Source organism: Chryseobacterium proteolyticum (assembly GCF_046591535.1).
GTDB classification, from domain to species: domain Bacteria; phylum Bacteroidota; class Bacteroidia; order Flavobacteriales; family Weeksellaceae; genus Chryseobacterium; species Chryseobacterium proteolyticum.
This window is the reverse complement of sequence record NZ_JBJLWK010000003.1, coordinates 346,028-458,998: the sequence shown is the minus strand read 5'-3', so window position 1 is coordinate 458,998 and position 112,971 is coordinate 346,028. Positions and strand designations below refer to the sequence as shown.

Genomic DNA, 112,971 nt, shown 5'->3' with positions numbered 1-112,971 from the left:
CTGAACGATCGTTTCGATTTCAATATGAATAACGATCTTGGAAGAATGGTACTAAACCCTGACGTTGTGGTAAGAACAAGAGGGGTTATGGAGAAATGTTCAATGTGTATCCAGCAGACTCAGGCTACAATCTTAACTGCAAAAAGAGAGAACAGAAAAGTAACAGACAGCGAGTTTAAAAATTCTTGTGCTTGTGCTGCTGCTTGTTCTACCGGAGCAATGACGTTTGGAGACATGAACGATAAAGAATCTGAAGTAAGAGAATTATACTCAAGCAACAGAAGATATTATTTACTGGAAGAGATCGGAACCAAGCCAAATGTGTTCTATCACACTAAAGTAAGAAACAGAGTAGAAAAATAAAGTTTAAATAATAAATAGGTAAAAAATGTCAGGACATTACGAAGCTCCGATAAGGGAACCTCTAATTATTGGTCACAAAACTTATCACGATATCACAGAAGATATTGCACGACCTATCGAAGAAAGAGCAGGTAAATTATGGTGGATATCACTATATGCAGCCCTAGTTCTATTCATCTATGGATTCGGGTGTATCGCTTATACTATCGGAACAGGTATTGGAGCATGGGGGCTTAACAGAACTATTAACTGGGGTTGGGATATCACCAACTTCGTATGGTGGGTAGGTATTGGTCACGCCGGAACCCTAATCTCAGCGGTATTATTATTATTTAGACAGCGTTGGAGAATGTCTGTAAACCGTTCAGCTGAAGCGATGACGATCTTCGCTGTTGTACAGGCAGCTATCTTCCCTGTAATTCACATGGGTAGAGTTTGGGTAGGATATTGGGTATTCCCTCTTCCAAACCAATTCGGTTCTCTTTGGGGGAACTTTAACTCTCCTCTACTTTGGGACGTATTTGCGATCTCTACGTATTTCTCAGTATCTACAGTTTTCTGGTTCATGGGACTGATCCCTGACTTTGCAATGATCAGAGATAGAGCTAAAACTCCTTGGACTAGAAAAATCTATACATTCCTAGCATTCGGTTGGGGTGGTAAAGCAAAACACTGGCAAAGATTTGAAGAATTATCTTTGGTTTTAGCAGGTTTGGCAACTCCACTTGTATTCTCAGTACACACTACCGTATCCTTTGACTTCGCAACTTCAGTTATTAAAGGATGGCACTCTACGATCTATCCTCCGTACTTCGTTGCCGGTGCGATTTTCTCAGGATTTGCAATGGTACAAACACTATTGTTAATTGCCAGAAAAGTTTGTCACCTTGAAGATTACATCACTATGTATCACATTGAAATTATGAACATCGTAATTGTGGTAACAGGTGGTATGGTAACTGTAGCTTACGCAACTGAATATTTCATAGGATGGTACTCAGGATCAAGATTTGAAGATTTTACGTATCTTTCTCCAGGTGCAGCAACAGGTCCTTATTGGTGGGCTTTCTGGTCACTAATTATCTGTAACCTTGTTATTCCGGCTTCTTTCTGGTTCAAAAGAGCAAGAACGAACATTATCTGGACTTTCATTGTAGCACTAATTATCAACATCGGTATGTGGTTTGAGCGTTTCGATATCATCGTAATCAACCTTTCAAGAGATTACTTGCCAGGTTCATGGACGATGTTTAAACCAACCATTATTGACGTAGGTGTATATTTAGGAACAATCGGATTCTTCTCTGTACTATTCTTATTATACGCAAGAACATTCCCTGTAATTGCACAGGCTGAATTAAAATCGATTTTGAAAATCTCAGGTGAAACTTATAAAGCAAAAGAAGGAGATGAGCACCACTAAAATTGTATACGGACTTTATGCTGATGACGACGATTTAATGAACGGCGTTAAAGCATTCAACGATAAAGGAATAAAAATCAACGAGGTTTATACTCCATTTCCGGTTCACGGACTAGATAAAGCTTTAGGTCTGAAGAAGACAAGAATTTCTGATGCTGCTTTTATCTATGCTTGTTATGGTGTTACGATCGGTGCAACTGTAACCTGGTATGTAATGAATCATGACTGGCCTCAGAATATCGGTGGTAAACCAGCTTTTGACTGGGGACACAACATGCCGGCATTCGTAGTTCCGATGTTTGAATTAATGGTATTCTGTGCTGCTCACATGATGTCACTTACTTTCTTGGTAAGAAACAAGATGTATCCTGGAGCTCCGGCACAAAATCCGGATCCGAGAACTACAGATGACAAATTCATGATGGAATTTGTAACTGAAGATGTAGAATCTGTAAAACAGCTACTTATTGAGACTGGAGTTGAAGAAATAACTGTTAAAGACGCTTAAAATGAAAAAGAATGTATTAAGAATTACTGCAATCTTAGGTTTAACAACAGTTTTACTTAATTCTTGCGGACCGAAAGAAAATGCACCTCTGGTATATTTCCCGGATATGTATTTCCCGGTAGCATATGATCCATTGATGAAGGCTAAAGATGCTTATTCAGATCATGACAATGAAATTCCAGCGTTTGTTAAAAATAGCTATGCAACAGGACTTGCTCCAGTAGAAGGGAGTGTTGCTCAAAATAAAGACGGAATTTTTGAAGAAGGATTACTTCCTAAAAATGCAGATGAATATAATGCAGGATATGATGCATCAAAAAAGTTGACGACTTCTCCTCTAAATCCAGCTAATGCAGCTAAAGATATAGAAAGAGGAAAAATGTTGTTCGACCATACTTGTGCGGCATGTCACGGAACAGGAGGTGATGGACAAGGACCAATCGTACAAAGCGGTGCTTTCTCAGGTGTACCTAACTATGCTGATAGAGAAATTACTGTTGGATCTGTTCATTATGTATTAACAAACGGTAGAAATGCGATGGGGTCTTATGCAGGACAATTGAATGCAGGAGACAGATGGAGAGTAGCAATGTATGTGATGAGTGCTTTCAAAAAAGGAGCAGCAGCACCTGCGGCAGCTACAGCTACAGCAGCGGCACCAGCAACTGAAACGACTACCGAAACTAAAAAATAAGAAAAGAAATGTATACTTTTTCACCAAAATTAAAATCAATTTCTATAATACTGCTTGTTGTAGGTTTAGTTCTATTTGGTATTGGTTTTTTCTTGAATAAAGGAATCAGCACAGAGAAAATTGAACAGATGATGGAAGCTGTTCATGCTTCAGGTCACAATGCTCCTACACATTCAAGTGAAATGGTAGGACCTCAGGACCACGCTGCCCATTTGGAACACGCAGAATTGCAGGTTCACAACCAGCCGTTGGCATCACTACACTTTGTAGCTGTATTTTTCTTCGGAGTAAGTTGTGCAGTATTATTTTTCTACTGTATTCAGCATGCAGCTCACGCAGGTTGGCCAATTATCATTACAAGAGTAATGGAAGCTATTGCTTCTTATATTCCATACGGGGGAGCTATTTTGATCATCCTTATGCTATTAAACATTTCTCACAATGGTCACCTTTTCCATTGGATGGATCCGGAGTTAACAAACCCTGATTCTCCGCACTTTGATGTGATCTTATTCGAGAAAAAAAGATTCTTAAATATCCCTTTCTATGCGTTCAGAACGTTCTTGTATGTAATCGGAGCATCATTCTTCGCATGGAAATTAAAAGCTGTTTCAAAGAAAGTAGATGAAACTAAATCAAGAATCGACTACCAAATGCTTTACAGATGGGCAGTAGGATATATTGTATTCTTTGGATTCTGTTCAGCTGCATGGGCTTGGGATTGGTTGATGTCTATTGACCCTCACTGGTATTCTACAATGTATATCTGGTATTCTATGGTTAGCTGCCTGTCTAGTGGTATTGCAGTAATCATCCTAATCAGTGTATACCTTAAGAAGAACGGTTTCTTACCACAGTTCAATGATAACCACTTACACGATCTTGGAGTATTCCTTTTCGCAACAAGTATGCTTTGGACATATACATGGTTTGCACAGTTCATGCTTTACTGGTATGCCAACGTACCGGAAGAGGTTAATTACTTCTTTGGAAGATTCCAACACTACTCACCTACTTTCCTTCCAATGTTGATCATTAACTTCTTATTACCTTTATTGGTATTAGTAAGCAGCAGTATCAAGAGAAACTATAAAGTAGTTACTACAATGGCAGTAGTTGTAATCCTTGGACACATTCTAGATTACTTCAATATGGTAATGCCGGGAACAGTAGGACCATACTGGAATACTCCTGAAGTATTCATCCTGATCTTAGGATCTATCCTATTCATTGTTGGGTTATTTATGTTTACTGTAATGACTGCATTATCTAAACTTAAATTGATTCCTACAGGAAACCCATTCTTACATGAATCTGAAATTTATGAGTATCCTTTCTAAGGACTTGTAACAAAATAAAAACTATAAAAGACTGATTATTAAATAATCAGTCTTTTTTTATGATTATAATTGATGTATCAGGCAACTATTTTCAAAATCCGGTGTCTTTATATATGAATACAAACCATTAAACAGCTTTTATTATGAAGGAAAATTATGTATTACAGATCATATTCCTGCTCATCTTTAGTTTCATGCATTCACAGACGATAACTTTTGTTTCTGAAAAGGACAATAGACCCTTGCCAAAAGTATCTGTCTTTGGAAAAGATGGAAGCATCCTAGCCTATTCAGATATTGATGGTAAAATAGACAAAAAAGCATTGGATCCCTCTCAGGAAAAATTTCAATTGGTTTACGACAATTTTTCCGTAGCAACACTATCCTACACAGAAATTGACCACGACATTATAAAACTCAATGATCGGATAAAGGAAATTGAGACAGTCGTGATCAAAAATAATAAACCGGCTAAATACATTTTCATCAAAGGAAATTTCAACTCTTATGTTACGGTTAATAATAAGCTTAATGCATATGCGGATGGAATAATTACCTATATTTTTGACAATAAAAGTAAAAAGCTGAAAAGTACAAATGTTCAGCAGTACAGAATCTATCGTCTGGAAGATCCTAAAAATGAAAAAAAAACAAACTTCATCATGGGATTATGGGAACTCGCTGAATCTTCCTAAGCTTAAGCACTTGGGAAATCCAGAAGATTATAAAACAAAAATTACTGAAATAAAAGAATTAAAAGGAGACAGGAAAGACCAGATCGAAATTTCCGGCGGTGTTTTACAGGAGAAAGAATTCGCATTTCTTGGATTCCGGTTTTATGATATCAGGACAATCCTTAATCTCACATTTGAAAAGGGATCATCAAAAGGTTTAAGAGATTTTCTAGAATACAATGAGCGCACCTTTGTTAAATTAAAACATAAAAGTGAGCCAGATTACAATCAAATCATAGTGTATTCTAATTTCTATCCAACCGAATTCAGCTTCGAAAATGATAACGATACCAATAAAGTAAGATTTGATAAAGATAACAGCAATTACAAAATATCTTTTTGGCAGGACGCCTCATTTCCAAATATGCAAAGCATTTTCAGCTCATTCTTTAAAGGAGATCTAAAAGAACAGCCTAACAAATACAACCCATAGAACAGGATGATTTGATACTAAAATCAGCTAAAATGAAGAAGAAATAAAAAATAAAAATTTCTATTCATAAAGGTTTTACTAAATTTGTATCAAACTCAATTAAAATGAAAAAGTTTTCTCTTCTACTTATTTTTAGTTTATTGCTTTTTACAGCATGCAAGAAAGATCATGTAGATGCTACGAGTACAAAAACTTTACAGTCAAGTATCAATGACATGGCTTCAAGTCTGTCTACCATTAAACAAATCAAGTTTAATGAGGCGCTTTATATCCTTAAAACCTTTGGTGTAGATGCTGATGGTGACATCAATGAGGTAAAAGCTCTTGGTAAGTTGATCGACGGAAAAAAAAGTTCCTGAAATTATGGCAATGGCAGATGAAGTTGCTCAAAAAAATAATATCGAATGGGCAAGTACCGCTCCTCCGTCATTAGGAGAAATGAATATCTTCGGTGACGAAAAAGCAAAAGAGACAGATCCCAATGATGTAAAAGCAAATTCATTAAGTATTATAACGAGACCATCAGCTGACGATGGAAACGGAGCCACTGCTATACAAATTATCCCAAAGCTTGTGGATAACGCCGGTAATCCTGTTACTTTTACAGGAGCTGGATTAGAAACAACCCTGGAAGTTTTCAGTAATGGAGTAAAGCTCTCTACCGCTAAAAATCTAATGACTGATAACAACTTTAAAGGTTTCAATTTAAAGTTTTCATCTCTTCTCGCTTCAAAAGTTGTGGACAATAAAATAGATATCACGGTGTCTGTTAAGACAACTGCAAAAACATTCAAAATGTCTAAAATAGGACTTGAAGTTAACCCTTCAGCTTTGAAAGTTCCGGCTCCTCCTAAAACAGATTCTACAGTAGTAAATCAGGATCCTAATGCTGTAATTGATCCAAATAATCCTACAGGAACAGCACCTGTTTCTACAGATCCGTCTGCATCAACATCTCCGGCAACTCCTAAACAACCTGCTGCAGATCCAAAAAATACAGTAAGTAAATTCTTAAATAATGTAAGTTCACAAAACCTTAAAGCTGCTTTTGATGCTTCAAACAATCCAAGTTGGGGAAGCTATGAATCATTTTCAAATCCTACTTCCGGATTTGGATCTGTAAAAAATGTAAGTGTAAAAAACATTACAACCAATGCTACAAACGCAAACAGCTCTAGTGTGAATGCAACTTATGATGTTACCGATAAGAATGGAAAAACCACTTCTCTAAAAGTAACTTTCGGACTTAAAAATGTAAATGGTGACTGGAAAATTTCCAGCTACAAAATAAACCCATAAATGGCCTCAAAGGAATTAATTAAGCAACTGGAAAATACTATTGAAAATGTTCCTGACTTTCCTATTCCGGGAATACAGTTTAAAGACATTTCACCAATTTTTCTAAATCCAAAGTTATATGAAGACGTTATTGAAGATCTTGTGAAATTCAGTAAAGGAAAAATAGATGCTGTTTGTGGAATTGAAAGCCGTGGTTATCTTTTCGGGATTGCTATTGCTGTAGCCCTTGAAGTTCCATTTATCCTGATCAGGAAAAAAGGAAAGCTACCCCCTCCTATTGTTTCTGAAAAATATAATCTGGAATATGGAAGTGCAGAAATTGAAACACGTGAAGGTCAGATCAAAAAAGGACAGCGAGTCCTCATCCATGATGATTTGCTTGCAACAGGTGGTACAACAGAAGCAGCAGCAAAATTGGTAGAGAAACAAGGTGCAACAGTAGCCCAGTTCAGCTTTTTATCTGTTTTGAAAGATTTAAAAGGCGATGAAAAACTACGTAAATTCAATGCGGAAATCTATCATATATTAGAATACTAAAATATCATACTGTCAGAATCAAAAACCTGTAATGGAAAACCTGAGAGCACATTTCGAAGAAATAATTGATTTGACTGATGATGAATTTGCTTACATTCTTTCTCACTTTACAATAAAAAAATTAAAAAAACATCAGTTCCTCATTCAAAAAGACGATTCTGTTAATCACACATATTGGGTGAAAAAAGGATTATTGAAAGCTTCCTATACTGATGAAAAAGAAAAGGAACACATTATACAGTTTGCGATGGAAAATTGGTGGATCACAGATTATCAAGCTTATTTCACACATACAAAAGCCATATTTAACGTAGACTGCCTCGAAAATACAGAGCTCCTTTGTTTATCTTATGAAAACCGGGAAAAACTGTGTAAAGAAATGCAAAAAGTAGAGCATTTTTTCAGAAAAAAAGCCAACAGTGGATTTGTTGCTCTTCAAAAACGAATGATTTCGCTTTTATCCGATAATATAAAGGAGCGTTATGAAGTTCTCCTTGCACAATACCCTAATCTTTTTCAAAGGGTTTCGAAAACAATAATTGCCTCTTACATTGGAGTTTCAAGAGAATCCCTAAGTCGTCTGGGTTCTAAATAGTGAGATTCGTCACAAAATATTTGTGAGAATCATCCTTTTACATTTCACCATATACATCCATTTTTGTACTAAAGTTTACTAAAAAATAGATGTTATTATGTACAAATTAAAAAAAAATAGTTTTCTTATGTTTGTTTATAACAAACGTGGTGGCTTATAGTCAGGAAACAACCAGCAAAGTTCAGATGAGTATCTTTGCCGAAAATCCACAACAATGGACCGGAATTGCCATTTCCAAAACTAATCGTGTTTTTGTCAATTTCCCAAGATGGTCTCCAGAAACACCAGTTTCTGTTGCAGAAATTGTTGACGGAAAGACTATCCCTTTTCCTGACCCACACTGGAACAATTGGACAGAAAATACATCAAACAATAATCAGTTTATTTGTGTTCAAAGTATGTATGTAGATAGTAAAGACTTACTTTGGGTTTTGGATACAGGCTACGAGCTTTTGACCGATACAACAAAAGGCGCCCGCCTATTTTGCTTTGATCTTAAAAATAATACCCTCATCCACAATTACTTTTTACCTGCCGAGAAAATAACAAGCAAAGCTTACTTAAATGATTTTAGAATAGACCATAAAAATCACATTGCTTATTTTACAGATTCACAGGTCGGTGGTATTGTCATGTTCGATTTAAACACCACCGAAGTACGAAGAGTTCTTGTCAATCATTACTCTACCTTAACCGAAGTAGATAAGATTATAATAGAAGGTTACGAAAGGAAACACCCGGTGCATTCGGACGGAATAGAACTTGATGCACCGAGCGGATATTTATATTTTTGCTCATTGATGGGTAAAAATGTCTACAGGATACCGGTTGCATATTTATTAGATAAAAATATTTCTGATACCGAATTGGGAACAAAGGTGGAAAAGTATGCGCAAACCGGAGCTAATGATGGGATTATATTCAACAAGAAAGGAGAACTTTTTCTAAGTAGTTTAGAGAAAAATGCAATCAGTAAAATAAATAAACAAGGTGTTTTTACCGAAATAATAAAAGATGATGCTATAAAATGGCCTGATTCATTTGCTTTTGACACCCAAGGGAATCTCTACTTTACAACTTCTCAAATACACTTACCTAAAGAAAAAAGAAGCAGTTACAAAATATTTAAATTGAAGTTTTAAAAACAAAGCCCAGAATCTTTTGACATTTAAGGCCACAAAAACTAATATTCATAATTTATATTTTGTAAATCATTCAGAAACAATTAAATTTGCAATTCAATTTTTAAGAATTTATGGCAAAACTTGCAAAGAATGCTCAGAAAGAGCAAGAAGGTAAAGAAACAGTGGAATTTTTTAAAGATCTTGACAGAGAGGCTTTAAATACAGAAAGATTCCTTGAAAAGTACTCAAAACCATTAGGTATTGTTTTTGGGGCTTTGATTTTAGGAGTTTTAGGATTTTTCGCCTATAAGCAATTTGTTGTTGCTCCTCAAAATGCCGAAGCAGTAAAGACATTCCTTGCCGCTCAGAAAAACCTTACCGAAGGTAAAGATAAAGAAGCTTTAGGAGGTAAATCTGCTGCTAATCCAGGTTTTATTGGAACTTATAATGATTTTTCTTCTACAGATATCGGTAAGCTTGCAGGATATAATGCCGGTTTGTTAAAATTCAAAGAAGGAAAATTTCAGGAAGCATATGATCTTTTGGATCAGTTTTCTTCAGATAATAAAACATTGATGGCTATGAAGTATGGTGCCATGGCTGATGCTAAATCCGGTCTTAATAAAAATGATGAAGCTTTAGCATTATTAGACAAGGCAGCAACAGCATCTTCAGATCCTTATACTTCTTACTACTTTACAAGAAAAGCAGGTATTGTTGCATTAGGATTAAAGAAAAATGCAGATGCAAAAAAATACTTCTCAACTATTGACGAGAAATATCAGGACTACGATAACGGAATGTCTGATTCTTATATTGAAATGACTAAATATTATTAAAAATGGCAACAGTTAATCTTTCCGATTACAAGCCACTTCATATAACCAATGCCGAAGATTTTTCTATCGGCATTGTTTTTTCTGAGTGGAATGACTTTGTAACTTACAATCTTCGTGATGCAGCTTTAGAAATCCTTGAAAAAGAAGGAGTAAAAACAGAAAATATAAAGTTGTTTTCGGTGCCGGGAGCCTTCGAGTTAAATTATGCAAGTATGCAGCTTTGCAAAGAAAGAAAATTCGATGCTGTGATTGCAATAGGATGTATTATCCGTGGAGAAACTCCACACTTCGACTTTGTATCTTCTGCGGTAGCTCAGGGAATTAAAGATTGTAATATTTTAACAGATACCCCAACCATCTTTTGTGTTCTTACCGATGACACCAAAGAGCAATCGATTGCGCGAAGCGGTGGAGATTTGGGAAATAAGGGCGTAGAAGCAGCCGTTACAGCCTTAAGAATGATAGATTTCAAAAAGAATTTATCAGATAAAAAAGGGAACATTGGCTTTGGCCATTCTTAGCATATCTCTTTTTCTTAGAGAATATAAAGGGACGTCAAATGATAGTCCCTTTTTCTGTGCCTAGGTTTAGGAACCAATTTGAGGCTACAGCTTATAGAGAATTTAACTTAAGAATAATTTAATTTATTATAAAAAATACAACAAACTACCTGTTTTTATTTTTTCTCTTGAAAAACTGTGCATAAAAACTATCTTTGTAAAAGTTAACATATATCTAATCTGAATGTATTCGCAAAAAATAAAACCATTTTTATACTTAGGATTCTTTTATCTTATCGTATCACTGATCATTAGGATAGTGTTTTTTTTCCATCCAATAACTACAGCAAGCTTTGGTTTTTTTGAAGTCCTTAAAGTTTTAGTAGTTGGTGTGGCTAATGATGTTTTTGTGTTTATACTGGCTAGTACATTTCTGGCGCTTTACTTTTTATTCCTTTCAGATTCAAAATACAAAAAACCTTACGGACAAATCATATTGGGAGCTTTAGTGCTCCTTTTTTTCTACATACTTCTTATTCCTAATAATATTTTCAAACAATATGGCGGTTCTATAGCAGAAATTGCACTTGCTTTTATTGGAGTAAAGATCCTTTGCTTTGCATTAATGCTTTTTTTACCTTCCAAAAGGATTAAAATCAGAAATATCCTCTATTTTATCACATTATTTATATTTGTACTGCTCATCATATTTAATGCAGTAAGTGAATATTTCTTTTATAATGAATTTGGATTACGATACAATTTTATTGCGGTAGATTATCTCATATATACTAATGAAGTGATCGGAAATATAATGGAAAGCTACCCTGTCCTTCCTCTCTTTCTGATTATTTTTGCACTTACATCTGCAGTTACATGGTTTATCTTTAAAAAGACCAAAGATGAACTTAAGGAGCTTCCTGACTTCAAGCAAAAACTGGTTTTATTAGCGTCTTTCATAATACTTGCCGGAATCAGCTTATTCTCTCTTACATTCACAACCCAAATCAAATCCTCAAATGTATTTGCAGAAGAAATCGAAGCCAATGGTTTCCCGAAATTTTACTGGGCATTTACCCATAATGAATTAGATTACTTTCAGTTTTATCCGCAGATAGATCAAAAAACAGCAGAACATAATTTTTTAAGCCAATACCCTGAACCGGCCCTTACAAGAAATATTACATCCGACCAACCGGAACTTAAAAAGAACGTGGTTCTTATATCCATCGAAAGCTTATCTGCAGATTTTATGCAGCATTATGGAAATGATCAGAAAATAACTCCTTTCCTGGATAGTCTGGCTGACCGATCCATGATGTTTACCAATTTGTATGCAACAGGAAACAGAACAGTTCGGGGCCTCGAAGCCTTAACCCTTTGTATCCCGCCAACAGCCGGAGAAAGCATCATAAAAAGAGAAAATAATAAAAACAAATTTACAACAGGAAATATCTTTAAATCAAAAGGATATGATGTAAAATTCCTGTATGGAGGCTACAGCTATTTTGATAATATGCAGGATTTCTTTGCCGGAAATGGATACGGAATTGTTGACAGAAATAATTTCAAGCCGGAAGAAATAACCTTTGCCAACGTTTGGGGAGTCGCTGATGAAGATATGGCGAAAAAAGCCATTCAGGTAATGAATGCAGAGTCAAAATCCGGAAAACCATTTTTTAACCATTGGATGACTGTTTCCAATCACAGACCTTTCACTTATCCGGGCGGAAGAATAGATATCCCCGGAGATGCAAAATCAAGAGAAGGAGGTGTAAAATATACAGATTACTCCCTTCGCAAGTTTTTCGAGATGGCAAAAAAACAAGATTGGTACAAAAACACCGTTTTCGTTATTGTAGCTGACCACTGTGCTTCAAGTGCAGGAAGTACGGAATTACCTATGGACAAATACAGAATTCCCGCAATGGTTTTTTCAGAAGATTTTATCCAGCCTGTAAAATTTGATAAGCTTATGTCACAAATAGATCTTATGCCAACTGTTTTGGGATTACTCAACTTCAGCTATCAATCGAAGTTCCTGGGTCAGGATGTTCTCAAAAAAGAATTTCAGCCTAAAGCATATATTGCCACTTATCAGGATCTGGGGTTTGTAAAAGACGGATATTTAACGGTAATTTCTCCTGTTAAAAAGATAAAGCAATATTCCCTTTCCCAAAAGAAGGATAAACTTACTCCGGAATTTAGCATTTATTATGATGAAAATCCTTTAAAAAAGCCGGATCAAAAAATTGTTGACGATGCAATTTCCGCCTATCAGTCGACTTCATATTGGCTAAAAACAAACCAGCTTAATCGCTAATGTATTGCAGATATCAATATAGTAAATACATAAGAGGATTTTATAGTCCTCTTATTTTATTTTCAGCATTAAATCTTTAAATTTACATACACAAAAAAATTACTATGAAATGGACAGACGATAGAGGAGGGAACGTTGAAGACCGCCGAGGTTCCGGAGGGAGCGGTGGTATGATCGTTGGAGGAGGATTAGGAACATTAATTATTGCAGCCATTGTTTTCTTCTTAGGCGGGGATCCTTCCAGCATATTAAGTTCAGGGAGCAACATGTCATCACCTACCCAAACAGAGCAAAGGGAACTAAATGCCAATGAAAAGAAAATTGGAGAAATGGTAGATATGATGAGTGGCTGGAATAACCTTACATGGAATCAGATCTTCAAGGAAAATGGAATGACCTATACACCTCCGAAAATTGTTCTTTTCGAAGAAACAACACAATCAGGTTGTGGTACGGCTCAAGCAGCAATGGGACCATTCTATTGCCCCGCAGATCAAAAAGTATATATGGATATGAGCTTCTTTAACGAGTTGCAACAAAGGTTCGGTGCGAAAGTAACAGAATTTACTATAGCCTATGTACTTGCCCATGAAGTCGGGCACCACGTACAGACTTTGTTAGGAACCACACAAAAAGTAGATGCACTGAGAAGAAGTGGAAGATATTCGGAAGCGGATATGAACAGAGTATCAGTCGCTACTGAATTGCAGGCCGATTTTTACGCAGGAGTCTGGGCGAAAAACATAGATCAGGAAAGGCATATTCTGGAACCGGGAGATATCGATTCTGCGATAGAAGCTGCTCAGGCTGTAGGTGACGACAATATTCAAAAAAGGTCCCAGGGATATGTTAATCAGGAAAGTTTTACTCATGGATCATCTGCCCAACGTAAGGAATGGTTTATGAAAGGTTATAATACCGGGGATATCAGACAAGGAGATACATTTAATCAACTTTTAAAGTAACAACTATACTCTAAAAAACAGCCTGAAGAAAATTCTTCAGGCTGTTTTTTTATTGCAGTTCGATTGGATTACTATTTTTCTTTGCGTCGTCCTTAACTCTCTCCTCCATTCTTTTTCGGAAATCGGCAGGATTTCCACCTCCATTCCCTCTAGGTCCGGATATTCCACCTCCCCCAATTCTGGTTTGGGCAAAACCTCCACCGCCCTGTGTCATGAACGATGCCGGATCTGCATAGAACTTTTTCTGCTGTTTGATATAATCTGTCCTTTTAACCTTAATGGTATTTCCAAACTGATTCATCGTAGGGAAAGCAGCGATTTTATAATTCTTCATCAAATCAAAAGAGTAATCACCAAGATTATCTTCTACTTTTATAATAAGGCCTGGAAGGCCGCTGAATTTATAAGGCCCATCCTGATATGGAAGATCTGTAGTAAACCAGGCTGTCCATTTTCTTCCCCCAAAATCGGTCTCTGCCTTTTGAACCTTATAGTCTCCTATTTTTGTGGTCTCAGATAATATTTTCCAGTTTAACGGCCTATCCTCTTCATATGAATACATATCACGGCCTAACCGGTCTTTAAAATATATCTTTTGATTCTTTTTATCTTTCTCAATTGTATAGTTGATATTACTCCGTAAGCTTTCCATTTGATCTCTGTTAAAGCCCCTCGCTCCACCACTTTGGAAAGTATTTTGTATAATCGAATCTCTTTTTATCCTGTTTTCTGAATAAAAAACAGATTTATCCTGTGAGATATCCAAATAAGCATTCTCTGTTTTTACATCATTTTTATTTGTAGCATCAGATTTCATAGTTACCTGATATACAAAACGGTTCACCTGTGCAAAGGTTATTTGCATACATAGTATTAAAACTATGATTCCTATTTTTTTCATTTATTTTATATTTTTATTGTAATTCGATCGGATTTTGGCTTCCTGTATTAAAGGATGTATTTCCAGAGCCGAAACTTTGTGCAGGAAGGTCACTGTTCCCCCCATTCATTCCCGTTCCTCCACGACGCATTCCTCCTCCTCTCATTCCGTCTCTTCCACCACCATTCATTCCTCCCTGATGTCTCCCTGCCTCAAAACCTTGCATACCACCGCTATTTCCTCCGTTTATACTTCTTTTGTTTTTACTAAGCTCCAATTCCAACGCCGCTTTATCTCCATGGAAATTGACCCTTGAACTTTTTCTCGCATCAGAATCCATAGGCTCTTCAAAAGAGTTCTTTACAACAACTTTTTTTTATGAGATCAAATTTATAATCTCCTTTATCATCTTCAAGCTTTACAATCAATCCTGGTAACCCCGAAAATTTGTAAGGTCCATCAGAAACATTGATGTCTTTCGCAAACCACGCTGTCCAGGTTCTTCCAGCAAAGCTGGCAGTTGCCTTTTGTGACGAATAGCCATTCTGTTTTTCGACATCATTTGTTATATTCCATTGTATAGGTCTGTCTTCCTGATAATAAATCTGCTTCCCTCCTACTCTGTCATAATAATATACTTTTTGATCCGGAATATCTTTAAGAATATAATAATCAAAAAAAGACTGTTCCCCGGATTTTCCTATTCCTAATTTTGAAAAATCTTTACCCTCTTTTTTATTACTTATCCTTTCATCCCGTTTAAAGTTTGACACAAGAGAGTCCCTTTCTAATTTATGTTCACTTATGAATAACGATTGACTGCCTTTGATATCGAGGAAAGTCCTTTCAGTCTTCAGCCCTACCAGATTAATTGAATCCGGATTTACAGCTGTTTCATAAATATAACGTGTCGTTTGTCCATAAGACATAGACAATAGAAACAACACAAAAAAGACCGGTAATTTATTTTTCATAATAGTTCTTTATAGATAAAAAATACTGTCTAAAGTTAAATCGAACCAGAATCACTAATTTTGCCGCAGAAAATTTATCCATTTTTAATAGCAGTGATCATATGTATAATGATCCTCTTGTGATTAGAATTATTAAAATAGATATCTTCAATTTGAGATTGCGGAAATTAGTTCGTATTTTTGCAAGATTAAATCATTCTAAATAAATACAATGATAACAGTATCAGATCAAGCGAAGTTAAAAGCCATCCAACTAATGACGGAAGAAGGCTTTGACCCTGCTGAAGATTATATAAGAGTGGGGGTGAAAAGTGGAGGATGTTCTGGTTTGGAATATGTTTTAAAGTTTGATAACGAAAAAACAGAAACAGATCAGATTATTGAAAATAACGATGTTAAGATTGTTGTGGACAAAAAATCTATCCTCTATTTAGCGGGTACAATTCTTGAATATTCAGGAGGTTTGAATGGAAAAGGATTTGTTTTTAACAATCCGAATGCATCCAGAACATGTGGTTGTGGAGAAAGTTTTTCTCTATAGAGAAAAGACATTAGATGCTGGATATCAGATAAAAGACCTGTTCTTCAATCTGAAATCTAACATCTGAAATCTAAAAAAAAAATAATGAGTAAATATACAGAAGACGATTTACGCGTCGATTTAGAAAATAAAAAATATGAATTCGGTTGGGAAACTAAGATCGATTATGAAGATTTCCCAATTGGTTTAGATGAGAATATCATCCGTGCCATTTCTGCTAAAAAAGAAGAACCGGAATGGATGACAGAATGGCGTTTGGAATCTTTCAGAATATGGCTTAAAATGGTAGAACCTACCTGGGCAAATATTAAGTATGAGAAACCAGATTTCCAAGCTATCCGTTATTATGCTGCTCCAAAGAAAAATCCTGAGCTAGCAAGCTTAGATGAGGTGGATCCTGAGCTTCTCAAAACATTTGAAAAGCTAGGTATCAATATCGAAGAGCAAAAAAGACTTTCGGGAGTTGCGGTAGATATCGTCATCGATTCTATTTCTGTAAAAACAACTTTTCAGGAAACCCTGGCAGAAAAAGGAATTATTTTCTGCTCTATTTCCGAAGCGATAAAAAATCACCCAGACCTTGTGAAAAAATATCTTGGAAAAGTAGTTCCAAGAGGAGATAATTTTTATTCTGCATTAAACTCCGCGGTTTTTTCTGACGGAAGTTTCTGCTATATTCCAAAAGGTGTAAGATGCCCGATGGAGCTTTCTACTTACTTCCGTATCAATCAGGCTGGAACAGGACAGTTCGAAAGAACCCTTGTTATTGCGGATGAAGGAAGTTATGTTTCTTATCTTGAAGGATGTACAGCTCCTTCCAGAGATGAAAATCAGCTCCATGCAGCTGTTGTGGAATTAATAGCAATGGACAATGCAGAAATTAAATATTCAACTGTTCAGAACTGGTATCCGGGTAACGAAGAAGGCAAAGGAGGTGTATTCAATTTTGTGACTAAAAGAGGACTTTGCGAAAAAAATGCAAAAATCTCATGGACGCAGGTTGAAACCGGGTCTGCAGTAACATGGAAGTATCCTTCTTGTATTTTAAAAGGAGATGGCTCAATAGGTGAGTTTTACTCCATTGCGGTAACCAATAATCACCAGTATGCTGATACAGGAACTAAAATGATCCACATCGGAAAAAATACGAAATCAACGATTATTTCCAAAGGTATTTCAGCAGGAAAATCTCAGAACTCATATAGAGGGCAGGTAAAAGTAATGCCTTCTGCAAAAGGAGCAAGAAACTTTTCACAGTGTGATTCATTACTGATGGGTAATGAGTGCGGTGCGCATACTTTCCCATATATTGAGATCAAAGACCCGACTGCACAGCTGGAACATGAAGCTACTACTTCAAAAATTGGGGAAGATCAGATCTTCTATTGCAATCAGAGAGGGATTGATACAGAAAGGGCTATTGCTTTGATTGTAAATGGGTTCAGTAAGGAAGTTTTAAATAAACTTCCAATGGAGTTTGCCATTGAAGCCCAGAAATTATTAGAGATATCATTAGAAGGTTCGGTAGGGTAATTATGAAGGAAACTACGGAAAGATTGATTTTAAGAAAACCTGAAAAAGACGATTTTGAAAGATTTTTTGAAATTAATAATGATCCGCAGACTAATTTATATAATCCCAATGGACCAATGAGCCTTGAAAAGGCTACAAGTACATTTAATAGGATGCTGGAACACTGGGAACAAAATAATTTTGGAGCCTGGGCTGTTTCAGAAAAAGAAAATCCGGAAAAAATCATTGGTTTTGGAGGGTTAAGCTATAAAATGTATGGTGAGACAGAAAAATTAAATCTGGGATATCGCTTTGCTCCCGAAGCTTGGGGAAAAGGATATGCAACAGAATTTTCAAAAAAGACAATAGACTTCGGTTTTAGTGATTTAAATGAAAAGGAAATTTTTGGTGTTGTGCGTCCTAACAATATAGCTTCCATCAAAGTATTGGAGAAAGCAGGAATGGAGCAGACAGGAAAACTTAATGATGTCCCGGATCAGCCGGAAAGTTTAGTATATAGAATTCAAAAATAATTTGTTTAAGCAAATAAAATGTTAGAAATAAAAAACTTACACGCCAGAATTGAAGATGGCGCACAAATTTTAAAAGGTATCAATCTTGAAATAAAACCAGGTGAAGTCCATGCTATTATGGGGCCTAACGGAGCAGGAAAATCTACCCTTTCTTCTATTATCGCAGGAAAAGAAGATTATGAGGTTACAGAAGGTGAAATTATTTTTGAGGGCGAAAACATCAATGAGGATGCTCCTGAAGAAAGAGCGCACAAAGGAATATTCCTTTCTTTTCAGTATCCGGTAGAAATTCCTGGAGTTTCTGTTACTAACTTTATTAAAGCTGCTTTAAACGAAAACAGAAAAGCAAACGGACTCGAAGAAATGCCGGCAAAAGAAATGCTTGCTATGATTCGTGAAAAATCTGAAAAACTTGGAATTAAAAAAGATTTCCTTTCAAGATCATTAAACGAAGGGTTTTCGGGAGGTGAAAAGAAGAGAAATGAGATCTTTCAGATGATGATGCTTAATCCAAAATTAGCTATTCTTGATGAGACAGATTCAGGATTGGATATTGATGCTTTAAGAATCGTTGCAGATGGAGTAAATTACTTTAAAAACGAAGGAAATGCAGTTCTTTTGATTACCCACTATCAAAGATTGCTTAATTATATCCAACCGGACTTTGTTCATGTACTGGCTAACGGTAAAATTATAAAGACTGGTGACAAATCTCTTGCTTTAGAATTGGAAGCAAAAGGTTACGATTGGCTTCTTAACTAATTAGATAAGAAGAAATATTTTTAGTACCGATTTTATCAATCATTACTAAAAGTCAAGCGGAAAAACCGCAATGGTAATACAATTTTTAAATACATAAAAAAGGTGTGATGGCCGAAATTTCAGTAATGGCTTTATACGATCAAATTATTGACAACCACGATGAGTTTTTGGAAAGTCTTCGTCACAGATTTCTGGATGAAGATAGAAAGTCAGCTCTTCGGGCGTTCGAAAGTATTGGTTTTCCAACCAAAAAAGACGAAGAATATAAATATACCAACCTAAAAGAGATCACGGAAAAAAACTATAATTTTTTCCCTAAAGAAGGTCACAATATTACTAAAGAACAATTGGAGCAATTGCATCTTGGTGAAGAAAATTTTGACTGGATTGTTTTTGTGAATGGTAAACTTCATAAAGAATTATCAAAAGTTTCTATTGAGAATGTAGAGTTTTTGTCCTTCAACTATGCTTTGAATGATGAAAAGCATAAAGAAGTATTTGATAAATACTTTAATACAATTGCTGCAGAAAAATCAGCTTTCACGGACCTGAATCTTGCTTATTGCAAATACGGGTTCTTCCTGAAAGTTCCTAAAAATGTAGTTATTGAAAAACCTATCCACGTTTTCTATCTTTCACAAAATCAAGAGGAAAACACCTTCTACAACACAAGAAACCTGCTTATCGTAGAAGACGGAGCAAAAGTGGAAATTATTGAAAGTCACCATAATTTTGATGATACTTTTGTATTAACAAATTCAGTAACTGAAATTTTCACTTATCCCAATGCAAAAGCAGACTGGCATAAGCTTCAGAATGATAATGACACTTCTTATCTGATTGACAACACTTTTGCAAAACAGGAAAAAGATAGTTTAACAACTGTAAACACGTTTTCTTTTGGAGGAAAACTGGTAAGAAACAATCTCGATTTCATTCATAACGGACAGAATATCAATTCATTTATGAACGGGATTACGATTATCGGAAAAGATCAGTTGGTGGATCACCATACTGCAGTTCACCATAATCAGCCGAATTGTGAAAGTTATCAAAACTATAAAGGGATATTTAAAGATAAGGCACATGGTGTATTCAACGGAAAAGTTTTCGTTGATAAAATAGCTCAAAAAACCAATGCTTATCAGCAAAATAATAATGTTTTGCTAAGCGAGGGAGCAAGTATTGATACAAAGCCTCAATTGGAAATCTTTGCAGATGATGTAAAGTGTTCACATGGTTGTACTGTAGGTCAGCTGAATGACGACGCATTATTCTATCTGAGAGCAAGAGGAATCTCTAAAAAAGAAGCTCAGGCATTATTATTATATGCATTTGCCAATGATGCCATGCAAAACATTGATATTGAACCTTTAAAAGAAAAAATTTCCAGATTATTGGCTGAGAAATTAGAAGTAGACATTGAATTCTAAGAAAATAAATTGATACCAAAAAAGCACTTCGTATGAAGTGCTTTTTTTATTATGATATATAGTTTCTCTATTTCTTGATCCACCATTGATTATCTTTCCTGTCCGATCTCTTCACCCCGTTATTCACAGTATAGGCAATACCAATTCCTAAAGTCTGTTTAAGCTGTGTCTTTTGGATTTGATTATGGTCATAGAGTACATCCACCGTAATATTGGAAGAAATATATTTGTTGATTTTTAAATTGACAACTGCTCCATAAGCGAGAACAAGTCTATCCGGATGATCTAGGTAATTTGAAAATACCGATGCAGTATTAGTCAGATTAATATTCTCCATAAGTTTAATTTTGTAGACAGCATTCCCTAAAAAACCAAATTGCAGAAGAGAACTGTCGCCATCTGCTTTTAAGCCATAATTTCCCGCTTTCTGGAGGTCAGGATCCAGAACAAACGTCCATCTTGCATTGACCGGGCGCAATGTTACCGTCAGATTATCATCTGGCCTGTAAGTAACCCCCAAACCCATGTTAAAGTATCCCGGAGCCATGAAATTAGAGATTTTCTTTGCTTCCGGGTTATTCCCGTCTTCATATCCTGCTGAAAATTGAGACTGTAAGCTTGCCCCGGAAGAAATATACCAGCTTTTAGAAAACTGTCTTCCATAGTTGGTAGAAATATTGAGAACATCCTGTGTCTTTCTTGTTCCTACTCCTTTTGTATTATTCTGTCCATAACCCATGATAATAATGTTTTCCCATAGGTCCTTATCTTTTTCATAAGTAAGATTATAATCGATACCTGCAAGCCAGCCAACATTGTTGGCTCCTCCACCAACCCAATTTGAAAAAGCGGCCTGATTGAACATTAATGTATTTTTACCTAAAACCGACCAATGTTTAACAGTGTCTACAACGATTGAATCTTTTTTTTATGTCCTGAGCATTTACAAAAAACTGCATTGAAATACCGACAAGCAATAAAAACTTCTTCATATAATAAAAAATTTTTCAATTACAAAAGTATAAAATATAATTTGTGTGAACCCATAATTTATAAAGCAGGTAGCCTGTTTTGTTCACAAATTATCCTTTAACATACGAAAACCGAGCCACTTTCAGGCAATCAAATCTTTTATATTTCTTTAAAATTTAAATCTTGATAAAAATCATTACCTTTTGTCGTAAAAAAAACTTCGTATCTGGAAATCATCGCCAAAATTTCCGAAATTTATTATTGGCTTTTGATTTGACATTATCTCTTCATGTTTAAAAACGCAATTTCCAGAAAAGCTATCATAAATCCACTGCTGATGCTTTCAGCAATGTGGCTGGGGTACTTTTTACAGACACAGGGCTTTTTTCAAAGCTGTTTTGGAGCTATTATACCTCTGCTACCTGAAGGCTTGCTTGGAATAATTACGTCTCCCCTTCTGCATGGAAATATGGATCATATCATTAGCAATTCAATTCCGATCGCCGTATTGATGTTTCTTCTATATCAGTTTTACCCGTTAGTGGCTAATAAAGTATTTGTCATAGGCTGGCTTGCAACAGGTTTGCTGTTATGGTTACTTCCGCCCATAGATATTCTTACAGGAGAATATATGTACACATGTACAATTGGAGCGAGCGGTATTGTTTATGTTCTAGCTTTTTTCCTCTTTTTCAGCGGGGTCTTCAAATGGAATATGAAGCTTCTCACCATTTCTTTACTGGTCGTACTTTATTATGGCAGTTTAGTTTGGGGAATGTTTCCGGAGGAACTATTTTACAATCTTCAGGAACCGAGTAAAATATCATGGCAAGCCCATCTATCGGGAGCTGTTGTAGGAAGTATTATTGCATTTGCATTTAAAAACATTGGCGAAAAAAAGAAAAGATATATCTGGGAATTCCCCAATTATTATAGCGAAAAAGATGACAAACTTTGGCAGGAATATAAAGAAAATCACCCTGAAGACTTTTTAGAACTGCCGTATAAAAAAAAGAGATGATATCTGGGATCATTTGGATGAATTAAGAAAAAAATAAAACTTAATTCGTTACATTTGGATAAAAAGCACACATGATATCCGAAGAACATCTTTATTCAATCGCATTACGCGAATGTAACCTCATTGGTGACATTAATCTTTCTAAACTCACAAAAGCATTCGGGAGCGCTAAAAATGCCTGGGAACAAGCCAAAAAAGAATATAAAAAGCTGGATGGATTTGGTCACAAAATCGTATCAGATATTGGCAATTTGTCTCATTTACACTTCGCAGAAAAAGAATTAAAATTTTGCGAGCGTAATGGTATTCAGATCAGGTTAAAACATCTGAAAGAACTTCCTTATTTACTCCATGAATGTGAAGACGCTCCTGCTATTTTATACCAAAAAGGAACCTACAATGAAAACTTACAACCATTAAGTATTGTGGGTACACGTACTATCACATCATATGGAAAACAATTTATAAGTGACTTTTTTCATGAAGCCCAATCCTGCAATTTTGTTTCGGTCAGTGGCCTGGCTTTGGGAGCAGATAAGGAAGTCCATGAGCAATCCCTGCATCATAAAATCCCTACGATTGGTGTTCTAGCCCATGGCTTCCATACTTTATATCCGTCAAAAAATAAGAAACTGGCTGACAGAATAATTAATGAAGGAGGGGCTCTTTTTACAGAATTTAATTCTTCCAGGAAACCCGACAGAGAAAATTTCATTCAGAGAAATAGGATTATTGCGGGTTTGTCTCCTGCTACAATTGTGGTAGAAACCGCTTTTGGGGGAGGATCTGTAAGTACAGCAACTTTTGCAAACGGCTACAACAGGGATGTTTTTGCTCTCCCGGGAAAAGTCACGGATCAACATAGCCAAGGTTGCAATCAGCTCATTTCTCAAAATAAAGCAGCAATAATTTCTACAATAAAAGACCTTATTTATACCCTTGGTTTTAACAAGCCGAAGGAAAAAATGGAAGAACTTTTTCCTTATTCTTCCACAAGCATACAACTAACTGATAATCAAAATATAATCTATAAATTTATTCTAAAGAATCCACAAATAAATTTAGATGATCTAGCCCAGCAAATTACGCTTCCGACACACAAAATTTTGCCCATAATTTTGGAATTAGAGCTTTTAGGGAAAGTGAAATCACTTTCCGGGAGACAATTTGTGGCAATTTGAAATTTAACTATTTCTTAATATTGCATTATTTCACAAATAACATTTAATTTTTAATAAAATTTAACTACTAATTATTAATTTAATAATATTTTCCCTCATAATTATTAAATTTTCAATAATCATCAATTAAGGTGTTGTGAATCTTGAAAAAAAAAATTAAATTTGTTGGCAATAATATTCAACCTTAATATATGGAACAATATAATATTGACCAGAAAATCCAGGAGTTTATTGCAAAAATTGAGGCAAAAAACCCTAACGAGCCAGAATTTTTACAAGCCGTAAAAGAAGTTGCAGTTACTGTTATCCCATTTATCGCTACAAAGAAGGAATATACAGGAATGAAGCTTCTAGAAAGAATGGCTGAAGCTGAAAGAATTATTATTTTCAGAGTTCCATGGGTTGATGACAAAGGAGAGATCCAGGTAAACAGAGGTTTCAGAATTCAGATGAACTCTGCAATCGGACCATACAAAGGAGGAATTCGTTTCCATCCGACAGTAAATTTATCTGTTCTTAAGTTTTTAGCTTTTGAACAAGTTTTCAAAAACTCATTAACTACTCTTCCAATGGGAGGTGGTAAAGGAGGTTCTGACTTTGATCCACAAGGAAAATCAGATATGGAAGTAATGCGTTTCTGCCAGGCTTTCATGACTGAATTATGCAAGCATATTGGTCCTGAAACTGACGTTCCAGCCGGAGATATTGGGGTAGGATCAAGAGAAATCGGATACCTTTTCGGACAATATAAGAAGATCAGAAATGAATTTACCGGTGTTCTTACTGGTAAAGGACTTGCTTATGGAGGTTCATTGATTCGTCCTGAAGCTACGGGATATGGTGTTGTGTATTTTGCTGAGCAAATGCTGAAAACCATTGGCCAAACTTTTAAAGACAAAATAGTTTCTGTTTCAGGTTTTGGTAATGTAGCGTGGGGAGTAATTAAAAAAGTATCTGAATTAGGAGGAAAAGTGGTTACCATTTCAGGTCCTGACGGATACATTTATGATAAAGACGGTATTGAAGGAGATAAAATCGATTACTTATTGGAATTGAGAGCTTCCGGGAATAACAGAGCTGAGGATTATGCTAAAAAATATCCATCTGCTGTATTCCATGCAGGGAAACGTCCTTGGGAAGTGAAGTGTGATGTGGCAATTCCTTCTGCAACCCAAAACGAATTGGATTTCGAAGATGCTAAAATATTGGTTGAAAACGGAGTTTTATGTGTAACTGAAGCTGCTAATATGCCTTCAACATTAGAAGCCATCAACTATTTCTTAGACAGCAAAGTATTATTCTCTCCTGGAAAAGCATCTAACGCCGGTGGTGTAGCTACTTCAGGATTAGAAATGACTCAAAACTCAATTCGTTTGAACTGGACTTCTGAAGAAGTAGATGCAAGATTAAAGGAAATCATGATTGGAATCCATAAAGCTTGTAGAGACTACGGAAAAGAGGAAGACGGCTATGTAAACTATGTAAAAGGGGCAAATATTGCCGGCTTTGTGAAGGTTGCAGAAGCAATGTTAGCTCAAGGAGTTGTGTAAGATAAAAATATAAAGGTTGGGAATCTTCCCGGCCTTTTTTCTTATAGCCTGTTCCCGGGGATAATGGGAAAAAAGTAAAAAGTGAAAGGAGAAAGCATTGATATATTCAATGCTTTTTTTATGTAAAAAACATACAAGATAAGTGCATCTCCCATCATCATTTGGCAGGAAATAATATGCTTCCAGACATTTTATGCTCAAAAAAAATCCTGAAATACATAATTTCAGGATCTTCATTTCAACTTTTTAACAATTTATTTCGACTTTTTCTTCTTAGTCTTCTTCTCTTCTTTAGTCGCTTCAGAAGGTTTTGTTGCCTCAACAGCAGTTTCAGTACTAACACTTGTTGTTCCATCAGTCATTTTAGTTGGGTTGGCCGAAGTATCAACAGTAGTGGTTGTACCTGTACTTAATGTTTGATTCGGTGTAGTCGTATTGGAATTAGACTGCATCGTTTGTGGAGTTGTCTGGGTTGTAGTCTGATTAGGATCAACCTTCTTCTGTGTCTCAGTCTGAGCTGATACAGCAATCATTCCTACTAAAGAAAATGCTGCTGTGAAAATTAACTTTTTCATATTCTAATATTTTAAATGGGTGTTTAGTATTTCTAGAACGCCATTTATTTTATTAAATTATATGTAAAGGTCTTATTTAACGTACTTTATATTATTTTAAGATGAATTTTGATTATAGGTTATTTTCCTAAATTTTTCATAATCCTCTCCACAAATTCAAACGCAGCCGGACAAATAACAGTATTTTTTACCATTAACGAATTAATCTGATAAATCTTCTTTCTATCCGTATGAGGATATTCCCTACAGGCTTTAGGTCTCACTTCATATATCGAGCACGTATTATCATCATTCAGAAAAAAGCAGGGTAAGTTTTGTAGTACCTTATCATTATCCTCATCTATCCTCAGGAATTTTGATTCAAAATCTGCAGGCTTCATTCGAAGATGCTTAGCAATGCGCTCAATATCCTTCTCTGTATATAAAGGCCCGGTAGTTTTACAGCAATTTGCACATTGAAGACAATCCACTTTCTCAAATACTTCTTCATGGGTTTCCTGAACAACATAATCAAGATTTTTGGGCGGCTTTTTCTTTAATCCGTCCAAAAATTTCTTATGCTCCTTTTGCTTTTGTAAAGCTTGTTTTCTGTATAATTCTATATCCATTAGTCCTTTTCGCTAAAAACAGGAAGATCTGCTTTTTTGTGTTCATTAATCTTATCCAGATCCAGAATTGTCGACTGATTATCTTTATTCGGATAATACATTGGGACAAACTTGGCTCCATAAATAATTTCCCCCGTCACATAAGACGACCTTTGAACCACAGTATTGGAAAATACCTCATCAAAAGCGCGAACCTGAACAATCAGTTCAATATCTGTATTTTTAAAATCTTCCTCAGAAAAGCCATAAAACGGTGAGTTTTCATCAATCTTATGAACAACAGTCCAGTTAAGTGCCAATGTATTAATTTTACCCAGCTGAGTTTCCAACCGGTAAAAATTACTTTTAGGAACTCCATCTTCAATAACTTCAATAGCTACCGAAACAATAACCTCTGCATCTGTAAGCGCATTATTTTTATAAGGCGCTAGCCTAAACATTAAAGCAGATGTATCTCTAAAAGGAGCAATCACTGCAATATCAGAAAACCTTAAGTAAGCTCTGGGCCGTGAAAATCTTCCATAAAAAAGTCCTGTTGCAATAGCAAAGGTAAGCAATCCTAAAAAAGCTTCAAAAGTAGCCACCAGACTCGCCAGAAAACCAACCGGTGCAATTCTTCCATATCCTACTGTCGTAAATGTTTGCGAACTGAAAAAAAAACACATCAATAAATTCATTGAGGGGATTACTTTTATCAATTCCTGTAAGATGCTGTACTCCGATCAGATAATAAACCAATGCAAAAATAAGATTGACCACCACATAAGAAATTACCAGATACGAAAGAAAACGAAATGTGGATAAATTAAGCATCGTATGATACCAACTTAGCCGATTAAAAACATTGACTCCTGTTCGCTGAACATTCGGAAAACCATCCTTATTGATAAATCTTCCTGAGGCATTGTTGCCAAAACCACTGTTCTCCGTATTTGTCTGACGGATTTTTTTTTCTGAATCCCCGGGTCATTCCCACACTTTTTTTTAATTTAATATTATTAATCTTCGGGCAATCACACTAGCGAATGCGAGTTTCCTTTCTACTTTTTTGATTTTTTAAAGAGCAAAGTTAAGCATAGAATAACTCATTTTTTTAACATTTTTAATAAAAAACAGGAACTCTACAGTTCCTGTCTATATTATATATTATTTTTAGATCGATCTATATTTTTTGGGCCGGTGATTCAAGAACAGTTACACTTACATTACTCACCGACTTTACAATACCCGATTCTCCATGTATGCTTGAAATAAAGTTAGGAAAATCTTCCACGGGAAAAGCCCAGTAGTAATGTCCGTTTGCAGGGTTGGGAAAATTGGCTAGCAAAGTTCCGGTTAACTTCATTGGCACAGAATACTCCACCGAAGATCCTTTCAACTTTGTCAGAACAGAAATTATTTTTTTGGAATGAGCTGGTACAATAGCTTTATATGTACTTGTTTCTGTAATTTCTTCCGAGCTCTCGGTTCCATCTGTAGTATCGCCTCCCACAACAACTTTTGTACTGGCAGATGCTTTGGCAACTAACGGAACATCTATGGATACCGAAGCTCCTACTTCAAATGATCCTGAAACCGTACGTTTCCATGAGGTTGAATACCCTTTTTTATAAGAATAGGTAACTGTAATCTCACTTTCCCGGTCACCATTATTAATAGCTTCAGTCGTATACGAATCATCAGGTAGATCTACTCCGTCTGTCTTTATTTTTACATCAGGGGTTCCTAAAACAATAGATACATCCGGACTTGCTGCTGTATTTCGCATATCGCCATCAACGGATAGATCCGGATTAAAAATAATTCCGTCAGGAACTTGTCCTGAATAAGCGAAAATATTTTTGAGCCTTGTTTTTTCACCTGAAAAATTGATATCATATCCCATATCCTTCAAGTGATTTGCTTTAAAGGGTATCTTGCTTTTTTCATCAGATATACCACGTATCACATTCGTGTTGCCCGGCAACTTAAATTCATCTACAATCTTCCAGCCCTTCTGAAGCATTTCTGCCTCAGTCATTGAAGTTCTTTTTAAATCAGTATAACTTGTGTTTTCTGTATCATCACCAATAGAACTGACTTCATCCCTTGAACAAGAAACAGAAATCCCCAATAACATAATTACTAAAACAGAATTGATTTTTTTACTCATCTTTATTATTTTTTAGTGTTTAATTATTAAATTTACAAAAACCGCTCTGTTTAGTAGCTTATTTTTGCGAATTAAATAATTTTAACACTTATAAATATTTTATTAATTGCAGTTGTGACTGATAACTAGCAGGTACTGAGATTGATCAATTTTCAAGTCCCTTTTTTACCTGATTTACACTAAATTTGAATTATGAAAAAGTTGGAATCAAGAGAAGATATAGAACACCTTGTTAATTCATTTTATGGAAAGGTAGTTAAAGACGAAACCATTGGGTTCTTTTTTAATGACATTGCAAAGGTAAACTGGGATAACCACCTTCCTAAAATGTATTCTTTCTGGGAAACGATTCTTTTTGGCCAGATGAGCTATAAAGGAAATCCAATGGCCGTTCACTTTCCCATCAACGAACTTCATGCAATGGAAAAAAAAACACTTCGATCAGTGGCTCTTCCTTTGGAAAAGCACAATAGAAGAGCTTTTCATCGGTGAAAGTGCGGACATGGCCATCTACAAATCTGAAAACATCGCAAAACTTATGTCCTATAAAATGGAGATGGCGAGAAAATTAAATTAAGGAACGATTACAGTAAAAATGTAGGCCGCCAGGTTTACCAATAAAACAGTTCCGTATAAAACATTGGTTTTCCCTCTGCTTAATGAGAGCATAACGATAAATACCGATAAAGAAAGCAAAATAATGTCCTTTCTATCCAGTCCTAATACAAAAGGTATGTCATACATGATACAAACAATAGACACAGCAGGAATAGTTAATCCAATACTTGCCAGCGCAGAACCTAATGCGAGATTAACGCTTGATTGTATCTGATTATTCCTGGCTGCCCTGATCGCTGCAACTCCTTCCGGAAGCAAAACCACAGCTGCAATAATCACTCCAACCAAAGATTTTGGCGCTCCAACACTCTGAACCATATTTTCGATGGTCGCAGAAAGCCCTTTCGCCATTAAGACAACAATAATCAGACAGATAACAAGAAATATAAAACTGATAAGAGTCGCTATTTTTGAAGGGATGTAATGTGAATCCGGGTCATCTGATGTAATAATGAAATAGTTCCTGTGTCTCACTGTCTGAACCATAAGAAATACACCATAAATAACAAGACAGGCAATTGAAACAAAGATCAGTTGGGCCATATTGTAAAAAGGTCCGTTTACACTTGAAGTAAAGTTGGGAAGAATAAGAGTAAGCGCCAATATAGACACAATACTTACCAGATAGGTTGTAGCAGAAGTTCTCGCAAAAAATTGCTCATAATACTTTACTCCACCTACCAAAATACATATCCCCAATATTCCGTTCAGAATAATCATTACAGCCGCAAAAACAGTATCCCTTGCCAGCGTTACCGCCTGATCTCCTCCTGCTATCATTAAAGAAATAATTAACGCCACTTCAATAATGGTAATACAAAGAGCAAGAATAATTGTCCCGAATGGCTCTCCTACTTTATGGGCTACCACTTCCGCATGATGAACAGCCGAAAGCACACTTCCTGTAAGTAAAATTCCTGCTATTATTTCAAAGATGACACCGTTTGCCATCAGACCAGAAAAGTAATATCCCACGGCTAAAACCGGGAAAATAAAGGTATAATGTAAAAGTTCTTTTAATTTCATAAGTGTTTACAAAATACAAAAAATCAATGAAGATTAAAATATTAAGAGAAAAGATTAATGATATTTTAATGACACCAAAGATTGAAATCCTGATAATCAGTAAGCATATGCAATAAAAGCCCGATGCCAACAATTCTTATATTTCCTTTAAAAAAAAAGCAGCAAAAAGTACACCGCAATTGCATAGTAAGAATGTAAAAAATGGAATCCTATACTGTTTCTGTCAGGATCAAATATGGGATTAGCAAACAGATGGTCCAGATCAACTAACATGGTAGCTAAGAGTATCAGGTAAGTTCTTTTCCAGTGATCCCTATAAAATATAAATGCTATCAAAACAGGAAATACCAGGTGTAAAAAATAATGTGTTCCTGTTTTCCAAAATAAACAATCCATTAGATCCTTCCTTTTAAATAATCCTGTCGTAGCTCCTCATTCAGTTTTTCAATAGCATACCTCAGGCAGGTCCTGGGCATTTCCTTATAGTACTTATTGAGATAGGCAACTAATTCACCTTCATTTTTATTTCCCATCTCTCTTAATAACCAGCCATTTGCTTTATGCATAAGATCATGCGTATGGCTCAGATTCGTCGTTACAAATTCCTTTGTCAGATGAAAAAAGCCTTTTTTAATGTAATGCATTGTTCCAACTACGGCTATTCTTTTATGCCACATTTCATCAGAATGAGAAAGATCCCTTAATAGGTGTTCTTGTTGATTTTCAAAAGCATATCTCCCTAATATTTTATAGCAACTTGAATCCACCAAGTCCCAATTATTAATGTATGGCAAATGATTAAGATAAAAATCTACAATTTCTTTTTTCTCCTCTGCCACCTTTGTTTTTTCAAATTTACTGATCAGCATAAATAATGCAGTCAACCGATATTCGTGAAAACCGGATGCAAGCAAAACACTGAGCTCTTTCAAAGAGATTTTGGAATAGTATTCTTTCGCTACAATTCTCTGGTCAGGAACTTTTACACCTAAAAAAATATCTCCTTCACCATATTCCCCCTTTCCTGTTTTAAAAAATTTCGGGAAGAATTCCGCTTTTTCGGGAATTGATAAAACAGCTAGAGCTTCCTGTATTTCTTTTACTACGTTACTCATAACAATCAATCAATTAAACATCTTTATCTAAAGCAATGCTTCCCTGTTCCAATTCTTCTTTTGCAATCTTTTTAGGATTAGCAACCTTAGCAATGGTAAGTCCCTGTACTACAATAGAAAATACTACCACACAATAAGTAATACTTAAAATAATATTGCTATACTCACTTTTAGGAATAGACATTGCCAGCGCAATAGAAACTCCGCCACGAATTCCACCCCAAAACAGCACTTTTATCGTTTGGGGACTAAACCTTGTTCGGAAAGACATAAATTTTGTAGGTCCCCATATTGAAATAAATCTTGCTACCAACACAACAATAATTGCAATAATCCCTGGAATAATAAAGTGATTCAGATCTTTGATCATGAGCAGTTCAAAACCTATAAATAAGAAAAGTACAGCGTTCAATATTTCATCAATTAATTCCCAGAATTTGATAAGATAATCCTGAGTAATTGATTTCATTTTGAATCTTACGTTAAAATTCCCCATAAATAATCCGGCAGCAACCATGGTGAGAGGGCCTGAAATATGCATCTGCCTTGCGATGAGGTATCCGCCCATAACCACAGAAAGGGTAACCAAAACTGAAATAATATAATCATCAACCTCACGCATTAACCTTGAAGTAATCCAACCTAACAAAACACCCAATAACAATCCCCCTCCAGCTTCTTTAAGCAGTAACAGTCCAATACTTTCCACTCCTAAATCTACTTCTTTCCCGACAGCTAACTGCAGTACTACGGTAAAAACAACAACCGCCATACCGTCATTGAAAAGAGATTCTCCAGCAACCTTAGTCTCTAAAGATTTAGAAACATTTGCCTGCTTCAAGACACTCAGAACAGCCACGGGATCAGTAGGAGATATCAGAGCCCCGAAAACAAGACAATAGATAAAAGGAAGTTTGATGCCCACTAAAGGCAACAGGTAAAACATTCCGAATCCTACGATAAAAGTAGAAATGACAACCCCTGCCGTGGAGAAAATAAGAACGGGCCTGAATTGTTCTTTAAGGTCATTAATATTAATATGAATTCCTCCTGCAAATAATAGAAAATTAAGCATTGCGCCCATTAACACTTCAGTGAAGTCTATACTGTTCATCAATTTATGAAGATGCCCAAAAGTTCTTGGCAATACAGTTTCACCAAATAAAACCAGGAAAATTGAAACCACAATGGCAATTACCATGATCCCGATAGTACTGGGAAGTTTGAGAAATCTGTAATTAAGATATGCGAATATGGATGCTAAAACTATTAACGCTGAAAATGAATAATATAATTCCACTAAGTTATTTTTTAATTAAAAGTCCAAGTAAAGGACTTTGATATATATTTTGTTATTTTCTTTTTCCCATAAGTCAATAATGCCTTCTTTTACTGTTTTTGAACTTTTTGTATAGCCTTCTCCGATATTGAGAATATTCAGGAAAATATATTCGTCCCCCACAGAATTGACCTGATAGGCAGTCTTTTCGGTTTTCCCATCTCCCGAATTTTTGATTGCGTCGGCAAGTAATCGAAGCTGTGCGAGATGATGAGTAAAATTACTTACATCTTTTTTAGAATCATAAGCACGCAGCAAAATCAGCAGTACGTCCATATTCGTTGGATCCTTACCATATAAAACCTTACCCAATCTTATGCAATCATCGAAATTATTATTTTTAAATGCTTCAGCAAGACTTTTAAAATCATTATCTGAAGTATTTAATTTATTTGATTCGAAATTTCTACCGTAGTACAAATACTGAGCTTCTATACTATCCAGTGACTTTGGAATCCCTTTGTACTTGAAAATCAGTTTATCATAATTATAAAGTGATTCGGGATTTTTAAGGTTTTTCTCTATACTTTTAAAATCAATTTTCGATTTTTGACCGAAGCCTAAAACCGAAATATTCAGCAGCAAAAGGAAAATGTAATATTTCATTAATTGTTGTTTTCATCTTCCTCGTCGTTATCGAAATACTCAAACAGGAAGTCATTATATGGAAATCTTGAAATATGGATTTTCATGACTTCATCATAGATCAATTTCTTCATCTCCGGAAAATTCTCTTTTGTCAAAGCCGAAATAAATACCGTTGGATATTTAGATTTTGCCATCCAGGTCTTTTTCCATTCTTCAAGGGAAACATTCTTTCTTGTTGAAGGTGTCAGATCATCTTCATCCTTCTTCTCATAGCTAAAATCATCAATCTTATTGAAAACCATAATCATAGGCTTCTGATGAGCATTAATTTCCATCAAAACATGATTAACGGATTCTATATGATCTTCAAAACTTTCATGAGAAATATCTACGACATGGATCAGCAAATCTGCTTCCCGCACCTCATCCAAAGTTGATTTAAAGGATTCAACCAACTGGGTCGGTAATTTTCTGATAAATCCTACAGTATCGGTAAGTAAAAACGGAAGATTCCCGATAACCACTTTTCTGACAGTGGTATCTAATGTTGCAAATAGTTTATTTTCTGCAAAAACTTCAGATTTTGAAAGTGAATTCATCAGAGTAGATTTACCTACATTCGTATACCCTACCAACGCAGCCCGAACAACCTTCCCGCGATTATTACGCTGAGTAGCCATCTGCCTGTCTATCGTCTTTAGCTTATCTTTCAGTAAAGTGATTCTGTCACGGATAATACGACGGTCAGTTTCAATTTCAGTTTCACCCGGACCTCTCATTCCGATCCCTCCTTTCTGACGTTCCAAGTGGGTCCACATCCTCGTTAATCGAGGTAAGAGATATTGGTATTGTGCCAGTTCCACCTGGGTTCTAGCGTAAGAAGTTTGTGCTCGTTGTGCAAAAATATCGAGAATAAGATTGGTTCGGTCAAGAATCTTCACCTCCATTTCTCTTTCCAGGTTTTTAAGCTGGGATGGAGAGAGTTCATCATCGAAAATTACTGTTCCTATCTCGTTTTCTTTTACATATTCTTTTATTTCAAGTGCCTTTCCACTTCCAATGAAGGTTTTGGAGTCCGGCTGAGTTAATTTTTGAGTGAAGCGCTTTTGTACCGTTGCTCCTGCTGTGAAAGCTAAAAATTCTAATTCATCCATATACTCTATCAGCTTTTCTTCATCCTGATTTTGAGTAATAACACCTACTAAAACAGCTTTCTCGTAATTATGTTCTTTCTTTTCTAGCATTAAGTTCTATCTATGTTTGTGAGTTTTACAAGATACCCTTTTTAGGGATAAAAAGCAAAACGATTTTTAAGACAATCTAAAATTTTAATGTTAATTTAAGCTTTAAATACTATTAATTTGCGGAAAAATAATAATCAACAAATGCTTTTTTATTACTTTCAAACATTAAACCTTACAAATCCATTAAAACAAAAATAGTACCTGAATGACCGTTTAGAGTATCATTCTGATCATAAAACGATTTTTCATTATATTGAGTCTTCAATTTCAGCTTTAAAACAATATTGTATGGCCAGCCAATCAGAAAAAGATTTTACAAAAAAAACAATGAAATTGAGCATCCTGGACCAATCTCCTGTTGTAATGGGAGAGCATACACAGGATACCCTTCATAACAGCATTGAACTGGCCCAATGGGCAGAGCATCTTGGTTATGAAAGCATTTTATTCTCCGAACATCATGGAGTTCCTGGTTACGCAAGCTCAAGCCCCGAAATATTAGCCGCCGTTATTTTAGGCAAAACACAAAAAATAAAAGTTGGAACAGCCGGCATCATGCTCAGAAATTATTCTGCATATAAAATTTCTGAGATCACAAAATTACTAGCTTCAATTTTTCCCGGACGTTTTGTACTGGGATTAGGAAAAGCACCGGGTGGTCTTAAAATATCTTCACTGGCCCTGAACGGCGATAAACTTCCAACAATAAGTAATATCAGCGAAAAACTCCGAGATATCGCAGCCTATATTTCAGATGATACAAGTATTACGCAAGAGCGTTATGGTGATCTGATTGCTCAGCCTCAAAACCTTCAACATATGCCAGAAGTATGGTGGCTGGGCTCAGGGAATAATTCGGCAAAGGAAGCTGCAAAAAACGGATTAGGATATTCCTTCTCTCATTTTTTGATGGACAACAAGCAAAATGAAAGCACGGAAATCTATAGAAATGAATTTAAGCGTGGTAATCTGAGCGAAACACCTCATTTACAAATTGCCGTTTCAGTTTCAGTCGCTGAAAATTACGACACCGCAAAAAGAAATGCCTTATCCATGGCTTACCAGTTTCTTGAAGCACGCAGAGGCCTAGCTCCCTCCCCATTATTACATCCGGATGATATAGAAGAAAAAATGTTAAGTCCTACAGAAAATGATGATTTGAAAAAAATTCTGAAGAATATAATTATTGCCACTCCTGACACAATTCATAAATATCTCTTTGAAATTACAACATTTTACCAAACCAATAATCTGATTATACTAAGCAATATTTACGATAAAGAATCCCGTTTCAAAAATTTTGAATGGATTAGCAATTGTGATGTATAAAGCCACCACCGTTCACCACTTTGTGATTATTATTTCAAATCACCCATTTTAATATTAAAATAAACATAAAACATTAAAAACCAAAATAATTTTAATAACTTTATAATGAGATTTTTGTTTTATTTACATTGATCTATAAAAACTAATTAACATCCGGAGAATCATGATTGCCAATATTAAATGTATGATTATTGATGATGATGAACTGGACAGGCTGGTTCTTCAACACCATATCAATCAGTATGATAATATAGAAATTGTTGCATCTTTTGATTCAGCAGAAAAAGCAATTCCATACCTTGATCTACCAGTAGACGTCCTGTTTATTGAAACCAAACTCCCCGGAATGAACGGAATTGAATTCTGTAAATTAGCCTATAAAATCCCTATTTGTATTTTCATGAGTTCCCACTGTGAGTTTGCTGCCGAGGCTTTCGAACTGGACATACTCGACTTTATTAAAAAACCTTTAAAAACGGATCGTATTCATCATTCGTTACAAAAACTTTTGGATTTTCTTGAAATGAAGGAAAAGAGTGAATGTCTTGATATTTTACTTGGTGAAAATACGATTAAAATCAAAGAAGGGAGTACAATTCTACAAATCAAAATAACAGACATTCTTTATCTGGAGGCATTAAAAGATTACACCAGAATTGTAACTTCTGAAAAAAAACACTGTATTCTTGATTCCCTTGGAAATCTTCTTCATCAAAACCACTTCGATTCTTTTGTAAGAATACACCGCAGCTATGCCGTTCCAAAATATCTTATCCGAAGTAAAACTTCTCACGAAGTAGAGCTTACCCATAAGATTAAGCTTCCCATAGGAAGAAGTTATAAAGACAATCTGGCATTTTTCAACATGCCCAATTAAAGAATTCCTCTAATTTCTTTTCCGGATTGTCATTTGTCGATTTTTCGTGTCGTTTATCTATTTTCCCAATATCTGCATCCGGGATGTGGTAATTTAGTCTTCCGAAATTCATTAACCCGAATTTATAAACTACTAACCAAAAAAAAACTCACATGAAAAGAACATTAATTTCCGGCTTCCTTTTTATATTGTTTATTGTAACCGGACAGCTTAAAGCTCAATCAGCTGTTTTAACTACAGGAACAACTGTCTCAGGAGGTAATGGCTCTATTTCTTATAGTGTCGGCCAGGTCACTTATCTCTCTAAGGGAAGCGGATTCCAGGTTATGGAAGGAGTACAGCAAGCTTTTGAAATTACGACCCTTGGCACCCATGAAACGTCATCTGCAGAGGACGGTATTTTACTCTATCCTAATCCCTTTAGAGATTATCTATATCTGGATTTTACAGTAAACAGCTATAAGAACTCAGATTATCAATTATTCGATGCACAAGGTAAGTTGATCAGGAGTGAAAAAATTATGCAGACAAAATCTGAATTTAATTTTTCTTCTCTTCCATCTGCCATGTACATTATAAGAATTAATCAGGATGGTAAAAACATTAAAACATTCAAAATCATAAAAAAAATAACTACCATGAAAAAAAAATCTACTCGTACTAGGGCTTATACTGGGCTGTTTTTTAGCCTTTGGACAAGTACCTGAAAAAATGAGCTATCAGGCCGTTATCCGAAATCTTTCGGGACAACTGATCATCAATCAGAGTATTGCAGTAAAAGTAAGTGTTCTTCAAGGCTCAGCCGCAGGCCCAGTGGTATACTCAGAAAGGTTGACCGGAAATACCAATGCCAATGGTTTAATCAGCCTTGAAATAGGTACAGGAACTGTTCTTACTGGGACATTTGCCACGATTAACTGGACCACTGGAAATTATTATTTGAAAACAGAAACAGATCCGTCAGGTGGAACCAGCTATACGATATCAGGCACCAGCCAACTTCTCAGCGTTCCTTATGCAATGTACGCAAAATCTGCTGGAGGCGGTGGCGGAAGCTTTACCCTTCCATATTCAGCTAACGTAAATAACACAGCCAGTCTTTTTGCTTTAACCAATGATGGTGATGGAGCAGCCATTGAAGGCACCAACAATACAACAACTTCAAGTATCGCTTCAATAAGGGGTGTTGTAACCAGTACTTCTGCCGGTGGATTTTCTTCGGGAGTCCGGGGAATCAATAATGGCACAGGAGGATTAGGAGTGGGGGTCTGGGGCAGTCAGAACGGAAGCGGATGGGGAGTATATGGAGTTACCCCTAATGGACTGGGTGTTTATGGAAATGCATCGGGAAATGGATACGGTGTATATGCAAACAGCAACGCAGGAACAGGACTTGCCGCAATAAGTACAAACGGAGTTGCTGCTAATATTTCAATAACTAATAATTCCAATGCCAACAGCGCAATTATTGCCTCAACCGCGGGTAACGGAACGGTGGTCAATATTTCTACGACAGGAACCGGTGCGGGATTGAGAAGTACTTCAGGAGCTGGTTTTGCCCTACATGGAATTACAAGCCAAGTATCCTCTGCAGGTGTTGTAGGTGATAACAACGGCAACGGAGAAGCCGTGGTCGGAAGAACAACAAGTGATATAGCCGGTGCTGTAGTCGGAAGAAATGATGGTGGAGGATATGGCGTGAGGGGGTTTATTGCAACAAATAGTACCGGAACAGCGATAGGTGTTTTAGGCCAGGTTGGGCTCAACAACAGTAAAGGTAGAGCTGGCCGATTCGAAAATTTCAATCAAACCAATGAAAATAATACGCTTGAAATCGAAACCAACGGAAATGGAAATATTCCTGATAACACACAAGGAAATGCTTCTTCATTCCTCGTTAATAATACCAATAGTGTCGCCGCTGCCGTAAGAGGTGAAGTAAAAACCATATTCGGCAATTTTGGAGCTGCCGGTGTTTTTGGAATATCCTCAGGGACCGGAGGTTTCGCAGGCTTATTCCATGCTTCTAATACGGCCGGAAACGGTCCCGCCTTGGTGGCAATCACCGATGGAAATGGAAATGCAATCACTGCCAATGCCGGCAAAAACGGTAATGGTGTGGAAACAAATATTGATGGAAACGGAAATGCTTTATACGCATGGGTTCCATCTTTTGCAACTGGGCGTGCCGGTAGATTTGAAATTTTCAATGAAGACAATGATACCGAAGTAATCTCTGTGAAAACTGTTGGTAATGGTACTGCAGGAAACTTCAAGGTGGATCGCACAACCGGTACCTCACCGGCAGTAAAAGGTGAAGTGAATTCCATTTTTGCTAATTTCGGTACTGCAGGTATTTTTGGTCTTTCATCAGGAACCGGTGGCTATGGAGGCTTATTTTATTCATCAAATGCCAGTGGAAATGGGCCGGCTGTATTAGCCCTTACGGAAGGGAATGGAAACGGGATTACCGCCAATGCGGGTGGTAGCGGCGATGGTATAGAAGCATCATGCGACGGAACAGGTAATGCGATCTCAGGTTTTATTCCCAATTTTGGAACAGGTAAGGCCGGTAGATTTGCTAATTTTAATAATGCCAACGGACAACCTGTTGTACACATAACCACTACTGGTACCGGCTCCACACTTCTTGTCAATCATCAGGGCCCATCTGGTAATATTTCTGTCTATCAAAGTGCATCAGTTAATGTTGCCCGGATCAATAAAGCAGGAAGAGGCTTTTTTAATGGCGGAACACAAAACAGCGGTGCGGACGTTGCAGAAGCATTTGATGTGGAAGGAAATGTTTCTGAATATGAGCCCGGCGACATTTTAGTGATTTCAACAGACTCTGACAGAACGATAGAAAAGTCCTCAAAGCCCTACTCTACACTTGTAGCAGGAGTTTATGCAACCAAACCCGGGGTTTTATTGACTGAAGAAAATATCGATGCAGATCTGTCCGGAAAAGTTCCCATGGGAGTTATCGGAGTGATCCCAACAAAGATTTGTCTTGAAGGAGGAAAAATTAAAAGAGGAGACCTTTTAGTAACCTCTTCAAAACCAGGAGTTGCCATGAAAGCAAATCTCAAAAAAGTCAGAATTGGACAGGTAATCGGAAAAGCTCTCCAGGATTACAATCAGAATGAAACGGCAAAAATTAAAGTACTAGTAAACATTAAATAAAAAATTATGAAATCATTATATACCATCGCATTACTATTATCAGGACTAAGTATGTATGCCCAGGAAAATAAAACTTCTGAGCCGCAGGATCAGGCCGTTATTTTAAAAAATGCAAAGGAACAGGAAGCTAAGCTCATTAAAGATTATGAGCAGTATAATAAAAACAATCCTCCACACAGCGGGCTGGTATCAGATTATGGACTTGAAGTTAAAAAACAAAATCTAAAACCTAAAAACACATCGGACAATTCAGGAAAATTACTTCCCAATACAGCTAGTTTTGATGAGGTCTTAGCAACAATTCCTAATCGGCGTTCACGTAAAGCAAGTCAACCTATTAATAAGAAAATAACCGTTACGGGACTTTCTAATACGGCAACACTTGAAGAAATAAAAAAAAACTATTCCTAGAAACTAATAACCGAAATAAGTCCGCTACTTAGCGGACTTATTTTATCTGTACATTTTTCAAAAAAAATTACTGTTAATCCCAATCTGAGGCAACAAACTTCATCACTATCCCTTTATCATCATACAAAGAAAGAAAATGACCCTCCACTGAATACCGCGTAATCCTTTCAAAGCTATTAACAAACGCTCGCTCAAGTTTCATATTCTGACAAGCCATCATTGTACTTCCAACTCCGGAAATCTTCATTTTCCCATTTTTTCTGAACTCTCCGGTAAAAAACATTTTATTACACCCCATGAATGCCCCTCCACGAATCTTTTCTCCTTCCATTGCTCCTGTAAGATTAATTCCCGCGCGGCTTTTAACCATTTCTTCTTTATCAAATTTCCCAAAAGATATAAGCATCCATTCTCTTTGAACTGATGGGTTTTTACCCGGAACTGATGAACAATTAATCATCATTCCTAAAACCAAAACTCCTAATAGACTTATAAATATTTTTTTCATGCAGCCTATCCTTCCATTTTCATACCAATCACGGCCGGAATATCGTAAAAATTAGTAAATTAGCGACACAAAATTATTTTATAAAATGAAAAGACTATTTCTACTATTCACTTTTTTATTGGGCTTTGCCCAGATGAGAGCGGATGAAGGTATGTGGCTGCTAATGCTCATTAAAAGATTAAATGGTGTTGATATGCAAAAAGAAGGTTTGCATTTAACTCCAGAAGAAATTTATTCCGTAAACAATTCTAGTTTAAAAGATGCTATTGTAAGTTTTGGAGGCTTCTGTACCGGTGAAATTGTTTCTGATAAAGGACTGATTTTCACAAACCACCACTGTGGTTATGGTGCTGTTGCAGCAGCTTCTACTCCGGAAAAAGATTATCTGAAGAATGGATTCTGGGCCATGAAGCAAAAAGACGAATTCAACGCTAAAGACCTATATGTTAGATTCTTAGTAAGAATGGATGATGCTTCACAAAGAATCAATGCTAAGCTAAACAACAAAATGACCGGTGAAGAAAGAAAAGCTGTAATTGATGCTGAAACTAAAGCTATTCAGGCTGAGAATTCTGAAAACGGGAAGTATACAGTAGTAGTAAAAGATTTCTTCAATGGAAACGAGTTTTATTATTTCGTTTATCAGGATTATAAAGATATAAGATTGGTAGGTGCACCTCCTTCATCATTGGGTAAATTTGGAGGTGATACTGATAACTGGGAATGGCCTAGACACACAGCAGATTTTACGGTTTTCAGAGTGTATGCTGATGCTGCGGGAAACCCTGCAGAGTACTCTCCAAGCAATACACCTTTAAAACCTAAACACTTTTTACCTGTTTCTCTTAAAGGGATTAAACCTGGAGACTTTTCTATGATTCTTGGTTACCCAGGCAGAACAAACCGTTATTTAACTTCTTACGGTATACAGCAGATGGTAAACAAAGATTATCCAGCTTGGGTAGAAGCTTCTAAATTAGCAATGGATGTGATGAAGAAGTACATGGATAAAGACAAGGCGACTCAGCTTAATTATGCTTCTCAATATGCATCAGTAGCAAATTACTGGAAAAACAGACAAGGAACTATCGATGCTGTTATCAAAAACGGGACAATTACCGATAAGCAGAAAACTGAAGCTAATTTCAAGCAATGGGCTTTACAACCGGCAAATATAGAATATGACGGAGTTTTAGATGATATCTCAATCTATTATAAACAAGTTTCTAATAGAAATGTTGAAAGAAATTATGCCACCCAGCTCTATAGAAATGCTAAATACATCAGCCTTGCTTCTCAAGTAGGCCCTGTACTTAAGTCATATGCTGAACAAGATATGGCAGGAAGATTAGCAATGAAACCAAAAGTAGAAGCTGCGGTAAAAGCTGCTTATGAAAACTTTAATACTAAGTTAGAAGGAGAAATGCTTAATTCAATGGTTGGTCTTTATCAGTCAAGAGTAGATAAAGATGTAGCATCTCCAACTATTATGGCATTAGATTCTAAAAATCTTTCAAACGTTGCTTATTCATCTATTTTTGCTAATAAAACCTCTGTAACAAACTTTATTTTAAATCCGGATCGTTTAAAGCTAGACGCTGATCCACTTTTAAAAATAGCTAACGGAGTTACTACAGATCAAAGATTATCTTCTGAAAAATTCTCTAAGATTGATGATAATTTTGCTAAAAACAACCGTATATTCTTAGCAGGTTTAATGAAATCCATGCCTGAAAAAAAGTTCTATCCGGACGCTAACTTTACTATGAGATTAACTTACGGAACTGTTGACAAATTACCTATCAGAACAGACAGAAACTACTTTGGTGTTACAGATAACTATTATACTGACATGACCGGTTTGGTAGGAAAATATAAAAAAGGAGATGAAGAATTTGATCTTCCTCAAAGAGTAATCGATCTTTACAACATGAAGGACTTCGGTCAATATGCTGATGCTGCCGGTTTTATGCCTGTTAATTTCCTTTCTAATAATGATATTACAGGCGGAAACTCCGGGTCTCCGGTAATCGATGGTGACGGTAATCTTATAGGGATCGCATTTGATGGAAACAGTGAAGCTTTAAGTGGTGATATTGTTTTTGAACAGGAATGGCAAAAAACAATCAACGTTGACGTACGTTTTGTTCTTTGGACTATCGATAAGTATGCTGGCGCAAGAAGGTTAATTGACGAGTTGAAGCTGGTTAGAAGTGAAAACACTCCAGCTGATACTAAAACCCGTCCTGCAAAAACTGAACATGTAAAATCTACCAAAAAGAATAAATAATCTTTTTTTTAAATTTTAAAAGCCGTGAGATTTTCTCACGGCTTTTTTTATACCATTTACTGAAATAAATAAGTGATTGAGTTCCCTCTACACACCATAAAATTTTGTGATTTTTACGCCGTTTTATAGAATAAAGACAATACGAGATCGTTACAAATAAGATGAGAGAGTTAAATTTTCAGCAATAATATGCATTGCTAAAAAAAGATTATTTAAGAAAAATAAAAACAGTTAATTTATTTTAAAATAAAAATTTTATTAAAAAATAGCAAAATGTAAATATTTATTTACTATTTTTGATTTCATTACGCAGTGATATAAGGTTTTTATAACAGAAAATTTTATTATTATTACACAATGAAAAGAATTAGTCTATTTTTTTAAGCTAAATTTAAGTTTTAAGACTTATCTTTAAGTTGTTAAAAAAAATATATTGTTATGAACTTAAAATTAATTTTATCCGGGATCGCATTGCTGACCCTTTTGGTAGCATGTGATGACAGAAGTAATGAAGACGCTCCCGCTTTACAATCGGAAGGCACAAAAGCAGATTTAAAAGCGGCAAAAAATGTAAAAATCGTTAGCGATACCGTAACAAAACCAGTAGAAAAACCAAATGAGCCAGATTCAAAAGATGGAACAAACAACAGTACCGCAGACACAATCGACCCGACAAAGCCGGATAGGCCTAAGTAAGCTGATTATTCAGATTACGATGTCTGCATTCGTGTTGATTTCGGCGATCTTACCTTTTCTGAATAATATTGTGGGTTATTTTATTGATGTTAATGTCCAGCTGGCAAATAATGCCGGCGAAAGGCGTTTGGATTTAGATTCAGCAATCTATTTTCTATCAATCCCATCGTGCATAATCCTCCTTGCATTAGGAGGATTATTCAAAGCTCATAGATATACCTTCTATGTGGTTTTTGTTTCCGGATATTTTCACTTAGCGACCTATATTAAGTTTATATTTTTCAATAAGAATATAATTTCCGGATATGCTGATATAGCGATTATCGCCATTATTGCTATAATTGTTTATCTTATCTATCGATTAGACAACTACTATAGAGAAATAAATGTTATTGATAAATTTAACAATAGTACCTTAGAAAGGTTTTCTTCCATATTATACAAACGTAACGATATCACAAAAAATGAGTAATCACAGAGAAAGTTTAAAAATTCTTGTTGCTCTTAGTGATAAACTTTGGGAGGATTACATTGCGGAAATTTTGTCCGAAGAGCAATATCTTGAAAAAATGAGATTGGTAAAAAAAGAGATCAATAATGGATTTATTGGTACCATGCAGGATTTGGAAGTCTTTACTAACGAACTCGGCTACCTCATTCTTAATACCCGAACTAAAACATTATTATCAGGATCTGAAAAAATCATCGTAAACAAGAACTAGATTACTTTGATCTTGATTCTTTTTCCTCAACCTGAGCTAAAATTCTTTCCAAATATTTGCTTTGCTTAGCGATAGAAGCTTCCAGTTTCTTTTCCATTTTTGATATCTGATTCTGGATGAACAGCAAGCTTTTATCCTGTGTGTTGTATTGGGCATAAATATTAGCTAATAGGTCACCTATATCTTCATTAAAATCTTTACTCTTCAACATATGATCAGGTTGTAATTCTTGTTCTTCAACCTCATATACTTTCTCTGAACCACTTAAATCCAATACCCCCTCTCCTTTTATAAGCCAATGTAAGTGAGCATTCAGCTCCGGATACACCTCTAAAACTTTAACAACCTTATCAATACCAAGGTCACTTTTTAGTCCTGCCCCTTTGAAATTAGAAGCGGACATCCCTGTTTCCCTGTAAAAAGACTCCTTTTTAATGCTCTTTTCCTCCAAATAAAATAGGATTCTTTCTTTTATGGTTGTTATTTTGTCCATTTTTATTTTATTTTGGTCTAAATTTTGACTATATTTGTGCAAAGATATAAAACAAAATTAAAATAAAATTCTAAAAACATGAAAAATTTCGTTGAACCATCACATGCTTACTACAAACATTTTGAAGCATCTGAATCTTTCCGTCAATTTAAACCTTCTTCCATAACAAAAACTAAAACCATGAACAACAAACACAATATTCGTCGAAACTCAGCGAATGAGTTATATAATGTTTATTCAGTTGCTCAGGATTTACACGACTATAAGGAGGAATACCAGTTTACAGAAGGGATTAATGATATGATTAATTTTGAAGACTGTTTGTGGCTATTTGATCTTATCCTGGAAGAGCAGCCTCATTCCGATTCCGAAACTCAAGTATGGACTTTAAAAAGAGTTCTTCCCCATTCTTTTACACTTACATGCAAAAATAAAGCAGGTCAAAAATTAGCCGAGATTAAGAATATTGAGGCAAGTTTTTATTTTGATGATCTTATTGTAATAAAAAAAGATAAATTATTCTGTTTACCGGTTGAAGAGAACATTTACTAAACATACAGATATTGCATATCAGTATGATGCATTTACAATATAAAAAAATGATGAAGGCTTTTACCCCATATAAGTCCACATCAAACATTCCAAAACTCCCGATCCAAACTTCTGTATTGTATGGCTTCAGAAATATGATGTGAGTAAATATTCTCAGATTCATCAAGATCTGCAATTGTCCGTGCAACCTTCAGAATTCTATCATACGCTCTTGCGGACAAACCCAGCTTGTCCATCGCTTGTTTTATCAGAGCAAATGAAACCTCATCTAAAGCACAAAATTGCTCAATTTGTCGCGAGCCCATTTGCGCATTGTAACTAATTTCTAAATCTTGATATCTGGCCTGTTGGATTTCTCTGGCTTTCAGTACCCTTGCTCTGATCGTTTCACTTTTTTCACCCTTTCTCTTTTCAGTTAATTGCTCAAATTCAACTTTTTGGATTTCTATGTGGATATCAATACGATCTAAAAGAGGGCCTGATAATTTATTCATATAACGCTGCATTTCCGCAAGGGATGAAGTATTATTAGGATCATCAGGGAAATATCCACTAGGACTTGGATTCATCGATGCAATAAGCATAAAGCTCGAGGGATAGTTTACAGTAAACTTTGCCCTTGAAATGGTAACCTCACGATCTTCTAAGGGCTGTCGCATCACTTCAAGCACTGTTCTTTTGAACTCAGGCATTTCATCAAGGAATAAAACACCATTATGTGCGAGGGATATCTCTCCTGGCTGTGGATAGCTTCCCCCACCGACCAAGGCTACATCCGATATCGTATGATGAGGTGATCTGAAAGGACGAATGGTCATTAAAGAAGTTTCAGCACCTATTTTCCCGGCAACAGAATGTATTTTTGTCGTTTCCAAAGCCTCCTTTAAGGTTAGTGGTGGTAAAATACTGGGAACTCTTTTTGCCAGCATCGTCTTTCCGCTTCCGGGTGGACCTATCAAAATTATATTATGCCCTCCCGCTGCGGCAACCTCCATTGCCCTCTTTGCCGTTTCCTGCCCTTTTACTTCTGAAAAATCAAAAGGAAACTGATTTACTTTTTCCTGGAATTCTTTTTTTATATCCAAAACAACCTTTTCAATGGGTATTCCTTCATTAAAAAAATCAATCACCTCTTTGATATTACTGACTCCGTAAACATCAATTCCTTCCACCACAGCAGCTTCTCTGGTATTTTGCATGGGTAAAATAATCCCCTTAAAACCCTCCTCCTTCGCCTGGATTGCAATGGGTAAAATTCCTTTAATCGGTTGTAAGCTCCCATCCAATGAAAGTTCTCCCATAATGATATAGTTGTGGATATTTTCAGCAAGAATTTGGTCTGATGCAGCTAAAATCCCTATCGCAATACTTAAGTCATATGCGGAACCTTCTTTCCGAAGATCTGCGGGAGCCATATTAATTGTAATTTTTTTACCGGGAATTTTGAAACCGACATTTCTTAATGCTGCAGAAATCCTATAGCTGCTTTCTTTGATTGCATTGTCGGGGAGACCAACTAAATGATAGCCAACGCCACCTGTATCAATATTAACTTCAATAGTAATCGTTTGTGCCGCAACTCCATGAATTGCGCTTCCATAAATTTTGATCAGCATAAAGTGTGTTTTAATGTAAATATATCATTTTTTATAAATGAATGAAATATTCATCATTAAAAACGCTGACAAGAATTTATGTATTTCCTTTGTCGTTTTCAACCGCCTTTCGTAACATCAACCCATTTTTTGAAACCCGATAAAACCTCTAATTCAGAAATAGAAAGTTTTATAGCTGAGTTAGCACTTCCACAAGCCGGATACACAAACTCAAACTCTTTAAGCGAAATGTCTAAAAAAACCGACACTTGCAAATGACACCAAATGGACAAACACCACCAACAGGATGTCCTACCAAAGGTTCCACATCTTCAAAAGCAAGCATCTTTGCCTTTAATCCAAATTCATCTTTAAACTTTCTATTATCGATCTTCCGGTACCCTGCGGCTACAATTAAAATAACATCGTTATTCTCATCGTACAATGAAATAGATTTTGCTATTTTATTTCCACTAATGTTCAATGCTGCTGCAGCCAGCTCCACCGTGGCACAGGAGGTATCAAATATCATCACTTCGGAATCCTTATTCCATTTTTTCAAGTGAAGTTTTGCTTTTTCTATTCCCATTGTATGATCAAACAAATGCTAATTACATCTGTTAAATATAATTCATTTCTTACAAAAAAGAAGGACTCATTACGCTATATTGGTTCTGTTTCCGGATAAAAAAACCGGTGCAGAATAAATTCTGCACCGACTCCACAATTATTGAAAAAACTAACATGAGTTATAAAGGGGCACTCATATTTTACTTTTTAATGAACTTATTTTTGTACATTTTATCTTTAGAATCTTTGGAAACAATAATATAATTGCCTGTAGCAAGACCGCTTACATCGATAGGCTGATTATAGGTATGGTTCTTTTTTTGTAAAACAAGTCTTCCTGATGCATCAATTATAGAAACTTCTTTATAAACTTTATCCGAATCTTTTCCAATAAAGATAAGCTGAGTCGCAGGATTTGGATAAATACTCATTTCATTCCCTTTTTTAGGATCAACTTCTCCGGTTCCAAGATTACAAAAGTTCCAGTTTCCAAAGTTTAGCTTTACAAAAGATTGTAATCCCAGGAATTCACATTGATCAGGACAATAAGCCGTACATGCATAGAAGCCATACTCACCTGATTCTGTCGCTACATAAGTATCTCCGGTAGCTCCAGAAATGATGCACCCATCTCCTGAAACCGGTGGTATATTGCTCGGTGCACATTTGTACCATGTATGAACTCCATACACAACCGGAAAAATATCATCAAATTGTACCGATGCGCCATTACATACATTATATTCTCCCGGACCTATATTCTCGTAAGTTCCCGGTGTGAGTGTCGTCATCATAGCCGGAAGTGCATAGGCATATCCATCAGCCATAATTTCTGCGCTTTGTGCTGTACAATCATTAAGGGTAGCTTCTACTTTAAAATAATAAAGCATATCACTTGAACCATTAATCGTCAGAGTCTGGGAGGTAGCCCCAGAAATAGGAACCCAAGGATTAGTATTGGGGGACTGCCATGTCCACGCCTGTTTGTACCATTGATAACTACCATAAGTTTGTGTTGAAAGTACTTCTGATTCCGTGTTGCAAAACACGACTTTATTGGGAAATTGAGCTCCTAATCTAGGACTGGTAATGGTAGGTGTGAATGAACACTGCGCACTTACTTTTAAGAGATTTAAAAGTAAAAACAGTGATAAAAAAATTAGTTTTGTTTTCATAGATATTAATTTAATTTTGGTTGTTATTTTTCGGTCCTCACAAATCAATCAAGTAATACTCTTATTCCGAATTTGACATTAAAATTCAATGGCTTCTCTTTATAGATTGTATTCAAAGCACCATCGTTTTTAAAATGATAGCCTATACCGGGCTCTGCATATATGCCTATTTTGTCAACAAGTTTTAGCTGCAGCCCTAAAGCTGTATTTAATGAAACCTGTACCGGCTGGTTTCCAAGCTTTTCTTTTGTTTCGCTATTCACTTCATTATCAACAATATATTGTGTCTTGAAGCTTCCTCCAACGGATTTTTCAGCAAGCGCTCCTGCGGTAACATAACCCGTAAAATTCCCTTTCTGGATAACGTTGTAGTTAACCTGAACAGGAATGCCCAAATAATGTATTGTCTGTTCACTTTTTACAAAGTTTGACTGGCTTCCGGAATGAAGTTCAGAAGATAGTTTAGTATAGTTTAAACCAGTCCCTACACCCCACTTTTTACCCAGATTATAATAAAGAGAAACGCCAAGATTCAGAGGAACTTTATGCCTTACCGTTGCTTCTACATTTTGACTCTGGTTAGCCACAAGAACTTTTACAAATGGATCTTCAGAAAAAGCAGATGCACTCCATACCTGATCAAGAGTTAACGGACCACCGCTGATTGTAGCATATCCAGGAAATTGCTGTGAGTTAGATGAGGCTTTACCTGTCAGTAAACTTAGCATCCATGACTTTTTGGTCTTCTGTTTTTTTTTCTTTTAATGTATTTGCCAATGATTTGCCCTGAACACCTAAGCCTGTTTCAGAAATAAGTTTGTTAATCTCCTCTTCTCTATTAATAGGTAAAAGATTCTTCATTTCACGAATCCCAGGAATCTGATTTTGAATTACAGGAGCATATTGTGTGTGCAGGCCAGCCAACAAATCCGTTTCTTCCTTTACTAATCTATACTGGACATTTCTTACACCTCTCCTATTCCCATATGCATATACATTCGTTGAAAAAATGTCCTGATCCGGGGTACGATCTTTCTTCTGCCCAAATTCCTTTAGAACATCGAACTCTTCTTTTTCGTTAAATGAGGAAATGCGATTATCTGGCGTCTGAAAATTACTTTCAGCAGAACCCTTATCTTCTGACTTGGCAATTTTGGGTTTAACATTATGGTTTACCTCCCATAGTTGTTTACCCACAATAAAAAATAATGCAATTGCAGCGGCTATACCGGCAATACGATAAATGAATGCCCCTCTTTTTTTATTTGAATCTGAGTCTTCACTATCGATCGCTTTATTTGCTTCAGTAAAAAGCCCAACAATATTTTTATCCTCATTTTTATCGAATAATTCATCTTTGATGTTATCCCATAATCCATCCGGAACATCACCTTCGTGATCTTCCATCTTCCTGCGCAGATCGTTTAACCATTGATTACTCATATTGCGCTTTTATTAACATTTTATATTCTTTAACTTTCTGAATAAGCATAGCTTTAGCTCTGTGAAATTGCGAAGCCGAAGAATTCTCTGCTATCCCCAACAATTCCGCAATCTGTTTATGGCTTTTATTTTCAAATACATAGAGATTAAAAACAGTCCTATAGCCTTCCGGAAGTGAACGGATTATTTCCATCATAGCCTCTTGTGGCATCTCTTCTATTTCCGGTTCCTCATCGTCCGTTATATCCGGAATATCAGAATCGTTCATCGTTACTTTAAAATCTGAATGTTGTCTGATATGTTTTAGTGATTCATTGACCACAATACGGGTAATCCAGGCTTTAAGGGATCCGCTTCCCCGATACTCAAATGAATCTATTGAGCGGAACATTTTGATAAAACTATTCTGTAGTACGTCACAGACGTCATCCTTATCAATGATATAACGAGAGCACACATAAGAAAGATTCCCGGAATATGCTCCGAAAAGCTCCTTCCATGCAGCTTCTTCTTTTAAGAGAAGACGATTAACTAAAATCTGCTCCTTATTTGCCTCCATTGATTATGTTTCCCTGACGCCTCGTTTTAATGATTGATAAATCTTGATGCAAAAATAGGTTGCAACATTGCAAAGCGCAACCTATTTTAATTTTGCATCTAACTATTACTTAATTTTTTATACAATATGGAAAATCATATTTAATCATTTCATACGGTGTCAGCACTGTTCCGTCTACCGTAATTTTTTCTGCGACCAAACCAAATTTCATTGCATAGTTCTGGCCAACATAAAATCCTTTTTCTTTCGCTGTAAATGTCACAATTGTTTTTTTCACCGCTCCATCCATTGGAATATTGAGCTCTAAAGTCTTAGGAGTAAAAGTTAATTCCACTGCATTATAACTTGCATTTACCACAGCTGTATAATTAAGGTTATATTTTATTTTTCCTATTGCCGTAAGAGCAGCTTCAGTTTTTGCAGGGTCTTTTACTACGGCTTTCACAATTTCTTTTACGGGAAGGTCTGCGAACTTTATGGTGTCTTTCTTCACAGCAAAACTTACTACCGCCTCAGCTTTATTGTTTCCCTGACTTGTTATTAGCCTTCCTTTATAATTTCCAATAACATCTTGTAATTTTACTGGTGGAATATCTGGTCCGTCATTGTTACATGAAATTAAGCTAAGTCCCATAAAACCAATCAACACAGCCATAAAAGCTTTAAGTACTATAAATTTCTTCATTTTTTAAATTTGTTGCATTAAACACTATTTTATTTATTTTGAGTACTCACTTATATAAACCCTCTTTTCTTAAAATCTTGCACAACTTTTAAAATAAAAATGAAAACGCAAAAGTAAGCAACTGATTATCAGTTAAAAAAAAATCACAATATCAATACTTTAATAATAAACCAGTAAATTCAGGCTTCGAAATAATTACCCCTTTGCATATCTAAAATATCCTGCAATGCTTTTTAAAAAACCAATAAAATCCATACATTAGATTATCATAAAAAAATAATATGAAAGCCATTATAATCAATGAATTTGGAACGGCCGACCAACTTAAAATCGCAGAGATAGAAAAGCCGGTAATTACTTCTGATCAGGTTTTAATAAAAGTAAAAGCAATAGGAATTAACCCTGTAGAAACAAAAATCAGAGCAGGCTCACATATTTCATCGAAAACGCTTAAGTTTCCTGCCATTTTAGGAAAAGATTTCAGTGGGATTGTTGAGGAAGTGGGAAAGAATGTTCAGAACGTTGAGGTCGGAGATGCTGTTTTTGGATTAGCTACTCAAACTTATGCCGAATATATTGCCGTCAGTCCGGAAGTATTCGTAAAAAAGCCTGAAAATATCACTTTTGAAGAAGCAGCAGCTGCTCCTTTAGCTGGTCTCACCGCTTATCAGGCTATTCATGATCATTTAAAAGTTCAGTCTGGCGAACACATTCTGGTTCAGTCCGCAGCGGGAGGAGTTGGTCATTTTGCCGTTCAATTGGCTAAAATAGCCGGTGCTTCAGTGAGTGGTACAGCCTCCGGTAAAAATATTAAGTTCATTAAAGAGCTTGGTGTGGATCAGCCTATTGACTATAAAAATCAAAGATTTGAGGAAATCTTATCCGATCTTGATGCTGCCCTTGATACTATGGGTGGAGAAGTATTGTACGGATCAATCAATTGTGTAAAGCCCGGAGGAAAAGTCGTTTGTTTACCTTCCTATACTAAAGATGATCCTAAAGCAATTGAACTGGCACAAAAACGCAATATCAATCTGATGTGGACCATGCTTACTTTTAAAAGGGAAAGCCTGATAAAACTATCAGAACTGATCGAAAAAGGATTATTAAAGATTTTTGTTGGAGAAATCTTGCCAATGAACGAAATAGCAGAGGCGCACAGAGAAATTGAGACCCATCGTACAAAAGGAAAGATTGTAGTTAGAATATAGTTTTTATTATTTTAATATATTTGTTAAAAACATCATCTGAATGAACCTTGAACAGGTTAGTTTACATCTTGAGGCATATAAGGAACATGATCAGATATTAGATGCGGCCAATTATCTGATCCGCACTTTTAACCTGGAGCATGAGAACTTTGCCGGCTTTGGATTCCGGGAGGAACTCTCCCCTAATTCCATGTTATTGACTGCTGAAGGACAATTGGGTCACCCTCAAAAGGTAATGATCCCCAGAAACATATTCGATTTTGATTTGAGTCTTGTTCTGAATATGCTGGCTCATGAAATGCTTCATGTAAGGCAGAAAGCTCCTGGTCAATTTATTGAAGATAAAAATGAAAGGGAATTTCAGGCATATTCGGAAATGCTTTTTCATCAGATTTTTCCACAAATTCCTGAAGTTTCGGATTTTCATAAAAAGTTTTTTGGAAATAAAGCTTTGGAATACTACAGAAGAATGGGAGAAAATTCTCAATTACAGCAAAAATATGCAGGGCAGAAATTAGAAGTTGAACAATTAATAAACCAAATATCATGATAATAAAACCAGATATCTCCTGGGCAGATTTTGAGAAAATAGATATCCGATGCGGAACTATTATTTCCGTTAATGATTTTGAAAAGGCAAGGAATCCTTCCTACCAGTTGGAAATTGATTTTGGCCCGCTCGGTATTAAAAAATCTTCAGCTCAGATCACAGCATTATATCAAAAAGAAGACCTAATTGGAAAACAAATTTTAGCTGTTGTGAACTTTCCGAAAAAACAAATTGCCAACTTTTTTAGTGAATGCCTTGTTTTAGGATTGTATGGTGAGAACAAAAGTGATGTTACTCTTTTAGCACCTTCGCTACCTGTAAAAAATGGAATGCAGGTGGGATAAAATATAAAATACTTATGATACAACACATTCCTTTAGAAAAGATCTTATTCCTTGATATTGAAACAATTCCGAATGCAGGATCATGGGACGACTTATCCGAAACAGACCAGAAGCTTTGGGATAAAAAAACCAGATTTCAACGGAAAGATGATATTTCTGCCGAAGAATTTTATTCTGAAAGAGCAGGAATAATGGCAGAATTTGGGAAAATCATCTGCATTACCATAGGAATGGTAGAAAAGAATGACACTTTAAAGATAAAAAGCTTTGCTCATCATGATGAAAAAAAGCTCCTTACAGAGTTCGGAGAAATATTCAACAGTCCAAGGCTACGGGATGTAATTTTATGTGCACACAATGGAAAAGAGTTTGATTTTCCCTGGATTGCACGCCGTTTTCTGATCAATGGAATGCAACCTCCGGTTCCTTTTCAGATGTTCGGAAAAAAACCTTGGGAAATTCCTCATATCGATACGATGGACCTTTGGAAGTTCGGAGATTATAAAACGTTTATTTCCCTTGAATTGCTAGCGCATGTTTTTGGAATTCCAACGCCCAAAGATGATATAGATGGCTCAATGGTTTCATCAATCTACTACATAGAGAAAGACTTGCAAAGAATAGTTGACTATTGTGAAAAAGATGTCTTAACTTTGGCAAATGTTTTTCGCCGCATGCGGCAGGAAGATTTGTTGAAAAGAAATATCAATCAAGATTAAAAAATGAAATTTACAGACGATCAAATTGCTGATATAGGAGAAGAAATTATAAGAGTACTTAAGTCCGTATACGATCCTGAAATCCCTGTGGATATTTATGAATTGGGACTTGTGTATGATGTACAGATTTCTGAGGATGGCGATGTTAAGATCATCATGACTCTTACAACTCCAAACTGCCCGGTTGCAGAAACATTACCGCAAGAGGTAAAGGATAAGGTTCAAAGTGTAGAAGGAGTAAACAGTGTTGATTTAGAACTTACTTTTGAGCCAAGCTGGAATAAAGATATGATGAGTGAGGAAGCCAAATTCGAACTAGGAATGCTCTAAAAATCAGAATAGAAAATAAAAAAACCGCAGGAATAATTCCTGCGGTTTTATTTTTCAGTCTCTGTTGCTATTTTTTTTCCTTCTCTTCTGCTCCATTCGCTCCACGAACCTACATAAAGATCAGGGATTGGTAAGCCGGCATAGTCCAAAGCTAATATAGTATGACATGCCGTTACTCCTGAACCACAGTGAATGATCAGGTTTTGAGATTTGTCCTTTAATAATTTTGAATATTTTTCTTTTAAGACTTCTGGTTTAAGGAAATTCCCGTTTTCATCAAGATTTTCTGAAAAAGGAATATTAATCGCTCCGGGAATATGCCCCGCTATCAAATCAATCGATTCAGACTCTCCTTTATAACGGTAAGCATCCCGTACATCAATTACTGTCGAAGAGTTGTTTATTAATTCATTTTCAACATCTTCCAGGCTTGATGTTGGCAGAAGCCATCTTTGATTTTGCATAGGTGCAGTTTTTTCATAAACCTCCTCTCCTGATGCACATTCCACACCTTCTCTTTCAGCCGCCTGAAACCCACCATCTAAAACCTGAACCTCTTTAAGTCCAAAAGAACGTAACATCCACCATGCTCTTGCAGCCGCATTGGTACCATTTTTATCATCGTAGATAACCACATGGCTATCTTCAGAAATCCCCAGGGCTGCCAATGTTCTACCAAATTCTTCAATCCCGGGTAAAGGATGCCTTCCTCCAAAAGCTGCATCTTCTCCGATTTCAGCAAGATCTGTATCTAGATTGATGAATCGCGCTCCCTTAATATGCTTTTCCAAATAACTCTGGTATATATCTTTACCTACTCGTGCATCAAGGATGATTAGATTTTGAGTTTCTAAATTTCTTAATTGTGAAGCTGAAATAATCGGGGACATACAATTCTTTTGTTAATTAGGTTCTGGCTAAAGCCGAATGATATAATAATTCAAATACGGGCTAAGACCCGCCTACTGATTGATTTTATATTTTAAAAATGAAAAATATCTTTTGCTTTATTATATGAGCTCTCGAAGTTTAAAAGATTAAGATTATGGTCTATCTTCTCTACACTCATAAAGTTAATTACCTGCTCGGTAGGCATATTACCTACCAGATCATCTTCCGCCATAGGACATCCTCCAATTCCTTTAATAGCACTATCAAACCTTCTGCACCCCTGGTCATAAGCCGCCTTTAATTTGGAATAAGAATCTTCATATCGGTTATGAAAATGTCCTCCAAAATTAATTTCAGGATGTTTTGCGGGTATTTTTTCGAATAAAAGGGCAATTTTTTCGGGAGTTGCAACGCCTGTTGTATCGGACAACAAAATATTTTCAATTCCGATCTCCGAAAATCTTTGAGCCCAAAACTCTACATCTTCCAACTTCCACATTTCTCCGTATGGATTTCCGAAAGCCATGGAAAAGTAAATATTCAGTTCCTTATTCTCTGATTTTACAAGCTCCTGCATTTTAATGATCTCATTAAAAGCTTCTTCCTGATTTTTGTTAGTATTCCTGTGTTGAAAAGTTTCAGATATTGAAAAAGGAAACCCCAGAATATCTACAGCCTGATGCTTTAGTGCTTTTTCAGCTCCTCTGTAATTTCCTATAATGGCAGAAATCTTCGTATTTGATAAAGATTTGTCTATATTTTCAGCAACCTCATCAGAGTCAGCCATTTGCGGGATAGCTTTTGGAGAGACAAAACTTAGGCTATCCAACACATCAAATCCCACTTCCATCAGAGAGTTGATGTAATCAATTTTTTTATTTGTGGGAATAAATTCCCCCCAGCCTTGCATGGCATCCCTAGGACATTCGGTAAGAAACATTTTCACTTTAGATTTTCTCAAATATAATAAAACTTAACAAGTTTATCTACGATCAATACAAAGCTAACATAATTTTGATTTTCAATTATTTATATATGATTCAAAATTTCAATAACTGATATTCAGCCGCAAATAATGTATTCTGAGCATCAAATTTGCTAACTTTGTTAAAATTTATACCGGATAATGAGTACTATAGAATTCAACCAATTATGGAGAGAGAAGTTATTGAATCGTTTTCTTAACTATGTAAAAATATATTCAACAAGTGATGCAGAGAGTGAAGCAACTCCTTCTACTCCGCAGCAATGGGACATCGCTAATTATATTGTTGAGGAATTAAAAACAATCGGTCTGGAGAATGTTTCTATTGATGACAATGGTTATATTATGGGTTATGTTCCATCTAATCTTGAGAATAATGACCAACCTACCATTGGATTTATTTCACATTATGATACTTCACCCGACTTCAGTGGTGAAAATGTAAATCCTCAGGTTTGGGATAACTATGATGGTGGAGACCTCCTTCTTAATAAGGCAACCGGATTCACTCTTTCCTCTTCAAAATTTGAAAGTTTAAAAAAAATATATTGGGCAAACTTTGATCACAACAGATGGGAATACCCTTCTCGGAGCTGATGACAAAGCCGGATGTGCAGAAATTGTTACGGCTGCTGAATATCTTATCGCTCACCCTGAGATCAAACACGGAAGAATTGCGATTGGTTTTACACCTGATGAAGAGATCGGAAGAGGTGCTCATAAGTTTGATGTAGCAAAATTCGGAGCAGAATGGGCTTATACAATGGACGGAGGTGAAGTTGGGGAGTTAGAATATGAAAATTTTAACGCTGCCGGAGCTGTTGTAAAAATCCATGGATTAAGCGTACACCCTGGTTATGCATATGGAAAAATGATCAATGCGAGTCTTTTAGCTGCTGAGTTTGCACAATCTCTTCCAGCGAACGAAACACCATCTACAACTAAAGGATTTGACGGGTTTTATCACCTGATGGATATTACTGCTGATATTTCTGAAGCCAAGCTTCAATATATAATCCGTGATCATGATGATGAAAAATTTGAAGCACGAAAAAAATTCATTGAGCAAAAAGTTGCAGCATTTAATGAAAAACACGGTGAAGGGACTGCAGAAATTGAGATTAAGGAACAGTATCGTAACATGAAACAGCAGTTCGAAGGAAAAATGCATATCATTGATCTTGCAGCCAAAGCAATGAGGGAAGCTGATATTGAGCCTAAGATAAAAGCGATCAGAGGAGGTACAGATGGGGCACAATTATCTTATATGGGACTTCCTTGTCCAAATATCTTCGCTGGTGGAATCAATTTTCATGGCCGTTATGAATATGTTGCATTAGAAAGCATGGAAAAAGCTACTGAAGTTATAATCAATATTGTAAAGAAGTAATAAAGCATTTGATTTAAATATTAAATAATAAGCCTCTGTTGGAACGGAGGCTTTTTCTTTTTCACACAATCATCTCATTAACAAATTATTATATGCATAACGGTTTTTTTATTTTCTACTTCTCTTCATAGTGATTAAATAAAATTAATCTGTAACTTGGAAGAACTAAAAATCTTTCGCTTATGAAAAACAACTTTAACAATTTCAGAACTTATAGAAGATTTTTTAACCTTATAATTCTTTCTATATTCACAGCAGTAATTCTAACTTCCTGTTCACAGGACAATTTGAACGAGGACCCGGTAGCACCTCAAACAGAATCCGGTAGCTTCAAAACTCTGGGAAATCTTACTTTACAGAAAAATGTCATTATTCTTGATGATGAATCCGTATCAGCAATTTCCAAACTGAATAATCAGAATATTACCTTTAATAAAGCAACCGATCAAACTGATGACATTCAGGCCGGGAGTGTTTTGGTTGGAACAAAAATAGAAGGAGATCAGGTAAAGACGATCCTTTCTAAAGTACAATCTGTAACTAAAACAAATAATCAGTATTTTGTGCAGACATCAAGCGCTAAACTTGAAGAATTTATATATAGTGGAACGTTGAGTGGAATTTACGACCCCTCAGGCAAAGCTCCCCTCAGTGTTAATGGGAGGATGGTAAATTATGTTCCGGTTGAAGGCTTTATTTCCCAGGAATTAAACAATAAAATCATCAATATAGAAGCTAAAAGTCTAAGTGATCAGAAACTGGTTACTTTTAATCGTTTCAACTTTAACAGGACTTTTCCTATTAATCAACAAGTTGGTCCGGTAGGATTAGCTTCAAGCGTAAATGTAAAAGGCGGTGTAACTCCTAAAATTGATTACAATATTACATTTTCATGGGGACATCTGACCAACTTTTCTGTAAACTTTATCATGGATGATATTGTTTTACAGTCCACTGCGGATATTCAAGCATCAGTAGGTTACACGGTAAGTACTACAGATTTTGTAAGCATTCCAATTGTACCTATCGTATTAGGTCCGACCGGGCTTGTACTGAGTCCTACAATATCTGCAGGTCCTTTTCTTGGAATCGGGGCGACCGGCAAAGCAAAAGTAAACCTTCTTGATGTAGGAGGGACAGCCAATTTCCTGGTTTCAAAAAACCCGGCTCTAAACATCAGCTTGGAAAAAAGATCTGATTTCAGCATCACTTCTCTGGAAGGCACGTTATCTGCGGAAATAGGTCTGGAAGCAAAAGGCGCTGTTGGCTTACAATTTCTAACAGTACCTATTGCCAATTCAGGACTAAGGGGCAGAGCCTCAACTATTGCTGCCTTAGGTGTACAGCTTATACCACAAAGGAAGGGTATTATTGACCTAAAGGCAAAAATCCAGGCAGACATGTTTTATGGATTTGGAGTCTTCCCACTAAGATATGAAGGAACCATTCCCCTTTTCCAAAGAGAATATCCTCTATATCACAAAGAGATCGAATTTTAATATATTATCACTTAAATAAAAGAGAAGCCACGACAATTGTTGTGGTTTCTTGCTTTTGGAGCATAACAACATCATTTAGCCTGTAAGTATTTTATTTATAAATAATTATATTTTAAAGTGAAGGTGTTTTTTTTTAATATATTTATTACTACAAAAAATCAAATTACATTATGAAAAAACTATTTAGAAAAAATTTGCTAACAATTCTGGGTAGCGGAGGAAATGGCTGCCACAGCAGCGGAGACTCCGCATATTGTTGGACAGATTGTGAATGCACTTATGGTAAGGCATGTGAAATGCAGGACGATGGTAACCCGGGAACCTGTGTAAGTATCGGCAGCCCCGGTAGTGGTGGAAATCCCGGAAGCGGCTGTCCCCAAGGGATGATTTGTGAAGAAGAACCATTTTAATAATATCAATCGGAAAATTACTTTTCCGATTTTTTTTGCCTACTTATCAAATAAAATCATTGAGGGGAAACTAATTTACATAAAGTCCTTTATCAAAACACGAGTGCTCTTCTTCTTAGAAAACTCATCCTGCACTCACTAGCGACAGCTGGTTTGCGCCTGGTTAGTCCTATTTATTACCATAAATCTTTATTCCTTTAAGTAGAAACAAGCATATAATTCAATTATTCGTAATGGAACTAAAACCGAAATAAGTTTCAACTAAAAAAGACTCCCACAACCCATAATAGTTACTTTCACAAAACCAACTAAAAAAACATGATATAAATCATGTTTTTGATAAAAATTAGATGTTTTATAAACAATAAAAGCTTTTGCAGTTTATTTTTTTGATTAATTACACCGAAACAATAAATACAAAACGCTTTATATCAATAAAATAGATAATTTTTTACAGTCATTTAGCTTAAATATATTTTATATTTTCGCGCTGAAAAAAAATTTTTATAAAAAAAAGGAGATAGATTTATTAGTTCCCACGATTGCACCAAATTGCTTATTCTTTTTAGCATCGTTAATTAGCACTAAAATAAATTAAGTAGCTCATTTTTAATGCAAAATATGTATTTGCGGTAAAAATCCGACATAAAAAAAAATCCTTCTCCTGTGATTTAATAATATAAAAGAAAAAGAAGGAGACAATTCATCTTAATAATATTATATAACCAATTAAAAACACAAGCAATGACTAAATTAAAAAACCTACTATTGTTGGTGACAACAATCTTTTTATCCAGCATAACTTATGCTCAGGTCGGGGTAAATACCACCTCCCCACAAGGAATTCTGCATTTACAAAACATACCAAACAAACAAATGGGTTTGGTAATGCCCCGCGTGGACTCTACCGATGTTGCAGTAAGCAACAGCAATACAACTCCAGTAGAAGCTACTGTTGTTTATGATAATAACAAACGATGCCTTAGGTTGAAAACAACAGATGATTCCCAAGGGTGGAGTTCTTGTCTTATAGATGAAACAGAAGTAGAAAACTTAATCCAAACAGAAATAACCTATAATGGTAATAAGCCAGCCAGAGCTAATAAGGTAGCTGCTGCTGACCTCTATGCAGCAACATACATAGACCCTTATAAAAACAATTATGTTTATGGTATGGGACTTCAATCTTCCAATCAGCTAGGAGCTTTAACAGCTGGATCAAAATACCCGTCTCTTATTTTAGGCCGCTCTTGTAAGGAGCTTACTATGGGGCGATATAATGGAATGGCTATTACTACAAGTGGCGAGCTCTGGGTATGGGGACAAAATAGCTATGGAAAGAACGGAACCGGAAATACCACTACTGTAGCTTCCCCACGACAAGTTGCGCTTCCCGGAGGTGTTAAAGCTAAAAAAGCAAGAACCGGACAATACAATTCTCTTGTTTTAGGGGAGGATAATCAACTCTATGTAACAGGATATAATGGGTATGGTGTTTTGGGTGACGGAACAACAACCGGCCAAGCCGATACCTTTACAAAAATTAATTTCTTTAACGGGATGGAAGTTATAGATATGGATGTATTTATCTATGGAGCTATCGCAGTTACCAGTGATGGAAATGTTTACACATGGGGACTTAATAGTACAACGTACAGAAGAATAGGGCTTCCAACTAATGTAGGAACCGCTACTACCCCTACTCTTCTTAATTCCCAATTTACATTGAATTCAGGAGAAAAAGTAGTGAAAGTACAAGTTGATGATTACTCCAATTATGGAGGTGGATTTATCACTGATCAGGGAAGGTTCTTTGCTTTTGGTTATATGTTATATTTTGGAGGAGGAAGCGTATATTCGGGACCTACAAATTTAACTCCTAACCTTCAATCCGGAGAACGTTTTACAGAGTTCTCAATGAATAATGGTGTCGCTTTTATCACCAACCAGAATAATATCTATGGTGTTGGACTCAATACCAACGGTCGTTTTGGGACTGGAAATACAAATACCTTAAACACCGTTACAAGCATTACCCCAGCTCACCTTAATGGTTTTGAATATAGCGGAGTTAGTCTGGGATACAACAATATGTATCTTCCTGCTTCCAATAAAAGAAATGTACTATACGGAGCAGGACAAGGCGCTTACAGACAATTAGGAAGACTGAACGAGTCTGGATCAAATATTTTGGTTCCTGTGTATGAAGATAAGTAAGTTGATTACGATACTCATTTAACTGATATTAGTTATTAAAAGGCTGCCTTAAACTAAGGCAGTCTTTTTTATACACAAAGAATAGCTTTTGTTATTGCCTGGCATCTTTAGATAATGGCACAATCAGGATACTTTATCAATGATTACATGAAATACCTATTAACGAAGATGAGCTCAACTCGATACAAAAGCTTCCTTTTATCAAAACACCCATGCTCTTCATCAAATAAAATTTCATTTTCACGCTCACTGCTGTTGTTTTGCACCAGATTTAATACTATTTATTATTATGAAACAACGTTTTTTAGCAGTAAGCTCTTTATTGCTTTGTATTACCTGCTCAGTAGAAGCCAACGCACAACAAACAACAATCGTTCATATTGGAGTTAAAGCCGGTACAAATTTCACTAAAACATCTTCTGCCTCTTCTGACCTGAGCGGAAAATATGGAATGGGATATCAGGCGGGACTTATGGCAAGAGTAGACTTTAACCGGATATACCTTCAGGGAGAAGCTATATTCAACAAAAGAAAAACATCATATGACTTAAAAGATGGAAGTTCTTCGCAATTGAAATGGAATTCAATCGATATCCCTGTTGTAGCAGGTTATAAGATCGTAAGTTCCAAAGATTTTAATGTCCGAGCTTTTGCCGGAGGAGTTTACAGTTATGGATTTAATGATAATATTTCTACCTCAAAAGCACTGCGCGAAGGTTTAAAAAAAATTCTATAAATCCAATATTGGTATTACCGGTGGAATTGGTGTGGATTATAAAAACTTCACCGTTGATCTGAGGTACGAAACAGGACTCACCAGCATCAGCAAAGAATTTAAATCCAAACCTCACAGCTTCTCGCTTGGAATCGGATACTTCCTGTTCTAAAAACTTAAATTATCTTTACCATTAGAAACTGCATTTCCTGCAGTTTCTAATTTTTTACCCTATTAAAATATGCTTAAATCTTTTATCGTAAGAAAACATCTATTTGTTATTGGTTTCTGGCTGATTTTCGGGATAACCATGTGGATTAATTTCCAGGCAGATTCCGGCAGATACAATTCACTTATCCAGACGTTAGCCATTGTAATAAGCTCCTTTATTTTCACTCAGTTTTTAACAAAAAAATTACTCCCGCAAGCCTTAAAAGAGAGGAAAATGAAAAAATTCCTACTCCAGGCAACGATTATGATTCTTTTACTGAGCTTTATTTACTCTTTTGTTTTTGCTTATATAGAAGTAGATTCCAGAACACCCCTATCTCCTGGTTTTAAAAGTCACCTCCCTATTTTATGGAAAGGATTTTATTTAGCTCTTCCTGCATCCTTTCTTATTAATGGAACAGCGTGCGGAATAACATTTTATCAGGAACACGGAAAAATTGAAAGGGATCACATTCTTTTGCAACAAGCCCATCTGGAAAATCAGCTTAAGCTATTACAGGACCAGATAAATCCCCATTTGGTTTTCAATATTCTCAATCATATTCATATCCTGATGAAAACCAATACTGAGCTTGCTTCATTTTTATTGCTAAAGTTTTCAGATATACTGAGGTATCAGCTTTATCACTGTAATCAGAATCAGGTCCTGCTTAAAAAAGATGTTGAATACCTACAAAATCTTGTAGAAGTTGAAAAATTGCGTTGGGGAAATGAACTGGATGTAAAAGCAACCTGGGAACTTTCCACCGATAAAGCGACTATTGCTCCCCTTCTTCTCGTTCCTTTTATTGAAAATGCCTTTAAATATGTTTGCCGCTTGCCGGGGCATAAAGGTTATATCTTAATTTCATGTAAGGAAGAAGATAACCAACTTTCTTTTTATGTGGAAAATTCCTACTCCAGTATAACTGTGCATAAAAGTAAAGATGGTGCTCATGGAATAGGGCTTAATAATGTACAGAAAAGACTTGACCTTCAGTACCCGGATTCATACTCTCTCAATGTGGAGTCTGATAATCATGTTTACAAAATTTCTTTAATCCTAAATCTCTCTCAGGAAAATGACAAACAATAATATTCCCAAAATGAAATGTCTGATTATAGATGACGAACCCTTGGCAAGATTCTATCTAAAAGACATGGCGGATCAAATTGATTTTTTGGAAGTTGTGGATACCTGTGCTACCGCATTAGAGGCTAATAACAAAATACAAGAGAATCAAATTGACCTCATCTTTCTGGATATTAATATGCCTTATCTTACAGGCCTTGATTTTTTGGAACAACTGGAGAATCCGCCCTTATGTATTTTCACAACTGCTTACTCAGAATATGCCTTAGAGGGCTACAGACTACAGATTGTAGATTACCTTTTAAAACCTATAGCATTTAATCGTTTTTACCAGGCAGTAAATAAGGCACAGCAGCAATTCATTTTATTTGAAAGATCCAAAAGAAATATTTCTCTGGATGATCCTTACTTATATGTACGTCAATCCGACACCTTTATAAAGGTTTCCTGGGTAGATATTTTATATATTGAAAGCATGCAGAACTACACCAAACTGCATTTTAAAGATAAAACACTTGTCATTCATCAGACAATGAAAGCTATCGAGGAGTCCTTATCCCCTGAGCATTTTTTTAGAATCCATAAATCATTTCTCATCAATATCACTCATATTGAAATGATTGCAGGAGGCAGGCTTTATATTAATAAAACAGAGCTTCCTATTTCGAGAACCCGTAAAGAAGAATTGCTTAACCAGGTCGTCTATAAGAAGCTCATAAGTAAATAAATTAAGGGAGATTCCAGCGAAGAGAAACAGCCATATAAAAGGTGGAAGCAAAACGAGGATCTTCCATCTTTTTTGATTTAAATATGCTTTTGATCTTACGGTCATTTTCACTAAAGCTCCTCAGGAGAGCAGTTCCTCCAGTAAGACGTAGACTTACATTTTTGCTGATCTGTAATTCAGGCCGTATCCCTGCTGTGATTTGCTGATAGCCAAGCAACGTGGATTTTCCTCCTTTATTCCTTTCTACCGTCATCCCGTTTAATCCAACGACTGCCTTGATAGCAAATTTATCTGAAAACTGATAGCCCGCCTCCATTCCTTCAGGAAAGTTGATGTTGAATTTGATTTTATTTCCCGTTTTCCAATCGAAATAGATCCAGGGCATAATCATGGGTACTCCAAATGCAGTAGTAAGCACAGGGCCTGCTCCAAGCGCAAGATTAGGAGTAAAGTTTTTTATAAACAATAAACCTCCCTGGCCTAAAACATCATCAAAGTTTACATTTTCAAGGTCGGTATAAACGCCGGCTGAAGCGGTAACCATCATGCTCCATTTTCCACCCAAAGGTCTTATATGCTGTAATCCAACCTGCGCATTCAGCATCTGATCAGGAAATAAATGAGTTTCATAGTTCTTATGGGACAGTTTAGCATAAGATCCGTTAACAAGTAATGACCATGATTTTATTTTTCCTTCACTTATTTTTTTCATGGAAAGAGGAATGCTGAAGCTTATATCCATTCTCTTAAAATCACTTTTGGAATCCGTTTTCATACTATCCTCAGGGCGGATGTAACTTGAATAAGGAATATATTCCGTTTTTAATTCTCCGGATAACCCGGATTGTGCGTTGAGCAGACAACTTAAATGAGTAAAACCATAAAAGGCAATCAAAAGACCCTTCTTCATAATGTAAAATTTTCACAAAGAGAGGGTATTCAAAAAGCGAAACAAAAAATACTTGATTAAGTGTGTACATCTTGTGATGACCTGAAATAACTGCATGACCAATAGATGCCATACGCTTGTTCCTGTCCTTATTTATGATCTCATACGGCTTAGTCTCAGCGCAGCAATACAATAAAAAAGCCACAGTACTAGTACTGTGGCTTCTAACAATATTGAAAATTAAGTATTACTTTATTCTCCCTGCTGGTTTCCCAAAAAAGCATCCCAGCCTTGCGCCGTAAGCGGTATCAGCTGGTTGGAACCTCTGGCCACCATAAAATTCCCGTCCTCCTTATCTACAGCATGTCCTATAATCGTAAAATCAGGGTGGTTTTTTATTTTATCAAAATCTGCCGGTGCGATTGTAAATAATAATTCGTAATCTTCACCTCCACTTAATGCTGTTACAACAGGATTCAAATTCATTTCATCAGCAGTTGAGATCGTAAGGCTATCCATAGGGATCTTCTCTTCATATAGCCTGAATCCGACTTTTGACTGGTCAGAAAGGTGCAGTATTTCAGAAGCAAGCCCATCAGAAATATCGATCATAGAAGTTGGTTTTATATCCAGCTCTTTAAGGATCGTTTTAACATCCGTTCTTGCCTCTGGCTTTAATTGTCTTTCCAGAATATAATCGTATCCTTCCATTTCCGGCTGCATATTCGGATTTGCCAGGAAAACGGCATGCTCTCTTTCTAAAATCTGTAACCCCATATAGGCTCCTCCAAGATCTCCGCTTACGACCAATAAATCGTTCGGCTTCGCACCACTTCTTTTAACCAGATTCTCTTCATCTTCAATTCCTATCGCGGTAATACTCATTACCAACCCTGTATTAGAACTGGTGGTGTCTCCTCCTATTAAATCTACTTTGTATCTCGCGCAAGCAGCCTGGATACCGGAATAGATTTCCTCTAAAGCTTCTACCGGAAACCGGTTGGAAACGGCAAGAGAAACTAAAATCTGTGTAGGAGTAGCATTCATCGCCGCTACATCACTTAAATTGACAACGACAGCTTTGTATCCTAAATGCTTTAATGGAACATACCCCAGATTAAAGTGAACTCCTTCTGCCAATACATCAGTTGTAAGGACCACTTTCTTTCCGCCCGGATTGATAACTGCTGCATCATCTCCAACTCCAAGCTCCGAAGATTCATTGGACAATGGAAAATGTTCCGTTAAGTGTTTGATCAATCCAAATTCTCCTAATTTGGAAATGGGTGTTAGTTCCTGAGATTTATCTTCAAACATATCTTTTTATTTATAAATGATGACAGATAATTGATAAATGATGTTCGATATTCTTTTATCTATGATCATTTATCAATTATCATTTATTTGTTAAACTCTGAAGGATCAATGTTATGAGGATGGAAAGGAAACTTTTTAAAATCCTCTCTGGTTAAAACTTCAGTGTCTGGTGTTTTATATTTATTCATTGCTTCAATAACATCATCCGGAGGAGTGGTCATTTTTCTCAGCATCATATCAATCCATACCCCTGTAGCTTCAGACGTTGCACAATGCACACCATCCGGAGTATAGAATTTGTGTATAAAACGGTAGATGGAAGAATCTTCCGAGCAACCGCCTATTTCCACACTCACGATCACCGTCTGATCAGCATAGATTTCTTTAAAAAAAGAATATCTTTCATGAAGCATAACAGGTCCTATCCCCCATCGACTCAACTGGGTAACTCCCATTTTTTCTTTTGTCATAAAAGCCATCCTGGCTTGTGCACAATACTGCACATAAGATGAATTTGCTAAGTGTTTGTTGGCGTCAAGATCGCTCCAACGCACTTCGAAGGTATGGTAGAATGTCATTTGAAATTGTATTTAGAATAATAAAATTATAATCTTCAAAAATACTCAAATAAGATGGTTTATAAAAATTGTACTTTTGGAAAAATAATCTTCACCATAAGATTACAGGTACATGAAACAAATTATTATTATCGGAGGAGGTGCAGCGGGGTTTTTCTGTGCATCCAACCTTGACGAAACCAAATATAAAATTATTATTCTCGAACAAAACTCGGATGTCCTCCAGAAAGTAAAAATCTCAGGAGGAGGTCGTTGTAATGTAAGTCACGCTTGTTTTGACCCCAAAGAATTGATTCAGTTTTACCCTCGTGGGAACAAAGAACTTTTAAGTGTTTTTACCAAATTTCAGCCCGGAGACACCATGGAATGGTTTGAACAACGAAACATTTCGTTGAAAATAGAAAATGACAATAGAATCTTCCCTGAAAGCAATTCTTCACAAACAATTATCAATACTTTTCTCAACGAAGTCCAAAAGAAAAATATAGATGTAAAAACAAAATCTGTTGTAAAAGAAATTGTAAAGGATGGTGAAAGATACATTGTAAAGACCAGTTCGGAAGACCTTGTAGCGGATTACATCATTTATGCTACAGGAAGCTCTCCAAAATCTCTGAAAATTGTAGAAAGTTTAGGACACAGAATCATTAGCCTTGTTCCCTCACTTTTTACTTTCAACATTAAAAATGATCTTCTGAAAGACCTTGCAGGAACCAGCTTTGAAAATGCAGAAGTTTCAATACCAAAGTTGAAAACAGCGGAAAGTGGGCCGCTCCTGATAACACATTGGGGATTATCCGGACCTGCCATACTGAAAATTTCGGCCTGGGAGGCGATCAATCTGGCAAAGGTGAAATATAACTTTGAAATTGAAGTAAATTTCATTTCAAAAACACTAGATGAAGCAGAGGAGATATTTCAAAACTTCAGACACAGCAATCCTAAAAAGACCATAGGTCAGTCAAAAATATTTGAAGTTACCAACAGATTCTGGCAGAAAATTCTTGACACTTTAAAAATAGATCTCAACAAACAGGTAGCTCATATTTCCGGAAAGGAAATGCAGGCGATCCTAATCAGTCTCTGCTCTAAAAAACTTCAGGTTACAGGCAAATCAACCTTTAAAGATGAATTTGTAACTGCCGGAGGAGTGGATTTAAAAGAAATCAACTTTAAAAATATGTCTTCAAAGATCCTTCCTCGGTTTTATATTGCCGGTGAAGTATTAAATATTGATGCAGTAACGGGTGGGTTCAATTTTCAGGCATGCTGGAGTGAAGCATGGTTGATTGCACAGGATCTGAACATGAAATGATTATCTAGTCAATTATAACAAGGATGTAATTGCAGTGTTTTTAATTCAAAAGAAATATCAGAATATTCTTAAAATCCTTTTAATGATAGGATTCGGTTATTTCTTTTGGCTTATGCTTCAAATTACCCTGGAATATATTCCTATAAGCCCTGAAGTAAGCTTTTTACAGATCAAACAGACGGAGGTAAGTCATAGACCTGAATATCTTTACCTCTTCTACACTCATGTTTATACCAGTATATTTGTACTGTTACTGGGCTTTTTAGCGATTCTGAGAAAAGATTTCGGTTTGAAAAGCCTACACAAAAATATAGGAAAGAGCTATATTTTTGTGGTATTATGCCTCTCTGCTCCCTCGGGAGTTTATATGGGTATATTTGCCAATGGAGGATTCCTTTCAAAATTTTCTTTTATTATTCTGGGAATCCTGTGGTGGATTACGACCTTCAAAGCCTTTAAGCTGGCAAAACAAAAAAAAATTCCTCCTCCATAAGCAATGGATGTGGAGAAGTTTTGCATTGACACTATCTGCTATTACTTTAAGAATGTGGAAAGTTATTATTGTATATTTATTTCATCCAAATCCGATGGATGTATATCAGATCATTGCCTGGCTTGGTTGGATTCCTAATATCCTTTTAATTGAGTTTTTAATCACAAAAAAAATACTATGAAAATTTTAAATTACACTCTAGTATCTCTGTTAGCAGTCGCGTTATCAAGTTGTAAAAAAGAAGCTAAAAGTGCAGGCCCTGCAATGGCAAAAAAAGGCTCTGTTGTAATTCAGGAAATCCATAAAGAATACTATGGAATCTACACGGGTGATTTCGGCGGAAAGGAAAAAGTGATTGACGAATATGACGGTAATGAATATGAAGATAATATATTTAAAAAAAATATCTGTAAAAATAAACAAGATTACCAAAGACAGTGTATATGGACAAAGCATTGTAAATGGCAATCAGCGACCATTCCGTGGCATTTTTAATGAAGAAACAAAGTCTTTTGTACTGGATGAACCCGGAAATGATAAAACCGACGGAAGATTTGAAATAAAGCTCAATAACGATAGCTTAACAGGTAAATGGACAGCCTTCAATAAAACAGCAGTAAAGTCCCCTTCAAAGACGTTAAAGCTTATAAAAAAAAGATTTTGTGTATAACCCTAACTTTATGCTGGACGAAAACTCTGACCTGGTAGATTGGTCGAATCCTAAAGATTTTATTGAAAAGTATACTGATGAAGAGACGGGAAAAACAGAAAGCTATACAACCTCGAAAAACAGGGTCGCTTCTGAGGCTATTTTTAAAATCAATGCTTCCAAACAGAAGTTAACAGAAAAAGATCTTAAAAACCTGAGAAAACTTGATATGGAAATCATCAAAAACTCTGTCTTTGCAAGACATGGATACTCATTTAAAAAAGAAACCTACAGAAACTTCTTTGAACATACAGACTGGTATATTCCCGTTTCGAATAATGTAGATCATGATCTATCTCCAGTAGAAAAGGAAAATGTTGCTTTATTAAACCGTTTCATCAAATATGCCGAGGATAAATACGACAGATTTGGCCGTTAAAAATAAAAGATGATAAAAAAATATCTTAGCCTTTTTGCTTTAATTTTCTGCATGGTCTTTCTTTCTGCACAAAAAGACTCTGCTTCCACTCAGAAAAACCATTCGGTTATTTCTCCCGACGAACTTGCCGGATACAAAAACCCTGAATTTCCTGGTGGTCATCAGGCATTTGTAAGAAAGATTCAAAGCAATTTCCAAACGTCATTATTAACCAGGCTCAATACCAGTACAGCAAAAGCGGTAGCTACATTTATAGTAGAAAAAGATGGCAGCATGAGCCAGATACAAATAGAATCCTACGAAAATGAAATCATAAAAAAAAGAATTCCTGAAGGCTCTTCACAGTGTACATACAAAATGGATTCCCGGAGAAAAAAAATGGAGAAAAGATCAAAATGAAAATGAAACAGCCTCTAATTTTCTGGCTGGAATGATTTATTTTCAGCTACTTTTATGATAAGATAGAGAAATAAACATCCTATCGCATAACATGCGATATCTACCCATGAAAATGAATTTCCTATAACAATATACATCAGGCTTCCTTTTTGGAAGCCTGCTTTTTCTGCAACATTAAAATACTGAGCAAATTCAATGATACATGAGAATATAAAAATTCCTGTAATAAGTTTTGTATTATCAATTGTAATGAAGCTTTTGACAAAAGTATAAAGAAGGATTACAACAATAACATCTCCCAAATAGGCCCTGACAAAGAAAACATTTTTTAATGCAGTAGCAATTATGACTTCTGTCAGAAATAGTAGAATCGTCAGAATAAGGTATTTGATATTAAATTGTAGTTTCATTTTCCTGGTTTAACCAAAGTCATTATACTGGATATAATAAAGCGGGCATGTGCCCGCTTTATTCATTTTTTATTACAAATAGGAGATTATTTTTTTACTTTTACGGTACATCCTATTGCAACCGTTTTTGTCATTTTAACAGGCTCTCCCTTTAGTAAAGCATTGACTGCATCTTGTGCGTAATACTCTGAAACATCATTGGGATTGTCGTAATTGTTATCGATCGCTCCTATATATTTAACTATATTCTTTCCATTTTCTTTTTGTAAAATAAAAACATGCGGCGTTTTAGTTGCCCCATACTGAGGATAAATTTTTTGTCCCTCATCCACTAAATAAGGAAATGTAAAGCCTTTTTGTTTAGCCCTTTCAATCATTTGCTGATATCCGTCTTCCGGTTGTACATTCGGATCATTCGGGTTAATGGCAATTACGGGATAACCTTGTTCTTTGTATTTTTTATCCAGCGCAATAATCCTGTCTTCGTATTTCTTAGCATACGGGCAATGGTTACAGGTGAAAATAATAATAAATCCTTTAGCACTTTTATAATCACTAAGGGAAACTATTTTGCCATCAATATTTTTCAGTTTAAAATCTGTTGCCTCATCTCCTATTTCGTATCCTTTTTCAGATCTTATAAAACTATATTTCTCTTTTACTGTGTTCTCATTATTCTTTGCGGTAAAACTCAATAAGCCGAAACCAATAATAAAAGATGTTATGATAATTTTTATGTTCTTCATAGTATTATAAATATTTAAAGTAAATTTTTATTAATAACAGACTCAAGTTCAGTTTTGCTCATTTCTCCATCATTAAAAAAGATCTTTTCGCCTCCTTTATAAAACAAAGTTACGGGAATATTTCCATCCCAGTTTTTTTCGAACCGGGGAATCCATGTATTCATTCTTTTGATATCATCCAATAAAATAACTTCAGCAGTAAGCTTTTTATTTGTGATAAACTTTAGCACTTTTTCTTTATCCGCTAATCTGTCGAGTGAAACTAAAATCATTTTAAATTTCTGATTGTCTTTATTCTTGTTATTTACTTCCATAAAATCAGCAAGTTCTTTTACACATGGAGCACAAGTCGTTGACCAAAAGTTCAGGACAAGGAACTTATCGGTTTCCTGCTGAATACGTTTTTCAAGCTCTTCATATTTCACAGAAGAAATTTCAGTCTGCTGTGCCTTTGAAATGGTAACTCCTAATGATAGGAATAAAATTTTTAAGAAATGCTCCATATTCAAAATTAATAAAAAGTTTCATTGATTAATGATTTTCAACTAATTAATATACCTGAATTCAGGTATTTTTCATGAATTCCATTCACCAATTATGGATATATCAGAATTAAAAATGTAATTTAGTTTAGTCAAATTAAAAGTTTTTATTATGAAAAAATCAAACACTAAATCAAAAAAACTAACTAAAAAAGAGTTGAAAGAAATTAACGGTGGAAGAGTTGTCTGCCCAAGGGTAATCAGCTGCATTGACCGTCATACAGGGCAGGAACGCTATGGTGTGCCAGGAGTTCAGGATGATTATTGCTGCTAATTGGTTGTACTAATAGCTAATCAAATAATAACAAATCTACGATGACACCATTATCTGGTGTCATTTTTCACACAAAACAATGTGCTTTTAAACAAATTAAATATTATAATTATGAAAAAATCAAACATCAGAATCACAAAATTAACTAAAAAAGAGTTGAAGAAAGTTAACGGAGGTGTGGGACATGATTGCCCTGTTGTATTTAGCTGTTTTGACAGAAATACAGGGGAAGAATTAATAGGAGTTCCCGGAATACAAGATGGGTATTGTTGCTAATTCAAATTAGCTACAGCATAAAAAAGAAAGCCATATGGCTTTCTTTTTTCTTATTAAATTAACCCCCAATCATCTTTTTTATTGCATTAAGCTTCATTAAAGCTTCTATTGGGGTTAGCGTATTGATATCTATTTTAGTAAGTTCTTCTCTGATATTTTCCAAAACAGGGTCGTCTAGCTGAAAAAATGATAACTGCATATTTTCATCTGTCACTCTTTTAATACTTTCCGATGAAGTTCCCTGAGTTCGGCTTGCTTCCAGGGTTTTTAGAATCTCATTAGCCCTGTTAACCACTTTCGCCGGCATTCCGGCCAGTTTTGCCACATGAATACCGAAGCTATGCTCACTTCCACCCGGAACCAGCTTTCTCAGAAAGATAATATTCCCTTTATTTTCCTGTATGGAAACATGGAAATTTTTCACCCTTTCAAAATTAACTGTCATCTCATTCAGCTCATGGTAGTGGGTTGCAAATAATGTCTTAGCCTGACTTGGATGCTGGTGCAGATATTCCGCGATAGCCCAAGCAATTGAAACCCCATCATAGGTTGATGTACCACGACCGATTTCATCCAGCAGGATCAAACTCCGTTCTGAAATATTATTAAGAATGTTAGCCGCTTCATTCATCTCAACCATAAAAGTAGATTCCCCGGCAGAAATATTGTCTGTCGCTCCTACTCTGGTAAATATCTTATCTAAAACCCCTATTTCAGCATGTTTTGCCGGCACAAAACTTCCTATTTGCGCCAGAAGACAGACGATCGCCGTCTGACGAAGAATTGCAGATTTACCCGCCATGTTTGGGCCGGTAACCATAATGATCTGTTGGGAATCCTTGTCTAAAAAGATATCATTAGGAATATATTTTTCTCCCAAAGGAAGAGCATTTTCAATAATTGGGTGTCTTGCCTCCTTCAGATCAACAATGTAGCCATCATTCAAAATAGGCTTTGTATAGCTTTCTGAAACAGCAAGCTCCGATAATCCTACCGCTACATCGAGCTGCGCAATGATATTCGAATTTTCCTGAATCTGGTCCATATAAACCATTGTTTCAGAGCACACATTCCTGTATAACTCATTCTCTAAAACACTAATCTTTTCTTCAGCTCCAAGAATCTGACTTTCATATTCTTTTAATTCTTCAGTAATGTAACGCTCTGCATTAACGAGTGTTTGCTTTCTCAACCAATCCCCTGGAACTTTATCTTTATGAGTGTTCCGGACCTCTATAAAATATCCGAAAACATTATTAAAATCTATTTTAAGGCTTGAGATCCCAGTTCTTTCTATTTCCCGTTGACACATTTCATCGAGAAAGCCCCGCCCTTTGCTTTGAAGGTTTCTAAGCCTGTCGAGTTCTTCCGAAATCCCCTCTTTAATTACTTTCCCTTTTGAAATATTTACAGGAAGTTCTTCATTGAGTCTATCCTGTAAAGACTGAATTAGTTCTCCAAGATCATAAAGCGGTTCAATCCATGCCAGCACATCAGCAAACGGATGAAGTAAGTCCTTAATTGTATGGATATTAACTAAGCTCTGACGAAGATAACCTATTTCTTTCGGGGAAATTTTTTCTGCTGCTAACTTTCCCATCAAACGATCGAGGTCGGAAATAGATTTCAGCAATTGAGAGATCTCATATTTTAATCCATCGTTCTCATTTAAGAAGTCAATAAGGGATAACCTCCTTTGAATTTCATTAACAGATTTGAGCGGAAGAATAATCCTTCTTCTTAAGAGCCTGCCTCCCATTGGGGTTGAAGTCCTATCAATAATATCTAACAAAGACTTTCCTTGTGGGTTGCTTGGATATACAATCTCTAGATTTCTTAAGGTGAAATTATCCATCATCAGGAAATCATCTTGTGGGATCACCTTGATTTTAGTGATGTGGGCAAGTAAGTTATGATGGGTATCTTCTACAAGGTACGCAAATATAGCTCCTGCCGCTGTAATTGCCAGGGACAGATTTTCTATACCAAACCCCTTTAATGAATTGGTTTTGAACTGCCCCGTTAATTTCTCATATGCAAAATTGTATTGAAAAGCCCAATCTTCCAGTTTGAAAGCACTTTTATTTTTCAACTGTTCAGGGATCTGAACACTTCTCTGATAGATAATTTCGCTGGGATCGAAAGTGCTTACGATATGCAAAAGCTTTTCGAGAGTTCCCTCACTTACCAAAAATTCTCCGGTAGAGATATCAACCAGTGCGATTCCAAACTTTTCCTTTTCTTTATGGATCGAAAGCAAGAAATTGTTCTTCTTGGAACTAAGTACCTGATCATTAAAAGTAACTCCCGGGGTTACCAGTTCTGTCACCCCTCTTTTTACAATACCTTTTACCATTTTAGGATCTTCCAGCTGATCGCAGATAGCCACTCTAAGTCCTGCACGAACTAGCTTAGGCAGATAAGAATCTACTGAGTGGTGTGGAAATCCTGCCAGTTCAATATGACCTTCTCCGTTCGCTCTTTTGGTAAGCACAATTCCAAGCACCTGAGAAGCACGGATTGCATCCTGTCCAAAAGTCTCATAAAAATCTCCCACTCTGAATAATAAAAGAGCATCCGGGTATTTTCCCTTGATGGTATTATACTGAGCCATTAATGGAGTCTCCTTCTTCGTTTTTGCCATAATAAAAAATGAAGGTCAAATTTAAAAAATAAATTCAGGGTTAAAAAATTGTTTCTCTATTAATCTACGAGCTCCTCTTTTGTTTTGATTAATTTTTTATCGTACTTTTCGATAAAATTAAGTAATGGATTTTCCAATATTAGAAACAGACAGATTAATTTTACGACAACTTACCCGGAATGATGCTAAAGATTTATTTGAATATTTTTCTTTGGATATTGTGATGGAATATTATGATCTGGCAACTTTTACAGAATTGGAAGAGGCCGAAAAACTAATTGACACATTTAATAACGATTTCGAAAATAATAAGGGATTTAGATGGGCTATTGAGCTGAAAGGCGAAAATAAGGTTATAGGAACCTGTGGCTATCACAATTGGTTTCACGAACATTTTAAGGCGGAAATAGGATATGAACTGAATCCTGAATATTGGCAAAAAGCTTATATGAAAGAAGCGGTACAACCTATTTTATCTTTCGGATTCGAAAAAATGAATCTTCACCGAATAGAAGCTTTTATAGATCCTGCTAATATCTCTTCTGAAAAACTTTTGTTTTCAGCTGGTTTTCAAAAAGAAGGGACCATGCGCGATTTCTTTTTTGAAAAGGGTAAGTTTGTAGATGCTACTATTTTTGGCCTTTTAAAAGACAGAAAATAAAAGAGTATTCTACCGGCCTTTTCTCAGATGTCTTTCTAATGCTTCAGTACTTTTTTCATATGCCCATTTCTGTTTATAGTTTACCCATTTTGCTTTAAAAACTTTTCTCAAAAGCTTATCGGTATACCTCATGATAAATACATGATAAAGCATACTGGCAAAAACTTTAGGCTTGTTGGGGAGTGCGCGTAGCGATAACGAAAACCCGGGCTCAAGATACCTGTTGAAATGCCAGAATGCTCCCGGAATAAAGAGTGCATCTCCATGCTCCATGAAGATTTCATATCCTTTTGCATATTTCAAGGCTGGAAACTTTTCATAATCAGGATTTTCATAATCTACATCATAAACAGTATGAACCGATAATGGTACTTTATACAGAAAAGCAGATTGCTCCTGATCAAAAAGCAGTATCCTTTTTTTTCCTTCAAAATGAATGTGCATAAAATCTCCTAAATCCACATCATAATGCATTAAAACATGAGCCTCACTTCCTCCAAAAAATAAGGTTGGAAGTCTTTTAAAAAACTTCATTCCAAGATCAGGATAAGTAAAGTTCTTTAATAGTTCCGGAAGCCTGTCGGTAATGATATAGAAAAAAATACGAAGGTCTGAAGGTTTACTTTTAATCGTATCGATATAATCCTTCATTTTCATATGGGTAACAGGAGCATCTGAGCTTTTAGAAGCATTAGCAGGTTTGTTATCATATAACGGAACTTCCTGCTCCCCTGCTTTTTCACGAATGTAAGCAAGGTTCCACAAATCAAATGCATCCCAATGTCTTGCAAAATTTTTGATCAGAACGGGCTTCTTTTTTTTTGAAATAATTTTTCTGAAAATCTTCTTTACTGATATCGTTGACAACATCTACTTTTTCTAGAATCATCCATAATTGATTTAATGCGAAATAAAAGTAATGTTTTTTTGAAATTTATAAAAACTTTACCTTTCACATTTTCTTATTCTTTGAATATTATCAATTAAAAATCAGGAAAAAAGATATACCAACACGGAAATAATTCCTCCAAAAAAAAATAAGAGCACATCCACCCGGCCCGTTCTGAAATTTCTTTCTGCTGTATTTATTTACATAATGTCCGCTTACCCAGGTGCCATCTCTTTTATAGTGCCCTTTTCTGTAATATCCCATTTTTAGTTTTTTTACAAAGAAAATAAGCTCGAAGAAGACCTCATTACGGGTTTCCGTAAAGAAAGTATAAAATGAAAAAAATTATCTTTGTAAGATCAACCTAATTTATGAGAGTTTATAATACAAAACATTTCCTGAAAATACTTTTCAGCCTACATAAAAGCGATACCCTAAAGATCCTATTTCCAACAATGCTATTGGTGGGAGTATATTCTTACGGAATCGAATATCTTGAGGTGGAGTATCTACATCTCACGTCAAAATCTGCGGTAAGCAATGTAGGTATGATCCATTCATTATTAGGGTTTGTGCTTTCTTTACTATTGGTATTCCGGACGAATACGGCTTATGACAGATGGTGGGAAGGAAGAAAGTTATGGGGAAAACTGGTGAATGATACCCGGAATATTGCCATAAAGCTCAATTTAATCCTTGACAATGACAGACATAGTGCAGAACAGGTGGCAAGATACTTGAAGTTCTTTCCTCATTTTCTCGCCAAACACCTTTCTAAGGAATCTACAAGACTTGCATTGGATGAAGATTATTCTGAGATCGAAAAATCCCTTAAGCACCATGGCCCCAGTGAAATTGTAATATTACTCAGCCATAAATTAAATCAGCTAAAAAAGGAAGGTAAAATTACAGATGTAGAAATGGTATATCTGGACACTCAGCTTTCAGGGTTTCTGGATATTTGCGGAGGTTGCGAAAGAATCAAAAATACACCTATTCCTTATTCTTATTCATCTTTTGTAAAGAAATTCATCATCTTATATGTATTGGCTTTGCCTGTAGCATATGTTATCAGCATTGGTTTATTTATGATTCCTTTGACTGTATTCGTCTATTATGTCTTAATGAGTCTGGAACTTATTGCCGAAGAAATTGAGGACCCTTTCAATAATGATGAAAATGATATTCCGATGGAAACCATTGCTCAGAATATTGAAAAAAATGTCCATCAGATCATGGGATTAAAAAATAAAATCAACCTTTAGAGGTTGATTTCTTTTAGTTCGCCATCTTGCTTGATTTCTACAAATTTACTTTCGCGATTTGCCGACGAATAGTTATAGAAAAAAGTCTGGTATATAGGAGTTGAATAAAGGTATCCTCCGTAAGCATTATAAGCATCCGACTGTCCTGTTTGCTGCTGATAACTTGCCGTTGCAGTAAAATTCACAATCGTCTCGAGATAATAATTACCCGGTTTTAATTTTTCAAATTTAAATCTGCCATGATCATCAGTCAGAGCTTCTATTCTGTATTTAAAAGCTTCATCAGACATGTAAACGGTTGTTTTCTTATTCTCATACTTTTTCCTCATCTTATAAAACTCTTCAAAATAAGGGGTTACAGGAAAAAGCATAACAACGGTTCCTTTTGGTGCATAATGTTTTTCCCCCAGTAAAGGTTTGATTCCCCAGTTGTTTTTTTGTTTGGTAGACGCCACTCCTTCAATGGTAGAATTTCCAAAACCGATCATGTTTTGAGCCAGTTTTTTATCAAAGAAGGCCTGTGGATAATATGTATTCTGAGCTTTTGATAGTATAAAAGCAGAGGTTAGCATCCCGAATACAAGTAAATTTTTCATGTCATATTTTTTAATCAAATATAACTATTTTACTATTTTTGAAATAAAAAAATCTATGAAATACATTTTTCTTTTATTATTTTCTGCATCTTCTTTGGCAATAGCACAAAAACCATGTGGATTTAAAGACGGACTACAGGAAGGAACCTGTAAACAGTTTTTTGAAAACGGGCAGGTCAAAGAAATCGCTGAATGGAAAAAGGGAAAACTGGATGGTGATGCAATCTTTTACTATGAAAATGGAAAAGTTCAGGCAAAAGGAGAATACAAAAAGGATTACAAAATAAAAGAATGGGCATACTACGATAAAAATGGTATCCTGACTTCTAAAGAGGTTTTCAGAAACGGAGAAAAAAAATGTCTATGACAATGCTTCTACCGGTACGTTTTATTCACCTTCCGGCACCATCACCGAAATTTCAAATTATAAGTTCGGAAAGCTGAATGGTGAAAGCAAGGTTTTTTACGAGAACGGAAAATCGGTGAAACAAATTGGCTACTACGAAAACGGGATAGCAACAGGAAAATGGAAAATGCTTTATCCATCAGGAAAAGTTCAGCGTGAAACAGAGTTCGCCAACGATAAATGGAATGGAACACGTGTTCATTACCGTGAAGACGGAAGCATTGAAAAAACAGAAATATATAAAGACGGAAAATTAATCTCTACAAAATAATATAATTGGTACATAAATTAAAACTGGAAGAACTCAACAGAATAGATGTTGAAACATTTAAAAAGGTTGAGAAAATTCCTTTGATCGTCATTTTGGATAATGTAAGAAGTATGCACAATGTAGGAGCCACGTTCCGAACAGCCGATGCTTTTTTGATTGAAAAAATAATTCTTTGTGGTATTACTCCGCAACCACCCCACCGTGAAATTCACAAAGCAGCTTTAGGAGCTACAGAAAGTGTAGACTGGGCATATGAAAATGATATCAACACAGCAATCCGGGATTTAAAAAGTCAGGGGTTTGAAATTATTGGCATAGAGCAAACCAGCAATAGTACCATAATCACAGATTTTACTATTGATAAGACTAAAAAATATGCCTTGATACTGGGTAATGAGGTAGAAGGAATAAGTGATGGAGCTTTGGAAAACATTGATGTATTCCTGGAAATTCCTCAACTAGGAACAAAACATTCATTGAATGTAAGTGTATGCGGAGGGCTCGTTATGTGGGAGTTTACAAAGGCTTTAAAATAAAAAACTGCATGTGTCCAATAGACAGTGCAGTTTGAAATAAATCTAATAAAAAGTAAAAATGAAAGGCGACAAAGATACTTTATTTTTATTTACAAACAAATTTTTGGCCCGGATTTTTCATTTTCACGAAAAAAAAAAACGAATATTACAAAACAGTTTCGTTTAATTTTTTATAAATTAGCACAATGTTTATCAAGGACTATATCTCAAAGGATTTCCCATGTTTTAGCCTGACTGACTCAATAGAATCAGCAAGAAGTACATTAGAAGACTTTGGATATACTCATGTTTTCATTAAAAAATCCCATCACTTTTACGGAGCTATTGCCAGAGAATTTCTTTATGACGCTGAAGGAACATTAAAAGATCTGGAGCACCAGGTTGAACGATTTGCTATTCTTGAGGATAACAATATCATGGACAGCATTCGTTTATTTTATACCTTCAATTCGAATGTAATTCCGGTCATCAATAAAACAGAAAAATATTTAGGATATATCATGTGTGAAGATGTCTTTCAGGATTTATCACGCTATCCTTTGTTTTCTGAATCAGGAGCTATACTTACTGTAGAAGCTCCCGCAAGAAAATATTCCATGACAGAAATTGCCAATATTGTGGAAAGCAACAATTCTAAATTCTACGGTGGATTTATCAGTTTTATGTCGGAAGAAGTGGTTCGTGTAACCATAAAGATCAGCAATGAAAATCTTGCATCTATTGATGCCACGTTCGACCGGTATGATTATAGAATTGTTGAAAAATTCTACTCTGATGAAAAAACAGACCTGTTTAAAGACAGATTTGGCTTTTTCCAAAAATTTATAGAAATATAACATGAAGGCAGCTATATATTCTCAAAAAAAAGATCTTGATACTTTTTTATATTTAAGCAAATTCGTTTCAGAGCTTGAGAGCAGGGGCGTAAAATCTGTTTTATACGATGAAATGGCTGAAGCCCTTCAGTTTTCAAAAATTTTCGAAACCTTTAATAATAAACAGGATCTTGTAGAGAAAGAAGTTGATCTTTTTTTCACATTCGGAGGAGACGGAACGATAGTCAACTCTTTAACCTTTATTGAAGATCTTGAAATTCCTATTGTCGGAGTAAATACAGGAAGGTTGGGTTTTTTAGCCAGCTTTACCAAGGAAGAAGCATTCAAAGAACTTGACGCAATTCTGAAAGGAGATGTAAAAACCAGCCGACGCTCTGTGATCGAAGTGGTTTCCCCAAGATCTGAAGAATTTTTTCCATACGCTTTGAATGACGTCACCGTTTCAAGAAAAGAAACAACGTCCATGATCACCGTAGATTCATTTATCAATGATGAATTTCTGAATGTATTCTGGGGAGATGGTGTTATTGTCTCCACTCCTACAGGTTCTACAGCCTACTCATTGAGTTGTGGAGGGCCTATTATTTCTCCTAATAACGAAAACTTTGTCATAACTCCTATTGCGCCACATAATCTGAATGTAAGGCCATTGGTAGTGAATGACCGTGTTGAGATAAAATTCAAGGTAGAAAGCAGGGTATCCCAATATTCTCTTTCACTTGATTCAAGACTAATACATATAGAGACTGATCAGGAAGTCATTATAAAAAAGGCTGATTTCCAGATTCTTTTGGTTCAGCCTAATAATTTAAGTTTCTATGAAACAATCCGCCAGAAACTACTTTGGGGGCGGGACAAAAGAAATTAGCATTTAAGCAAATTTTATTACCTTTACAACAACTTTACAAACACCTAATAATTTATTTAAAAAGTAAAACATGAGCAGAATTTTTCCGGCAGGAGTTGCCACAGGTCAATTGGTTACTGATATTTTTCAGTATGCTAAAGAAAATAAATTTGCGTTACCAGCTGTAAACGTTATCGGTTCCAGCAACGTAAATGCTGTTATGGAAACTGCAGCAAAACTAAACTCTCCTGTTATTATTCAGTTTTCAAATGGTGGAGCTGCGTTCAACGCAGGAAAAGGATTAAGCAACGACGGACAAAAGTCTGCTATTTTAGGAGCTATTGCCGGTGCTAGACATATTCACACTTTGGCAGAAGCTTATGGAGCTACTGTAATCTTACATACAGACCACTGCGCAAAAAAACTATTGCCTTGGATTGACGGTTTAATGGATGCTAATGAAGAGTATTTCAGACTAACAGGAAAATCTCTTTATTCTTCCCATATGCTGGACCTTTCTGAGGAGCCTTTAGAAGAAAACATTGAAATTTCTGCTAAATATTTCGAAAGAATGGCAAAAATGCAGATGACTCTGGAAGTTGAAATCGGTGTTACAGGAGGAGAAGAAGATGGTGTTGATAACTCTGATGTAGATAATGCAAAATTATATACGCAACCGGAAGATGTAGCTTACACATACGAAAAACTAAAGGCTGTTTCTGATAACTTTACTATTGCTGCGGCATTCGGTAACGTACATGGAGTTTACAAGCCTGGAAACGTTGTTCTTACACCAAAAATTCTGGATAATTCTCAAAAATTTGTTCAGGAAAAATTCGGAACCGCTGCAAAACCGGTCAACTTTGTATTCCACGGAGGTTCTGGTTCTACTTTAGAAGAAATCAGAGAAGCAATTGATTACGGTGTGATCAAAATGAATATTGACACGGATCTTCAGTTCGCTTATACAGAAGGTGTTAGAGATTACATGGTTAACAATATCGATTATTTAAGATCTCAAATCGGAAACCCTGAGGGAGAAGAAAAACCTAACAAAAAATTCTATGACCCAAGAGTTTGGGTAAGAAAAGGTGAAGAAACGTTCTCTACAAGATTGGTTAAAGCTTTTGAAGATTTAAATAACGTAAATACTTTAAAATAAGAACTGTACATTTGTATTAGTGTAAAACGTATTCATACATTTGCACTAATACATTTTACATTTATACATTAATACAAACAAAAATGGCATTCGACTGGTTTAAAAGAAAAGCAAAAAACATTACCACTTCTACTGATGAAAAAAAGGATGTTCCTAAGGGCCTTTGGCACCAAACTCCATCAGGAAAAATAGTGGAACACGAAGAGCTAAGGAAAAACAATTATGTTTCTCCTGAAGATGGATTTCATGTAAGAATAGGAAGTGCAGAATTTTTTGATATCCTTTTTGATGAAGGTAAATTCACTGAACTAGATGCTAATGTTGAAAGTATAGACATCCTAAACTTCAAAGATACAAAGCCGTATGTTGATCGTCTGAAAGAAGTAAAAGCAAAAACAAAACTTACAGACTCTATCAGAAATGCTGTAGGAACAGTGAAAGGTACTGAAATGGTGGTTTCTTGTATGGACTTTGCTTTCATCGGAGGATCTCTGGGATCTGTAATGGGAGAAAAGATAAGAAGAGCTGTAGATTATTGTATCGCGCATAAACTTCCTTATATGATCATTTGTCAGTCCGGAGGAGCAAGAATGCAGGAAGCAACTTATTCTTTGATGCAGTTGGCAAAAGTACAGGCTAAATTAGCACAGCTTTCAGAAGCGGGCTTACTGTATATTGCTTATTTATGTGATCCTACTTTTGGAGGAATTACTGCATCTTTCGCAATGACAGCAGATATCATTATGGCTGAACCTGGAGCTCTGATCGGTTTTGCTGGACCAAGGGTAATTCGCGAAACAATCGGTAGAGATTTACCGGAAGGCTTCCAGACATCTGAATTCCTTCAGGAAAAAGGATTTGTAGACTTTATTGTGAAGAGAACAGAAGTTAAAGATGTGGTCTCTAAAACAGTAAATTTATTAGCAACACATGCTTAAAAATTTGTAACAAATACGATATAATCTCTCTCTGATTAGGGAGAGATTTTTATTTATGAGAACCTTCAGAATATTTTTCAATACCATTCGGGCCATGAGTTTTAAAAAGATTCTACGTCTTTTATCTCTTGTTCTGCCACATCCTTTATTTTCCATATTGAGTTTTTATGCGACTGTTAAAGCCTTCACCATTGCACAGGCTCGTTTTCCTGAAACAGCTTCAAATAATGGAATTGGCAATGCCTTCAGACATGCATTATGGTGTTGTTTTATCTTGATGTATTGTTCCAAGATCTCCTCACCTCAAAAAGCTCTTGATTTCTGCAAAAAAGTAACAGATTTACACGAAGAATTATTTCCAAATAAACCTTTGGAAACCAAGATGGACCTTCATAATAATAAGATCGGAATGGATTATTTTATGGAAATTCTTCCTGGTATTCACCGGCAGTTTTTTGAAAAAAGTTTTTTTATAGATGCTTTGGTTAAAAAGATGGACGACGCAAAAGTCCTTAAAAACCTCGATGACCATTTTGAGGGTCATCTTGTATATCTTGAAGAATAAGCCGGTTTAACTAAAAAAACATTGGCCCCTTTGTGTCCTTTGTAGTTTAAAGTATTTTTGATAAGTTTAAACAATTAATTCAATCAAATGGTTTTAAGCAGAATTTGGTCCGCTTTTATTATCGTTGCTATCGCCATTGCAGGCATAAAATATATCTCTTCAAGTCATTATAATACCATTTTCAATGATATGGTCGTAGGAAAAGGAGGAGATACAGTACAGATCGCATCGCAAAAAATGAATACGCTTTCTCCCATTATCAGGGACAGTCTCATGAAGAAACCTGATTTTGCAGAAGACAGGATTCATTATAAAACAGACTCATTACAACAAAACGTAAAGGTATATCGTGTTCAGGAAGCCGACGGGGTCATTGGGACGGCAGAAACTGCAGTTAAAATATGCATTGGGCTAATAGGCATCATGACTCTTTTTATGGGTTTTATGAGTATTGCGGAAAAAGCAGGTGGAATCAATTTGCTCAGTCGGCTTATTCAGCCTTTCTTTTCAAAACTTTTCCCGGAAATTCCTAAAAATCATCCTGCTTTCGGCCATATGCTAATGAATTTCAGTGCGAACCTGCTGGGACTTGACAACGCAGCCACTCCTTTTGGACTTAAGGCCATGGAAAGCTTACAGACCTTAAACCCCAATAAAGACACCGCCAGTAATTCCCAGATCATGTTTCTGTGTCTTCATGCTGGTGGAATGACGCTGATCCCGGTTTCTATCATTGCTATAAGAGCCTCCATGGGCTCAAAGACGCCAACGGATATCTTTCTTCCATGTATGATTGCTACTTTTACCGCAACACTGGCAGCAATGATCATCGTTTCTCTTTACCAGAAGATCAATCTGCTTCGTCCAATCGTAATTGCATATGTCGGTGGAATTTCAGCAATTATAGGTTTTTTGGTTTTATACCTTGTCCGGTTGAGTAAAGATGAGCTGGATACATTCAGCAAGGTTCTAAGTAACGGCCTTATTTTGTTTATTTTCTTAGCGATCGTGCTTGGAGCAGTTTATAAAAAGATCAATGTATTTGACGCCTTTATTGATGGCGCAAAAGAAGGATTTACAACTTGTGTTAAGATTATCCCCTATTTAGTTGGAATGTTGATCGCTATTTCTCTTCTCAGGACCTCAGGGGTTTTTGATGTGATCATAGATGGAATGAAATGGGTTGCCAATGCAGCCAGTTTAGATGCAAGATTTGTGGACGGATTACCCACAGCTTTAATAAAACCTCTTTCAGGGTCGGGAGCACGCGGAATGATGGTTGACACCATGTCCACATTCGGAGCAGATAGTTTTCAGGGAAAATTAGCAGCGGTTCTGCAAGGAAGCTCAGATACGACGTTTTATGTAATTGCTGTCTATTTCGGGGCCGTAGCGGTTAAAAACACAAGATATGCGGTAATTGCAATGCTTCTGGCCGATTTAGTAGGTGTTATCACGTCAATTGCGCTGGCTTATTTATTTTTTGCGTAGTATATCATTTTTAACCATTCAATAACCAAATAAACAAGCAACCAGAATATGATTACAGATAAAGAATTTACATTACGCCTGATCCGTCAACTGACACAGGCCCTGGAAAAACTTATTTTAGACAAGCCTGAAGAAAGTTTGATGCAGAAAGAATTGGATTTTGATTCTCTGATGAAGGATATTTTTAAAATAGATTTTACGGCAATCTCTTCTAAGACAAAGGAGGAAATCATAGAAATCGTGAATGAAAGACAGGAAAAGGATCATAAAGACTATTATGAAATGCTTGGAAACCTTTTTTATTTTAAAGGAAAGGAAACAGAAAACCACGATTTTCAGGATAAAGCAAAAACATTTTATGAACTGTATCTTCAGACAAGTGGAATCTTTGCCCTTCCCATAATCAACAGAATCAATGAAATAAAAAAAGCACTTGAATAAAGTGCTTTTGTATTTTTAGAATGTAATCTTATAGGTCCCGGTGGATGATGTACTGGCCTTTTCAGCTTTTACATATTTTTTAACCCACGCTACAGAGGTTGAAGATACACAAGGATCCGATATTCCCCCTACTCTTCTTGCAGAGACTACATTTCCGGCTTTATCAACGGTGTAAGCAACTGTAACGGATCCACTGGCTGTACAGTTGTGTTGTGGTTGTGCTCCTCCTCTGCCCATTGTTCCGGGGATGTAGCCAATCAATTTTCTGTCGATTCCTACTTTACTGTCTCCATTTCCATCTCCCCCTAAAGGATCTCCTGCATTTCCTATACCTGTTCCCGTCCCTTGACTGCCCGCTTTTGTTCCTCTTCCTTTTATCAGATTACCGATTGCCGCATTCCCTTTTCCATCTCCATTTCCGGTTTTAGAATTTGCTGTGGCTCCGGAAGTCTTTTTAGTGTTTTTCGAAGCGGATGAACTTGTCGTTTCTTTTTTATTCGATTTTGATTCTTCTTTTTTCGGAACGCTCGCTTTTTTACTATTTCCGGTGATTACTTTATCTTTGGGTTCAGATTTCTTAGTTTCCGTCTTGGGTTCAGGTTTTACTACGGTTTTAGTTTCAGGAACAACGGCTTCTACAGGTTCGGGAGTAACTTCTTCCGATTTTGCAGCTAAACTTCCTTCCTGTTCTGCCGGTTCTTCGATACCATTTCCATTCCGGTTATCTCCAAAGTTTACCAACATAGTGGTTACAACCTCAGGCTCCTTATTCTGTTCCGGCTTTAATTTATATAGAAAAACAAAAAGCAGGATTGCAGACCATACCAGGATAGAAAGTATTCCACTTTTTATCCGGTCCCGGGTTTCCTCATTTTTGTTTACAGTATAACTTTTCATTTTTCACTAATTACCAGGATCTTAAGTTCCGGTTATTTATCTTTAACAGTTGCAAGAGCAATATTGAATTTATGCTTCTCCGCAATTTCCATGGCAAAAACAACATCTTTATGCAACGTGTTTTCGTCTGCCCGAATCGTAAAAGATTTATTCGTTTGATTGGTTAAATTATTGACAATAGTTTGTTCAAGCTGTTCCCTTGCTACAGGCTTATCGTCAATATAATAAGTTCCCTCAGGCTTAATGGTTACTGTAAGGGGATTCGGTATATTATCATCAGCAGTGCTTGTCTTTGGCAAGTTTACGTCAATAGCGCTTTGATTAGCCGCTGAAGATGTTATCATAAAGAAGATCAGCATGAGCAAGATGACATCAGTCATCGCCGCCAAACTAAACTCCGGATTTGCTTTATTTCTTCTTTGAATTTTCATCTGTTTATTCTAAATTTTTATGGGTCAGATGGAATCGCTCTTAATAAGTCTATACAATGAATGTTTTTCACAGCGATTTCATAAGAAAGATTTATAAAGGTTTGTTGATAAGATCTAAAAATTCACCAGACATGTTCTGAGCTCTCAAAACAAATTTATCAATCCTTGTTAAAAGGATATTGTAAAAAAAAGTTAGCAGGAATCGCTACCGCCAAACCAACAGCCGTTTGTCCCAAAGCAGTATAAATACCTTCTGACAGTGTTTTCGGAGAGAAAGACCCCGTTGCATGTGACAAATTAAAGAACGCTAATATCATTCCGATAACCGTCCCCAAAAGTCCCAGCATCGGAGCAATACTTGGCACCACTGCTAATAGATTTAGGTTCTTTTCCATGTTGGCTACTTCAACCTGAGCCTGGGATTCCATAGCACTTACAATATCTGAAACAGGCCTTCCCAATCTGGAAATCCCCTTTTCCAATATTCTGCCTTCCGGTGAGTTTTGTCTTTTGCAATAATCTACCGCTGATTCAATTTTACCTTCTTTAATAAAGTCTTCAATATTATTCATAAAATTGGAATCTGTTTTTGAGGACAATCTTTTAATAAAGAAAAACCGTTCAAAAAACAGATATACTGAAAACACACCAAGCAGTAATACGGTCACCATCACTATTTTAGCGAAGGCTCCTCCATGGAACATGATATTCCAAAATGAAAATTCTAAATTGTCTGTGGCAACTGCGGGTGTTGCAATTTGTGCAAATAAGATCTGAGTAAGTTCCGTTAACAGCATTAATGTGAATATTTTATAATGAATTTAAACGACAAAAGTAATGGAATATTATTAATTCATGTCTTAAAAAATGCTTAAAAACAACTTAAATTTTCCATTGCCACATAAACAGCAAATTTCTTTCCAAAAAGAATTTTGAAAAGAAATTGAATATAAAATTATTGAGGAAGATAAATTTTTTAATCTTCGTCTACCTCAATATTATCCTGTTTTAGTTCACATTTAAGTCTAAAAGCAATCGGAGTATCTGATCCTGTGTAAAAATCATCAATCGTTCCCTTCCAGATCAGATCCAATTCGCCTTCTTCATTTTTTTCAAATACCAGCTCATTATCGTAGATAAAAGCATCTTCATCGTCGAACAAATCCACCTCTGTAAAGGTTTCATCTTCAGAATCATTGATGTTTATCGTTTTTCCTTCAAGGTCCGCAGAATCAATAGGAAAGTCGAAAACTTCTAGTGAGAGTTGTGGAAAATTGTATTGTAAAGAATCATCTTCTACATGATCCAAGCCATCATCCGTTATGATTTCAACTTCAAGGAAATGTTGTTGATTACTATAAATAGCCTTGCAATAAGTACTTCTTATATTGTATTTTAACGTTTCGTCCGGATGGTAAATTTTTAAAATCCCTTTCATTATTTCTTAAAAAAGAGCTGTAATAATATGATTGTTAAATGTTTTAAGCAAAGATAAAAAATAGATTGAATTTGAAAAATATTTTGAAAATTATTTTTTCCAAAATCATGATCCTATCTTTTTCTGATCCTCCAATAATACTTACTTTTGTTACATAAAGATTCTGAAATGAAAAATTTTTTATCAAAAAGTATTTTAAGCTTAGGATTGGTGATAAGCCTGGCAGCGTGTAAAAAGTCTGACTCCCCTTTAACGAAAGTAACTCCAACGAATTTAGACTCCATTGCTTCTAACTATTATGAACAATATCTGAAGCTGTATCCTCTTGATGCTACTTCTCAAGGAGACACAAGGTATAATGATCAATTACCTATTAATATTGATAAAGATTTTATTTCAGGAGAAATTGCTTTTTATAATTCTATTCAGAACCAATTAGATAAAGTAGATTATAAAAATCTCTCTGATGATGATAAAGTAGTTTATGATGTACTGGATTATACCTTAAAAGACAAAATAGACGCCTATGCGTATCATCCGGAATACATTCCATTTAGCCAGTTTACAGGACTTCCTCTGAACTTTCCCCTGTTTGGCAGTGGAGAAGGAAGCCAGCCTTTTAAAACAGAAAAAGACTATGCGGACTGGTTGCAGAGAATGAATAAATTTCCGGTGTGGATGGACACTGCAATAGAAAATTTTAAAGAAGGAATTAGCAATAAAATAGTTTTGCCTAAAAAGCTCATTGTAAAGATGATTCCCCAGATGAAAGCTGAAGAAATAATTACTCCGGACTTTGAAAAAAATATATTTTACGGTCCTATCAAAAAATTCCCTAAGAATTTCACCCAGGCACAAAAAGAAAAGTTCACCACACTTTACAAGGATGCTATTCTCAAAAAAATCATTCCTGCCTACACAAAAATGGGTAACTTTTTAGAAAAGGAATACTTGCCTAAAGGCAGAGATACAGATGGTTACAACAGCTTACCAAAAGGAAACGAAATTTACCAGTATTATGTAAAAAGCTGGACAACAACCAACAAGTCTCCTGAAGAAATTAATAAAATCGGTATTCAGCAGGTGGCCATGCTTCGTTCAGAAATGGAGAAGGTAAAACAGCAGGTTGGATTCACAGGAAGTCTGGAAGAGTTTATAACATTTGTAAAGACAGACCCTAAGGCAATGCCTTACAAAACTTCAAAAGAAGTTCTGGCTGGTTTTAACGGAATCTTAGCCAAAATAACTCCGAAACTGAAAACCATGTTTAATGTAACTCCGAAAACAAAATTTGAGATCAGACAGACGGAAAAGTTTAGAGAGGCCACCGCAAGCGCTGAGTATACTCCTGGCACCCCTGACGGTAAGAGACCGGGTATCTTTTATGTTCCCCTTCCGGATCCGGAAAAATTCAATGTAACTTCCGGAATGGAATCCCTTTTCTTGCATGAAGCGATACCGGGACATCATTATCAGGTTTCTCTTCAGCAGGAAAACACAAAGCTTCCTAAGTTTATGAGATTCGGGTGGTTCGGAGCTTATGGAGAAGGCTGGGCGCATTATTGTGAAACATTAGGTCCTGAGTTTGGATTGTATACAGATCCTTATCAGAAAATGGGATATTTAAGCGACCAGATGCTGAGAGCTGTAAGATTGGTTGTTGATACAGGGCTTCATACAGGAAAAATGACCAGAGAGGAAGCAATTAAATACTTTCTAAGCAATATCTCTTATAATGAAGCAGGAGCCACTGCAGAAGTGGAAAGATATATGGCAATGCCGGGACAGGCGCTGGGATATAAAATCGGTTCTTTAAGAATACGTGAGTTGAGAGATCAGTATCAGAAACAGCTAGGAAAGAAATTTAATCTGGCCAATTTCCATGATGAAGTTCTAAGCCAGGGTTGTCTTCCACTCGATGTTTTGAACAGAAAAATGGAACTTTGGGCGAAGAAGCAAAAGTAATCTTTTAAAGAAATAAAAAATTAATATTTTTGGTGGAGCAGTTTATTAAAATTGCTCCTTTTTTTAAGTTTAATGGTAATTAATTTTTTGCAAAGAAGCTTTATGATTACTTCTTTCAAAGACACAATCAATAACAGACAAAACTATAAACATGACAATTGAATCTTTACAATCTCTCTTTGCCAGAGATTTAAATAAACTAAAAGCAGAAATTGAAGCTTACCATAATGAAGCATCTATTTGGAAAACAGATAAAAACATTGCTAATTCTGCAGGAACCCTATCTCTTCATCTGGTCGGAAACCTGAGCCATTTCGTAGGCGCTATCCTTGGAAATACCGGATATATAAGAAACCGTGAACTTGAATTTTCTTTAAAAGATATTCCAAGAGCAGAGTTACTTCGACAAATTGAAAATACTCTTGAAGTTGTAAACTCCTCTTTAAATAACCTTACAGATGCTGACCTAGAAAACGAATATCCTTTTGAACCATTGGGATACAAAATGACAACCGGATATTTTCTGATTCATCTTATGGGACATTTAAGCTACCATTTGGGACAGATCAATTATCACAGAAGATTACTGGACAGCTGATTATTTTTCAAACATCATCTTGGTAATGAAATCTTTATCTCCTTTTCCCCGTGCCGGAGAATATTCTCTTCCATAGAAAATGATCTGGAGATGAAGTTTATTCCATACATCCTCCTTCCAGATATTTTTGGCATCCTTTTCTGTTTCCACAACATTTTTCCCTGAAGTAAGCTTCCATTGGGTCATTAATCTGTGGATATGCGTGTCAACAGGAAATGCAGGAAATCCGAATCCCTGGCTCATGACCACTGAAGCTGTTTTGTGTCCTACGCCTGGTAAAGCCTCAAGCTCCTCATAAGTTTGCGGCACTATACCATTATGCCTTTCAAGCAATAATTCCGCCATCCTTTTCAGGTTTTTGGCTTTAGTATTTGACAGCCCGATCTCTTTGATAAGCTCTTTGATCTCGGAAACTTCAAGCTTCGCCATTTTTTCCGGTGTTCCTGCTACTTTAAAAAGTTGTGGTGTTACTTCATTCACCTTTTTATCCGTCGTTTGTGCTGAGAGTGCGACGGCGACCATCAATGTATAAGCATCGGTGTGCGCAAGCGGAACAGGAACTTCAGGATATAATTTTTCTAATTCAAGCTGAACAAGCTCAGCTCTTTGCTTTTTTGTCATGTAACCACTAAATTTGAACAAAAATAAACAATATGTTGAAAGTAGGCGACAAATTACCCGAATTTGAAGGGACCAATCAAGATGGAGAAACAATAAATTCATCTAAACTCATTGGAAAAAAACTAATTATCTTCTTTTATCCGCAAGCCAACACTCCAACTTGTACTGTGGAAGCATGTAATCTGAGTGATAATTATTCGCAGCTAAAAAAAGCAGGATTTCAACTTTTAGGTATCAGTGGAGATTCTGTAAAAAAACAGAAAAACTTTCATAGTAAATTTGCTTTTCCTTATGATCTGATTGCAGATGAAAATCGTGATGTTATCGAAAAATTTGGTGTTTGGCAGGAGAAAAAGACTTTTGGCAAAACGTATATGGGAATCGTGAGAACTACTTTTATCTTTGATGAAAAAGGCATCTGCACAAGAGTTATTGATAAAGTAACCTCGAAGACTGCAGCAGAACAAATTTTAGAAGGATAAAATTATATAATAAAACAAACCTTTAAACAAAGTCCATACTAGGAAGGCTGTTTAAAGGTTTGTACTATTTATTTTAAAGAAATTTTATTCGGTTTCGTAGTATCTCAATTCTTCATTATCCCCTGGAAGACTTACGTATTTTTGAAATTTCAATCCCAGCTTTTCAATTAGCTTTTGAGAAGAAAAATTATCTTTAGAAGTAATGGCAGATATTTTCTTTAACCCGAAGTCATCCATACCGATAGATTTAACTTTTAAGGCAGCTTCATAAGCATATCCTTTGCCTTCGAATTCATCCAACAAAGAAAATCCTATATCTAATATTTCCAGTCCTTCCCGTTCGAAAATTCCTACTGCACCCACCTTATTATTCCCTTCTTTAGTTATAACAAGATAATTTCCAAATCCTAACCGTTCCAATTGAGGGAGAAACCTGTTTTTGATATAGGCTTCGGCATCGGAGACATTCTTAAGATGACGGTCACCAATAAACTGTATAAACTTTGGTCTGTTGTAAAGATCAAATATAAACTCACGGTCATCCACGGTTATCGGACGAAGGATAAGTCTTTCTGTTTCGTAGAAATTACCTTCTTTTGGGTGATTTTTTAGACTCATCTTTAGATTCTTCTTTTTTTTTCGATTTTTAAAAGCCTTGGATTATTGGCACATTTCTTATTATAGAGTTCTATATAAGTCCCATTATCTTTTACCTGAGTAACTGCTCCTGAAGCTTTATTTACAGTTAATGTAAAATGGGTTTTCTGATAAGGACATTCCTTTGATGTTAATTTTCCTAAATCCAGGTAATAGTTAGATTGATCTTCATAATAATTTCCTGCTACATCCTTAAATTCTTCATCGATCATATAACCATCCACAGTAGCTAAAATGGCTGCTTCCTGAACATTATCTATCTTTCCGACAAACTTTTTTAAGGCATCAAGATCCGTAACGTAATTAATTTTTCCACCGGAGGAATAAACGATGTAATAAAAGCTATCTTCATCCGGAAATAAATCAAATCCTGATGTCTGAGGAATAAAGTCTTTTTTAGTTCCTGAAACTTTTAATTCCTGATCTTTTCCATAGGTATTGTAATTCAACACCCAAAAGTCAATTTTATCGTTAGGCTCTATTCCCTGCAAAACATTAGGAATGCTCGAAAATTTTATTTTTGCCTGTGAATAAGCTGATATTCCTAAAAGAATAAAAGCAATTACCATACATCTTGAAATTAATTTTCTCATAGTTCCGAGATTAATAATGGAGAATTACTACATAAATTTTTCCCCTTTTTTAAAGTTTTTCAGATCCAGAACATAATCTTTTATAAGCTGATCGTTATCTCTGGGACAAATAAGCAAAGCCTTATCCGTATCTACAATGATGTAGTTTTCTAATCCATCTATAACTACCGCCTTATTGTTACTTTTTACACGAACGATATTTCCTTTGGAATTATATGCCAAAAGATATTTTAGTTTTACTGTATTTTCGTTCTCATCTTTTTCAGCATTTTCATAAACCGAGGTCCATGTTCCTAAGTCACTCCAACCCAGATCGGAAGGTATTACATAAACATTTTTTGCCTTTTCCATAATCCCGTTGTCAATGGATATTTTCTGTACCTTAGGATAAATAAGTTCTATACAATTGTCCTCTGCTTCACCATTATATTCACATGCCATAAAATGCTGGGTCATTTCCGGAAGGTAAGTTTCAAAAGCACGATGGATACTTTTCACATTCCAGATGAAAATTCCGGCATTCCAAAGGAAATCCCCACTCTCTAGGAAACTTTGGGCTATCTCAAGTATTGGCTTTTCAGTAAATGTTTTAACTTTAAAATAGTCTGCTCCCTTTTTGTCTACAAACTGAATGTAACCATATCCGGTATCCGGTCTGGTTGGTGTAATCCCCAATGTCACCAGATAATCATTTTTAGAAGCCAGATCAAAGGCCAACTCAACCTTCTCCAGGAAAACATTTTCCTTCAATATCAAGTGATCTGCCGGTAGAACTATTATTGTAGCATCAGGGTTAATTTCAGCTATTTTATTGGCCATATACAAATTACAGGCAGCAGTATTCTTCATCAGAGGTTCTCCAACAATATTTTTTTCCGGAATTTCAGGGAGCTGCTGATGGGAAAGATTCACATATTCCTTATTGGTAATAACAAATATATTCTCATCAGGAATAACCTTACTGATCCTGTCATACGTCTGTTGAATCATGGTACGTCCAACACCTAAAATATCCTGAAATTGTTTTGGAAACTTCTGCGTACTCATAGGCCAGAATCTACTACCAATTCCACCTGCCATGATAACACAGTATTTATCTGATTTTGACATGCTTAACTACATTTTTCTACCCTTGCCAGAGGTTTGAAAGAATACTTCCTTCCAGTAGCCAGGTTCTTACAAAGATAGTTTTTTTTTAATCAGACCTTCTAAAAAATACTTTTCGTTTCTATAGATGAAGTAATCTCCTTTCTGCAACTCTTCTATAAACTGAAGCTTATCATCTTGTTTTTCAATATGGAAATACTTGACCAGATCCGGACTGGCCATAAAGTTAGCCTTTGGAGATCTTGAAAATTTTACAATAATTGGCTGAAGAGCATCTTCATATACCTCAACACTTTCAAGAAGCATTCGTCTGAAAGTATCTTTCCACTCATTACCATGTGGAGAAATTCTTCTGCCATATTTTTCAAAAGCAATGAGATGGGCCAGCTCATGAGTCAGAACAAAGAAAAACAGTTGAGGCGCTAATGTAGAATTGATTGTAATTTCATGGGAATTATCCGGGAGCTTTCTGTAATCTCCCAGTTTTGAATTCCTGTTTCTTGTAATCTTTATATGAATATAGTAATCTGAGAACCAGATTTTTAAATACTGAAGCGTGTTCTGTGGTAAATATTTTTCTAGTGACTGGATAGACATTTTACAAACTTAGTGGAATTCCTGCATAGAAATTCAACAATTTAAGACTAAAAAGATAATTATACTTAGCCTGCGCCACCGAACCCGCTGCATTAGCGTAATTATTTCTTGCCACGTTTAGGTCAAAAATGGTAGTCCGCCCTGCAGCATAACTTTTATCTGCAAAATCCAATGACAATTTTGTACTTTTTGCAGCTTCTATAGCAGCAATATAAGCTTCATAATTAGCTTCTACGTCGAACTGGGCTTTCTGTACATTTTGTCTTACCGTCTGTTTTTGTTGTTCTAACGTATTCTTTGCCGCACTTTCATTAATTCTTGACTGCTCTACCTGAAGTTTTGTAATTCCCTTGTTGAAAATAGGAACGCTAATAGATAAGCCTGCCTGTTGACCGAAATTATCTTTATATTGCTGGAATAGGTTTCGTTCCGCGATATAAATCAATTCATTTCCTGTATTATTGGTATTAAGCAGGTTATTGTAAAAACTTCCGATCCCGGCACTCGCTGTTACCGTAGGCCAATATGCTGTTTTAGATACTTCAGTTTGAGCTTCCGCAGATCTGATTCTGCTTTCCGCTGCTTTTATTTGCGGTTGATTTTCGTACGCTGTGTTCAAAACCTCATCCACAGATTTTAATTGTGGGGCCAGATCATCTGAGACAACTACATCTTCAACATCAAAATCTTTGTAGTCCTGCAATTGTAAAAGTTGGGCAAGCGCAAATAGACTTCTTCCGGTGTCAATCTCAGCTGTTTTGAGATTTTGTTTTTCTCTTGCCAATGCAGATTGAGCTTCTGCAAGTACTGTTTCAGCAGTGGTTCCTACCTGGGTAGTGATTTTTGCCCTGTCATATTGTTTTTGAGCATTGTCAACAGCACTTTGTGAAATTTTAATAATTTCTTTTTTAAGTAATGTTGTTAAATATTGCTGTGCGATCTGCAATGAAATATCATTCTTTATGGTTTCGATATCATATTGACTTGCTTCTACATCAAACTGCGTTTTTCTGACAGTTTTTTCTAGTCTTCCATTATTATAAACCAGGATATCAGCTCCCAGACTGGCATTATTACTGAATCTGTCATTTCTAAGACTTCCTGTTCCGAATGACGTCTGTCCAAAACTGACTGTATTTCCTATACTTGCTGATAAAGAAGGTAAATACCCTTTTTTAGCAATTTTAAGATTAGAATCCTGGACTTGTTTAGAGTATTCATTTTGGATAACCTGAAGGTTATGCTTCACAGCATAATCCACACATTCTCTTAAGGACCATTTTTTCTGAGCATTCATACCCAGGAAAGTTAATCCGAAAACGATAGTCCAAACTTTTTTCATATTAAGATTTTACCATATTAGACGTACCAAATATAAAAAAGTTACACATTTAAAAATTATTGTTTCATTTTAATAAAACTTTTGAGAATTTTGCATCATGACAACCAAAGAATATCAGGAAGCCGTTGACTGGCTTTTCGTGCAGGCACCCAACTATCAGATTGACGGAGAGAAGGCTTATAAGCCAGGACTTGACAATATAACGAGGCTATGTACATTTTTTGACAATCCACAGGAAAAAATAAAATGTATTCACATCGGAGGTACCAATGGTAAAGGTTCAACCAGCAATATGCTTGCCTCTGTTCTTCAGGAAGCCGGCTACAAAGTTGGAATATACAATTCTCCACACCTTATTGATTTCACAGAGCGTATCAAAGTAAACGGGAAAAACTGTAACAAAGAATTCGTTTTTGATTTCATCACAAAATTAAAAACATTACCCAACGATATTTTGCCTTCGTTTTTTGAATTTACCACCATAATGGCTTTCGAATATTTTTATCAACAGCAGGTAGATTTTGCAATTATCGAGGTAGGTTTGGGAGGAAGACTGGACTCAACCAATATTATAAGGCCTTTGGTATCTGCTATTACTAATGTACAGCTGGATCATCAGAATATCCTGGGAAATACTATAGAAGAAATAGCCCGGGAAAAAGCAGGCATTATCAAAAACGGAATCCCTATTATATCCGGTGATGAAAATGAAGTTGTAAAAAATATCATCCGTACTAAAGCGGATCAAAATAATGCAACATTTGTCGATGCAACCACATTGTCATCGGGTTTCGCTTCAGATCTGAAGGGAAACTATCAACAGAAAAACATCAGGGTGGTTTTAGCGTTAACTGATGAGTTGTTAAAACTGAATGTTGAAATTTCTGAGAAAAACATTACAGACGGATTATTGCATGTTCATGAGAATACCGGATTTATTGGCAGGTGGTTTGAATTTTCAAAAACCCCGTTTACTATTTGTGACACAGCGCACAACCAAGCTGGTCTGGAACAGGTCTTCTCGCAGCTTAATTCCATTGACTGTAAAAAGCATGTGATTTTAGGTTTTGTCAATGATAAAAAAATAGATGAAGTGATGAGTTTATTACCTGAAAATTCTAGATTCTATTTTGCAAAACCATCGATTCACAGAGGACGTCATCCGAAAGATTATGAAGATTTGCTTATAAATGCAAAAATAATTTATAAAATTTTTGATTCTGTACAGGAAGCGTATTTATCTGCAAAACAAGAATGTACAAATGACGAAATGATTTTTATTGGCGGAAGCAACTTTGTAGTAGGAGAATTTTTAGAAAAAAATTTGGAGATTTCCAGATAAGTCGTATATTTGCACCACTCTAAACGAGAAAACAAGTATAGAGGGTTCTTAGCTCAGTTGGTTCAGAGCATCTGGTTTACACCCAGAGGGTCGGGGGTTCGAATCCCTCAGGACCCACAGAAGATCTCTCAAGAAATTGGGAGATCTTTCTTTTTTGATCTTACCTTAATTCCTTAAATTTTCAAGTCTTTTCAATTCAATTCATTAAATTTGATCAACACAACACATGTCTGATAGGTTAAAATGTTTTTGCTATGGATGTTATATTATCAAAAAAAGAAATATTAAGACGATTAAATACTCTGAGAATAAACCCTTTAGGGCTCCCCTCAAGAAAGTATGGAGTTTCAATAAAGTATTTTTCAAATGATGAAGAAACGCCGGATAAAAGGGTTGATTATGAAATTACTACTGAATTAAACCTCGAATACGGGAAAGGTTTTCTAACGATTGATAAAAAAAAACATCTACTTTAATCAGCATCAAGCCGATAACATTAGCGAGCTATTAGCCGAATCCATTTCGAAATCCCTATATCCTGTCCAGACCCAAATCAATGAAAAAGGAACGGGCACTAATGAAATTACAAATTTTGATGAAATTAAAACCCGATGGTCCCACGAGAAGTTAAAATTATCTGAAAAGTATTCGGGACACCCATTGGAGAAATTCTTATCCGCTGTTGACCATAAAATGGAAAATAAGAAAGAAATAGAGAACGGCCTGCATTATGACTGGTTCTGGAATCTCTTTTTTCATCCTAAATTCATTGATTATGGAGACACCAGAAAAACATCAACAGCATTATTTCTGGCTGTAATTCCTTATCAGAATCCCTTAAGATTCCCCGGAATTCAGACCATTCAAAAGATTCCGACAGATTATCATTCTTTTATTATTGAATTCAAAAGTGAAGAAATACCTGCGGACTTATATTTTATTCCTGCAAATGCTTTTAATCAAGATGCATATTGGATGTCTCTTAAGGTCACCTTTGATTTGGATGTATACCATCATTTTCCAATGCATACCAGGGCGTACTTTGAAGTTTTCACCAGGGATTATTCAGGGGAAAAAAAATTAATTAAAAGAATCAGCTACAATCAGTTTCAGCTCCATAACGGAGAGTATTCTGACAAGAAACTAAGTAAGGATAGCCCTTTTATTACCGGCGGACTTGTGGTTTCAGAGCCTAACAAATGGGGATTTTATAAGAACATATATGAAAATGACTGGTAAAAATCCATTTGTATAAAAAACACTAATTTTACAAACCACACAAATTACATTAATATGTCTTTAAAAGAGAAAGTAGTACAGGGAGCCTTGTGCCAATGTCAGTTTGGTACTACTCCCGATACATTAAAGGTACTTACACAGCAAAAATTCTTCATCAATGACCTTAATGGCAGCTCTAAACTGGCTGCAACACATAAAGATATAGGATCTACTTTTGAAAAAAACAGCTTTGGTTCATGCAAAAAAAAGCTCAATACACCCTGTGTAGCTGTTGTTACTGAATGGAGTGGTTATTATGAAAAAGAAAAATACTCTCCACCTGATGGCTATGTTTTACTGGAAGACAGCAAAGCAACATGTCCTATCGGTGGTAAAGACTGCATCAGCATCATTAAAACCGGACAAATTGGAGAACCTTCCAAAAGCAATATAAAAAAGGCAGATGAAGAGCTTCAGTCACATGTAAATCCTGTTATCAATATATCACAGCATGATACGCAGGAGTTTTATAAATTTGGATTTTAAGTATGGGTACAGCTGGGATTAAAAAAGCTCTGATCAAGGAGCCCAAAGAAAACGTCAGGAAGTATGGTTCCGGATCCATTGTGGAACTAAGCCCTGCCAGAAACTCATTTACTGCTTATCTGGATAAAACCTGCCTGGGAAAAGGAACCCGAAATCCGGAATCTACAATGAAGGAAGTGAAGTGGTTCCTTATAAGAGAGCATATCTGGACATCATTTAAACAACTTTACCCAAACCTTGGGCCGAATGACTTTTTTACAACAATAAAAGCCCAAAACGAAGAAAACAAGGATTACAAAATATTTGAAGGAAACAACAAAGTATTCACTACCGGTGACATTCAGTCAAGTGCAAAAAGTATTGGAGTCATTTATCTGTTAATCCCTTATAGTAATTTCCCTGAAACAGATGGTACAGAAGCCATGAGAGTGGTTGTTATTGATAAACCACAGGTCTTATACTGTCATTTTAAATTTCCTAAAGGAGGGTATATTCCTTTGACAAATAACGAAAAAAAAAGCGTTGTATGGGCAAACAGTAGATGTAGAAGTTTATACGCATATGCTTCCCGACTGGAACAACAGCCTTTCAAAGTTCATTTTTGATGTTGAGCTTATTAACAAAGGTAAGGTCGTTTCCAAACAGCAAAGAATTGAAATTACCAATCCGGGACCATTCGTTTACAACACGGTAAAATCTTTAAAGTTTCAGTTGAATACCGAATGGCAAAAAAATCACAATAAAGAAAAGAAGGATGAAAAGTTCTTTCTAAGGTTAAAAGGTTATGTAGGATTCACAGGACCTGTTCTTCTACCGAAAGGTTTTCTTACCCAGGAAGGTGAATATGATTCTGAAAAAGACACTTCAAACTGGGGAAGAATGGAAAAAGGAAAATGGATCTTTAACACTTCTCCCGACTTACTGGTTCCTTATAATGATATGAGTGCCCTTTTCGGTGAATTTGAAAAACAAAAAAATAATCAGATTCAATATATAGGAGACATTGAATATCTTAAAAAAGAATATGATCCCTGCGGATACAGCAAAATAACGATAGCCGATGAGGATGATAAAAAACGATCTCCCTATGTTATATTTGATGAAGATGCCAAAGACAGGATAGACAATACACGAAATACTTTTGACCTTGTAACAGGAGATAAAACAAAGAAAAAAATAAGCATAACCCTGGATAATCTTCAGAATAAAAATGTTTTATGTACGGGAGTTTTACTTCCTAAAGACCAAAAACATAATATCCCGCAACATGTTTTTTTGTTAGATACTGTTCTGGTTCCCCATTACGCAAATAAAGCACTATCCGTAAAAAATGATCCCACACAAGCAAATGATACTGATGCTTACGCTGATGAAACGAAAGCCCCGTCAGGAAATGTAGCAGACGTACAGGGATGGAAAGAGAATGATGATTACAGCTTTATTGGAGAAAATAAACTCCAACTGAACCTTTCCTACATTTACAACAAAACTACAGCTATCGGAGATAAAGAATTCAATGATATTCCTGTGGTAGAATCCTGGCTGGTCAATTACTTCTGGCTATCAAAAGAAAAAATACAAACGTATTTTGTTCCTGTTTCTACTTGTCGTTATCCTAATCAACTTGTTAAAATCAGGATATTCCCGGATGTAGAATGGTCACTAAACTTCCTTTACAATACCTCCGACCCTGTTTGGTACGGTAATTCTGAGCCAACCTATAATATCTATGGTACTGAAAGTAAAGCAACAAGAGACACCATCTCAGTAGGAGATCTTAAAACAAAAGGGGATGTTGTTGCCCTGGCCGACTTAAGAAGAGAAGAGAGAAACGAAAACAAGAATATCAAAGACGGACAAAAAAAAAATTGCCACTTCTGCTAACCGTTACATGGGAGATATGAAAGGGAATTTTGGACTTTCCGCCAAGGTCTCATATAATGGTGGTGTCTCCCATGAACTCAGTTGGAAATTTGCCGAAAAGTACCGTAAAATGCTGGGCATTTTAAAATCGGTTTATGATACGGTAGATGATATTGCAGGAGCAAAAGAGGCCAGAAAGGGAGCAGAATCCCTTCCTCCTTCACTGGCAGGAAGAAGGAGCATGATGAGCCTTTCACTCCTCCCTCCTGCCCCATCAGCAGGGATTAGCTGGAAATTTGCAAAAACAGGGGATTTTGTTGGCCTTGAACTTGCCGGAAAGGTAAAATGTTCTCCCCTCATTGGTGGAGAGCTTAAAATTGATTTATTGGCCTTAGCTGATAAAATTCCTGTTTATGGAAAGTTTATTACTTTCCTGGACCTAACGACCTGGCTCATTGAAAAAATATCAATGAATGCCTTAAGCATTACCTATCGTATTGATTTGATATTTTATGCAAATCTGGCAATCGAGGAAGCCTATGTAAAATGGAATGATGCAAAAGAAGGCAATAAATTTGATACCGATTTAACCCTTTCCGGAACACTCGGAGGAAAACTTGAACTTGAACTGGGCCTTACTATGAGCGCCAAGCAGATTAATAAGTTTCCTGAGGTAGAGCTTCAGGCCGGGGTAAGAGCAGACTGTTCATTCAAAATTACAGCAAGCCCTAATTTCGATTGGGATAATAAATTTGACTTTACAACCAAGTTCTCAGGACTTATGGTTACTGTTTATTACAAATTTTCCATGAAGAGGAACTCCAAAAATAAAGCTCCGGAAACACTTGATCCTTTTAAACTGATCCCAAGCTACTCCGGAAATCCAGTCAGCATGACATTTGGAGCCGGAGAAGAACATAAATATTAACACAATGAACAAAAAGATATTATTTGGCTTATTGCTGTTCAACATGATAAGCTGTCAAAAAAAAGATACAGCGTCTCATACATCTCCATCAAACAAAAGTAATTACGAAAAAAAAAACAACACAAAATATGGCTTCTCAACCTTTATATGCATTAAGCCTTGATGCAGCTGGCGATTTTCAGGTTTACATTAATGATATCCTGGTTGCCTATTATTACAAAAACGGCGGAACATCGTTGACCTTGCCTATTAATCGTGAAATTTTAGGTCCGGGAAAACAAACCGTTAAAGTTATTTTGAAGTCGGATAAAGAACTGGATGAAAACGAGCTTAAATATTATAAATTCAGAATTTTAAAGTATGCTTCATTTGATTCCCCTGACTATGAGGTAATAGTAGATTGTAAGTTTAATGCAGAAACCAATAAGCCCACAAAAGAGATTACTCAATCCTGGGATTTTACTTCTGATGTTCCCTATCAGGTATCAGGATGGTCCCACTCCGCTGTTCTGTTGAATGAAGATAAAGATGCTCTTCTGAAAGAGGTCTTAGAGACTTATAATCATTTCAGGGAAATTCTGCAGAAAAAAGATATTGGTAGTTTTCTCACAAAAACAAAAGTCCGAGATGCCGAAATTGACAAGGCCTTATACCTTTCTTCTGCTGAGAGCAAAAAGGACCAGGCAGAAACATCGGAAACGATTCAGAATATCGTTGAAGTTTTACCGATAGACAATTATAAAATGGTTTTTTATGGCAATGGAAGAATGGTTGCTTTAATCAGGACTGATGAAAAAAATAAAGATGAATCAGCTTTGCAGGCAAAACTTAAAGACAAAAGTACAGAAATCTATGAATTGGTACTTCATCGTCCAAAAAAAGGCGCTCCTCTAGAAGTAATAAGATAATTAATTTTCAATCGTAGCATTGGCATTTTGTCAATGCTTCATTTTTACCTGAAATGATTCTAATAAAGAAAATCTTTCAGATATCCGCTACATTCAGTAGTAATCCCAGCTTATAAAAATCAAGGTATTTAAGGTTGGTATTTCCCTTTAAAAGCTTACGCTCTATCCTTAGCCTGCTAACCCTAAAGAAAATGGTAAATAAGCTTTTTAAACCAAGCCTTTTTATAGCCTTGTACGCTTTTACCAGTTTAATTTCGGAAAGTTTTGCTCTGAGTTGTTTGTCTTGAAGCATTTGAGATAAACTACCTACCGATTCTTTTACTTTTTCAAGGTAGAGTTGATTATCTTCTACATCATTGTTGAATACAGGATTCTGTACATGGTTAATTTTTATATGACTGGATTTTAAGTCCATTGCAAATAACAGATCTTCGTACCCATATCTTTGAAATTCGGGATTAAACGGAACTTTCTTGAGGATATTCCGATCAATGATAAAATTATTTGTTTGGAAGCTCAAGTAAGGATTTTCCACACGAAGCGAAACCGGTAAATTCTCACGCTCTACGGCAAATTTCCATCTTAAATAATGGTTTTGATCAACCGGTGATTCTGAGACAACTCGCCCTCCATAGATCACCTTTGTATCCGGATTCTCTTTTATAAATTGTATGTAATTTTCTAGAAAACGGTCACTTGTTATTTTACCGTCACAATCAAGAAAAAGTAAATAATCTCCCTTTGAATAGGAAAGAAACAGATTGCGGATTTTTGATCTCCCAATGTTTTTATCCAGATAGATCAATTTTTCTACTTTACCTTCTAGGACTTTATTAATTTGTTTAAATTGTTCTTCAGACCGATCATCGATTAATATGATTTCTGCATTAAAAGCCTTTGCTGTAATTTCTTTTTCCAAATCAGAAACTAATTCCCGGACATCAAAATTATAGACAGGAATGCAGATTGTAATTTTCATTTCATCAGATTTTTTCAATGATTTTCTGAATATTAAGTTCTTCCAGACATGCCCAATCTCCTCTGAAACATTCCTTATCTCCAAATACTGAACAAGGCCTGCATGTTAAATCTTTAATTTGCACCACATCATCTTCACTCTGTCCAAACCCTAAAAAACCGGCATAAGGATGTGTAGATCCCCAGATAGAAACGCATCTTGTTCCCACAAGGCTGGCAAGGTGCATATTGGCAGAATCCATTGAGATCATCAGTTTAAGTTCTGCAATTGTATCCAGCTCCTGTTTAAGGTTTAATTTCCCGGAAAGACTTTGGGTATTCGGAATTTCACTTTCCCATCTTTCCAGGGTTTCTGTTTCATTTTTCCCGCCTCCGAAGAAATATATTTTATCCTTTTGGGCTAAAATTTTAACGAGTTCATAGGATTTATCCAAGGGAAGCATTTTTCCTTTATGCTGTGCAAAAGGAGCAAACCCGATCCCGGACTTTTGCTGTGTTGATGGCCTTAATTTATTGGATAAGTTCACTTTAAACCCCATTTCCCGGAATACGTCTGCATATCGCTCGACGGTTTTTTTCAGTTGTACTTTATCCAGATTCCAGACATCGGTAAGAATTTCCTTTTCTTCTTTTCCTTTATTGATCTTGAATACTTTGTATCCCTTTCTCCTGTAGATTTTATCCAGAACCTTCGTCCTGATTACATCATGCAAATTAGCTATGAAATCCGGATGAAATTCTCTGATTAACTCATTGGCCAATCTGTTCAATCCAAAAAAACCCTTATAATCATCCAGGTTAATTCCTTTAAAAATAATGTTGGGAATATCTGAAAACAAGCTTTCAAAATTTTTTCTGGAAACCATTACGATTTCTACATCAGGGTTTTGTTCAAGGAATTCACGAAAAACGGGCGCTGTCATCGCAACGTCGCCAAAAGCGGAAAAACGATATGCTAAAATTCTTGTCACAACTACGACTTCAGTTGATAGGCAACTGCATAAAATTTAATCTGTTTAGTCATTGCCATTAGTCCGTTGGCTCTGGAAGGAGAAAGAAACTCCTGAAGTCCGATCTCTGAAATAAACTGGAAATCCGAATCCAGAATTTCCTGTGTAGAATGCCCGCTGTAAATACTAACCAGAAGAGAAACAATTCCTTTTGGTAAAATACCATCAGAATCAGCATCAAAATAAAGTTTGCCATCTTTAAATTCAGCATCAATCCATACTTTACTCTGGCATCCTTTAATAAGATTAGCATCTGTTTTCTTGTCTTCTGAAAGCCCTTTCAATTCTTTACCAAGGTCAATAATATATTCATACTTCTGCTCCCAATCGTCAAGAAATGCAAATTCGTCTATTATTTCCTGCTGTTTTTCTTTAATGGTCATCTTTTAACAATTCTTTATGCAAAGATACCATTTTTGTAAAGATAATTTATTGAGATGCCTTTCTAAAAACTTCCAGAAGTTTTAGTTCTTCATTTTCCCAACAAAGCAATTCCGAGGCTTTTTTCAATTCATCCTGATAACCCTTTCTTCCCTTATTTAAAATTCTGAAAACAGCATCTGCAATATTTTCCGGCTGATGGTCCTTAATGATCTCACCAACATCAAACTGCATTCTTATATTACGCATTTCAGGGAGATCAGCCATAATTAATGGAACCCTTGCCTGAATACAGTCCAAGACTTTATTCGGAAGGGAGTATAAGTAGCTGTCCCCGCCGTTTTCCTCGATACTCATCCCCACATCTGCGGTAAGAGTAATTTTTCTTAGATCTTCAGGCACCAGCTTGCCCAAAAACTCAACTTTATGCTGTAGATTCTCACGAGCTACCAGCTCTTCATATTCCTTCTTTTTGGGACCATCTCCTGCAATCTTGAAAACAACATCATCAATATGATGCATAGCCAGAATTGCTTTATCGATTCCCCTAAAAGGATTTATTGCACCCTGGTATAAAAATACTTTAGGCTTATTATCGGGAATATCTATTGGAAAGTTTATTTTTTTGGGTGCATTTTGTACCACTGTAGCCTCTACATGATATTTTTCTTTAAACCATTTTGCATAACTTCCGCTGGCTGTTATCATGAATTTTAAGTTAGGAAGTACTTTTTTTTTCCAGGTAACGCCATATTTTTTGTGACATTTTGCCCTGAATGGCTGGCATTTCGGAAAAAATTTCATGACTGTCAAAAATTAAAGGGATTTTTAATTTTTTTGCGATAAGATAATTGGGAAGAAGAGCGTCAATATCATTAGCATGAAGAATGGTATTCTTATCAGCTTTCCTTTTCAGTTCTTTGTACAATTTCCAGTTAAATTCAAAATAAGCCGTCTTTAAACTTTTAGAAACCAGCATAATCCTTGAGAAAGGATAAGGTCTCGTGATTTTCTCAGCTCCACCCCAGTCGTTTCCGATCAGTTCCAGGGAGTATCCGTTTTCATACAAGGTGTGACAGACCTTTTCTATTCGCTGATCCGTATACAGATTACTAAAAGCAGATGTAATTATTTTTTTTTTTCATTAACTTTTCTTTCCGGCCATTAAATGGTAAATCTGTATAATACAGATCAATCCGTTGGGTATAATAACCGGCCAGAGCATTCCGTTAAAGATACCATAAATGACAAAACAAATACAGCCGATCATATTTACGATTCTAATTTTTCTTACATCTTTCAATATAAAGCTCAACACAAGAAAAAGTGAAGCAGAATATCCAATATAAGCAGCAATTTCGGGGTTCATAAGAAAAATTTAAGGGACACAAACTTAGTCATTTTCAATAAGATAATAAAACTTTTTTCTGCCATAAAGTCATTAATTGATTTTTGGTAAAATATTTGTAATTTAGAATAATGAATAAAAGATAATTCTATCTTTATTCTAATTGAGATATATTATGGATTATAAGTTTTCACAAGGTTTGAGCCAAGTGTTCAAACAGAGCAAAAATGAAGCTAAAAGGCTGAAAAGTGAATTTCTTAATACAGAACATCTACTTTTAGGTATTATAAAAACAGAAAACTCTGCAAAAGAAATCCTTCAAAACCTTAATGCCGATTTAACACAAATCAGAAGAAAAATTGAAACTCTAAATACAGCAAGTCTTAATCCTATTTCTGAGGAGGTAACCAATATTTCTTTCACGAAAATGGCAGATCATGCCGTTAAACGTGCAGAGTTAGAATGCCGACAATACAAAAGTAATGAAATTAATACCGTTCATTTACTTTTAGGTATTCTTTATAAATATGAAGATCCCACCTCAAATATATTAGGCGCTTACGATATCGACTATGAAGGCGTTTCAAGAGAGTACCAGACAATGCTTAAAAATTCCGGACAATCACCTCAGATGAGTGCTTATGATGATGATGATGAAAGAGAAGAATTTGAGCAGATGAGAAAACCGGCAGGAAATTTAGGCGCTGCAAAGAGCAAAACTCCTACGCTGGATAATTTTGGTAGAGACCTTACATCTTTAGCAAGGGATGGGAAATTGGATCCTGTAATCGGACGTGAGAAAGAAATCGAGAGGGTTTCTCAGATTCTTTCCCGCAGAAAGAAAAACAATCCGCTTCTTATCGGAGAGCCCGGAGTGGGTAAATCTGCTATTGCAGAAGGATTAGCTTTAAGAATCCAGCAAAAAAAGGTTTCCAGAGTTCTTTTTGGTAAAAGAGTGATCACACTGGATCTTGCAAGTTTAGTTGCAGGAACGAAATACCGTGGTCAGTTCGAGGAAAGAATGAAGGCGATCATGACGGAATTGGAAAAGAACAGGGATGTTATCCTATTCATTGACGAGCTTCATACTATTGTAGGTGCAGGAAGTTCTACTGGAAGTCTGGATGCCTCCAATATGTTTAAGCCGGCTCTTGCAAGAGGAGAAATTCAATGCATCGGAGCTACTACCTTGGATGAATACCGTCAGTATATTGAAAAAGACGGAGCATTAGAGAGAAGATTCCAGAAAGTAATGGTAGAGCCTACCTCTATTGATGAAACCATTCAGATTTTAAATCAGATCAAAGATAAGTATGAAGAGCATCATAATGTGATTTATACACCAGAAGCCATATTGGCTTGTGTGAATCTTACATCAAGATATATTACAGATCGTTTCCTTCCGGATAAAGCGATTGATGCAATGGACGAAGCAGGTTCCCGTGTTTATATCAAAAACATGAAAGTTCCCACCGAAATCATTGAATTCGAAAAGAAAATTGAAGACATCAAAGAAATGAAGCAGAAAGCTGTAAAAGCTCAGGATTATCTTGAGGCCAGAAAGCTTAAAGATGAGGAGGAAAGACTTCAAATGGAGCTTAATGCCGCACAAGATCAGTGGGATAAGGATGTAAAAGAGAAAAAAGAAACGGTTACAGAAGAAAACGTTGCAGAGGTAGTTTCCATGATGAGTGGTGTTCCTGTAACCAAAGTTGGTAAAAATGAGCTTGATAAATTAGCTCAGATGGACAACAACCTGAACGGAAAAGTTATCGGACAGGAAGATGCTGTAAGAAAAGTAGTTAAAGCTATTCAACGAAACAGAGCGGGTCTTAAAGATCCAAACCGTCCGATCGGAACATTTATCTTCTTAGGAACAACCGGTGTTGGTAAGACTGAGCTTGCTAAGGTAATGGCAAGAGAACTTTTCGATTCAGATGAAGCATTGATCCGAATTGATATGAGTGAATATATGGAAAAATTCGCCGTATCAAGATTGGTAGGTGCGCCTCCGGGATATGTTGGATATGAGGAAGGAGGTCAGCTTACTGAAGCCGTGAGAAGAAAACCTTATGCAGTAGTTCTACTTGATGAGATTGAAAAAGCTCACCCTGATGTATTCAATATCTTATTACAGATTCTGGATGAAGGGCACGTTACAGATAGTTTAGGTAGAAAAATTGATTTCAGAAACACGATCATTATTCTTACTTCAAACATCGGAACAAGAGACCTTAAAGACTTTGGAGATGGTGTAGGATTCGGAACTTCTGCTAAAAAGTCAAATACAGACAACAGAGCAAGAAGCACAATTGAAAATGCCCTTAAGAAAGCATTTGCTCCTGAATTCCTGAACAGAATTGATGACATTGTGATCTTTAACTCTCTTGAACAGACTGATATCAAGAAAATCATTGATCTTGAATTAAATAAGCTTTACACCAGACTTGATAAATTAGGATATAAAGTTGATTTAACTGAAGCAGCTAAAGATTTTATTTCTGAAAAAGGATGGGATAAAGATTTTGGTGCAAGACCATTGAAAAGAGCAATTCAGAAATACATTGAGGATTTATTGGCAGAAATGCTGGTAAACAAGCAATTAAATGAAGGAGAAACAATTGTTCTCGATGTAAATGAAGCTAAAGACGGATTAACCGGCAAGGCTCAAAAGACAAAAAAAGACGACTGAAAAGTCTTCTCAATAAATAAATAATTTTGTTAAAATAAAAAGCACGGAAGTATTTTCCGTGCTTTTTTATTATTTTAAATTTTATTAGCTGTCATTCAATAATATCTGAAAGCTTTTTATCCTTCATTTTAAAAAGATGCTTTAAAGAAATAAAATGGGTAAAGCCGGAAAGAGGAACTCCAAATAGTGGAATCATGATTAACGGTAACTGAATAATCGGAACCATTTCATTATTTCCTGTAATGGTAAGAAAAACCCCCGTTCCTACAGCAATAATAAAATCTAGCGAGCCAATAATATTGAAAATATAATAGCTTAGCTTCGTACGTCCGAAAACAAAAACGGCGGCAGCAAGGATTCCTGAAATAATATCTCCATAAGCCGCATTATTAATAAACGCTTCTGACAGTCTTCCAGTATATGAAATAAAAATCCAGCCGGCAAAAATTCTCCAAACATGAAAAAGAGCAATCCCCTTTAAAGGAATAGAGTCGGAGAAAGTTCTAAAAGAAGGTTTGGACTGATAAATAATAATCAAGACCAAAAGTATTGAAGCAATTAAGACGCCAAAAAGCAGGCGCGGAATAAGGCTGAAAATATTAAAAAAAACCTAATAAAAAAACTTCCTGCTCCCAAAAAGATCAGAATAAGCGCGATACGCTTTTCCAAGCCCGTCTGTTGAATGTTTTCTGTTTGCATAATGTATCATTTATTATGCAAATTTCAGCTTCATACTTTATAAAAAAATTACCAATTGGCAATTTTTTATATTATTTTCTCAACCGGCTTAAAGAAGTATTTGTAATTCCAAGATAAGATGCAATAAATTTTAAAGGAACATTCCGGAAAATATCTGGCGATTCTAATAATAAATTTTCATATCTCCTTTCGGATTTTTCTTTAATCATGGAAACGGTACGTTGTTTAAGCTCCGTAAATCCTTTCACCAAAATAGCTCTTCCAAATTCTCTAAACTCTGGTAAGGTATGAAAAAGTCGTTGGCATTTTTCGTATTTTCCAATCCAGACAATACATCTTGTAATTGTTTCAATATTTTCATTTGACGGTTTTCTTTGAAAATAAGATTCTACTTCAAAAACCATTTCATTAGGCTTGAATATATTCGTTGTTACCTCATTTCCATCAATATCCAACACATATGAACGCATGTAGCCTGTCTCGAGAAAAATATAATCAGAATTAATGCTTCCTTCTCTTAAGGTAAGCTGATGTTTCGGTAAAATTACAGGTTCAAAATTGTCGGCAATAAGATTGGCAGTAAAATCTGATACAGGATAAGTATTTTTAATGAAACTTATCAAACCATTAGTTGAAAAATTTTCGACCTTCATTCCTGTAATATTTTAACAATCCATTTTTTGATATTGATTAAAACACCGCAATAAAACTACAATCCTACAACGAATCCAATGTTCGGAACCAATCCACTTGAAAAAACACTTGAATTCTCTTTCCATAAAACATTGTACATCAATCCTAGCTGCATAAAGGAATTCCCTCCTATTCTTTGCATATATCCTCCTCCCAGATATAGTGCCGTTTCTTCCCGGTTATCTTTATAATCATAAAATTTATCATGATAATTTATAAAATAATGTTGAAGATTCGCCCCTACATAAAAGGATCTTGCGAAATAGTAATTCACAAAAGGACCAACCCCGAACATCGTTGATCTATAATAGTCTGATGTCTGCCAGGAAACACTTCCCAATACTCCCGCTTCAAGATCATCGGTTAACCGGTATCCTACCCTCGGAGCTGCCTGAAGAGAAAATGCGCTGTTGCTTCCAAAACCTAAACCGATCCCGCCTCCGAAAGTCCATCTGTTGTTTTCAGTCATTGAGGGAGCTCCCACTGTGACCTGGGAAAATATTGATATTGAGCACATCAGCATCAATGGAATAATTATTTTTTTCATACTCTGATATTTAATTATTAATAAAGATAATATGCAATTGCTTTCCTGCGAACTCATAATCCTTTAAAATTCCGGGATTTTATATTACCATCGTTTTTATCAATGCTTAAAATTATGGTTTTTTTGCGAATCTTTTTAGTTGTATTTTTGCCGGATCAAACTAAGAACTCCCGTTAAGAGTTTCGTAAAATTGAAATATAATGAAAATAGTAGTAGGCCTCTCCGGAGGTGTAGATTCTAGCGTTACAGCCTATTTGCTGCAACAGCAAGGGCATGAAGTAGTGGCTTTGTTTATGAGGAACTGGAATGATGCTTCCGTAACATTAGAAGATGAATGTCCCTGGATAGAGGACAGTAATGACGCGTTAATGGTAGCTCAGAAGCTTGGAATACCATTCCAGGTTATTGATATGAGTGATCTTTATAAGGAACGTATCGTCGATTACATGTTTGCAGAATATGAAAAAGGGAGAACCCCGAATCCTGACGTACTATGCAACAGAGAGGTTAAATTTGATGTTTTTATGAAAAC

At 35.8% G+C, this 112,971-nt stretch carries 127 protein-coding genes, 1 tRNA gene and 6 pseudogenes (2 of these 134 only partly in view); 81 read left to right on the top strand and 53 right to left on the bottom strand.

Annotated elements, in window-relative coordinates; genetic code table 11:
• The 15 genes and pseudogenes from ACJ5H0_RS13145 to ypfJ all read left to right on the top strand — a co-directional run.
• Positions 1–363, top strand: the 3' portion of a protein-coding gene (locus ACJ5H0_RS13145; protein ID WP_411249874.1) for a TAT-variant-translocated molybdopterin oxidoreductase. 2,685 nt of this gene lie to the left of the window's left edge; the window shows 363 of its 3,048 coding nt (coding positions 2,686–3,048); the start codon falls outside the window, past its left edge; it ends in the stop codon at positions 361–363.
• A 25-nt stretch (positions 364–388) separates the two neighbouring features.
• Positions 389–1,786: an NrfD/PsrC family molybdoenzyme membrane anchor subunit gene (gene nrfD, locus ACJ5H0_RS13140; RefSeq protein WP_172282012.1), complete on the top strand. Its 1,398-nt coding sequence runs from the start codon at positions 389–391 to the stop codon at positions 1,784–1,786.
• Positions 1,773–2,294, top strand: coding sequence for a DUF3341 domain-containing protein (locus ACJ5H0_RS13135; protein WP_122546000.1), 522 nt, complete (start codon positions 1,773–1,775; stop codon positions 2,292–2,294). Before nrfD ends, ACJ5H0_RS13135 begins: the two co-directional genes overlap by 14 nt.
• A gap of 1 nt (position 2,295) precedes the next feature.
• Positions 2,296–2,988 carry a c-type cytochrome gene (locus tag ACJ5H0_RS13130; protein WP_172282010.1) on the top strand — a complete coding sequence of 231 codons (693 nt, stop codon included), beginning with the start codon at positions 2,296–2,298 and terminating at the stop codon, positions 2,986–2,988.
• Positions 2,989–2,996: 8 nt separating this feature from the next.
• Entirely contained in the window at positions 2,997–4,328 is a 1,332-nt protein-coding gene (locus tag ACJ5H0_RS13125) for a quinol:cytochrome C oxidoreductase (protein ID WP_172282008.1), read from the top strand.
• 143 nt (positions 4,329–4,471) lie between these two features.
• Positions 4,472–5,023, top strand: coding sequence for a hypothetical protein (locus tag ACJ5H0_RS13120; RefSeq protein WP_411249873.1), 552 nt, complete (start codon positions 4,472–4,474; stop codon positions 5,021–5,023).
• Positions 4,968–5,495 carry a hypothetical protein gene (locus ACJ5H0_RS13115; RefSeq protein WP_411249872.1) on the top strand — a complete coding sequence of 176 codons (528 nt, stop codon included), beginning with the start codon at positions 4,968–4,970 and terminating at the stop codon, positions 5,493–5,495. The genes ACJ5H0_RS13120 and ACJ5H0_RS13115 overlap by 56 nt, the downstream gene beginning before the upstream one ends.
• 104 nt (positions 5,496–5,599) lie before the next feature.
• A pseudogene (locus tag ACJ5H0_RS13110) lies at positions 5,600–6,794 on the top strand (hypothetical protein).
• Complete coding sequence (locus ACJ5H0_RS13105) at positions 6,795–7,331, top strand: adenine phosphoribosyltransferase (RefSeq protein WP_411249871.1); 537 nt, start codon at positions 6,795–6,797, stop codon at positions 7,329–7,331.
• A gap of 31 nt (positions 7,332–7,362) precedes the next feature.
• The gene (locus ACJ5H0_RS13100) at positions 7,363–7,926 is read left to right on the top strand and encodes a Crp/Fnr family transcriptional regulator (protein ID WP_411249870.1); all 564 of its coding nucleotides are present in this window, start codon (positions 7,363–7,365) and stop codon (positions 7,924–7,926) included.
• A 131-nt stretch (positions 7,927–8,057) separates the two neighbouring features.
• Positions 8,058–9,068, top strand: coding sequence for an SMP-30/gluconolactonase/LRE family protein (locus ACJ5H0_RS13095; protein WP_411249869.1), 1,011 nt, complete (start codon positions 8,058–8,060; stop codon positions 9,066–9,068).
• 113 nt (positions 9,069–9,181) lie between these two features.
• Positions 9,182–9,889, top strand: a complete 708-nt coding sequence (locus ACJ5H0_RS13090) for a YfgM family protein (protein WP_172281996.1) — start codon at positions 9,182–9,184, stop codon at positions 9,887–9,889.
• A 2-nt stretch (positions 9,890–9,891) separates the two neighbouring features.
• The gene (gene ribH, locus ACJ5H0_RS13085) at positions 9,892–10,410 is read left to right on the top strand and encodes a 6,7-dimethyl-8-ribityllumazine synthase (RefSeq protein ID WP_172281994.1); all 519 of its coding nucleotides are present in this window, start codon (positions 9,892–9,894) and stop codon (positions 10,408–10,410) included.
• A 223-nt stretch (positions 10,411–10,633) separates the two neighbouring features.
• Positions 10,634–12,712, top strand: a complete 2,079-nt coding sequence (locus tag ACJ5H0_RS13080; RefSeq protein WP_411249868.1) for an LTA synthase family protein — start codon at positions 10,634–10,636, stop codon at positions 12,710–12,712.
• Between the two features lie 104 nt (positions 12,713–12,816).
• Complete coding sequence (ypfJ, locus tag ACJ5H0_RS13075; RefSeq protein ID WP_273650355.1) at positions 12,817–13,677, top strand: KPN_02809 family neutral zinc metallopeptidase; 861 nt, start codon at positions 12,817–12,819, stop codon at positions 13,675–13,677.
• Positions 13,678–13,726: 49 nt separating this feature from the next.
• On the opposite strand, the gene ACJ5H0_RS13070 is transcribed toward ypfJ, so the two are convergent.
• Genes ACJ5H0_RS13070 through ACJ5H0_RS13060 form a run of 3 tightly spaced genes read right to left on the bottom strand, consistent with a single transcriptional unit; the run spans position 13,727 to position 15,531 of the window.
• Positions 13,727–14,578 carry a GLPGLI family protein gene (locus ACJ5H0_RS13070; protein WP_411249867.1) on the bottom strand — a complete coding sequence of 284 codons (852 nt, stop codon included), beginning with the start codon at positions 14,576–14,578 and terminating at the stop codon, positions 13,727–13,729.
• A gap of 13 nt (positions 14,579–14,591) precedes the next feature.
• Positions 14,592–14,897, bottom strand: a complete 306-nt coding sequence (locus ACJ5H0_RS13065; protein WP_411249866.1) for a hypothetical protein — start codon at positions 14,895–14,897, stop codon at positions 14,592–14,594.
• 7 nt (positions 14,898–14,904) lie between these two features.
• Positions 14,905–15,531, bottom strand: a complete 627-nt coding sequence (locus ACJ5H0_RS13060) for a GLPGLI family protein (protein ID WP_411249865.1) — start codon at positions 15,529–15,531, stop codon at positions 14,905–14,907.
• Between the two features lie 211 nt (positions 15,532–15,742).
• Between ACJ5H0_RS13060 and ACJ5H0_RS13055 the strand changes: the two genes are divergently transcribed.
• From ACJ5H0_RS13055 to sufD, 5 genes are all read left to right on the top strand, one after another.
• Positions 15,743–16,072, top strand: a complete 330-nt coding sequence (locus tag ACJ5H0_RS13055) for a HesB/IscA family protein (protein WP_172281985.1) — start codon at positions 15,743–15,745, stop codon at positions 16,070–16,072.
• Between the two features lie 84 nt (positions 16,073–16,156).
• Positions 16,157–17,605 carry a Fe-S cluster assembly protein SufB gene (sufB, locus tag ACJ5H0_RS13050; RefSeq protein ID WP_172281983.1) on the top strand — a complete coding sequence of 483 codons (1,449 nt, stop codon included), beginning with the start codon at positions 16,157–16,159 and terminating at the stop codon, positions 17,603–17,605.
• Between the two features lie 2 nt (positions 17,606–17,607).
• Positions 17,608–18,117: a GNAT family N-acetyltransferase gene (locus ACJ5H0_RS13045; protein WP_273650352.1), complete on the top strand. Its 510-nt coding sequence runs from the start codon at positions 17,608–17,610 to the stop codon at positions 18,115–18,117.
• Between the two features lie 18 nt (positions 18,118–18,135).
• Entirely contained in the window at positions 18,136–18,879 is a 744-nt protein-coding gene (sufC, locus tag ACJ5H0_RS13040; protein WP_172281980.1) for a Fe-S cluster assembly ATPase SufC, read from the top strand.
• 125 nt (positions 18,880–19,004) lie between these two features.
• Entirely contained in the window at positions 19,005–20,312 is a 1,308-nt protein-coding gene (sufD, locus tag ACJ5H0_RS13035) for a Fe-S cluster assembly protein SufD (protein ID WP_172282427.1), read from the top strand.
• 67 nt (positions 20,313–20,379) lie between these two features.
• Here sufD and ACJ5H0_RS13030 read toward each other — a convergent pair.
• A pseudogene (locus ACJ5H0_RS13030) lies at positions 20,380–21,271 on the bottom strand (DUF3078 domain-containing protein).
• A 302-nt stretch (positions 21,272–21,573) separates the two neighbouring features.
• On the opposite strand from ACJ5H0_RS13030, the pseudogene ACJ5H0_RS13025 reads away from it, so the two are divergent.
• The 3 genes and pseudogenes from ACJ5H0_RS13025 to gdhA all read left to right on the top strand — a co-directional run bounded on the left by ACJ5H0_RS13025 (position 21,574) and on the right by gdhA (position 25,036).
• A pseudogene (locus ACJ5H0_RS13025) lies at positions 21,574–22,342 on the top strand (rhomboid family intramembrane serine protease).
• Positions 22,343–22,376: 34 nt separating this feature from the next.
• Positions 22,377–23,486 (top strand): DNA-processing protein DprA, encoded by a 1,110-nt coding sequence (dprA, locus tag ACJ5H0_RS13020; protein ID WP_411249864.1) that lies wholly within the window; start codon positions 22,377–22,379, stop codon positions 23,484–23,486.
• A 191-nt stretch (positions 23,487–23,677) separates the two neighbouring features.
• Positions 23,678–25,036 (top strand): NADP-specific glutamate dehydrogenase, encoded by a 1,359-nt coding sequence (gene gdhA, locus ACJ5H0_RS13015; protein ID WP_172281957.1) that lies wholly within the window; start codon positions 23,678–23,680, stop codon positions 25,034–25,036.
• A 254-nt stretch (positions 25,037–25,290) separates the two neighbouring features.
• Here the strand turns inward: gdhA and ACJ5H0_RS13010 are convergent, their stop codons facing one another.
• The 4 genes from ACJ5H0_RS13010 to ACJ5H0_RS12995 form a co-directional block, all read right to left on the bottom strand.
• Positions 25,291–25,611, bottom strand: a complete 321-nt coding sequence (locus tag ACJ5H0_RS13010; protein ID WP_411249863.1) for a hypothetical protein — start codon at positions 25,609–25,611, stop codon at positions 25,291–25,293.
• A 119-nt stretch (positions 25,612–25,730) separates the two neighbouring features.
• Entirely contained in the window at positions 25,731–26,219 is a 489-nt protein-coding gene (locus tag ACJ5H0_RS13005; RefSeq protein WP_411249862.1) for a YkgJ family cysteine cluster protein, read from the bottom strand.
• Complete coding sequence (locus ACJ5H0_RS13000; RefSeq protein ID WP_411249861.1) at positions 26,219–26,896, bottom strand: ion channel; 678 nt, start codon at positions 26,894–26,896, stop codon at positions 26,219–26,221. Before ACJ5H0_RS13000 ends, ACJ5H0_RS13005 begins: the two co-directional genes overlap by 1 nt.
• 485 nt (positions 26,897–27,381) lie before the next feature.
• Positions 27,382–28,371 carry a hypothetical protein gene (locus tag ACJ5H0_RS12995; protein ID WP_273650346.1) on the bottom strand — a complete coding sequence of 330 codons (990 nt, stop codon included), beginning with the start codon at positions 28,369–28,371 and terminating at the stop codon, positions 27,382–27,384.
• A gap of 192 nt (positions 28,372–28,563) precedes the next feature.
• On the opposite strand from ACJ5H0_RS12995, the pseudogene ACJ5H0_RS12990 reads away from it, so the two are divergent.
• Positions 28,564–28,948 (top strand): annotated as a pseudogene (locus ACJ5H0_RS12990) (group III truncated hemoglobin).
• Here ACJ5H0_RS12990 and ACJ5H0_RS12985 read toward each other — a convergent pair.
• The 6 genes from ACJ5H0_RS12985 to hflX all read right to left on the bottom strand — a co-directional run bounded on the left by ACJ5H0_RS12985 (position 28,945) and on the right by hflX (position 34,301).
• Positions 28,945–30,015: a calcium:cation antiporter gene (locus ACJ5H0_RS12985; protein ID WP_411249858.1), complete on the bottom strand. Its 1,071-nt coding sequence runs from the start codon at positions 30,013–30,015 to the stop codon at positions 28,945–28,947. The pseudogene ACJ5H0_RS12990 and the gene ACJ5H0_RS12985 sit on opposite strands and share 4 nt — an antisense overlap.
• A 147-nt stretch (positions 30,016–30,162) precedes the next feature.
• Entirely contained in the window at positions 30,163–30,411 is a 249-nt protein-coding gene (locus tag ACJ5H0_RS12980) for a DUF6122 family protein (RefSeq protein WP_411249857.1), read from the bottom strand.
• Positions 30,411–31,130, bottom strand: a complete 720-nt coding sequence (locus tag ACJ5H0_RS12975; protein ID WP_411249856.1) for a DNA alkylation repair protein — start codon at positions 31,128–31,130, stop codon at positions 30,411–30,413. Before ACJ5H0_RS12975 ends, ACJ5H0_RS12980 begins: the two co-directional genes overlap by 1 nt.
• Before the next feature lie 13 nt (positions 31,131–31,143).
• Entirely contained in the window at positions 31,144–32,430 is a 1,287-nt protein-coding gene (locus tag ACJ5H0_RS12970; RefSeq protein ID WP_411249855.1) for a cation:proton antiporter, read from the bottom strand.
• A gap of 15 nt (positions 32,431–32,445) precedes the next feature.
• Complete coding sequence (locus tag ACJ5H0_RS12965; protein ID WP_273650341.1) at positions 32,446–33,075, bottom strand: DUF4919 domain-containing protein; 630 nt, start codon at positions 33,073–33,075, stop codon at positions 32,446–32,448.
• A complete protein-coding gene (gene hflX / locus ACJ5H0_RS12960; RefSeq protein ID WP_411249854.1) occupies positions 33,075–34,301 on the bottom strand; it encodes a GTPase HflX in 1,227 nt (408 codons plus the stop codon). Before hflX ends, ACJ5H0_RS12965 begins: the two co-directional genes overlap by 1 nt.
• Positions 34,302–34,589: 288 nt before the next feature.
• Between hflX and ACJ5H0_RS12955 the strand changes: the two genes are divergently transcribed.
• The 5 genes from ACJ5H0_RS12955 (at position 34,590) to ACJ5H0_RS12935 (ending at position 40,104) form a co-directional block, all read left to right on the top strand.
• Positions 34,590–35,630: an MsnO8 family LLM class oxidoreductase gene (locus tag ACJ5H0_RS12955; RefSeq protein ID WP_411249853.1), complete on the top strand. Its 1,041-nt coding sequence runs from the start codon at positions 34,590–34,592 to the stop codon at positions 35,628–35,630.
• A 163-nt stretch (positions 35,631–35,793) separates the two neighbouring features.
• On the top strand, positions 35,794–36,507 hold the full coding sequence (locus ACJ5H0_RS12950; RefSeq protein WP_273650339.1) for a LytR/AlgR family response regulator transcription factor: 714 nt from the start codon (positions 35,794–35,796) through the stop codon (positions 36,505–36,507).
• 152 nt (positions 36,508–36,659) lie between these two features.
• Positions 36,660–37,214 carry a T9SS type A sorting domain-containing protein gene (locus ACJ5H0_RS12945; RefSeq protein ID WP_411249852.1) on the top strand — a complete coding sequence of 185 codons (555 nt, stop codon included), beginning with the start codon at positions 36,660–36,662 and terminating at the stop codon, positions 37,212–37,214.
• Between the two features lie 4 nt (positions 37,215–37,218).
• Positions 37,219–39,693, top strand: a complete 2,475-nt coding sequence (locus tag ACJ5H0_RS12940) for a beta strand repeat-containing protein (RefSeq protein ID WP_411249851.1) — start codon at positions 37,219–37,221, stop codon at positions 39,691–39,693.
• A gap of 6 nt (positions 39,694–39,699) precedes the next feature.
• On the top strand, positions 39,700–40,104 hold the full coding sequence (locus ACJ5H0_RS12935) for a hypothetical protein (RefSeq protein ID WP_411249850.1): 405 nt from the start codon (positions 39,700–39,702) through the stop codon (positions 40,102–40,104).
• 73 nt (positions 40,105–40,177) lie between these two features.
• Here the strand turns inward: ACJ5H0_RS12935 and ACJ5H0_RS12930 are convergent, their stop codons facing one another.
• Complete coding sequence (locus tag ACJ5H0_RS12930; RefSeq protein ID WP_273650335.1) at positions 40,178–40,612, bottom strand: META domain-containing protein; 435 nt, start codon at positions 40,610–40,612, stop codon at positions 40,178–40,180.
• An 85-nt stretch (positions 40,613–40,697) separates the two neighbouring features.
• Here ACJ5H0_RS12930 and ACJ5H0_RS12925 point away from each other — a divergent pair, with 85 nt between their 5' ends.
• The 4 genes from ACJ5H0_RS12925 to ACJ5H0_RS12910 all read left to right on the top strand — a co-directional run bounded on the left by ACJ5H0_RS12925 (position 40,698) and on the right by ACJ5H0_RS12910 (position 44,320).
• Complete coding sequence (locus ACJ5H0_RS12925; protein WP_411249849.1) at positions 40,698–42,902, top strand: S46 family peptidase; 2,205 nt, start codon at positions 40,698–40,700, stop codon at positions 42,900–42,902.
• A gap of 438 nt (positions 42,903–43,340) precedes the next feature.
• Entirely contained in the window at positions 43,341–43,598 is a 258-nt protein-coding gene (locus ACJ5H0_RS12920) for a hypothetical protein (RefSeq protein WP_172281922.1), read from the top strand.
• Positions 43,537–44,070, top strand: coding sequence for a hypothetical protein (locus ACJ5H0_RS12915; RefSeq protein ID WP_411249848.1), 534 nt, complete (start codon positions 43,537–43,539; stop codon positions 44,068–44,070). The genes ACJ5H0_RS12920 and ACJ5H0_RS12915 overlap by 62 nt, the downstream gene beginning before the upstream one ends.
• Positions 44,063–44,320, top strand: coding sequence for a hypothetical protein (locus tag ACJ5H0_RS12910; RefSeq protein WP_172281918.1), 258 nt, complete (start codon positions 44,063–44,065; stop codon positions 44,318–44,320). The genes ACJ5H0_RS12915 and ACJ5H0_RS12910 overlap by 8 nt, the downstream gene beginning before the upstream one ends.
• A gap of 1 nt (position 44,321) precedes the next feature.
• On the opposite strand, the gene ACJ5H0_RS12905 is transcribed toward ACJ5H0_RS12910, so the two are convergent.
• Positions 44,322–44,813 (bottom strand): hypothetical protein, encoded by a 492-nt coding sequence (locus tag ACJ5H0_RS12905; RefSeq protein ID WP_411249847.1) that lies wholly within the window; start codon positions 44,811–44,813, stop codon positions 44,322–44,324.
• A gap of 78 nt (positions 44,814–44,891) precedes the next feature.
• Between ACJ5H0_RS12905 and ACJ5H0_RS12900 the strand changes: the two genes are divergently transcribed.
• Positions 44,892–45,365 (top strand): DUF6876 family protein, encoded by a 474-nt coding sequence (locus tag ACJ5H0_RS12900; RefSeq protein WP_411249846.1) that lies wholly within the window; start codon positions 44,892–44,894, stop codon positions 45,363–45,365.
• Between the two features lie 80 nt (positions 45,366–45,445).
• Here the strand turns inward: ACJ5H0_RS12900 and ACJ5H0_RS12895 are convergent, their stop codons facing one another.
• The 7 genes from ACJ5H0_RS12895 to ACJ5H0_RS12865 form a co-directional block, all read right to left on the bottom strand.
• The gene (locus ACJ5H0_RS12895; protein WP_411249845.1) at positions 45,446–46,981 is read right to left on the bottom strand and encodes a YifB family Mg chelatase-like AAA ATPase; all 1,536 of its coding nucleotides are present in this window, start codon (positions 46,979–46,981) and stop codon (positions 45,446–45,448) included.
• Between the two features lie 232 nt (positions 46,982–47,213).
• On the bottom strand, positions 47,214–47,549 hold the full coding sequence (locus ACJ5H0_RS12890; RefSeq protein ID WP_411249844.1) for a YbaK/EbsC family protein: 336 nt from the start codon (positions 47,547–47,549) through the stop codon (positions 47,214–47,216).
• Between the two features lie 181 nt (positions 47,550–47,730).
• Positions 47,731–48,705 (bottom strand): T9SS type A sorting domain-containing protein, encoded by a 975-nt coding sequence (locus ACJ5H0_RS12885; RefSeq protein ID WP_273650327.1) that lies wholly within the window; start codon positions 48,703–48,705, stop codon positions 47,731–47,733.
• Positions 48,706–48,749: 44 nt separating this feature from the next.
• Complete coding sequence (locus ACJ5H0_RS12880) at positions 48,750–49,433, bottom strand: outer membrane beta-barrel protein (protein ID WP_411249843.1); 684 nt, start codon at positions 49,431–49,433, stop codon at positions 48,750–48,752.
• Positions 49,411–50,148, bottom strand: a complete 738-nt coding sequence (locus tag ACJ5H0_RS12875) for a hypothetical protein (protein WP_411249842.1) — start codon at positions 50,146–50,148, stop codon at positions 49,411–49,413. The genes ACJ5H0_RS12880 and ACJ5H0_RS12875 overlap by 23 nt, the downstream gene beginning before the upstream one ends.
• Positions 50,141–50,707 (bottom strand): RNA polymerase sigma factor, encoded by a 567-nt coding sequence (locus ACJ5H0_RS12870; RefSeq protein ID WP_411249841.1) that lies wholly within the window; start codon positions 50,705–50,707, stop codon positions 50,141–50,143. Before ACJ5H0_RS12870 ends, ACJ5H0_RS12875 begins: the two co-directional genes overlap by 8 nt.
• A 109-nt stretch (positions 50,708–50,816) precedes the next feature.
• On the bottom strand, positions 50,817–51,392 hold the full coding sequence (locus ACJ5H0_RS12865) for a DUF4840 domain-containing protein (protein WP_411249840.1): 576 nt from the start codon (positions 51,390–51,392) through the stop codon (positions 50,817–50,819).
• A gap of 281 nt (positions 51,393–51,673) precedes the next feature.
• On the opposite strand from ACJ5H0_RS12865, the gene ACJ5H0_RS12860 reads away from it, so the two are divergent.
• Genes ACJ5H0_RS12860 through ACJ5H0_RS12840 form a run of 5 tightly spaced genes read left to right on the top strand, consistent with a single transcriptional unit; the run spans position 51,674 to position 54,546 of the window.
• On the top strand, positions 51,674–52,603 hold the full coding sequence (locus tag ACJ5H0_RS12860) for an NADP-dependent oxidoreductase (RefSeq protein WP_411249839.1): 930 nt from the start codon (positions 51,674–51,676) through the stop codon (positions 52,601–52,603).
• A 40-nt stretch (positions 52,604–52,643) separates the two neighbouring features.
• The gene (locus ACJ5H0_RS12855) at positions 52,644–53,153 is read left to right on the top strand and encodes a hypothetical protein (protein ID WP_411249838.1); all 510 of its coding nucleotides are present in this window, start codon (positions 52,644–52,646) and stop codon (positions 53,151–53,153) included.
• The gene (locus tag ACJ5H0_RS12850; RefSeq protein WP_273650321.1) at positions 53,150–53,497 is read left to right on the top strand and encodes a tRNA-binding protein; all 348 of its coding nucleotides are present in this window, start codon (positions 53,150–53,152) and stop codon (positions 53,495–53,497) included. Before ACJ5H0_RS12855 ends, ACJ5H0_RS12850 begins: the two co-directional genes overlap by 4 nt.
• 14 nt (positions 53,498–53,511) lie before the next feature.
• Positions 53,512–54,216, top strand: coding sequence for a 3'-5' exonuclease (locus ACJ5H0_RS12845; RefSeq protein ID WP_411249837.1), 705 nt, complete (start codon positions 53,512–53,514; stop codon positions 54,214–54,216).
• 3 nt (positions 54,217–54,219) lie between these two features.
• Positions 54,220–54,546, top strand: coding sequence for an SUF system Fe-S cluster assembly protein (locus tag ACJ5H0_RS12840; protein ID WP_089028448.1), 327 nt, complete (start codon positions 54,220–54,222; stop codon positions 54,544–54,546).
• A gap of 47 nt (positions 54,547–54,593) precedes the next feature.
• Here ACJ5H0_RS12840 and ACJ5H0_RS12835 read toward each other — a convergent pair whose 3' ends face one another.
• Positions 54,594–55,436 carry a sulfurtransferase gene (locus ACJ5H0_RS12835; RefSeq protein WP_411249836.1) on the bottom strand — a complete coding sequence of 281 codons (843 nt, stop codon included), beginning with the start codon at positions 55,434–55,436 and terminating at the stop codon, positions 54,594–54,596.
• A gap of 92 nt (positions 55,437–55,528) precedes the next feature.
• On the bottom strand, positions 55,529–56,377 hold the full coding sequence (locus tag ACJ5H0_RS12830; RefSeq protein WP_411249835.1) for a hydroxymethylglutaryl-CoA lyase: 849 nt from the start codon (positions 56,375–56,377) through the stop codon (positions 55,529–55,531).
• 186 nt (positions 56,378–56,563) lie between these two features.
• Here ACJ5H0_RS12830 and pepT point away from each other — a divergent pair.
• The 8 genes and pseudogenes from pepT to ACJ5H0_RS12790 all read left to right on the top strand — a co-directional run bounded on the left by pepT (position 56,564) and on the right by ACJ5H0_RS12790 (position 64,683).
• Positions 56,564–57,812: pseudogene (gene pepT / locus ACJ5H0_RS12825) on the top strand (peptidase T).
• 182 nt (positions 57,813–57,994) lie between these two features.
• Positions 57,995–59,311 carry a hypothetical protein gene (locus tag ACJ5H0_RS12820; protein WP_411249834.1) on the top strand — a complete coding sequence of 439 codons (1,317 nt, stop codon included), beginning with the start codon at positions 57,995–57,997 and terminating at the stop codon, positions 59,309–59,311.
• A gap of 170 nt (positions 59,312–59,481) precedes the next feature.
• Positions 59,482–59,721 (top strand): hypothetical protein, encoded by a 240-nt coding sequence (locus tag ACJ5H0_RS12815; protein WP_411249833.1) that lies wholly within the window; start codon positions 59,482–59,484, stop codon positions 59,719–59,721.
• A gap of 744 nt (positions 59,722–60,465) precedes the next feature.
• Positions 60,466–61,938 (top strand): RCC1 domain-containing protein, encoded by a 1,473-nt coding sequence (locus tag ACJ5H0_RS12810; RefSeq protein ID WP_411249832.1) that lies wholly within the window; start codon positions 60,466–60,468, stop codon positions 61,936–61,938.
• A 289-nt stretch (positions 61,939–62,227) separates the two neighbouring features.
• The gene (locus tag ACJ5H0_RS12805; RefSeq protein WP_411249831.1) at positions 62,228–62,674 is read left to right on the top strand and encodes a porin family protein; all 447 of its coding nucleotides are present in this window, start codon (positions 62,228–62,230) and stop codon (positions 62,672–62,674) included.
• Positions 62,675–62,705: 31 nt separating this feature from the next.
• Positions 62,706–62,825 carry a hypothetical protein gene (locus tag ACJ5H0_RS12800; RefSeq protein WP_411249830.1) on the top strand — a complete coding sequence of 40 codons (120 nt, stop codon included), beginning with the start codon at positions 62,706–62,708 and terminating at the stop codon, positions 62,823–62,825.
• 69 nt (positions 62,826–62,894) lie between these two features.
• A complete protein-coding gene (locus ACJ5H0_RS12795; RefSeq protein WP_411249829.1) occupies positions 62,895–63,959 on the top strand; it encodes a sensor histidine kinase in 1,065 nt (354 codons plus the stop codon).
• Positions 63,946–64,683, top strand: coding sequence for a LytR/AlgR family response regulator transcription factor (locus ACJ5H0_RS12790; protein ID WP_273650312.1), 738 nt, complete (start codon positions 63,946–63,948; stop codon positions 64,681–64,683). Before ACJ5H0_RS12795 ends, ACJ5H0_RS12790 begins: the two co-directional genes overlap by 14 nt.
• Position 64,684: 1 nt before the next feature.
• Here ACJ5H0_RS12790 and ACJ5H0_RS12785 read toward each other — a convergent pair whose 3' ends face one another.
• The 3 genes from ACJ5H0_RS12785 to ACJ5H0_RS12775 all read right to left on the bottom strand — a co-directional run bounded on the left by ACJ5H0_RS12785 (position 64,685) and on the right by ACJ5H0_RS12775 (position 67,467).
• Positions 64,685–65,593, bottom strand: a complete 909-nt coding sequence (locus ACJ5H0_RS12785; RefSeq protein WP_172281872.1) for a DUF6268 family outer membrane beta-barrel protein — start codon at positions 65,591–65,593, stop codon at positions 64,685–64,687.
• 231 nt (positions 65,594–65,824) lie between these two features.
• Entirely contained in the window at positions 65,825–66,889 is a 1,065-nt protein-coding gene (gene thiL, locus ACJ5H0_RS12780) for a thiamine-phosphate kinase (RefSeq protein ID WP_411249828.1), read from the bottom strand.
• Between the two features lie 83 nt (positions 66,890–66,972).
• Complete coding sequence (locus tag ACJ5H0_RS12775) at positions 66,973–67,467, bottom strand: acyl-CoA thioesterase (protein ID WP_172281867.1); 495 nt, start codon at positions 67,465–67,467, stop codon at positions 66,973–66,975.
• 112 nt (positions 67,468–67,579) lie between these two features.
• Between ACJ5H0_RS12775 and ACJ5H0_RS12770 the strand changes: the two genes are divergently transcribed.
• The 6 genes from ACJ5H0_RS12770 (at position 67,580) to ACJ5H0_RS12745 (ending at position 70,762) form a co-directional block, all read left to right on the top strand.
• Complete coding sequence (locus ACJ5H0_RS12770) at positions 67,580–68,782, top strand: BaiN/RdsA family NAD(P)/FAD-dependent oxidoreductase (protein WP_306613264.1); 1,203 nt, start codon at positions 67,580–67,582, stop codon at positions 68,780–68,782.
• A gap of 82 nt (positions 68,783–68,864) precedes the next feature.
• A complete protein-coding gene (locus ACJ5H0_RS12765; protein ID WP_411249827.1) occupies positions 68,865–69,275 on the top strand; it encodes a DUF2306 domain-containing protein in 411 nt (136 codons plus the stop codon).
• Complete coding sequence (locus tag ACJ5H0_RS12760; RefSeq protein ID WP_337249970.1) at positions 69,166–69,456, top strand: DUF2306 domain-containing protein; 291 nt, start codon at positions 69,166–69,168, stop codon at positions 69,454–69,456. The genes ACJ5H0_RS12765 and ACJ5H0_RS12760 overlap by 110 nt, the downstream gene beginning before the upstream one ends.
• Entirely contained in the window at positions 69,453–69,770 is a 318-nt protein-coding gene (locus ACJ5H0_RS12755; RefSeq protein WP_411249826.1) for a hypothetical protein, read from the top strand. The genes ACJ5H0_RS12760 and ACJ5H0_RS12755 overlap by 4 nt, the downstream gene beginning before the upstream one ends.
• Positions 69,771–69,955: 185 nt before the next feature.
• The gene (locus tag ACJ5H0_RS12750) at positions 69,956–70,363 is read left to right on the top strand and encodes a YARHG domain-containing protein (RefSeq protein ID WP_411249825.1); all 408 of its coding nucleotides are present in this window, start codon (positions 69,956–69,958) and stop codon (positions 70,361–70,363) included.
• Positions 70,364–70,372: 9 nt separating this feature from the next.
• Complete coding sequence (locus ACJ5H0_RS12745) at positions 70,373–70,762, top strand: hypothetical protein (RefSeq protein ID WP_411249824.1); 390 nt, start codon at positions 70,373–70,375, stop codon at positions 70,760–70,762.
• Between the two features lie 14 nt (positions 70,763–70,776).
• Here ACJ5H0_RS12745 and ACJ5H0_RS12740 read toward each other — a convergent pair whose 3' ends face one another.
• From ACJ5H0_RS12740 to ACJ5H0_RS12730, 3 genes are all read right to left on the bottom strand, one after another.
• Positions 70,777–71,172 (bottom strand): ribosomal maturation YjgA family protein, encoded by a 396-nt coding sequence (locus ACJ5H0_RS12740; protein ID WP_411249823.1) that lies wholly within the window; start codon positions 71,170–71,172, stop codon positions 70,777–70,779.
• Positions 71,173–71,258: 86 nt separating this feature from the next.
• A complete protein-coding gene (locus ACJ5H0_RS12735) occupies positions 71,259–71,918 on the bottom strand; it encodes a thioredoxin family protein (RefSeq protein ID WP_411249822.1) in 660 nt (219 codons plus the stop codon).
• A gap of 14 nt (positions 71,919–71,932) precedes the next feature.
• Positions 71,933–72,421: a TlpA family protein disulfide reductase gene (locus ACJ5H0_RS12730; protein WP_411249821.1), complete on the bottom strand. Its 489-nt coding sequence runs from the start codon at positions 72,419–72,421 to the stop codon at positions 71,933–71,935.
• Positions 72,422–72,572: 151 nt separating this feature from the next.
• Between ACJ5H0_RS12730 and ACJ5H0_RS12725 the strand changes: the two genes are divergently transcribed.
• Positions 72,573–72,734, top strand: a complete 162-nt coding sequence (locus tag ACJ5H0_RS12725; protein ID WP_172281848.1) for a bacteriocin — start codon at positions 72,573–72,575, stop codon at positions 72,732–72,734.
• A gap of 111 nt (positions 72,735–72,845) precedes the next feature.
• Complete coding sequence (locus ACJ5H0_RS12720) at positions 72,846–73,010, top strand: bacteriocin (RefSeq protein WP_172281846.1); 165 nt, start codon at positions 72,846–72,848, stop codon at positions 73,008–73,010.
• Positions 73,011–73,068: 58 nt separating this feature from the next.
• Here the strand turns inward: ACJ5H0_RS12720 and mutS are convergent, their stop codons facing one another.
• Entirely contained in the window at positions 73,069–75,654 is a 2,586-nt protein-coding gene (gene mutS / locus ACJ5H0_RS12715) for a DNA mismatch repair protein MutS (protein WP_273650303.1), read from the bottom strand.
• 124 nt (positions 75,655–75,778) lie between these two features.
• Between mutS and ACJ5H0_RS12710 the strand changes: the two genes are divergently transcribed.
• Entirely contained in the window at positions 75,779–76,315 is a 537-nt protein-coding gene (locus ACJ5H0_RS12710; protein ID WP_411249820.1) for a GNAT family N-acetyltransferase, read from the top strand.
• A gap of 9 nt (positions 76,316–76,324) precedes the next feature.
• Here the strand turns inward: ACJ5H0_RS12710 and ACJ5H0_RS12705 are convergent, their stop codons facing one another.
• Positions 76,325–77,182 (bottom strand): cupin-like domain-containing protein, encoded by an 858-nt coding sequence (locus ACJ5H0_RS12705; protein WP_411249819.1) that lies wholly within the window; start codon positions 77,180–77,182, stop codon positions 76,325–76,327.
• A gap of 393 nt (positions 77,183–77,575) precedes the next feature.
• Here ACJ5H0_RS12705 and ACJ5H0_RS12700 point away from each other — a divergent pair, with 393 nt between their 5' ends.
• The gene (locus ACJ5H0_RS12700) at positions 77,576–78,469 is read left to right on the top strand and encodes a bestrophin family protein (RefSeq protein ID WP_172281834.1); all 894 of its coding nucleotides are present in this window, start codon (positions 77,576–77,578) and stop codon (positions 78,467–78,469) included.
• On the opposite strand, the gene ACJ5H0_RS12695 is transcribed toward ACJ5H0_RS12700, so the two are convergent.
• The gene (locus tag ACJ5H0_RS12695; RefSeq protein ID WP_172281832.1) at positions 78,466–79,065 is read right to left on the bottom strand and encodes a hypothetical protein; all 600 of its coding nucleotides are present in this window, start codon (positions 79,063–79,065) and stop codon (positions 78,466–78,468) included. The two genes, ACJ5H0_RS12700 and ACJ5H0_RS12695, sit on opposite strands and share 4 nt — an antisense overlap.
• 55 nt (positions 79,066–79,120) lie before the next feature.
• On the opposite strand from ACJ5H0_RS12695, the gene ACJ5H0_RS12690 reads away from it, so the two are divergent.
• The 10 genes from ACJ5H0_RS12690 to ACJ5H0_RS12645 all read left to right on the top strand — a co-directional run bounded on the left by ACJ5H0_RS12690 (position 79,121) and on the right by ACJ5H0_RS12645 (position 86,558).
• Entirely contained in the window at positions 79,121–79,432 is a 312-nt protein-coding gene (locus ACJ5H0_RS12690; protein WP_411249818.1) for a toxin-antitoxin system YwqK family antitoxin, read from the top strand.
• 115 nt (positions 79,433–79,547) lie between these two features.
• The gene (locus tag ACJ5H0_RS12685) at positions 79,548–79,742 is read left to right on the top strand and encodes a toxin-antitoxin system YwqK family antitoxin (RefSeq protein WP_411249817.1); all 195 of its coding nucleotides are present in this window, start codon (positions 79,548–79,550) and stop codon (positions 79,740–79,742) included.
• A gap of 5 nt (positions 79,743–79,747) precedes the next feature.
• Complete coding sequence (locus tag ACJ5H0_RS12680) at positions 79,748–80,278, top strand: RNA methyltransferase (RefSeq protein WP_411249816.1); 531 nt, start codon at positions 79,748–79,750, stop codon at positions 80,276–80,278.
• A 185-nt stretch (positions 80,279–80,463) separates the two neighbouring features.
• On the top strand, positions 80,464–81,114 hold the full coding sequence (locus tag ACJ5H0_RS12675; protein WP_172281826.1) for a CBS domain-containing protein: 651 nt from the start codon (positions 80,464–80,466) through the stop codon (positions 81,112–81,114).
• A gap of 1 nt (position 81,115) precedes the next feature.
• On the top strand, positions 81,116–81,982 hold the full coding sequence (locus tag ACJ5H0_RS12670; protein WP_411249815.1) for an NAD kinase: 867 nt from the start codon (positions 81,116–81,118) through the stop codon (positions 81,980–81,982).
• A 70-nt stretch (positions 81,983–82,052) separates the two neighbouring features.
• Positions 82,053–83,123, top strand: coding sequence for a class II fructose-bisphosphate aldolase (gene fbaA / locus ACJ5H0_RS12665; protein WP_172281822.1), 1,071 nt, complete (start codon positions 82,053–82,055; stop codon positions 83,121–83,123).
• Positions 83,124–83,206: 83 nt separating this feature from the next.
• Complete coding sequence (gene accD / locus ACJ5H0_RS12660; protein ID WP_411249814.1) at positions 83,207–84,061, top strand: acetyl-CoA carboxylase, carboxyltransferase subunit beta; 855 nt, start codon at positions 83,207–83,209, stop codon at positions 84,059–84,061.
• A gap of 55 nt (positions 84,062–84,116) precedes the next feature.
• Positions 84,117–84,626 carry a DUF6973 domain-containing protein gene (locus ACJ5H0_RS12655; RefSeq protein ID WP_172281818.1) on the top strand — a complete coding sequence of 170 codons (510 nt, stop codon included), beginning with the start codon at positions 84,117–84,119 and terminating at the stop codon, positions 84,624–84,626.
• Between the two features lie 87 nt (positions 84,627–84,713).
• Positions 84,714–86,117 (top strand): nucleoside recognition domain-containing protein, encoded by a 1,404-nt coding sequence (locus tag ACJ5H0_RS12650; protein WP_411249813.1) that lies wholly within the window; start codon positions 84,714–84,716, stop codon positions 86,115–86,117.
• Positions 86,118–86,165: 48 nt separating this feature from the next.
• The gene (locus ACJ5H0_RS12645; protein WP_411249812.1) at positions 86,166–86,558 is read left to right on the top strand and encodes a hypothetical protein; all 393 of its coding nucleotides are present in this window, start codon (positions 86,166–86,168) and stop codon (positions 86,556–86,558) included.
• Between the two features lie 15 nt (positions 86,559–86,573).
• Here the strand turns inward: ACJ5H0_RS12645 and ACJ5H0_RS12640 are convergent, their stop codons facing one another.
• From ACJ5H0_RS12640 to ACJ5H0_RS12625, 4 genes and pseudogenes are all read right to left on the bottom strand, one after another.
• Complete coding sequence (locus ACJ5H0_RS12640; RefSeq protein WP_345991101.1) at positions 86,574–87,455, bottom strand: energy transducer TonB; 882 nt, start codon at positions 87,453–87,455, stop codon at positions 86,574–86,576.
• Between the two features lie 32 nt (positions 87,456–87,487).
• Positions 87,488–87,886 carry an ExbD/TolR family protein gene (locus ACJ5H0_RS12635; RefSeq protein ID WP_345991103.1) on the bottom strand — a complete coding sequence of 133 codons (399 nt, stop codon included), beginning with the start codon at positions 87,884–87,886 and terminating at the stop codon, positions 87,488–87,490.
• 91 nt (positions 87,887–87,977) lie between these two features.
• Positions 87,978–88,683: pseudogene (locus tag ACJ5H0_RS12630) on the bottom strand (MotA/TolQ/ExbB proton channel family protein).
• Positions 88,684–88,862: 179 nt separating this feature from the next.
• A complete protein-coding gene (locus ACJ5H0_RS12625) occupies positions 88,863–89,324 on the bottom strand; it encodes a hypothetical protein (protein ID WP_172281806.1) in 462 nt (153 codons plus the stop codon).
• Positions 89,325–89,492: 168 nt separating this feature from the next.
• Between ACJ5H0_RS12625 and ACJ5H0_RS12620 the strand changes: the two genes are divergently transcribed.
• On the top strand, positions 89,493–91,289 hold the full coding sequence (locus tag ACJ5H0_RS12620) for a DUF885 domain-containing protein (protein WP_411249811.1): 1,797 nt from the start codon (positions 89,493–89,495) through the stop codon (positions 91,287–91,289).
• Between the two features lie 151 nt (positions 91,290–91,440).
• Positions 91,441–91,887, top strand: a complete 447-nt coding sequence (locus ACJ5H0_RS12615; protein ID WP_172281802.1) for a DinB family protein — start codon at positions 91,441–91,443, stop codon at positions 91,885–91,887.
• Here ACJ5H0_RS12615 and ACJ5H0_RS12610 read toward each other — a convergent pair whose 3' ends face one another.
• Positions 91,888–92,508 (bottom strand): endonuclease III domain-containing protein, encoded by a 621-nt coding sequence (locus ACJ5H0_RS12610; protein ID WP_172281801.1) that lies wholly within the window; start codon positions 92,506–92,508, stop codon positions 91,888–91,890. It lies immediately after the preceding gene.
• Positions 92,509–92,540: 32 nt separating this feature from the next.
• Here ACJ5H0_RS12610 and bcp point away from each other — a divergent pair, with 32 nt between their 5' ends.
• Entirely contained in the window at positions 92,541–92,990 is a 450-nt protein-coding gene (gene bcp, locus ACJ5H0_RS12605) for a thioredoxin-dependent thiol peroxidase (RefSeq protein ID WP_273650292.1), read from the top strand.
• An 84-nt stretch (positions 92,991–93,074) separates the two neighbouring features.
• On the opposite strand, the gene ACJ5H0_RS12600 is transcribed toward bcp, so the two are convergent.
• The 5 genes from ACJ5H0_RS12600 to ACJ5H0_RS12580 form a co-directional block, all read right to left on the bottom strand.
• On the bottom strand, positions 93,075–93,608 hold the full coding sequence (locus ACJ5H0_RS12600) for a GNAT family N-acetyltransferase (RefSeq protein ID WP_273650291.1): 534 nt from the start codon (positions 93,606–93,608) through the stop codon (positions 93,075–93,077).
• Between the two features lie 2 nt (positions 93,609–93,610).
• Entirely contained in the window at positions 93,611–94,240 is a 630-nt protein-coding gene (locus ACJ5H0_RS12595) for a hypothetical protein (RefSeq protein WP_411249810.1), read from the bottom strand.
• 27 nt (positions 94,241–94,267) lie between these two features.
• Positions 94,268–95,350, bottom strand: a complete 1,083-nt coding sequence (locus tag ACJ5H0_RS12590) for a mannose-1-phosphate guanylyltransferase (RefSeq protein ID WP_273650289.1) — start codon at positions 95,348–95,350, stop codon at positions 94,268–94,270.
• Positions 95,351–95,416: 66 nt separating this feature from the next.
• Complete coding sequence (locus ACJ5H0_RS12585; protein WP_411249809.1) at positions 95,417–95,944, bottom strand: SprT-like domain-containing protein; 528 nt, start codon at positions 95,942–95,944, stop codon at positions 95,417–95,419.
• 1 nt (position 95,945) lies between these two features.
• Positions 95,946–97,286 carry a TolC family protein gene (locus ACJ5H0_RS12580; protein WP_411249808.1) on the bottom strand — a complete coding sequence of 447 codons (1,341 nt, stop codon included), beginning with the start codon at positions 97,284–97,286 and terminating at the stop codon, positions 95,946–95,948.
• Positions 97,287–97,383: 97 nt separating this feature from the next.
• Here ACJ5H0_RS12580 and ACJ5H0_RS12575 point away from each other — a divergent pair, with 97 nt between their 5' ends.
• From ACJ5H0_RS12575 to ACJ5H0_RS12535, 9 genes are all read left to right on the top strand, one after another.
• Positions 97,384–98,628: a bifunctional folylpolyglutamate synthase/dihydrofolate synthase gene (locus tag ACJ5H0_RS12575; protein WP_411249807.1), complete on the top strand. Its 1,245-nt coding sequence runs from the start codon at positions 97,384–97,386 to the stop codon at positions 98,626–98,628.
• Positions 98,629–98,670: 42 nt separating this feature from the next.
• Positions 98,671–98,745, top strand: a tRNA-Val gene (locus ACJ5H0_RS12570).
• 137 nt (positions 98,746–98,882) lie between these two features.
• Entirely contained in the window at positions 98,883–99,104 is a 222-nt protein-coding gene (locus ACJ5H0_RS12565; RefSeq protein ID WP_411249806.1) for a hypothetical protein, read from the top strand.
• Entirely contained in the window at positions 99,079–99,867 is a 789-nt protein-coding gene (locus tag ACJ5H0_RS12560) for a hypothetical protein (protein ID WP_411249805.1), read from the top strand. Before ACJ5H0_RS12565 ends, ACJ5H0_RS12560 begins: the two co-directional genes overlap by 26 nt.
• Before the next feature lie 54 nt (positions 99,868–99,921).
• A complete protein-coding gene (locus tag ACJ5H0_RS12555; RefSeq protein ID WP_273650284.1) occupies positions 99,922–100,392 on the top strand; it encodes a DUF4280 domain-containing protein in 471 nt (156 codons plus the stop codon).
• Between the two features lie 2 nt (positions 100,393–100,394).
• Positions 100,395–100,997, top strand: a complete 603-nt coding sequence (locus tag ACJ5H0_RS12550) for a hypothetical protein (RefSeq protein WP_411249804.1) — start codon at positions 100,395–100,397, stop codon at positions 100,995–100,997.
• A complete protein-coding gene (locus ACJ5H0_RS12545; protein ID WP_411249803.1) occupies positions 100,915–102,276 on the top strand; it encodes a hypothetical protein in 1,362 nt (453 codons plus the stop codon). Before ACJ5H0_RS12550 ends, ACJ5H0_RS12545 begins: the two co-directional genes overlap by 83 nt.
• 16 nt (positions 102,277–102,292) lie before the next feature.
• Positions 102,293–103,183 carry a hypothetical protein gene (locus tag ACJ5H0_RS12540; RefSeq protein ID WP_411249802.1) on the top strand — a complete coding sequence of 297 codons (891 nt, stop codon included), beginning with the start codon at positions 102,293–102,295 and terminating at the stop codon, positions 103,181–103,183.
• 128 nt (positions 103,184–103,311) lie between these two features.
• Complete coding sequence (locus tag ACJ5H0_RS12535; protein ID WP_411249801.1) at positions 103,312–104,091, top strand: hypothetical protein; 780 nt, start codon at positions 103,312–103,314, stop codon at positions 104,089–104,091.
• Positions 104,092–104,167: 76 nt separating this feature from the next.
• Here the strand turns inward: ACJ5H0_RS12535 and ACJ5H0_RS12530 are convergent, their stop codons facing one another.
• The 6 genes from ACJ5H0_RS12530 to ACJ5H0_RS12505 form a co-directional block, all read right to left on the bottom strand.
• Positions 104,168–105,070 (bottom strand): glycosyltransferase family 2 protein, encoded by a 903-nt coding sequence (locus ACJ5H0_RS12530; RefSeq protein ID WP_411249800.1) that lies wholly within the window; start codon positions 105,068–105,070, stop codon positions 104,168–104,170.
• Between the two features lie 4 nt (positions 105,071–105,074).
• Complete coding sequence (locus ACJ5H0_RS12525; RefSeq protein WP_411249799.1) at positions 105,075–106,040, bottom strand: glycosyltransferase family 9 protein; 966 nt, start codon at positions 106,038–106,040, stop codon at positions 105,075–105,077.
• Between the two features lie 2 nt (positions 106,041–106,042).
• Positions 106,043–106,462, bottom strand: a complete 420-nt coding sequence (locus ACJ5H0_RS12520; protein WP_273650279.1) for a SufE family protein — start codon at positions 106,460–106,462, stop codon at positions 106,043–106,045.
• A gap of 46 nt (positions 106,463–106,508) precedes the next feature.
• Entirely contained in the window at positions 106,509–107,168 is a 660-nt protein-coding gene (locus ACJ5H0_RS12515) for a glycosyltransferase (protein WP_411249798.1), read from the bottom strand.
• Between the two features lie 10 nt (positions 107,169–107,178).
• Positions 107,179–107,529, bottom strand: a complete 351-nt coding sequence (locus ACJ5H0_RS12510; protein WP_411249797.1) for a glycosyltransferase family protein — start codon at positions 107,527–107,529, stop codon at positions 107,179–107,181.
• Between the two features lie 75 nt (positions 107,530–107,604).
• Positions 107,605–107,829, bottom strand: coding sequence for a uroporphyrinogen decarboxylase (locus tag ACJ5H0_RS12505; protein WP_273650277.1), 225 nt, complete (start codon positions 107,827–107,829; stop codon positions 107,605–107,607).
• Positions 107,830–107,983: 154 nt separating this feature from the next.
• Between ACJ5H0_RS12505 and ACJ5H0_RS12500 the strand changes: the two genes are divergently transcribed.
• Positions 107,984–110,500: an ATP-dependent Clp protease ATP-binding subunit gene (locus ACJ5H0_RS12500; RefSeq protein ID WP_411249796.1), complete on the top strand. Its 2,517-nt coding sequence runs from the start codon at positions 107,984–107,986 to the stop codon at positions 110,498–110,500.
• A gap of 91 nt (positions 110,501–110,591) precedes the next feature.
• Here ACJ5H0_RS12500 and ACJ5H0_RS12495 read toward each other — a convergent pair whose 3' ends face one another.
• The 3 genes from ACJ5H0_RS12495 to ACJ5H0_RS12485 form a co-directional block, all read right to left on the bottom strand.
• Entirely contained in the window at positions 110,592–111,038 is a 447-nt protein-coding gene (locus ACJ5H0_RS12495) for a hypothetical protein (protein WP_411249795.1), read from the bottom strand.
• 232 nt (positions 111,039–111,270) lie between these two features.
• Positions 111,271–111,852 carry a Crp/Fnr family transcriptional regulator gene (locus ACJ5H0_RS12490; protein WP_172281769.1) on the bottom strand — a complete coding sequence of 194 codons (582 nt, stop codon included), beginning with the start codon at positions 111,850–111,852 and terminating at the stop codon, positions 111,271–111,273.
• A gap of 56 nt (positions 111,853–111,908) precedes the next feature.
• Positions 111,909–112,439 carry a hypothetical protein gene (locus tag ACJ5H0_RS12485; RefSeq protein WP_172281767.1) on the bottom strand — a complete coding sequence of 177 codons (531 nt, stop codon included), beginning with the start codon at positions 112,437–112,439 and terminating at the stop codon, positions 111,909–111,911.
• Positions 112,440–112,639: 200 nt separating this feature from the next.
• Between ACJ5H0_RS12485 and mnmA the strand changes: the two genes are divergently transcribed.
• On the top strand, positions 112,640–112,971 hold the beginning of the coding sequence (gene mnmA / locus ACJ5H0_RS12480; RefSeq protein ID WP_411249794.1) for a tRNA 2-thiouridine(34) synthase MnmA. It continues 856 nt past the right edge of the window; only the first 332 of its 1,188 coding nucleotides appear in the window; it begins with the start codon at positions 112,640–112,642; the stop codon falls past the right edge of the window.

Bases quoted from the DNA above. Each gene is read 5' to 3' on its own strand.
- ACJ5H0_RS12930 (WP_273650335.1), bottom strand. From the start codon at position 40,612: ATGAAAAAAATATTTATAAGTCTATTAGGAGTTTTGGTTTTAGGAATG.
- ACJ5H0_RS12655 (WP_172281818.1), top strand. From the start codon at position 84,117: ATGAGAACCTTCAGAATATTTTTCAATACCATTCGGGCCATGAGTTTT.
- ACJ5H0_RS12585 (WP_411249809.1), bottom strand. From the start codon at position 95,944: ATGTCTATCCAGTCACTAGAAAAATATTTACCACAGAACACGCTTCAG.
- ACJ5H0_RS13060 (WP_411249865.1), bottom strand. From the start codon at position 15,531: ATGAAAAATAAATTACCGGTCTTTTTTGTGTTGTTTCTATTGTCTATG.
- ACJ5H0_RS13125 (WP_172282008.1), top strand. From the start codon at position 2,997: ATGTATACTTTTTCACCAAAATTAAAATCAATTTCTATAATACTGCTT.
- ACJ5H0_RS12675 (WP_172281826.1), top strand. From the start codon at position 80,464: ATGTTTATCAAGGACTATATCTCAAAGGATTTCCCATGTTTTAGCCTG.
- ACJ5H0_RS12955 (WP_411249853.1), top strand. From the start codon at position 34,590: ATGGCCAGCCAATCAGAAAAAGATTTTACAAAAAAAACAATGAAATTG.
- ACJ5H0_RS12995 (WP_273650346.1), bottom strand. From the start codon at position 28,371: ATGAGTAAAAAAATCAATTCTGTTTTAGTAATTATGTTATTGGGGATT.
- ACJ5H0_RS12595 (WP_411249810.1), bottom strand. From the start codon at position 94,240: ATGAGAAAATTAATTTCAAGATGTATGGTAATTGCTTTTATTCTTTTA.
- ACJ5H0_RS12945 (WP_411249852.1), top strand. From the start codon at position 36,660: ATGAAAAGAACATTAATTTCCGGCTTCCTTTTTATATTGTTTATTGTA.
- sufD (WP_172282427.1), top strand. From the start codon at position 19,005: ATGGCTTTATACGATCAAATTATTGACAACCACGATGAGTTTTTGGAA.
- ACJ5H0_RS12725 (WP_172281848.1), top strand. From the start codon at position 72,573: ATGAAAAAATCAAACACTAAATCAAAAAAACTAACTAAAAAAGAGTTG.
- ACJ5H0_RS12875 (WP_411249842.1), bottom strand. From the start codon at position 50,148: ATGAGTAATCAATGGTTAAACGATCTGCGCAGGAAGATGGAAGATCAC.
- ACJ5H0_RS12835 (WP_411249836.1), bottom strand. From the start codon at position 55,436: ATGTCCCCGATTATTTCAGCTTCACAATTAAGAAATTTAGAAACTCAA.
- ACJ5H0_RS12900 (WP_411249846.1), top strand. From the start codon at position 44,892: ATGAAAAATTTCGTTGAACCATCACATGCTTACTACAAACATTTTGAA.
- ACJ5H0_RS13070 (WP_411249867.1), bottom strand. From the start codon at position 14,578: ATGAAAAAAATAGGAATCATAGTTTTAATACTATGTATGCAAATAACC.
- ACJ5H0_RS12935 (WP_411249850.1), top strand. From the start codon at position 39,700: ATGAAATCATTATATACCATCGCATTACTATTATCAGGACTAAGTATG.
- ACJ5H0_RS12870 (WP_411249841.1), bottom strand. From the start codon at position 50,707: ATGGAGGCAAATAAGGAGCAGATTTTAGTTAATCGTCTTCTCTTAAAA.
- ACJ5H0_RS12920 (WP_172281922.1), top strand. From the start codon at position 43,341: ATGAACTTAAAATTAATTTTATCCGGGATCGCATTGCTGACCCTTTTG.
- fbaA (WP_172281822.1), top strand. From the start codon at position 82,053: ATGAGCAGAATTTTTCCGGCAGGAGTTGCCACAGGTCAATTGGTTACT.
- ACJ5H0_RS12745 (WP_411249824.1), top strand. From the start codon at position 70,373: ATGATAAAAAAATATCTTAGCCTTTTTGCTTTAATTTTCTGCATGGTC.
- ACJ5H0_RS12980 (WP_411249857.1), bottom strand. From the start codon at position 30,411: ATGGATTGTTTATTTTGGAAAACAGGAACACATTATTTTTTACACCTG.
- ACJ5H0_RS12620 (WP_411249811.1), top strand. From the start codon at position 89,493: ATGAAAAATTTTTTATCAAAAAGTATTTTAAGCTTAGGATTGGTGATA.
- ACJ5H0_RS12845 (WP_411249837.1), top strand. From the start codon at position 53,512: ATGATACAACACATTCCTTTAGAAAAGATCTTATTCCTTGATATTGAA.
- ACJ5H0_RS13000 (WP_411249861.1), bottom strand. From the start codon at position 26,896: ATGAATTTATTGATGTGTTTTTTTTTCAGTTCGCAAACATTTACGACA.
- ACJ5H0_RS12880 (WP_411249843.1), bottom strand. From the start codon at position 49,433: ATGCTAAGTTTACTGACAGGTAAAGCCTCATCTAACTCACAGCAATTT.
- ACJ5H0_RS12905 (WP_411249847.1), bottom strand. From the start codon at position 44,813: ATGGACAAAATAACAACCATAAAAGAAAGAATCCTATTTTATTTGGAG.
- ACJ5H0_RS12985 (WP_411249858.1), bottom strand. From the start codon at position 30,015: ATGAAATTAAAAGAACTTTTACATTATACCTTTATTTTCCCGGTTTTA.
- ACJ5H0_RS12785 (WP_172281872.1), bottom strand. From the start codon at position 65,593: ATGAAGAAGGGTCTTTTGATTGCCTTTTATGGTTTTACTCATTTAAGT.
- ACJ5H0_RS12690 (WP_411249818.1), top strand. From the start codon at position 79,121: ATGAAATACATTTTTCTTTTATTATTTTCTGCATCTTCTTTGGCAATA.
- ACJ5H0_RS12795 (WP_411249829.1), top strand. From the start codon at position 62,895: ATGCTTAAATCTTTTATCGTAAGAAAACATCTATTTGTTATTGGTTTC.
- ACJ5H0_RS12910 (WP_172281918.1), top strand. From the start codon at position 44,063: ATGAGTAATCACAGAGAAAGTTTAAAAATTCTTGTTGCTCTTAGTGAT.
- ACJ5H0_RS12575 (WP_411249807.1), top strand. From the start codon at position 97,384: ATGACAACCAAAGAATATCAGGAAGCCGTTGACTGGCTTTTCGTGCAG.
- ACJ5H0_RS12820 (WP_411249834.1), top strand. From the start codon at position 57,995: ATGAAAAACAACTTTAACAATTTCAGAACTTATAGAAGATTTTTTAAC.
- ACJ5H0_RS12580 (WP_411249808.1), bottom strand. From the start codon at position 97,286: ATGAAAAAAGTTTGGACTATCGTTTTCGGATTAACTTTCCTGGGTATG.
- ACJ5H0_RS13010 (WP_411249863.1), bottom strand. From the start codon at position 25,611: ATGAAAAAGTTAATTTTCACAGCAGCATTTTCTTTAGTAGGAATGATT.
- ACJ5H0_RS12865 (WP_411249840.1), bottom strand. From the start codon at position 51,392: ATGAAGAAATTTATAGTACTTAAAGCTTTTATGGCTGTGTTGATTGGT.
- mutS (WP_273650303.1), bottom strand. From the start codon at position 75,654: ATGGCAAAAACGAAGAAGGAGACTCCATTAATGGCTCAGTATAATACC.
- ACJ5H0_RS13065 (WP_411249866.1), bottom strand. From the start codon at position 14,897: ATGGATTCTGATGCGAGAAAAAGTTCAAGGGTCAATTTCCATGGAGAT.
- ACJ5H0_RS12775 (WP_172281867.1), bottom strand. From the start codon at position 67,467: ATGACATTCTACCATACCTTCGAAGTGCGTTGGAGCGATCTTGACGCC.
- ACJ5H0_RS12625 (WP_172281806.1), bottom strand. From the start codon at position 89,324: ATGAAAGGGATTTTAAAAATTTACCATCCGGACGAAACGTTAAAATAC.
- bcp (WP_273650292.1), top strand. From the start codon at position 92,541: ATGTTGAAAGTAGGCGACAAATTACCCGAATTTGAAGGGACCAATCAA.
- ACJ5H0_RS12790 (WP_273650312.1), top strand. From the start codon at position 63,946: ATGACAAACAATAATATTCCCAAAATGAAATGTCTGATTATAGATGAC.
- ACJ5H0_RS12805 (WP_411249831.1), top strand. From the start codon at position 62,228: ATGAAACAACGTTTTTTAGCAGTAAGCTCTTTATTGCTTTGTATTACC.
- hflX (WP_411249854.1), bottom strand. From the start codon at position 34,301: ATGCTAGAAAAGAAAGAACATAATTACGAGAAAGCTGTTTTAGTAGGT.
- ACJ5H0_RS13100 (WP_411249870.1), top strand. From the start codon at position 7,363: ATGGAAAACCTGAGAGCACATTTCGAAGAAATAATTGATTTGACTGAT.
- ACJ5H0_RS12610 (WP_172281801.1), bottom strand. From the start codon at position 92,508: ATGACAAAAAAGCAAAGAGCTGAGCTTGTTCAGCTTGAATTAGAAAAA.
- ACJ5H0_RS12700 (WP_172281834.1), top strand. From the start codon at position 77,576: ATGAGAGTTTATAATACAAAACATTTCCTGAAAATACTTTTCAGCCTA.
- ACJ5H0_RS12645 (WP_411249812.1), top strand. From the start codon at position 86,166: ATGATTACAGATAAAGAATTTACATTACGCCTGATCCGTCAACTGACA.
- ACJ5H0_RS12490 (WP_172281769.1), bottom strand. From the start codon at position 111,852: ATGAAGGTCGAAAATTTTTCAACTAATGGTTTGATAAGTTTCATTAAA.
- ACJ5H0_RS12640 (WP_345991101.1), bottom strand. From the start codon at position 87,455: ATGAAAAGTTATACTGTAAACAAAAATGAGGAAACCCGGGACCGGATA.
- ACJ5H0_RS13055 (WP_172281985.1), top strand. From the start codon at position 15,743: ATGATAACAGTATCAGATCAAGCGAAGTTAAAAGCCATCCAACTAATG.
- ACJ5H0_RS13135 (WP_122546000.1), top strand. From the start codon at position 1,773: ATGAGCACCACTAAAATTGTATACGGACTTTATGCTGATGACGACGAT.
- ACJ5H0_RS12750 (WP_411249825.1), top strand. From the start codon at position 69,956: ATGCTGGACGAAAACTCTGACCTGGTAGATTGGTCGAATCCTAAAGAT.
- ACJ5H0_RS12720 (WP_172281846.1), top strand. From the start codon at position 72,846: ATGAAAAAATCAAACATCAGAATCACAAAATTAACTAAAAAAGAGTTG.
- sufC (WP_172281980.1), top strand. From the start codon at position 18,136: ATGTTAGAAATAAAAAACTTACACGCCAGAATTGAAGATGGCGCACAA.
- ACJ5H0_RS12550 (WP_411249804.1), top strand. From the start codon at position 100,395: ATGGGTACAGCTGGGATTAAAAAAGCTCTGATCAAGGAGCCCAAAGAA.
- dprA (WP_411249864.1), top strand. From the start codon at position 22,377: ATGATATCCGAAGAACATCTTTATTCAATCGCATTACGCGAATGTAAC.
- gdhA (WP_172281957.1), top strand. From the start codon at position 23,678: ATGGAACAATATAATATTGACCAGAAAATCCAGGAGTTTATTGCAAAA.
- ACJ5H0_RS12915 (WP_411249848.1), top strand. From the start codon at position 43,537: ATGGAACAAACAACAGTACCGCAGACACAATCGACCCGACAAAGCCGG.
- ACJ5H0_RS12520 (WP_273650279.1), bottom strand. From the start codon at position 106,462: ATGACCATTAAAGAAAAACAGCAGGAAATAATAGACGAATTTGCATTT.
- ACJ5H0_RS12885 (WP_273650327.1), bottom strand. From the start codon at position 48,705: ATGAAAACAAAACTAATTTTTTTATCACTGTTTTTACTTTTAAATCTC.
- ACJ5H0_RS13080 (WP_411249868.1), top strand. From the start codon at position 10,634: ATGTATTCGCAAAAAATAAAACCATTTTTATACTTAGGATTCTTTTAT.
- ACJ5H0_RS12815 (WP_411249833.1), top strand. From the start codon at position 59,482: ATGAAAAAACTATTTAGAAAAAATTTGCTAACAATTCTGGGTAGCGGA.
- ACJ5H0_RS12975 (WP_411249856.1), bottom strand. From the start codon at position 31,130: ATGAGTAACGTAGTAAAAGAAATACAGGAAGCTCTAGCTGTTTTATCA.
- ACJ5H0_RS12965 (WP_273650341.1), bottom strand. From the start codon at position 33,075: ATGAAATATTACATTTTCCTTTTGCTGCTGAATATTTCGGTTTTAGGC.
- ACJ5H0_RS12860 (WP_411249839.1), top strand. From the start codon at position 51,674: ATGAAAGCCATTATAATCAATGAATTTGGAACGGCCGACCAACTTAAA.
- ACJ5H0_RS12950 (WP_273650339.1), top strand. From the start codon at position 35,794: ATGATTGCCAATATTAAATGTATGATTATTGATGATGATGAACTGGAC.
- ACJ5H0_RS12670 (WP_411249815.1), top strand. From the start codon at position 81,116: ATGAAGGCAGCTATATATTCTCAAAAAAAAGATCTTGATACTTTTTTA.
- ACJ5H0_RS12555 (WP_273650284.1), top strand. From the start codon at position 99,922: ATGTCTTTAAAAGAGAAAGTAGTACAGGGAGCCTTGTGCCAATGTCAG.
- ACJ5H0_RS12760 (WP_337249970.1), top strand. From the start codon at position 69,166: ATGGAGGATTCCTTTCAAAATTTTCTTTTATTATTCTGGGAATCCTGT.
- ACJ5H0_RS12540 (WP_411249802.1), top strand. From the start codon at position 102,293: ATGAAAGGGAATTTTGGACTTTCCGCCAAGGTCTCATATAATGGTGGT.
- ACJ5H0_RS13115 (WP_411249872.1), top strand. From the start codon at position 4,968: ATGAAAAAAAAACAAACTTCATCATGGGATTATGGGAACTCGCTGAAT.
- ACJ5H0_RS12615 (WP_172281802.1), top strand. From the start codon at position 91,441: ATGACAATTGAATCTTTACAATCTCTCTTTGCCAGAGATTTAAATAAA.
- ACJ5H0_RS12590 (WP_273650289.1), bottom strand. From the start codon at position 95,350: ATGTCAAAATCAGATAAATACTGTGTTATCATGGCAGGTGGAATTGGT.
- ACJ5H0_RS12710 (WP_411249820.1), top strand. From the start codon at position 75,779: ATGGATTTTCCAATATTAGAAACAGACAGATTAATTTTACGACAACTT.
- ACJ5H0_RS12925 (WP_411249849.1), top strand. From the start codon at position 40,698: ATGAAAAGACTATTTCTACTATTCACTTTTTTATTGGGCTTTGCCCAG.
- ACJ5H0_RS12810 (WP_411249832.1), top strand. From the start codon at position 60,466: ATGACTAAATTAAAAAACCTACTATTGTTGGTGACAACAATCTTTTTA.
- ACJ5H0_RS12765 (WP_411249827.1), top strand. From the start codon at position 68,865: ATGATAGGATTCGGTTATTTCTTTTGGCTTATGCTTCAAATTACCCTG.
- nrfD (WP_172282012.1), top strand. From the start codon at position 389: ATGTCAGGACATTACGAAGCTCCGATAAGGGAACCTCTAATTATTGGT.
- ACJ5H0_RS13130 (WP_172282010.1), top strand. From the start codon at position 2,296: ATGAAAAAGAATGTATTAAGAATTACTGCAATCTTAGGTTTAACAACA.
- ACJ5H0_RS12735 (WP_411249822.1), bottom strand. From the start codon at position 71,918: ATGAAGAACATAAAAATTATCATAACATCTTTTATTATTGGTTTCGGC.
- ACJ5H0_RS12600 (WP_273650291.1), bottom strand. From the start codon at position 93,608: ATGAGTCTAAAAAATCACCCAAAAGAAGGTAATTTCTACGAAACAGAA.
- ACJ5H0_RS12740 (WP_411249823.1), bottom strand. From the start codon at position 71,172: ATGAAACTACAATTTAATATCAAATACCTTATTCTGACGATTCTACTA.
- ACJ5H0_RS13105 (WP_411249871.1), top strand. From the start codon at position 6,795: ATGGCCTCAAAGGAATTAATTAAGCAACTGGAAAATACTATTGAAAAT.
- ACJ5H0_RS13090 (WP_172281996.1), top strand. From the start codon at position 9,182: ATGGCAAAACTTGCAAAGAATGCTCAGAAAGAGCAAGAAGGTAAAGAA.
- ACJ5H0_RS12770 (WP_306613264.1), top strand. From the start codon at position 67,580: ATGAAACAAATTATTATTATCGGAGGAGGTGCAGCGGGGTTTTTCTGT.
- ribH (WP_172281994.1), top strand. From the start codon at position 9,892: ATGGCAACAGTTAATCTTTCCGATTACAAGCCACTTCATATAACCAAT.
- thiL (WP_411249828.1), bottom strand. From the start codon at position 66,889: ATGTTTGAAGATAAATCTCAGGAACTAACACCCATTTCCAAATTAGGA.
- accD (WP_411249814.1), top strand. From the start codon at position 83,207: ATGGCATTCGACTGGTTTAAAAGAAAAGCAAAAAACATTACCACTTCT.
- ACJ5H0_RS12530 (WP_411249800.1), bottom strand. From the start codon at position 105,070: ATGAAAATTACAATCTGCATTCCTGTCTATAATTTTGATGTCCGGGAA.
- ACJ5H0_RS12500 (WP_411249796.1), top strand. From the start codon at position 107,984: ATGGATTATAAGTTTTCACAAGGTTTGAGCCAAGTGTTCAAACAGAGC.
- ypfJ (WP_273650355.1), top strand. From the start codon at position 12,817: ATGAAATGGACAGACGATAGAGGAGGGAACGTTGAAGACCGCCGAGGT.
- ACJ5H0_RS12890 (WP_411249844.1), bottom strand. From the start codon at position 47,549: ATGGGAATAGAAAAAGCAAAACTTCACTTGAAAAAATGGAATAAGGAT.
- ACJ5H0_RS13005 (WP_411249862.1), bottom strand. From the start codon at position 26,219: ATGGATATAGAATTATACAGAAAACAAGCTTTACAAAAGCAAAAGGAG.
- ACJ5H0_RS13045 (WP_273650352.1), top strand. From the start codon at position 17,608: ATGAAGGAAACTACGGAAAGATTGATTTTAAGAAAACCTGAAAAAGAC.
- ACJ5H0_RS12650 (WP_411249813.1), top strand. From the start codon at position 84,714: ATGGTTTTAAGCAGAATTTGGTCCGCTTTTATTATCGTTGCTATCGCC.
- ACJ5H0_RS13120 (WP_411249873.1), top strand. From the start codon at position 4,472: ATGAAGGAAAATTATGTATTACAGATCATATTCCTGCTCATCTTTAGT.
- ACJ5H0_RS12505 (WP_273650277.1), bottom strand. From the start codon at position 107,829: ATGAACCCCGAAATTGCTGCTTATATTGGATATTCTGCTTCACTTTTT.
- ACJ5H0_RS12635 (WP_345991103.1), bottom strand. From the start codon at position 87,886: ATGAAAATTCAAAGAAGAAATAAAGCAAATCCGGAGTTTAGTTTGGCG.
- ACJ5H0_RS12695 (WP_172281832.1), bottom strand. From the start codon at position 79,065: ATGAAAAATTTACTTGTATTCGGGATGCTAACCTCTGCTTTTATACTA.
- ACJ5H0_RS12485 (WP_172281767.1), bottom strand. From the start codon at position 112,439: ATGAAAAAAATAATTATTCCATTGATGCTGATGTGCTCAATATCAATA.
- ACJ5H0_RS12855 (WP_411249838.1), top strand. From the start codon at position 52,644: ATGAACCTTGAACAGGTTAGTTTACATCTTGAGGCATATAAGGAACAT.
- ACJ5H0_RS12840 (WP_089028448.1), top strand. From the start codon at position 54,220: ATGAAATTTACAGACGATCAAATTGCTGATATAGGAGAAGAAATTATA.
- ACJ5H0_RS12940 (WP_411249851.1), top strand. From the start codon at position 37,219: ATGAGCTATCAGGCCGTTATCCGAAATCTTTCGGGACAACTGATCATC.
- ACJ5H0_RS12755 (WP_411249826.1), top strand. From the start codon at position 69,453: ATGAAAATTTTAAATTACACTCTAGTATCTCTGTTAGCAGTCGCGTTA.
- ACJ5H0_RS12535 (WP_411249801.1), top strand. From the start codon at position 103,312: ATGGCTTCTCAACCTTTATATGCATTAAGCCTTGATGCAGCTGGCGAT.
- ACJ5H0_RS12730 (WP_411249821.1), bottom strand. From the start codon at position 72,421: ATGGAGCATTTCTTAAAAATTTTATTCCTATCATTAGGAGTTACCATT.
- ACJ5H0_RS12830 (WP_411249835.1), bottom strand. From the start codon at position 56,377: ATGTTTCTTACCGAATGTCCTAGGGATGCCATGCAAGGCTGGGGGGAA.
- ACJ5H0_RS12515 (WP_411249798.1), bottom strand. From the start codon at position 107,168: ATGATAACAGCCAGCGGAAGTTATGCAAAATGGTTTAAAGAAAAATAT.
- ACJ5H0_RS12850 (WP_273650321.1), top strand. From the start codon at position 53,150: ATGATAATAAAACCAGATATCTCCTGGGCAGATTTTGAGAAAATAGAT.
- ACJ5H0_RS12565 (WP_411249806.1), top strand. From the start codon at position 98,883: ATGGATGTTATATTATCAAAAAAAGAAATATTAAGACGATTAAATACT.
- sufB (WP_172281983.1), top strand. From the start codon at position 16,157: ATGAGTAAATATACAGAAGACGATTTACGCGTCGATTTAGAAAATAAA.
- ACJ5H0_RS12895 (WP_411249845.1), bottom strand. From the start codon at position 46,981: ATGCTGATCAAAATTTATGGAAGCGCAATTCATGGAGTTGCGGCACAA.